This is a genomic window from Paenibacillus wulumuqiensis, assembly GCF_000971965.1.
GTDB lineage: Bacteria > Bacillota > Bacilli > Paenibacillales > Paenibacillaceae > Saccharibacillus > Saccharibacillus wulumuqiensis.
In genome coordinates this window covers 403,700-519,042 of record NZ_LAQP01000001.1, presented here as the reverse complement: position 1 = coordinate 519,042, position 115,343 = coordinate 403,700, and the positions used below count along the sequence as shown (strand labels likewise).

At 49.4% G+C, this 115,343-nt stretch carries 89 protein-coding genes (2 of these 89 running past the window's edge); 73 read left to right on the top strand and 16 right to left on the bottom strand.

Annotation, left to right across the window (positions count from 1 at the left end; all coding sequences use genetic code 11):
- Together WH45_RS10395 and WH45_RS10390 are read left to right on the top strand one after the other, a co-directional pair.
- Positions 1-912: the 3' portion of an SDR family NAD(P)-dependent oxidoreductase gene (locus WH45_RS10395; RefSeq protein WP_046214281.1), read on the top strand. 60 nt of this gene lie to the left of the window's left edge; the window shows 912 of its 972 coding nt (coding positions 61-972); its start codon lies beyond the left edge, outside the window; its stop codon occupies positions 910-912.
- Between the two features lie 130 nt (positions 913-1,042).
- Positions 1,043-1,444 carry a hypothetical protein gene (locus WH45_RS10390; RefSeq protein ID WP_046214280.1) on the top strand — a complete coding sequence of 134 codons (402 nt, stop codon included), beginning with the start codon at positions 1,043-1,045 and terminating at the stop codon, positions 1,442-1,444.
- Between the two features lie 216 nt (positions 1,445-1,660).
- Here the strand turns inward: WH45_RS10390 and WH45_RS10385 are convergent, their stop codons facing one another.
- From WH45_RS10385 to WH45_RS10375, 3 genes are all read right to left on the bottom strand, one after another.
- Complete coding sequence (locus tag WH45_RS10385; RefSeq protein ID WP_082096688.1) at positions 1,661-3,040, bottom strand: ABC transporter substrate-binding protein; 1,380 nt, start codon at positions 3,038-3,040, stop codon at positions 1,661-1,663.
- Between the two features lie 181 nt (positions 3,041-3,221).
- Complete coding sequence (locus tag WH45_RS10380) at positions 3,222-4,046, bottom strand: carbohydrate ABC transporter permease (protein ID WP_046214278.1); 825 nt, start codon at positions 4,044-4,046, stop codon at positions 3,222-3,224.
- Entirely contained in the window at positions 4,043-5,020 is a 978-nt protein-coding gene (locus tag WH45_RS10375; RefSeq protein WP_082096686.1) for a carbohydrate ABC transporter permease, read from the bottom strand. Before WH45_RS10375 ends, WH45_RS10380 begins: the two co-directional genes overlap by 4 nt.
- Before the next feature lie 277 nt (positions 5,021-5,297).
- Between WH45_RS10375 and WH45_RS10370 the strand changes: the two genes are divergently transcribed.
- On the top strand, positions 5,298-6,653 hold the full coding sequence (locus WH45_RS10370; RefSeq protein ID WP_046214277.1) for a hemolysin family protein: 1,356 nt from the start codon (positions 5,298-5,300) through the stop codon (positions 6,651-6,653).
- A gap of 187 nt (positions 6,654-6,840) precedes the next feature.
- Here WH45_RS10370 and WH45_RS10365 read toward each other — a convergent pair whose 3' ends face one another.
- Positions 6,841-7,614 (bottom strand): TraR/DksA C4-type zinc finger protein, encoded by a 774-nt coding sequence (locus tag WH45_RS10365; protein ID WP_046214276.1) that lies wholly within the window; start codon positions 7,612-7,614, stop codon positions 6,841-6,843.
- A gap of 356 nt (positions 7,615-7,970) precedes the next feature.
- Between WH45_RS10365 and WH45_RS10360 the strand changes: the two genes are divergently transcribed.
- Positions 7,971-9,113: a zinc-dependent alcohol dehydrogenase gene (locus tag WH45_RS10360; RefSeq protein ID WP_046214275.1), complete on the top strand. Its 1,143-nt coding sequence runs from the start codon at positions 7,971-7,973 to the stop codon at positions 9,111-9,113.
- A 267-nt stretch (positions 9,114-9,380) separates the two neighbouring features.
- On the opposite strand, the gene WH45_RS10355 is transcribed toward WH45_RS10360, so the two are convergent.
- Positions 9,381-10,613 (bottom strand): aminopeptidase, encoded by a 1,233-nt coding sequence (locus tag WH45_RS10355; protein ID WP_046214274.1) that lies wholly within the window; start codon positions 10,611-10,613, stop codon positions 9,381-9,383.
- Between the two features lie 319 nt (positions 10,614-10,932).
- Between WH45_RS10355 and WH45_RS10350 the strand changes: the two genes are divergently transcribed.
- Complete coding sequence (locus WH45_RS10350; RefSeq protein WP_046214273.1) at positions 10,933-11,619, top strand: serine/threonine protein kinase; 687 nt, start codon at positions 10,933-10,935, stop codon at positions 11,617-11,619.
- Between the two features lie 212 nt (positions 11,620-11,831).
- On the opposite strand, the gene WH45_RS10345 is transcribed toward WH45_RS10350, so the two are convergent.
- Both WH45_RS10345 and WH45_RS10340 read right to left on the bottom strand, forming a co-directional pair.
- A complete protein-coding gene (locus WH45_RS10345; protein WP_046214272.1) occupies positions 11,832-13,532 on the bottom strand; it encodes a methyl-accepting chemotaxis protein in 1,701 nt (566 codons plus the stop codon).
- Between the two features lie 49 nt (positions 13,533-13,581).
- Positions 13,582-15,285, bottom strand: a complete 1,704-nt coding sequence (locus WH45_RS10340; protein WP_046214271.1) for a methyl-accepting chemotaxis protein — start codon at positions 15,283-15,285, stop codon at positions 13,582-13,584.
- Positions 15,286-15,690: 405 nt separating this feature from the next.
- Here WH45_RS10340 and WH45_RS10335 point away from each other — a divergent pair, with 405 nt between their 5' ends.
- The 12 genes from WH45_RS10335 (at position 15,691) to WH45_RS10285 (ending at position 33,047) form a co-directional block, all read left to right on the top strand.
- Positions 15,691-17,115 (top strand): aldehyde dehydrogenase family protein, encoded by a 1,425-nt coding sequence (locus WH45_RS10335; RefSeq protein ID WP_046214270.1) that lies wholly within the window; start codon positions 15,691-15,693, stop codon positions 17,113-17,115.
- 566 nt (positions 17,116-17,681) lie between these two features.
- Positions 17,682-19,352 carry a M4 family metallopeptidase gene (locus tag WH45_RS10330; protein WP_046214269.1) on the top strand — a complete coding sequence of 557 codons (1,671 nt, stop codon included), beginning with the start codon at positions 17,682-17,684 and terminating at the stop codon, positions 19,350-19,352.
- Between the two features lie 563 nt (positions 19,353-19,915).
- Positions 19,916-21,562, top strand: a complete 1,647-nt coding sequence (locus WH45_RS10325; RefSeq protein ID WP_046214268.1) for a M4 family metallopeptidase — start codon at positions 19,916-19,918, stop codon at positions 21,560-21,562.
- Positions 21,563-21,867: 305 nt separating this feature from the next.
- Positions 21,868-22,947: a class II fructose-bisphosphatase gene (gene glpX, locus WH45_RS10320; protein WP_046214267.1), complete on the top strand. Its 1,080-nt coding sequence runs from the start codon at positions 21,868-21,870 to the stop codon at positions 22,945-22,947.
- A gap of 188 nt (positions 22,948-23,135) precedes the next feature.
- Positions 23,136-23,945 carry a (2Fe-2S)-binding protein gene (locus WH45_RS10315; RefSeq protein ID WP_046214266.1) on the top strand — a complete coding sequence of 270 codons (810 nt, stop codon included), beginning with the start codon at positions 23,136-23,138 and terminating at the stop codon, positions 23,943-23,945.
- Positions 23,942-24,457 carry a metallophosphoesterase family protein gene (locus tag WH45_RS10310; protein WP_046214265.1) on the top strand — a complete coding sequence of 172 codons (516 nt, stop codon included), beginning with the start codon at positions 23,942-23,944 and terminating at the stop codon, positions 24,455-24,457. The genes WH45_RS10315 and WH45_RS10310 overlap by 4 nt, the downstream gene beginning before the upstream one ends.
- A gap of 3 nt (positions 24,458-24,460) precedes the next feature.
- The gene (locus WH45_RS24220; protein WP_082096684.1) at positions 24,461-24,802 is read left to right on the top strand and encodes a cysteine-rich CWC family protein; all 342 of its coding nucleotides are present in this window, start codon (positions 24,461-24,463) and stop codon (positions 24,800-24,802) included.
- A gap of 377 nt (positions 24,803-25,179) precedes the next feature.
- On the top strand, positions 25,180-25,806 hold the full coding sequence (locus WH45_RS10305) for a pectate lyase (RefSeq protein ID WP_235338359.1): 627 nt from the start codon (positions 25,180-25,182) through the stop codon (positions 25,804-25,806).
- 268 nt (positions 25,807-26,074) lie between these two features.
- Positions 26,075-28,327: an ArnT family glycosyltransferase gene (locus tag WH45_RS10300; protein ID WP_046214263.1), complete on the top strand. Its 2,253-nt coding sequence runs from the start codon at positions 26,075-26,077 to the stop codon at positions 28,325-28,327.
- Positions 28,328-28,714: 387 nt separating this feature from the next.
- Positions 28,715-29,668, top strand: a complete 954-nt coding sequence (locus tag WH45_RS10295) for an NAD(P)/FAD-dependent oxidoreductase (protein WP_046214262.1) — start codon at positions 28,715-28,717, stop codon at positions 29,666-29,668.
- A 191-nt stretch (positions 29,669-29,859) separates the two neighbouring features.
- Positions 29,860-31,443: a sensor domain-containing diguanylate cyclase gene (locus WH45_RS10290; protein ID WP_046214261.1), complete on the top strand. Its 1,584-nt coding sequence runs from the start codon at positions 29,860-29,862 to the stop codon at positions 31,441-31,443.
- Between the two features lie 521 nt (positions 31,444-31,964).
- On the top strand, positions 31,965-33,047 hold the full coding sequence (locus WH45_RS10285; RefSeq protein WP_046214260.1) for a hypothetical protein: 1,083 nt from the start codon (positions 31,965-31,967) through the stop codon (positions 33,045-33,047).
- Positions 33,048-33,222: 175 nt separating this feature from the next.
- Here WH45_RS10285 and WH45_RS10280 read toward each other — a convergent pair whose 3' ends face one another.
- Positions 33,223-34,881, bottom strand: coding sequence for a putative bifunctional diguanylate cyclase/phosphodiesterase (locus WH45_RS10280; protein ID WP_046214259.1), 1,659 nt, complete (start codon positions 34,879-34,881; stop codon positions 33,223-33,225).
- Positions 34,882-35,034: 153 nt separating this feature from the next.
- On the opposite strand from WH45_RS10280, the gene WH45_RS10275 reads away from it, so the two are divergent.
- The 20 genes from WH45_RS10275 to WH45_RS10180 all read left to right on the top strand — a co-directional run bounded on the left by WH45_RS10275 (position 35,035) and on the right by WH45_RS10180 (position 59,476).
- A complete protein-coding gene (locus WH45_RS10275) occupies positions 35,035-36,705 on the top strand; it encodes a formate--tetrahydrofolate ligase (RefSeq protein ID WP_082096680.1) in 1,671 nt (556 codons plus the stop codon).
- A gap of 111 nt (positions 36,706-36,816) precedes the next feature.
- Positions 36,817-38,484, top strand: a complete 1,668-nt coding sequence (locus WH45_RS10270; protein ID WP_046214257.1) for a response regulator — start codon at positions 36,817-36,819, stop codon at positions 38,482-38,484.
- Positions 38,474-40,324, top strand: a complete 1,851-nt coding sequence (locus tag WH45_RS10265; protein WP_152663534.1) for a sensor histidine kinase — start codon at positions 38,474-38,476, stop codon at positions 40,322-40,324. Before WH45_RS10270 ends, WH45_RS10265 begins: the two co-directional genes overlap by 11 nt.
- A 110-nt stretch (positions 40,325-40,434) precedes the next feature.
- The gene (locus WH45_RS10260; RefSeq protein WP_046214256.1) at positions 40,435-41,799 is read left to right on the top strand and encodes an ABC transporter substrate-binding protein; all 1,365 of its coding nucleotides are present in this window, start codon (positions 40,435-40,437) and stop codon (positions 41,797-41,799) included.
- A 70-nt stretch (positions 41,800-41,869) separates the two neighbouring features.
- Positions 41,870-42,820: a carbohydrate ABC transporter permease gene (locus tag WH45_RS10255; protein ID WP_046214255.1), complete on the top strand. Its 951-nt coding sequence runs from the start codon at positions 41,870-41,872 to the stop codon at positions 42,818-42,820.
- 1 nt (position 42,821) lies between these two features.
- Positions 42,822-43,658 (top strand): carbohydrate ABC transporter permease, encoded by an 837-nt coding sequence (locus WH45_RS10250; protein WP_046214254.1) that lies wholly within the window; start codon positions 42,822-42,824, stop codon positions 43,656-43,658.
- 52 nt (positions 43,659-43,710) lie between these two features.
- On the top strand, positions 43,711-45,669 hold the full coding sequence (locus WH45_RS10245) for a glycoside hydrolase family 127 protein (RefSeq protein ID WP_046214253.1): 1,959 nt from the start codon (positions 43,711-43,713) through the stop codon (positions 45,667-45,669).
- A gap of 570 nt (positions 45,670-46,239) precedes the next feature.
- Positions 46,240-46,668, top strand: coding sequence for a universal stress protein (locus WH45_RS10240; RefSeq protein WP_046214252.1), 429 nt, complete (start codon positions 46,240-46,242; stop codon positions 46,666-46,668).
- Positions 46,669-47,003: 335 nt separating this feature from the next.
- Positions 47,004-47,255 (top strand): YolD-like family protein, encoded by a 252-nt coding sequence (locus WH45_RS10235; RefSeq protein ID WP_046214251.1) that lies wholly within the window; start codon positions 47,004-47,006, stop codon positions 47,253-47,255.
- A gap of 119 nt (positions 47,256-47,374) precedes the next feature.
- Entirely contained in the window at positions 47,375-47,806 is a 432-nt protein-coding gene (locus WH45_RS10230; RefSeq protein WP_052723712.1) for a MarR family winged helix-turn-helix transcriptional regulator, read from the top strand.
- Between the two features lie 99 nt (positions 47,807-47,905).
- Positions 47,906-48,997, top strand: a complete 1,092-nt coding sequence (locus tag WH45_RS10225; protein WP_052723711.1) for a YhgE/Pip domain-containing protein — start codon at positions 47,906-47,908, stop codon at positions 48,995-48,997.
- A 21-nt stretch (positions 48,998-49,018) separates the two neighbouring features.
- Positions 49,019-49,444 carry a universal stress protein gene (locus tag WH45_RS10220; protein ID WP_046214250.1) on the top strand — a complete coding sequence of 142 codons (426 nt, stop codon included), beginning with the start codon at positions 49,019-49,021 and terminating at the stop codon, positions 49,442-49,444.
- A gap of 635 nt (positions 49,445-50,079) precedes the next feature.
- The gene (locus WH45_RS10215) at positions 50,080-51,177 is read left to right on the top strand and encodes a rhamnogalacturonan acetylesterase (protein WP_046214618.1); all 1,098 of its coding nucleotides are present in this window, start codon (positions 50,080-50,082) and stop codon (positions 51,175-51,177) included.
- Between the two features lie 305 nt (positions 51,178-51,482).
- Positions 51,483-51,830, top strand: a complete 348-nt coding sequence (locus WH45_RS10210) for a YojF family protein (protein ID WP_046214617.1) — start codon at positions 51,483-51,485, stop codon at positions 51,828-51,830.
- 20 nt (positions 51,831-51,850) lie between these two features.
- Positions 51,851-52,534, top strand: a complete 684-nt coding sequence (bshB2, locus tag WH45_RS10205; protein WP_046214249.1) for a bacillithiol biosynthesis deacetylase BshB2 — start codon at positions 51,851-51,853, stop codon at positions 52,532-52,534.
- Positions 52,535-52,747: 213 nt separating this feature from the next.
- Positions 52,748-53,644 carry an MBL fold metallo-hydrolase gene (locus WH45_RS10200; RefSeq protein ID WP_046214248.1) on the top strand — a complete coding sequence of 299 codons (897 nt, stop codon included), beginning with the start codon at positions 52,748-52,750 and terminating at the stop codon, positions 53,642-53,644.
- A 277-nt stretch (positions 53,645-53,921) separates the two neighbouring features.
- Positions 53,922-54,233 (top strand): L-rhamnose mutarotase, encoded by a 312-nt coding sequence (locus WH45_RS10195; protein WP_046214247.1) that lies wholly within the window; start codon positions 53,922-53,924, stop codon positions 54,231-54,233.
- 90 nt (positions 54,234-54,323) lie between these two features.
- A complete protein-coding gene (locus WH45_RS10190; RefSeq protein WP_046214246.1) occupies positions 54,324-55,211 on the top strand; it encodes a fumarylacetoacetate hydrolase family protein in 888 nt (295 codons plus the stop codon).
- Positions 55,212-55,356: 145 nt separating this feature from the next.
- Entirely contained in the window at positions 55,357-56,424 is a 1,068-nt protein-coding gene (locus WH45_RS10185; RefSeq protein ID WP_046214245.1) for an AI-2E family transporter, read from the top strand.
- A gap of 244 nt (positions 56,425-56,668) precedes the next feature.
- Positions 56,669-59,476, top strand: a complete 2,808-nt coding sequence (locus tag WH45_RS10180) for a chitinase N-terminal domain-containing protein (protein ID WP_052723710.1) — start codon at positions 56,669-56,671, stop codon at positions 59,474-59,476.
- Between the two features lie 274 nt (positions 59,477-59,750).
- On the opposite strand, the gene WH45_RS10175 is transcribed toward WH45_RS10180, so the two are convergent.
- Together WH45_RS10175 and coaA are read right to left on the bottom strand one after the other, a co-directional pair.
- Positions 59,751-60,119, bottom strand: a complete 369-nt coding sequence (locus tag WH45_RS10175) for a DUF423 domain-containing protein (protein ID WP_046214244.1) — start codon at positions 60,117-60,119, stop codon at positions 59,751-59,753.
- A 62-nt stretch (positions 60,120-60,181) separates the two neighbouring features.
- Entirely contained in the window at positions 60,182-61,111 is a 930-nt protein-coding gene (gene coaA / locus WH45_RS10170; RefSeq protein WP_046214243.1) for a type I pantothenate kinase, read from the bottom strand.
- A gap of 286 nt (positions 61,112-61,397) precedes the next feature.
- On the opposite strand from coaA, the gene WH45_RS10165 reads away from it, so the two are divergent.
- The 4 genes from WH45_RS10165 (at position 61,398) to WH45_RS10150 (ending at position 66,608) form a co-directional block, all read left to right on the top strand.
- Positions 61,398-63,044 (top strand): tetratricopeptide repeat-containing diguanylate cyclase, encoded by a 1,647-nt coding sequence (locus WH45_RS10165; RefSeq protein ID WP_046214242.1) that lies wholly within the window; start codon positions 61,398-61,400, stop codon positions 63,042-63,044.
- Positions 63,045-63,129: 85 nt separating this feature from the next.
- Entirely contained in the window at positions 63,130-64,176 is a 1,047-nt protein-coding gene (locus WH45_RS10160) for an LLM class flavin-dependent oxidoreductase (RefSeq protein WP_046214241.1), read from the top strand.
- A 381-nt stretch (positions 64,177-64,557) separates the two neighbouring features.
- Positions 64,558-65,586, top strand: a complete 1,029-nt coding sequence (locus WH45_RS10155) for an acyltransferase family protein (RefSeq protein WP_046214240.1) — start codon at positions 64,558-64,560, stop codon at positions 65,584-65,586.
- Between the two features lie 194 nt (positions 65,587-65,780).
- Entirely contained in the window at positions 65,781-66,608 is an 828-nt protein-coding gene (locus tag WH45_RS10150; protein WP_046214239.1) for an aldo/keto reductase, read from the top strand.
- Between the two features lie 99 nt (positions 66,609-66,707).
- Here the strand turns inward: WH45_RS10150 and WH45_RS10145 are convergent, their stop codons facing one another.
- Positions 66,708-68,417: a methyl-accepting chemotaxis protein gene (locus WH45_RS10145; protein ID WP_046214238.1), complete on the bottom strand. Its 1,710-nt coding sequence runs from the start codon at positions 68,415-68,417 to the stop codon at positions 66,708-66,710.
- Positions 68,418-68,681: 264 nt separating this feature from the next.
- On the opposite strand from WH45_RS10145, the gene WH45_RS10140 reads away from it, so the two are divergent.
- From WH45_RS10140 to WH45_RS10080, 13 genes are all read left to right on the top strand, one after another.
- Positions 68,682-71,486, top strand: a complete 2,805-nt coding sequence (locus WH45_RS10140; protein WP_046214237.1) for a hypothetical protein — start codon at positions 68,682-68,684, stop codon at positions 71,484-71,486.
- Between the two features lie 180 nt (positions 71,487-71,666).
- Positions 71,667-73,295, top strand: coding sequence for a GNAT family N-acetyltransferase (locus tag WH45_RS10135; RefSeq protein WP_324292929.1), 1,629 nt, complete (start codon positions 71,667-71,669; stop codon positions 73,293-73,295).
- Positions 73,296-73,381: 86 nt separating this feature from the next.
- Positions 73,382-73,930, top strand: a complete 549-nt coding sequence (locus WH45_RS10130; RefSeq protein WP_046214236.1) for a GrpB family protein — start codon at positions 73,382-73,384, stop codon at positions 73,928-73,930.
- Between the two features lie 148 nt (positions 73,931-74,078).
- Positions 74,079-74,918: a hypothetical protein gene (locus WH45_RS10125; protein ID WP_046214235.1), complete on the top strand. Its 840-nt coding sequence runs from the start codon at positions 74,079-74,081 to the stop codon at positions 74,916-74,918.
- A 700-nt stretch (positions 74,919-75,618) separates the two neighbouring features.
- Complete coding sequence (locus tag WH45_RS10120) at positions 75,619-77,466, top strand: assimilatory sulfite reductase (NADPH) flavoprotein subunit (protein WP_046214234.1); 1,848 nt, start codon at positions 75,619-75,621, stop codon at positions 77,464-77,466.
- 36 nt (positions 77,467-77,502) lie between these two features.
- Positions 77,503-79,224, top strand: a complete 1,722-nt coding sequence (gene cysI / locus WH45_RS10115) for an assimilatory sulfite reductase (NADPH) hemoprotein subunit (RefSeq protein ID WP_046214233.1) — start codon at positions 77,503-77,505, stop codon at positions 79,222-79,224.
- Between the two features lie 300 nt (positions 79,225-79,524).
- The gene (locus tag WH45_RS10110) at positions 79,525-80,514 is read left to right on the top strand and encodes a sugar ABC transporter substrate-binding protein (RefSeq protein WP_046214232.1); all 990 of its coding nucleotides are present in this window, start codon (positions 79,525-79,527) and stop codon (positions 80,512-80,514) included.
- A complete protein-coding gene (locus WH45_RS10105) occupies positions 80,511-81,977 on the top strand; it encodes a sensor histidine kinase (RefSeq protein ID WP_046214231.1) in 1,467 nt (488 codons plus the stop codon). Before WH45_RS10110 ends, WH45_RS10105 begins: the two co-directional genes overlap by 4 nt.
- Positions 81,952-83,493: a response regulator gene (locus WH45_RS10100; protein WP_046214230.1), complete on the top strand. Its 1,542-nt coding sequence runs from the start codon at positions 81,952-81,954 to the stop codon at positions 83,491-83,493. Before WH45_RS10105 ends, WH45_RS10100 begins: the two co-directional genes overlap by 26 nt.
- On the top strand, positions 83,490-84,761 hold the full coding sequence (gene xylF / locus WH45_RS10095; RefSeq protein WP_235338336.1) for a D-xylose ABC transporter substrate-binding protein: 1,272 nt from the start codon (positions 83,490-83,492) through the stop codon (positions 84,759-84,761). The genes WH45_RS10100 and xylF overlap by 4 nt, the downstream gene beginning before the upstream one ends.
- Before the next feature lie 258 nt (positions 84,762-85,019).
- Positions 85,020-86,141, top strand: coding sequence for a sugar ABC transporter substrate-binding protein (locus WH45_RS10090; protein ID WP_046214229.1), 1,122 nt, complete (start codon positions 85,020-85,022; stop codon positions 86,139-86,141).
- Positions 86,142-86,262: 121 nt separating this feature from the next.
- Positions 86,263-87,783, top strand: coding sequence for a sugar ABC transporter ATP-binding protein (locus WH45_RS10085; protein WP_046214228.1), 1,521 nt, complete (start codon positions 86,263-86,265; stop codon positions 87,781-87,783).
- Between the two features lie 11 nt (positions 87,784-87,794).
- A complete protein-coding gene (locus WH45_RS10080) occupies positions 87,795-88,970 on the top strand; it encodes a sugar ABC transporter permease (protein ID WP_046214227.1) in 1,176 nt (391 codons plus the stop codon).
- Positions 88,971-89,308: 338 nt separating this feature from the next.
- Here the strand turns inward: WH45_RS10080 and WH45_RS10075 are convergent, their stop codons facing one another.
- Both WH45_RS10075 and WH45_RS10070 read right to left on the bottom strand, forming a co-directional pair.
- Complete coding sequence (locus WH45_RS10075; protein ID WP_046214226.1) at positions 89,309-91,276, bottom strand: hypothetical protein; 1,968 nt, start codon at positions 91,274-91,276, stop codon at positions 89,309-89,311.
- A 15-nt stretch (positions 91,277-91,291) separates the two neighbouring features.
- The gene (locus WH45_RS10070) at positions 91,292-92,518 is read right to left on the bottom strand and encodes an ATP-grasp domain-containing protein (protein ID WP_046214225.1); all 1,227 of its coding nucleotides are present in this window, start codon (positions 92,516-92,518) and stop codon (positions 91,292-91,294) included.
- Positions 92,519-92,756: 238 nt separating this feature from the next.
- Between WH45_RS10070 and WH45_RS10065 the strand changes: the two genes are divergently transcribed.
- The 13 genes from WH45_RS10065 to WH45_RS10005 all read left to right on the top strand — a co-directional run bounded on the left by WH45_RS10065 (position 92,757) and on the right by WH45_RS10005 (position 108,249).
- The gene (locus WH45_RS10065; protein ID WP_046214224.1) at positions 92,757-93,320 is read left to right on the top strand and encodes a GNAT family N-acetyltransferase; all 564 of its coding nucleotides are present in this window, start codon (positions 92,757-92,759) and stop codon (positions 93,318-93,320) included.
- A 352-nt stretch (positions 93,321-93,672) separates the two neighbouring features.
- Positions 93,673-94,614, top strand: a complete 942-nt coding sequence (locus WH45_RS10060; protein WP_046214223.1) for an aminoglycoside phosphotransferase family protein — start codon at positions 93,673-93,675, stop codon at positions 94,612-94,614.
- Between the two features lie 183 nt (positions 94,615-94,797).
- Complete coding sequence (locus WH45_RS10055; protein WP_235338335.1) at positions 94,798-95,346, top strand: sigma-70 family RNA polymerase sigma factor; 549 nt, start codon at positions 94,798-94,800, stop codon at positions 95,344-95,346.
- Positions 95,333-95,710: a hypothetical protein gene (locus WH45_RS10050; RefSeq protein WP_046214221.1), complete on the top strand. Its 378-nt coding sequence runs from the start codon at positions 95,333-95,335 to the stop codon at positions 95,708-95,710. The genes WH45_RS10055 and WH45_RS10050 overlap by 14 nt, the downstream gene beginning before the upstream one ends.
- Positions 95,694-97,931 (top strand): carboxypeptidase-like regulatory domain-containing protein, encoded by a 2,238-nt coding sequence (locus tag WH45_RS10045; protein ID WP_046214220.1) that lies wholly within the window; start codon positions 95,694-95,696, stop codon positions 97,929-97,931. Before WH45_RS10050 ends, WH45_RS10045 begins: the two co-directional genes overlap by 17 nt.
- 213 nt (positions 97,932-98,144) lie before the next feature.
- A complete protein-coding gene (locus tag WH45_RS10040; protein ID WP_046214219.1) occupies positions 98,145-99,701 on the top strand; it encodes an ABC-F family ATP-binding cassette domain-containing protein in 1,557 nt (518 codons plus the stop codon).
- 267 nt (positions 99,702-99,968) lie between these two features.
- The gene (locus WH45_RS10035; protein WP_046214218.1) at positions 99,969-100,697 is read left to right on the top strand and encodes a YebC/PmpR family DNA-binding transcriptional regulator; all 729 of its coding nucleotides are present in this window, start codon (positions 99,969-99,971) and stop codon (positions 100,695-100,697) included.
- 210 nt (positions 100,698-100,907) lie between these two features.
- Positions 100,908-101,564, top strand: a complete 657-nt coding sequence (locus WH45_RS10030) for an S-layer homology domain-containing protein (RefSeq protein WP_052723709.1) — start codon at positions 100,908-100,910, stop codon at positions 101,562-101,564.
- A 268-nt stretch (positions 101,565-101,832) separates the two neighbouring features.
- Complete coding sequence (locus WH45_RS10025; RefSeq protein ID WP_046214217.1) at positions 101,833-102,876, top strand: threonine aldolase family protein; 1,044 nt, start codon at positions 101,833-101,835, stop codon at positions 102,874-102,876.
- 125 nt (positions 102,877-103,001) lie between these two features.
- Positions 103,002-103,955, top strand: a complete 954-nt coding sequence (locus WH45_RS10020; RefSeq protein WP_046214216.1) for an MBL fold metallo-hydrolase — start codon at positions 103,002-103,004, stop codon at positions 103,953-103,955.
- A gap of 124 nt (positions 103,956-104,079) precedes the next feature.
- Positions 104,080-104,541 (top strand): DinB family protein, encoded by a 462-nt coding sequence (locus WH45_RS10015; RefSeq protein WP_046214215.1) that lies wholly within the window; start codon positions 104,080-104,082, stop codon positions 104,539-104,541.
- A gap of 244 nt (positions 104,542-104,785) precedes the next feature.
- Positions 104,786-106,315 (top strand): serine hydrolase domain-containing protein, encoded by a 1,530-nt coding sequence (locus WH45_RS10010; protein WP_052723708.1) that lies wholly within the window; start codon positions 104,786-104,788, stop codon positions 106,313-106,315.
- A 98-nt stretch (positions 106,316-106,413) separates the two neighbouring features.
- Positions 106,414-108,249, top strand: a complete 1,836-nt coding sequence (locus WH45_RS10005) for a UbiD family decarboxylase (RefSeq protein WP_046214214.1) — start codon at positions 106,414-106,416, stop codon at positions 108,247-108,249.
- A 201-nt stretch (positions 108,250-108,450) separates the two neighbouring features.
- Here WH45_RS10005 and WH45_RS10000 read toward each other — a convergent pair whose 3' ends face one another.
- Entirely contained in the window at positions 108,451-108,960 is a 510-nt protein-coding gene (locus tag WH45_RS10000) for a hypothetical protein (protein ID WP_235338334.1), read from the bottom strand.
- Positions 108,961-109,575: 615 nt separating this feature from the next.
- Between WH45_RS10000 and WH45_RS09995 the strand changes: the two genes are divergently transcribed.
- Together WH45_RS09995 and WH45_RS09990 are read left to right on the top strand one after the other, a co-directional pair.
- Positions 109,576-110,238, top strand: a complete 663-nt coding sequence (locus WH45_RS09995) for a serine/threonine protein kinase (protein ID WP_046214213.1) — start codon at positions 109,576-109,578, stop codon at positions 110,236-110,238.
- A gap of 111 nt (positions 110,239-110,349) precedes the next feature.
- Positions 110,350-110,778 (top strand): DMT family transporter, encoded by a 429-nt coding sequence (locus tag WH45_RS09990; RefSeq protein WP_046214212.1) that lies wholly within the window; start codon positions 110,350-110,352, stop codon positions 110,776-110,778.
- A gap of 84 nt (positions 110,779-110,862) precedes the next feature.
- Here the strand turns inward: WH45_RS09990 and WH45_RS09985 are convergent, their stop codons facing one another.
- Entirely contained in the window at positions 110,863-111,429 is a 567-nt protein-coding gene (locus WH45_RS09985) for a GNAT family N-acetyltransferase (RefSeq protein ID WP_046214211.1), read from the bottom strand.
- A 242-nt stretch (positions 111,430-111,671) separates the two neighbouring features.
- Here WH45_RS09985 and WH45_RS09980 point away from each other — a divergent pair, with 242 nt between their 5' ends.
- Positions 111,672-112,367: a Crp/Fnr family transcriptional regulator gene (locus WH45_RS09980; RefSeq protein WP_046214210.1), complete on the top strand. Its 696-nt coding sequence runs from the start codon at positions 111,672-111,674 to the stop codon at positions 112,365-112,367.
- Between the two features lie 91 nt (positions 112,368-112,458).
- Entirely contained in the window at positions 112,459-112,857 is a 399-nt protein-coding gene (locus WH45_RS09975; protein ID WP_046214209.1) for an NUDIX hydrolase, read from the top strand.
- A gap of 256 nt (positions 112,858-113,113) precedes the next feature.
- Here the strand turns inward: WH45_RS09975 and WH45_RS09970 are convergent, their stop codons facing one another.
- On the bottom strand, positions 113,114-113,974 hold the full coding sequence (locus WH45_RS09970; RefSeq protein WP_046214208.1) for an alpha/beta fold hydrolase: 861 nt from the start codon (positions 113,972-113,974) through the stop codon (positions 113,114-113,116).
- Between the two features lie 354 nt (positions 113,975-114,328).
- Between WH45_RS09970 and WH45_RS09965 the strand changes: the two genes are divergently transcribed.
- Entirely contained in the window at positions 114,329-114,730 is a 402-nt protein-coding gene (locus WH45_RS09965; protein WP_046214207.1) for an Rrf2 family transcriptional regulator, read from the top strand.
- Between the two features lie 74 nt (positions 114,731-114,804).
- Positions 114,805-115,343, top strand: the 5' portion of a protein-coding gene (locus WH45_RS09960; RefSeq protein WP_046214206.1) for an NAD(P)/FAD-dependent oxidoreductase. The gene runs 394 nt beyond the window's last position; 539 of the gene's 933 nt are visible here — the first part of the coding sequence; it begins with the start codon at positions 114,805-114,807; its stop codon lies beyond the right edge, outside the window.

The following is a 115,343-nucleotide window of genomic DNA, read 5'->3' as shown; positions in this document are numbered from 1 at the left end:
AGTACAGCGAGCGAGGTATTGGAAGGAATCGATCTTCACGGTAAATGGGCTCTGGTCACAGGAGGATATTCCGGTCTCGGACTCGAAACGACGCGCGCACTGGTAAAAGCAGGCGCTTCCGTCATCGTACCGGCCCGTCGACCGGAGGCAGCTCGTGAGGCGCTGGCCGGTCTGGAAAATGTCGAGGTGGATGAGATGGATCTATCCGATCTGGATAGTGTACGTGCTTTTGCCGGGCGCCTGCTGGAGAGCGGACGCAGTATTGATCTGGCACTCCTGAATGCTGGTGTAATGGCCTGTCCGGAGACACGGGTAGGCCCGGGCTGGGAGCTGCAGTTTGCGACCAATCATCTGGGTCACTTTACCCTGATTAACCTGATCTGGCCTACGCTGATAGCAGGGGAGGGTGCGAGAGTTGTGGCAACTTCGTCGACAGGACATCATATCTCGCCGATTCGCTGGGATAATCTGAATTTCGAAGGGAATTATCAGAAGTTTGAAGCATACGGTCAGGCCAAAACGGCAAATGTCCTGTTCGCAGTTGAACTAGACAGACGTGGCATGGAGCAGGGCGTACGCGCATTTGCCGTACATCCGGGCGGTATTCTGACGCCGCTGCAGCGCCATCTGCCCAAAGAAGAAATGGTCGCTCTAAACTGGATCGACGAAGATGGAAATGCAGTCAATTCGGAATTTAAGTCACCTGAGCAGGGGGCAGCGACCCAGGTATGGGCAGCTACTTCTCCACAGCTGGAAGGCAAAGGCGGGGTCTACTGCGAAGATTGTGATATTGCAGAGATGAATGTTCCGGATGGACCGCGTTCCGGTGTCAAAGATTATGCGATCGATCCGGAGCAGGCCAAGCGTCTGTGGGATCTCTCCGTACAATTGACCGGAGCAGATCTGTCCTGAGATTATCCGGCTACTTACGATAGTGGATTAAAATATTATTTTCTGTAGGTAAAATATAGGATTTCCGGATAAGCGAGACGGGTAATATACAAGGTACGGCATTTTACTTTCATTCTGCGGGAGGAATGTAATGATGTTAACCGAGCCCTATCGTCCGGTCGCTTATCGTACAGAGCAGAAGGTTATCCGTAGTACCCGTAATGAATCGAATGTCTCTAATCCGGCTGCTTTATCTGTAAAAGAACACATAATTCGTCCGGCAGCTAAACGTGTTACAGTACGCCAGAAGCTGGACGAACAACTCGGTCAGGTTGGCACATTTCATATGATTCCGGGAGGCAGGGTACAGCATAGTATCTACCATGGCCGACTGGAAGCAACAGGCGAGGATTATCTTGTTATTTGTCAGGTGAACACCGGACAGCGTGAGATACTGCCGCTGACAGCTTTGGTACAGGCGATTTTCACAGAATCGGCTGCAGGCTCCTACATCCGGATTGCCGGTCATGCTTCGCCCCGTAACTTCTTCTAACTTGGTATTATGTCATATTTTTCGATGAATTCCTTAAATAAATGATGGTCTGATTATTGCTGTATGCCAAAAAAACGCCGCTGATACGGATCTTTATCCGTACAACGGCGTTTTCGTGGTATACCTTTTTTTAGCATAGTTATTTGACAGGTTCAGCGTATCATTTAGTTCATGATAAGTGCAGGTACATGCCGGACATTCTGGTGACTACAATACTTATTGTGCAATTGAATCGTTGTAATCCTGGAGCTTCTGGGTAATCTGGGCGGCTGCATCATCAAGTGCCTGTTTTGGCGATTTGGAGCCGTTGATGGCTTCTTCCATCGCTGTCTCGGTCAGCTGACGGGCTTCCGGGAAAATACCCATAACCGCACCCTGAGTAGCCGGATCGATTTTGGTATTGTGAAGCTGGTTGACAGCTGTCTCGAACTGCGGGTATTTCTTCATGTTTTCCTTGATCAGGTCTTCGTCATAGGCTTTTTTGGTAATTGGGAAATAACCTGTGTTTACATTCCAGTAAGCTTGAGTGGAAGGCTCGGTCAGGAACTTGATGAATTTCCATGCTGCCTGCTGTTCGGCTTCCGGTTTGTCGTTCATAATCCACAGACTTGCGCCGCCGACGATTACGCCGCCTTTGCCTTTGTAATCGGCAGAAGGCTTGGGAATAGGAGCAGTGCCGACTTCGAACTTGCCTTCAGCTGAACTGACGATACCGCGCAGGGAAGCAGTGCTGTCCATCGTCATGGCGATCTGACCAGCTGCAAAAGCTTTTTTGGTATCATCAGTTTTACGACCGAGGTTCAGCATCACACCGTCATCGACCATCTTTTTCCACCATGTCAGTGTATTTACGGCTGCATCGGAATTCAGCATGGATTCGGTCGCCAGACCACTGCGTCCGTTGCTGTTGTTGAGCAGTTCTACATCCTGATTGGCAAGCAGCTGTTCCATCAACCAGCCATAGATCGGGAAGGAACCGCCGGATTGGCCGTCTTTGGTCAGTGCTTTGGCTGCTTTTTCCACATCAGCATAAGTGGTTGGTGGATTCTCGGGGTCCAGACCGGCTGCTTTGAAGGCATCCTTGTTATAATAGAGAATCGGGTTGGATGTGTTAAAAGGCATGGAGTACAGCTTGTTATCAAATGTATAGTAGCTCAGAATATTTTCTTCCAGCTGGGATACATCAAATTTATCGGCGTCGATAAACTGCTGCATTGGCGTAACCGCTTGGGAATCGATCATGAAGCGGCTGCCGACTTCGTACGTCTGCATCATGGTCGGACCGCTGCCGGAACCCATGGCTGCTTTGAATTTGTTCAAACCTTCATCGTATTCACCCTGATACACGGCTTCTACCTGTACATCTTTCTGGGAGTCATTGAACTGCTTGACCAGACTGTCTACCGTCTTGCCCAGCTCACCGCTCATGGAGTGCCACCATACGACTTTGACCGGACCGGAGGAAGCTTCACTTTCAGCGGCAGCAGCCGGTTCGGAACCCTGTGAAGATTGTCCGCCGCTGCAGGCTGCCAGGAACAAGAACAGACTCATGCCGAGCAGACTCCATTTGCGACGCCAAAAAGGTTTGAATTTCATGATGAACATTCTCCTTTAATATAATTTAGTAGGTTGCTCTAATAAATGAATTGAATAAAGCAGATAAATCAGATAACACGCACCGTAGTCAATACTGCATCCTGCATACCATACGTATGATGTGCACAAGCAAGAAGCGGGAAGTGCATTCCGTTAATAAGAACACTTGCTGCGAGTAGGATCAGCCTTTCAGCGCACCAGTTGTCAGGCCGCCAACCAGACGTCCCAGTCCGATTGCGAGCATGAGCAGGGAAGGCAGCAGCACCAGCACAATACCGGCCATGACCAGATTCCAGGCGGTCATCTCGGCAAATTGCAGCATGCTGATCCCGATCTGTACGGTACGCATATTCTCCGTATTCGTAATCAGCAGCGGCCACAGATACATGTTCCAGTGATTGAGGAACGAGTAGACCCCGAGCGTAGCGAGTCCCGGCATGGCGAGCGGCAGGGCAAGCGATGCGAAAATACGGATATGTCCACACCCATCAATACGCGCAGCTTCCATCAGTTCTTTGGGCAGCTGGAGGAAAAACTGACGCATCAAAAACGTACCAAACGCTGTAGCGAGAAAAGGCACGGTCAATCCGGCATAGGAATCCAGCCAGCCCCAGCTGCGTACGGTCAGATAGTTGGGAATAACAGTTACTTCCCATGGAATCATCATCGTCGCCATGAACAGCGCGAACAGCAGCTTGCGCCCTGGAAAGCGCAGAAAAGCGAATGCATAGGCTGCCATGGAAGCGGTGATCAGGTTACCGACCGTAATGATTCCACTGGTCAGAAAGCTGTTAACGATAAAACGGATAATGGGAATAGCGGTAAGTACATTGGCAAAGTTGTCCAGATTCAGGCTGGTCGGGAAAAACTTTGGCGGATATGTAGCCGATTCTGACTCGGTCATCAGTGAATTGGATAAAGCGGTCCAGAAAGGAAACAGGATCAGGATCGCAGCGGCAGCCAGAATCAGATAGGCCAGACCGGTGCGCAGGATGTTGGGTCTCACTGGTAATGCACCTTCTTTTCTCCAAATTTGAACTGGATGATCGTCAGGATCAGGATGAGTACAAAGAGTACGAGCGCCTGCGCGCTGCCTGAGCCAAACCGGAAATTAACAAAAGCGTCCTGATACAGATTGTAGACGAGCACATTCGTGCTGTTCATCGGTCCCCCTTTGGTTAATATATGGATCTGTCCAAAAGACTGAAACGCACCGATCATCGAAGTGACACTTGCAAAGAAAATCGTCGGCGAGATCAGCGGCAGGGTCAGCTGTACAAAAGTACGCATTGGCCCGGCACCATCCATTTTGGCACTCTCATAAATGTCTTCCGGTACGCCTTCCATCCCGCCGAGCAGCAGAATGAACAGAAAGCCCAGATTCATCCATACCGTCATGATCGAAATGGATATCAGCGCCCAGTTCGGATCGGTCAGCCACTGTACAGCCGGCAGTCCGGCCGCCTGCAGCAGATAGTTGAGCGTACCGAGCGTCGGGTGAAACAGCACCATCCAGATGACCGAACCGGTACTGACCGAGATCGCCAGCGGAAGCGAGAAGATAAAGCGGAACAACTTGGTTCCTCTCAGATGCGTCCGGCAGATCGCAGCCAGAATCAGTGCAAGTACAATGGAAGTAGGTACCGTGAACAGCATAAATTCAAATGTCACCCAGAGGCTGTTCAAAAAGTGACCGGAATCAAACAGTTTCTCAAAATTACGCAATCCGATAAACTTGGCGACCTCGCCACGTGGTGTGGTGGAATGGACACTCAGATACACGGACTTGATCAGCGGGTAAAACAGGAATATGCCGAACAGTAAGATAGAAGGCGCCAGGAACATCATCGCCAGTACATATTCATGCCAGCGTCTGGCCCGGCGCGGCAGACGAACTGCCGAACGAGTATGTTGAATACCGGACTTGACGGGAACCGCAGAAGACTTGTCCAAGAATCTAACCTCACTTTCATTAATCATTCATAGAACGGAAAACAGGATATTCGCCATTTTGTGCTCACCTGCTAAAGTATAAAGAGCACATGTTAACGGAAATGAGCAGGATTGTAAAAAAATTGTAAGTAAGCCATATCCCTATTTGACTGTGCCTGTTTTAGAGCTATAATATAATCAGGTATCGTCTATCCTTACATATAGAAAGAGGTGAATGCATTGGGAAATTGATGATACATGTACAATGGCTTCAAATTCAAAAATCTAATATTCGAAGGAGGTGAACCCGCTGCTGTCTGATGAAATGTTGCAGCAGACAGTGCGGGAGATACACTTGACTGACCCCTTACCCAGTTTGTGGAATTTATTTTTTGTATTCATTCTTGTTTTGTTAAATGGTTTTTTTGTTGCGGCGGAATTTGCAATGGTCAAAATTCGCAGCAGTCGTCTGGAGACGCTGGTCGATGCAGGGAATGCACGGGCGCGTTTTGCACAGTCGATCGTTAGTAACCTGGATGCCTATCTATCAGCCTGTCAGTTGGGAATCACACTGGCTTCCCTGGGACTTGGCTGGATTGGTGAACCGGCAATCGCTGGACTGATAAGGCCGATATTTGCAGCAATTGGCTGGAATAATGAAGTAGCCGTACACAGCGTATCGATTATTATCGCCTTTGTGGTAATCACGATACTGCATATTGTACTCGGTGAGCTCGCACCCAAGTCACTGGCAATCCGCAAAGCGGAAAGTGTGACATTGTGGACAGCCGGACCGATGTTCGTATTCCATAAAATCATGTATCCTTTTATCTGGATGTTGAACGGCATGGCGAATGCCCTGCTGAAGCTATTCGGAATCGCTCCGGCCTCCGAACTGGAATCCGCTCATACAGAAGAAGAGATACGCATACTCATGAAAGAAAGCAACAAGAGCGGACTGATCGATAATACCGAACTGGCGCTGGTTGATAATATATTTGAATTCGCAGATACAACCGCCCATGAGATTATGATTCCACGTACGGAGATGATCTGTCTGAGTCTGCACGCTTCTCGTGAAGAGAATCTGCAGATTGCCTTTGATGGCATGCGCACCCGTTATCCGGTATGTGATGGGGACAAGGACCATATTGTCGGTTTCCTGCATATCAAGGATCTGATGCGTTATCAGATTACAGACTCCGCAAAACTGATTCGTCCGATTATTGCTGTACCGGAATCGATCAAAATCAGCGAACTGATGAAGCTGATGCAGCGTGGCAAGACGCAGATCGCGATTTTGATTGATGAATATGGCGGTACAGCCGGTCTGGTAACACTCGAGGATATTATGGAAGAAATCGTCGGAGAAATTCAGGATGAGTTTGACCATGAACGTCCAGCGGTAGAACCTATCAATGAAATGACGTATTCCATTGATGGACTGATGCTGATCGAAGAGATCAACACTCGATTCTCGCTGGATCTGGATTCCACCGAATATGATACCATCGGCGGATGGCTGTACTCTCGCGTAGAGTCGCTGCCCCCGCAAGTAGGACAGAGCGTGGCACATGACGGGCATTTATTTGTAGTGGAAGAAACGGAGAACAAGCGGATTTCCAGAATTAAGCTGGTCATTACGCAGTTTGCTGTGACGACCAATCAGGCACTCGCCTGATCCCTCAAAAGAGCCATACCGTTTGTACAGGAGATAGCCTTATACAAGCGGCATGGCTCTTTTTTGATATTCAGCTCGGATGAGCTGCCTAATCATCTGTAAAATCAGATGCAAAAATCCCGTATTCTCGGTTGAATACGGGATTTTTATAATAATTAAGTAAAAAATAAGTAGAAGTAGAAAATGATTAGCGGCGGCGGTCCGCTTCTTCCACATCCGCATTGACTTCTTCATCCGCTTCGTCAATTTGCAGCTCGATGTCGCCTTCGCCTTTATCCTGATACACTTCAACCGCTTCACCCTGTTCGATGTGCTGGTTGCTGCCGTCAATATCGTTGGCAGCAAAAGTCTCGACACTCTCGGTAAAGTTATCGTTACTTTCCCGGCCTTCGGCCAGATCATTATAGTTGTGCACTTCACGCTGTGCACTGAGGGCAGGAGAATCGGCTACTCCGTAATCCTCAACTGCCTGCCAGGCGCCTGCATCATCAAAGCGACCTGTATTCTGCTGACGGTTCTCACCGGAACCTTTGGCTGCCGGAGTAATAATATCTTCTTCAACAGGGCGGTAGTCGCTCACACTGTCATGCGGACTCTCATCGACCAGATACGTAGTAAATGGCAGTGCCTGCAGGCGTTCAAACGGAATTTCCTTGCCGCTCACTTCGCTGACACCATATGTTCCATTTTCAATTCGTTCGAGTGCGGCATTAACTTGATCCAGCGTATTGTTCATTTGATCATCAATCGCCAGATCGCGTCCGCGTTCGAATGTCTCTGTACCGAGATCCGCGGGATGGTTATCAACAGCAGTCAGTTCACCGGTAGACATGCGCTGCGATTCGATTGTGCCGTCGTCCATACGATCTTTATCCGCTTCAAAATGGTGTTCCAGCTGCTGCTTTTCCTCCAATAAGCTGTTTTTCAATTCCTCTATTTGAGATTCCGTTAAATGTTTCATGATTACAAACTCCCTTCCGTCTTTGGCTGCATATAAGGCTGTACCCGATAGGTAATCGCCTGTTCTACCTCATTTACCCTTCTTGCGAGCGAACTAATCTTTTGCTATCTGTCTTGTTTTGGAGTGGGAGAGGGAGGAGCGGTTAACGGAAAAGCCCAGATATTCCATTAAGTATCGCTTAAGCGTAAACACTACTATTTATTTGTAAGTTGTTAATAAAAGGAAGGTTATGGTTAATACAAAAAGAGTTAATACAAAAAAGAAATGTGATTTCTGCTTATTTTATTTTTCAGCACATGTATGACCTTATGCCAAAGACGATACTCTCATGAACACATCCGGAAAGGGGAATGATGATGAAGGCGCTAACTTATCAGGGCAAACAAAAAGTGAAAGTAAAAGAGGTAGCCGATCCTACAATCCAGAAAGACGATGATATTATCGTCCGGATTACGTCGACAGCGATTTGCGGATCGGATCTGCATATTTTCAATGGTGAGATTCCAGGTATGCATGATGATTATGTTATCGGGCATGAACCGATGGGGATTGTAGAAGAGGTAGGACCGAATGTAACCCGAGTGAAAAAGGGTGACCGCGTGGTTATCCCGTTTAACGTAGCCTGTGGTGAATGCTTCTTCTGTAAAAACCAGATGGAAAGCCAATGTGACAATGCCAATGAAGAAGGACCAAAAGATACAGGTGCTTATTTCGGCTTTTCGGACACATACGGTGGATATGCAGGGGGACAGGCCGAGCTTATGCGTGTGCCTTATGCCAACTTTATTCCTTTTGTGATTCCCGCAGAATCGGAAATGCCGGATGAGCAGGTACTGTTTCTGTCTGACATCATCCCAACCGCTTACTGGAGTGTAGAAAGCGGAAATGTGAAGCCGGGAGATACGGTTATCGTACTGGGCTGTGGCCCGGTTGGATTGCTGACTCAAAAGTTTGCCTGGCAAAAAGGAGCAAAACGGGTCATCGCGGTAGACCATGTTGATTATCGTCTGGCTCATGCCAAGCGTACAAATAACGTGGAAGTCGTTAATTTCAAGGAAGTAGCGGATGTGGATCAATATCTGCTGGAGCTGACCAGCGGTGGAGCGGACGTTGTTATCGATTGTGTAGGACTGGATGCGGAGAAATCCGCGGCAGAGAAAGTTGCTACCAATCTCAAACTCCAGGGTGGCGGCCTGGGCGCCTTTAATATGGCATCCAATGTAGTACGCAAATTCGGTACGATTCAGGTGACCGGCGTATACGGACTGCGTTACAATATGTTCCCACTGGGCCATCTGTTTGAGCGGAACATCAAGCTGGCATTGGGCCAGGCACCGGCGATTCATTATCTGCCGGAACTGTTCCAGCAGGTCGTCAGCGGCAAATTCGATGCGACCGATATTATTACGCATAAAATATCGCTGAGCGATGCAGAGCGCGGATATGATATTTTCAATGACAAAAAAGAAGATTGTATCAAGGTTATTCTGCAGCCTTAAGGGATTGGCAAGCCAGGCGATGAACAGTCAGGTGCCTACGTAGGCAGCCTAATCACTTTCTTATTTCCGACACGGCATATGTATATAATACGCAGGTTCCTTTTATAACTGCTGTGGATATAACAAAAGGCAGCTCCCGATAATGGGAAGCTGCCTTTTTGGTATGCATTCAGGCGCAAATCAAATGATATGCCTATTGCCCGATTGCTACAAGATGCCCAGCTGCAAAGGAAAAGAGCTGCGTATCTTACTGGGATTAATCATTCTTTAGAATGCCCAGCCGCCCTGTTTGAATACAGGCTCCTGCTGGCCGTCTTCGGTAATGCCGTAAATATCCATTTCGCCGGAACCAATCATAAAGTCCACGTGTACCAGACTGTTGTTGAGACCGCGCTCGGTCAGCTCTTCGCGAGACAGCTCTTTGCCGCCCTGCAGGTTAAAGGCGTAGGCACTGCCGATCGCCAGGTGATTCGATGCGTTCTCGTCGAACAGCGTATTGTAGTACAGAATATTGGACATGGAGATCGGGGAGCGATGAGGGACCAGAGCCACTTCACCGAGGTAATGGGCGCCTTCATCCATTTCTACCAAATGTTCCAGCGTTTCCTGGCCTTGCTCTGCTTCCACGCCAACGATACGTCCATCTTTGAACGTCAGTTTGAAGTTATCGATAATCGTACCGCCATAGCTGAGCGGCTTGGTGCTGCTTACATAACCGTTGACATCGGTTTTTAGCGGAGCCGTGAATACTTCCTCTGTCGGCATGTTGGCGATAAAGGCATCTCCACGCTGACTGATACTGTCGGCAGCTGCCCAGATATGGCCTTTTGGCAGGCCGATGGTCAGGTCGGTGCCCGGTGCCACATAATGAAGCTGTTTGTAGGCTTTTTTATTCAAATAATCGGATTTTTCATTCAGTGTTTTCACATGTTCTTTCCATGCAGCTACGGCATCGCCGTCACCAACACGGACGGATTTGAAAATATAATCCCACATCGTGCTGATCTGTGCTTCCGGAGACTCATCCGGGAATACTTTCGCTGCCCAGGACTCGGAAGGTACAGCGACGATCGACCAGCTGAGCTTGTCGGATTGTACATATTCGCGGTATTTGGACATCACTGTGCTGGATGCTTTTTGGGAAGCGGCAATGCGCTTGGAGTCGATACCTTTGAGCAGGTCGGGATCGTCGGCTACGACATGCAGGACAGCTCCGCCGTCTACAGCCAGCTCTTCCATCTCGGCAGCGTACCATTTGGGACCGATCTCAAAAGACTCATCCGGCGCCAGTTCGTAGCGCAGACGGGTGATCTGATCATCATTCCAGTTTACTTTGACCAGAATGGCGCCAGCTTCATAGGCTTTGCGGGTCACGAGGCGTACAAATTCCGCTGCGTGGATCGGAGCATTAATAATGAAGCGTTGTCCCGGCTGGATGTTCACACCCACACGGACAGCGAGCTCAGCATATTGTTCTAGCTTTGTTTGGAAATCTGACATGAGTAATTCCTCCATTTCAACTACCTGCATAGGTGTAAGCTTCGCCTGCCGGATAATAGTTCCCGAGCAGGCGGGATCACAAACAACGATCCGCCCTATCTATTCTACAGGAACCGGAGCAGGTTGAAAACTGTAAACGCTTATTTACAGCCATATCTCCAATGTATATAGTTACATATAATGTAGGCAAAGTTGGGAAATTACTGAAAATAAGCTAGAATACATGTTACTTCCCGTTGTTAAATGAGAGGAAACGTGTATATAACTATATAGCGGTTTAACCATATATTTCAGCCGGATGCAGGAGAGAGGTATCAATATGAATACAGATTGGAAAGCAGCAGAGGAAGCGCTACGCAGGATCGGGGTTAATGGCAGTGAAGATAATGAGCTCGTCGTGATATCCGGGTATGCCGATGGTCTCCGGTGTATCGGGATCGGTACGGATGCAGCGGTCTTTACTTATGATCAGTCTCCAGGTTATGCCTACAAAGTCTTCGCTCCGCAGGCGATCAGCAAGATTCCGGTGGAATTCTCCGTATATGAGAAGCTGAAGAGAGCGCCCTTTTTTCCGGTATGTTACGGACATGGAGCGAATTATCTGGTGATGAGTTACGAAGCCGGTCCTACCTTGCAAGATTGTCTGCTGCAGGGGATTGAGGTGCCGGAGCAGGTAATCCTGGATGTGGAAGCCGCAAGGAAATACGTGCGGGGTGTCGGCCTGAACCCGCGGGATATCCATCTCAAAAATGTAATTGTACAGGAAGGGCGCGCCAAGGTCATCGATGTATCCGAATATGTTCAGGAAGGAGATGACAAGCGCTGGGATCATCTGGTATGGGCTTATTATCAGTTCTACGACCGGATTGCAGGCAAAAGTATCCCTTCCTGGGTACTGGATACGATCAAAAACTGGTATTCACGGGTGGATCGGATCAATAATAACCTGAACCTGGAGGAGTTCGCCAAGCGGGTTGGAGAACTATTCTCCAAATATATGAAATGAAAAATATATAAAATGATTATACAAGCCAAAAAGCTGCAATTCCCTCTAGGAGAATGCAGCTTTTGTTGTGTCGGCAGTAATCTGCCGGTCGGTCTGTATGGTGTATGCGGACCGGTCCAGTATCTATAGCAGACAGACATCTATATCAAGGTCATCCGGCGAAGCCATCCGACTCGGACTGCTCTATGAGATAAAGGACGATAATTTACTATTTACACTTTGCAGAAAGCGATCATTTGCTGCAGTTCTTCAGCCATAACGGACAGATGTTTTGCGGAAGAAGCCACATCTTCCATGGTGGACAGCTGCTGTTCACTGGCAGCATTCATTTCCTGAATACCTGCAGAACCCTGCTGGGACAATGCACTCAAGTGCTCCATCGCTTCAGCAATCGAATGCGATTTGCTGCCGACGTTGAGGATTTTTTCCCGTGTGCCGCCAATTTGCTGGACGGTAGTTACCACGGACTGCTGAATGGCTTCGAAAGCTACACTCACACGCTTGCTGCTGTCGACACCGGCCTGGACATTTTCTACAGAGTCGGTAGCCTGGGCGACTGCATTCTGGCTTTCTATCTGCACATCACTGATCAGCTGTGTGATCATGGTGGATGATTCTGCGGCACTTTCGGCCAGCTTACGGATTTCTTCAGCGACTACGGCAAAGCCTTTGCCTGCTTCACCGGCACGGGCTGCTTCAATCGAAGCATTAAGTGCCAGCAGATTCGTCTGTTTGGCAATCTGCTGAATAGCGGAGGAAGCGAAGCTGATCTGTTCGGATTTATTGTTCAAACTGGTCATTACACTGAGGTTGTCGTGAATACCGGTAGATAGACGCTGGATAATACCTGTAATCTCGCGTACTTCATTCAGACCTTCATCGGCTGCATCCTGCATGGAACTGGTCAGTGTGCGGATCTGGGCACTGTTGTTCTGTACATCCTTCATCTGCTGTGCCATTTCATTCACTGAATCGGTGACATGAATAATCGTATCGGTCTGGGAAGTGAAGCCGGTGGATAGTTCACCGGATGACACGGCAATATGGGAAGACGCCTGGGCGGTCTGCACTGCACTGGCTGTCAATTCTTCGGAAGCGGCAGACAGGGTTATGGCACTTTCATCGACACTTTTGATAATTTTGCGCATGCTGCCGACCAGTACGTTAAATGCTTTGGCAACCTGTCCGATCTCATCTCTAGCATCATGTTCGGCGACAACAGTAAGATCACCTGAGGCTGCCGAAGTCATCAGCTCCTGTACATCGCGCAGCGGACGAACGATCAGACGGACGATCCAGATGCCCAGCAACAGGGAGACCAGAAGACCGGCGGCAGATACGATAATCGTTACCAGAACAGCCTGCTTGTAGCTGGCATCTGCGTCGGCTTTATTTTGCGCAGCCTCTTCCATCATATTGTCATGGATCTGATTAAGTAGATTGTTCAAGCTTAGCTGGATCTTCTCCAGATCGGCGTAGGAAGCTTTCGCCGCAGCCATATTTCCTTCGGAAACTGATTTCAATACAGCGTCACGAGTGGTGGAGAATGTTTTGGCAATTTCGACGAGCTGTACAGCCAGCGGCTGATTCTGCGCACTGAGCTGGGTTTGTCCGACAATGTCGAACTGTTTTTTCGTATCCGCAGCTGTAGCTTGAATATCGCTTATCCACTGCTGATTATTGGATGTATCTTCAGCGGTGAACAATTTGAGCAGTCTATTGGCATTGAAGCTGTAATTGATAATGATCTGGTCCATTGCGGTAATCGGCTTGATATTGTTGGAATACATATTGGTGGCTATGTCGGACATCTCTTCTGTAGAACGTACGCCATTGATGGAGATTGCAGCCAAAACAAGCAGATTGACAATAATAAGAATAATAATCTTGGTACGGACTTTCAGGTTTTTCATGAGAACAGCCTCATTTCATTGGAGTTAACAACAAGGGTAAATACTGATTTTAAATTTTGAAGCGGGACAGAGCATGCTGCAATTTCTCGGCGAGTTCGGACAGATAGCGTGCAGAGCCGGAGACTTCTTCCATCGTGGATAGCTGCTCTTCACTGGCAGCACCTGTCTGCTGGATTCCTGCAGAGCTCTGCTCGGTAATGGCACTGACATGCTCCATCGCTTCGGCGATTTTCTCGGACTGACGGGCAACTTCCTGAATCATTTCACTGGATACTACAATCTTGCCGGAAGTGGCTTCGACAGACTCGCGGATCGCTTCAAAAGCTGTATTCACACGGATGCTGCTCTGTACGCTGGCACTGATGCTGGCGGAAGATTGATTTACCTGCTCCACTGCAGCACGGCTGCTGTCTTGAATCGACTGAACCATATCGGATATTTCTTTGGAAGAATCGGCTGCACCGGTAGCCAGTTTGCGGATTTCTTCAGCGACAACAGCGAATCCGCGTCCGGCTTCTCCGGCACGGGCTGCTTCGATCGAAGCGTTCAGGGCCAGCAGGTTGGTTTGCTTGGCAATCTGCTGAATTGCAGAAGACGCCAGACCAATCTGATCGGATGTGGTGTTCAGCTGTGTCATCACGCGCAGATTTTGTTCCATATCTATGGATAATCCCTTAATCAAGCGGGTAATTTCATTCACTTCCTGCAGACCATTATGAGCAGCTGTGGTCATATGCTCGGTCAGTTTGTTAATTTCTTGACTGTTGGTGGATACATGGCCCATCTTCTCGTACATGGAGCTGACGGACTGGTTTACCTGGTTTACAGATTCAACCTGGGATTCGATGCCGGTCGACATTTCATTGGTAGCGACCGCGATATGTTCTGCTGCCTGAGCCGTCTGTTCGGCACTTGCGGTCAGTTCCTCGGAGGATGCGGACAGGGTTAGCGCACTTTCATCCACCTGGCGGATGATCGCTTTGACATTGCCGATCATGGCATTAAAGGAGTCGGTCACTACGCCAATCTCATCTCTGGACTGGTAATCGCCGATAACTGTCAGGTCGCCATCGCCGGCCATGCCCATTAGATGCTGCAGCTGATGCAGTGGGCGGGTAATCATCTGACTGATGATATAGCCGAACAGCAATGAGAGCAGGATACCGGCGGTGATCACGGAAGCCAGTATTATTTTGGACCAGTAGGCAGAAGAGCCGATTTGTTCACTCGTAGCAGCTGCTTCCTGAGTAAGCTCCTGGTTCAGGCTTCGGGTTGCTGCATTCATTTTCTCGCGGATCGGTTCAACCTTTGATGTGAACAGATCGTAGGCTGCTGTGTTATTATTTTGCAATGCAAGAGATTCTACTTGTTGAAGTAAGCTTTGGTACGTATCGAGGTTGCTTTTGTACTGATTGTACAAATCGGTCGACTTGGAAGTGAGAGCGGTGGAGCTTAAGTGTTCATACAGCTTCTCATTGGAGGCTGTCCGTTCCTGAATCGTAGCTTTCAGTACCTCATTGCGCTGTGGATCCCGGGTCAACATCAATTCCATGATCGAAGATTCGATGGTACGGTTATCAATAATGATCTGGTTGATATCCATACTGGCCAGCATATTCTGGTTGTACATCGTTTTGGCTTTATCGGCCATCATGCTGGTTGTCTGGTATCCGGTAATTCCTACAGCGGCCATAAAAACAAGTGTAGTGGCGAGCAGTACGAGAATTTTGGTTTTTACTTTTAAGTGGCGCACAGGCAGTCTCTCCTTATTGTCAAAGTAGGGGCGTTATCGCCTTAATGTAGAAGGATTCAAAAAAAAATAAGATGTTAAAGCTGTTTGTCGAAAAATGACAGCAGCGTTATAATGGATAAACCGGCATTTATTCTGGAACAAGTAGTCTGTAGATAAGCGAAAAACGAATCTGAGAGCTATTTAGCTGGTAAGTTATATGTCGGACAACTAGTTCAATTTGATTATAGTAAATTGGGCAAAATATATAATTTAGTTGAATTTTGTCGAAAATAAGGTTATTTATAGGGTAAAAAGACCTATTCGGATTATAGAATGATACAGCTGTGTATAAGGTAATAGAGAGGGGCAGGGAGTTAGACCCCGGCTTATCCCGAACCATGAATAATCAAGAAAGAAGGGTTTCATATGAAAAAAGATCTTTACATTAATGGAGTATGGACGCCTGCCCAATCGTATAAGGCACTATACTCTCCATATAGCAAAGAACAGATTGCTGAAGTGGCGGAAGCCAGTGCTGAGGAAGCCGAGCTGGCGATCGCTGCTGCTTATGCTGCCAAAGATACGATGCGCAGCATGCCTGCTCACCGCCGGGCAGCCATTTTGGAAAAGCTCGCCCAGCTGCTGCAGGAACGCAGCGAGGAAGCGGCCCGGCTGATTGCCATGGAAGGCTCCAAACCGCTGAGCGCAGCCCGCGGAGAGATTGCCCGCACGATCGAAACCTATAAATTTGCAGCAGAAGAGGCCAAACGCATTCATGGAGAGACGATTCCACTGGATGCAGCGGCTACCGGAGAAGGACGTACTGCTTACACGGTCAAAGAGCCTGTCGGTGTAGTCGGGGCGATTACCCCGTTTAATTTCCCGATGAATCTGGTCGCTCACAAAGTGGGGCCGGCGATTGCAGCCGGCAATACGGTCGTACTGAAGCCTGCCGAACAGACTCCTTTATCTTCACTGCTGCTCGCCGAATTGCTTGAAGAGGCAGGATTGCCTGCCGGAGCATTAAATGTAATTACCGGTGATGGCAAGACAGTAGGGGATGTGATCGTAACGGATGAACGAGTCAAAGCATTATCCTTTACCGGCAGTCCGGCTGTAGGCATCTCGATCCGTGCCCGGGCAGGACTCAAAAAAGTCACGTTGGAGCTTGGCTCCAATTCGGGACTTATAATAGATGAAGATACGGATATCGCCGCCATGATGGATCGGGTAGTATCCGGAGCATTCTCCAACCAGGGACAGGTATGTATCTCGGTGCAGCGCATTTATGTGCATGAGCGAATCTATGATGCATTTGTGCAGCAGTTCGTTGACAAGGCGGCCGGGCTGCGAATGGGTGATCCTCTGTCCGAAGATACCGATGTGGCGGCGATGATTGCGCCGAAGGAACAGCAGCGTGCCCTGGAATGGATTAACGAAGCGGTAGAGCAAGGCGCGATTATTGGTTATGGCGGCAAAGTGGAAAATGGACTGCTGCTGCCTACGGTACTGCTGAATGTGCAGCCGGAATCCCGGGTATCCTGCCGCGAAGTATTCGCTCCTATCGTCATGATTAACCGGGTGAATAGTATAGATGAAGCGATCGCTGCAGTGAATCAATCGGATTACGGTCTGCAGGCGGGCATCTATACCAAGCAGCTGAACACCGCTTTTCGGGCAGTACGCGAACTGGAGGTAGGCGGCGTAATTGTAAATGATATCCCAACCTTCCGTGTCGACCATATGCCGTACGGCGGGGTCAAACAAAGCGGACTCGGACGCGAAGGAATTAAATATGCAATAGAAGAAATGATGGAAACCAAACTGGTTGTGTTCAAGTACGAAGACTGAATAACAACGATGTGAAGTGGCTGCCTGCAGGGCGGTCACTTCCTTTTTTTTAAATAAGATCATCCGGATAGCTCATAAACTGTAGTATTATATGTATATATTTTCCTGATTCTTATATAAAATGTTATCAATTATAGGTAAATAACTTTTCAAATTTGAAATATTGCGTAAATAAGTACATAAAGTCTTCTTCACGTGTAATTTTTGCGTTTTTTTTGACCGATTGTTAATAAACCATACTGCTTATGTTAGCTATTCAAGTAATTTTACACTTTTTTCTAATTTTCAGTTAAAAAACTATTTATTTTTTTTAGGAATCATGATACGCTTTCTCCCAACACCAAGAGAAATCCATTTTTTGTAAAACGAGATCAAAAATAGACTCGAAAGGTGGGATGCCTGGATCGGAGATTGTCGCTCTGTTGGTAGTGGCCCGCTATACATAGCTGGCAAAAAAGTTTATCGGCAAATGGTTGTGTCTATTGCAGAAGAATTATATTAGTGAAGGTATCAACGCTGCGCAGGCAGTATCAATTCCAAAAACCAAGTGAACAGGGGAGAATACTTTGAAAAAAACCGCTACTCTTTTACTCGCAGGAAGCTTACTTGTCGGTGCTAGCTCTTCCGTATTTGCAGCAGATACCAATGATCTGGCGCCACTGGGTGATTACACGCCCAAACTGATTAACCAGCCGACTACAATTGCTGGCGCATCCGGCGATGAGAAGGTTTGGAAATTCCTGGACAAGCAAAAACGCACACTCGTTAGCGATGGCGCAGAGTCCCAGGATGTTAAGGATCTGTTCGAAATTACCAAAAGACAGGCAGATTCCCAAACAGGTACAGACCATTATCGTCTGAACCAGGTATATCAAGGTGTTCCGGTATATGGTGCTGAACAGACACTCCATTTTGACAAATCGGGTAATGTATCCCTGTATATGGGTAAAGTCATTAACGACCTGTCCGACAAGTTGGGAGCTTCCGAAGCCGCTGCTCCTGAACAGAAAGTAACGGAAGATGTATATGCGGACGTAAAAGAAACGGCAGTTAGTGATACTTATAATCCGGTAAAACCGGAAATCAACGCTTCCGAAGCCATCAGCATCGCTCAAAAAGATGCAGCTTCCAAAGTAGGCTCACTGGGTGAAGCGCAAATCACTCCTTCGGCCAAACTGTACATTTATGCTCCAGAAGGCAAGGAAGCACGCCTGGCTTATGTGACAGAAGTCAACGTACTCGAACCGGAGCCGCTGCGTACACGTTACTTTGTGGATGCCAAGGACGGTTCCATACTGTTCCAATATGATCTGATCGAGCATGCGACAGGTACAGGTAAAGGCGTACTGGGCGACACCAAGACATTTACAGTCGGAACATCCGGTTCACGTTACGTGATGACGGATACAACACGCGGCGGTGGTATCCAGACCTATACTGCAGCCAACCGTACATCTCTGCCGGGAACGACAGTATCCAGCACATCGACAACATTTAATGATCCTGCATCGGTAGACGCTCATGCGTATGCTGCACGTGTATATGACTTCTTCAAATCCAATTTTGGACGCAACAGCATCGATGGCAGAGGAATGGCGATCCGTTCCACAACGCATTACTCCACCAACTATAACAATGCATTCTGGAACGGTTCCCAGATGGTATATGGTGATGGCGATGGTACTACATTTACCGCATTCTCCGGCGATCTGGATGTAATCGGCCATGAGCTGACTCACGGTGTAACCGAGAATACAGCCAATCTGGAATATTATGGTCAATCCGGTGCTCTAAATGAATCAATCTCCGATATGTTCGGTAACACCATCGAAGGCAAGAACTGGATGATCGGTGATGCGATCTATACACCACGCGTATCCGGCGATGCGCTGCGTTACATGGATAACCCGGAGAGAGGCGATCAGCCTTCCCGCATGGACGACTTTGTCAACACATCTGATGACAATGGCGGCGTACACACGAACAGTGGTATTCCGAACAAATCGTTCTACCTGCTTGCGCAAGGCGGAACATTTGACGGTGTGAGTGTAACAGGTATCGGTCGCTCCCAGGCGATCCAGATCGTCTATCGTGCACTGAATTACTACCTGACATCCACTTCCGATTTCTCTGACTACCGTTCTGCAATGATCCAGGCTTCCACAGATCTGTATGGTGCAAGCTCTGCACAAACTACAGCCGTGAAAAAATCGCTGAGTGCTGTAGGTATCCTGTAATCATTTACTCATAACTGCATATCTCTCGGGTCCCCTTCTTGCTGGATAGCAGGGAGGGGACTTGTTTGTTCACAGGAGAAAGGCAGCCAAATTTTGGTCAATAAATGCAGTTTCCATAAAAACTATAAAAGTCACAAAACCATAAAAGCAGCATTTGAGCATTTTTAATTGAACAGAAGTTGATTAATCTAACATGGCGAGTCAAGAATAAACAGGAAATGACAAGAAAAAAAGAAATTTATTCAAAAAGTTGTTTATTTCCTTTAGGAATCATGTTATTATTTTTTCCAACAACAGGTTTTACTCCATTATTTTACTCCATTATCAGGTACATTCATTCAAGGGAGGAGAGAGGGGAAAAGCAGGCAGACTTTTCCAGGTACATAACATTCATTACGCATCATGTCTGTATGAAGAAACAATGTCTGTTATCTGTATAAGAGCAGACAAAGGAGTACATACAGCAAGCCGGGATGCCGGTTGTCTTTGATGAGGTATAGCCACCTTTAAGGTAGGCCATCATTTTTTGCAACAATAAAACCAAGTGAACAGGGGAGAATACTTTGAAAAGAACGGTTGGTCTTTTACTTGCGGGAAGTCTGCTTGTCGGTGCGAATTCTTCAGTATTTGCAGCGGGAACGAATGAATTGGCACCACTGGGTGATTACACACCAAAAATGATTGCACAAACGACAGGCATCGGTGGTGGATCAGGTGATGAGAAAGTATGGAAATTCCTCGAAAAGCAAAAGCGTTCGCTCGTCGCGAATCAAGCACAATCCGAGAATGTAAAGGAACTGTTCGAGATCACGAACCGTCAGCCGGATGCAAAGACAGGTACCGATCATTACCGTCTGACCCAGACTTACAAAGGTATTCCGGTGTATGGTGCAGAGCAGACCCTTCATTTTGATTCCACCGGCAATGTGTCTCTGTATATGGGCAAAGTGGTAGAGGATGTGTATGGCAAGCTGAATTCCTCCACTCCAAAAGTAACGGAAGATGTATATGCTGAAGCAGTCGAGCCGCTGAAAGCGAAAATCAACGAGACACGGGCTATCCGTATCGCGGAAGCGGATGCAGCTCTGCGTCTGGGCCGAATCGGTGAACCGGTAACTGCACCATCTGCCAAACTGTACATCTATGCTCCGGAAGGACAGGAAGCACGCCTTGCCTATGTAACAGAAGTCAATGTACTTGATCCTGAACCGCTGCGCACCCGCTACTTTGTAGATGCCAAAGATGGTTCCATCCTGCTGAAATACGATCTGCTCGAACACGCGACAGGTACAGGTAAAGGCGTACTGGGTGATACCAAATCCTTTACAGTAGGAACGTCCGGTTCCCGTTATGTCATGATCGACTCCACTCGTGGTGGTGGTATCCAGACGTATACAGCTGCGAACCGCTCCTCCCTGCCGGGAACGACAGTATCCAGCACATCGACAACATTTAATGATCCTGCATCGGTAGATGCTCATACGTATGCCGGTAAAGTATATGACTTCTACAAAAATAACTTTGGCCGCAACAGCCTGGATGGCAGAGGAATGGCGATTCGTTCGGTAACACATTATGGCTCGAGCTACAATAATGCATTCTGGAACGGAAGCTATATGGTGTATGGCGATGGAGATGGCAGAACATTCATCCCGATCTCCGGCGCTCTGGATGTAGTCGGTCACGAGATGACTCACGGTGTAATCGAGAAAACAGCCAATCTGGAATATATGAACCAATCCGGTGCACTGAATGAAGCGATTGCAGATATGTTTGGTAATGTAATCGAAGGTGGTACAGACTGGCTGATTGGTGAAGATGTATACACGCCTTCTGTAGCGGGGGATGCACTGCGTTCCATGTCCAACCCGAATCAGTACGGCGATCCGGACCACATGAATGAATTCAAAAATCTGCCGAATACAGAAGCTGGTGACTGGGGCGGCGTACACACGAACAGTGGTATTCCGAACAAGCAGTTCTACCTGCTGGCACAGGGCGGAAGCTTTGAAGGTGTAACTGTACAGGGACTGGGCAGATCCCAGGCGATCGGTATCGTTTATCGTGCGCTGACACTGTATCTGACATCCACTTCTGATTTCTCCGATTATCGTGCAGCGATGATCCAGGCATCGACAGACCTGTACGGTGCAAGTTCCGCACAGACTACAGCTGTCAAAAAATCCTTTGATGCCGTAGGTATTCTCTAGGAATACTGCAAAAACACAGATATTTTGAAAATGATATGATAGTCATAAAGCCTGCTCCCTTCACAGGGATGCAGGCTTTATTTGTTGACTAATGAAGAATAAATAACAAATACCCAAATAAATTTGTTGTTTTATGTCGCTTATTGTGGTGTATATATACATATAATTTTTCTTTATGAACAGAATAAATTTGTTTTAAAAGAAAATTTACAAAAAAAGCAACAAATTTGCAAAGAAAGATGTTATTATAGTCAACATGTTAAAACATTTCTCTTTGAAAACCCACAAATAAAGGAGTGGAAGACATGGAACGCGAATTAGCTTTGGAAATTGTAAGAGTAACAGAAGTAGCGGCGTTGGCTTCGGCTCCCTGGATGGGTCGCGGTGACAAGAACAGCGCAGACGAGGCAGCCACACTGGCCATGAGAGCCATGTTCGATTCGGTATCAGTAAACGGTACGGTCGTTATCGGCGAAGGGGAAATGGACGAAGCACCGATGCTGTACATCGGTGAGAAAGTGGGAAGTACAGAAGCACCTGAAGTGGATGTTGCTGTTGATCCGCTGGAAGGCACAGTCATCGTAGCAAAGGGGTTGAATAATGCGCTCTCCGTTATTGCCGTAGCCGATAAGGGTAACCTGCTGCATGCTCCCGATATGTATATGGAGAAGCTCGCGGTAGGTCCCGCACTGGTAGGCAAGCTCAGTATCGAAGACCCGGTGGATGTGACGCTGCGCAAGGCAGCCAAGGCACTGGGCAAGCGAATGGCAGATCTGACCGTGATGATTCTGGATCGGGATCGTCATGAGAGTATCATCAAGACGCTGCGCAAAACAGGCGTACGGATCAAGTTCCTCAGTGACGGCGATGTGGCCGGGGCGATGGCGCCAGCTTTCCCGGAAGCGGGGATTGATCTGTATCTCGGTTCCGGTGGAGCGCCGGAAGGCGTGCTGGCAGCTGCTGCGCTCTCCTGCCTCGGCGGTGAGCTGCAGGGCCGGCTGATGCCTGCGAATGCGGACGAATTTGAACGCTGCAAGGCCATGGGAATCGAGAATCCGTATCAGGTACTCACCATGCAGGATATGATCGGCACCGACGATGTGATTTTTGCCGCTACGGGCGTGACGCCCGGTGAGATCCTGGGTGGCGTGAGATATCTGCCGGATGATCGTGCAGAGACGCATTCCATTGTCATGCGCGCCAAAACCAAAACGATCCGTTATATCAAGTCTCTTCATTACCTGCCGAACAAGGAAGTGCTTCACAAAGTGAGACAGGTGCAGTCCTCCGGACATCCGGAAGATCGCCGTGCTGCTGCTGTGGAGTCGGCAGCCATGAAAAAGCAGCCAGTTGCTGTCAAGCAGGAACAGACGCAGTCCAGTTAAACCGCATAGGCATTTTGCAAGTCATGCTCCATCCGCAATACCTCCGTTATTGGGCAGTCCATCCTGTATGGGCTGCCTCTTTTTTTGCGTGGACTACGAAAAGGCAGCAGGCGGGCCGTTTGAAGTGATTACCAAATTGGTATAGGATAACTAATGATACCCGATGTGTATGGAAAGGATGGGGCCTGATGAATACCATACCCGACTGGGAGAGGCTGAGTAGACAGTTTTATATTAGCAATACCTCTCACCCGGAAGCGGTCTACCGCATTCCCTTTACCAAGCTGTTCACGAGAGAGGGAATGCAGGAATTGCTGGAGTATTATGCTCCTCTGCTCAAAGCGCCGGATACCCAGCCTGCAGCGACTTTTCTGTGCTCATGGCTTACCGGCATTCCGCTGGCAGTGCAGTATTATCTATCCGTGGAACAGACCGGATTGAAGCTGGACCCGGCACAGATGACAATGGAGATGTATATGAGCGGTCCGTACTGCCAGTTTTCATTTCAAATGGAAGAACTGGGGATGGAGCAGCTGCCTGCATCCTGCTCTGTCGATCAGCGCATAACCTTCCGTGACCAGCATCTGCATGCGGTATACAGTGATATTCTGCGCCCGCTTGTAGAGCAGATGGCCGACCTGTGCGGCGATCATGCCCGGATGTACTGGAGACAGATGCCAGCCAGATTCCACTATTATACCGATCAATGGAAAAAGGGGATAACGGACGAGTCGATCATACAAATGATCGATCGGGATCTTCATTATGTAGTGAGCGGAATGCCGGCGGAGGTCTTCGGATTGTCCCGTAATCCGCTGCATGTGCCGCCACGGCATACGCTCAATATCGATGGTACAGGCGAGACCATTTTGCGCAGTGCCTGCTGCCTGTTTCACCGAATGGAAGATGGGGAATACTGTTTTAACTGTCCCAAGATCAGCGAAGCAGCCAGGGAGGAACGGCGTCTGGCCTATCAGAGCAAGGAGGGAAATAGATGATTATTGGTGTAATATCGGATACCCATTTGTTCAGCCGACAGCTGGTGCTTCCGCAGCAGGTGTGGGATGGAATGGAAGGCGTCGATCTTATTCTGCATGCCGGAGACTTCTGTGACTGGGGCGTTCATGATCTGCTCAGCCGGATGGCTCCGGTAGAGGCGATAGCAGGCAATAACGATCCACAGAGCATTGTCGAGAAAGTCGGCCGACAAAAGATTATCGAAGTCGCCGGCAAACGGATCGGCCTCGTACACGGAGATGGTGGATTCCGCGGTAGTACCCCGGAACGGGCATTTCAGTCTTTTACAAAAGAAGATCAGCTCGATATCATCGTGTTCGGCCATTCGCATATTCCTTTTGCGGAATACAGGGAAGGGATTCTGCTGTTCAACCCCGGTTCACCGACGGACAAGCGCAGACAGTCGCAGTATTCCTATGGCAAAATATTCATCCGGCAGGACGAGATTACATTTGAGCATTATTACTTTGACAAAGAAAAGTTGAAGAATTAGGAGATGACGGATGTTCGTGGTATCTCCTGTAAGTTGTCGGGTGCATCCTCGGATGCAGTGATACCTGCTCATTTACATGCTGCGTCCCCCGGACGGTCTGGTATACTTTCCTCTGATATATCCTCTAATGAAGGAAAAGATTCTGCACATCCTATTTCGGCAGATCAGTGTCCATTATGCGGCAGGGATAATGGGTGCGCGATCACCCGGCAGCTTCCACCGGAGAGCTGCTGGTGTATGAAGGTGAATATTCCGATGAACGTTCGCACTCGCATTCCGGAAAAACAGCGCAATCAAGCCTGTATATGTCAGCGATGCGCAGGAATGAAGATGAGGGATAAATAGTAAAATACGGAACAAATAACATAGCAAAAGCAGAAAACAGCCATACTATAACCGTATGGCTGTTTGGTTTTGTCTGCGAATCCAAGATTTCTGTTTACCAAAAAGTGTCTGATCAGAAATCGTATAAACGTAGTTAGCGGATGCGATTAATTAATGAAGAAAGTAAAAATATGTATTGGAATACATAATCAACATAAATGTAAATATGTTCACCTTTATGATACTTAAATATTATATGGATAATATGTCCACAATAATGATATTGTTTACTTAAACCTGTATTGATTAATTTTAAGTAACAGGTTACAATAAAAGGAGCTGATACTCTTATGAAAAAATGGTTTACTTCTCTGCTGGCCGGTGCCGTACTCACGTCGATGATTACGATCGTACCTGCAGCCTCTGCTGCAACATCCGCTACTCCTGGTGTACAAAACACAACGATTATCGTTAAAAAAGGAGAAGTCTTTGACGGCAAAGGACAGCGTTATATCGCTGGCAGTGCACTTGGTGACGGCAGTCAAAAAGAAGGACAAAAACCAATTTTCCGTGTAGAGAACGGCGGCACGCTCAAGAATGTAGTACTCGGATATCCGGCTGCTGACGGCGTACATACATACGGAGACGCCAATCTGCAGAACATTGTCTGGGAAGATATTGGCGAGGATGCACTGACGATCAAGGAAAGTGGCAAAGTAACCCTGGATGGCGGTTCCGCAACCAATGGCGATGACAAGATGTTCCAGATTAACGCCGCATCCACATTTACCGTCAAAAACTTCAAAGGCTCCAAAGCCGGCAAGTTTATTCGCCAGCTGGGCGGCAGCAAGTTCAAGGTGGACGTGATCATCGACAGATGTGACATCTTCGATATGAAGGAAGCGATCTTCCGCACGGACAGCACAACCAGTACCGTTAAGATGACCAACACACGCTACCACAACGTAGGCGAGAAATTCATCGGTGTGAAGAATATTACCGAGAGTGGAAATACCCAGTACTAATGCCTTTTCCTTACTATATAGCTCTCCCCCAACATGCTATATAGCGTATATATAATTTGGATGCATATCCAGGGCACCGCACTTTGGCGGTGTCTTTTTTTTGCTTTTTTATCGTTCTTTAAGTTTTCCATGAACTGTTCTTAATGTTGTTCATACAAAATACATATACATATTGTTAAATACGATACAAAGGAGTATAGGCGTCAGTGAGAGATAAGGCCAATCCTTGCCATTGATGCTGTCTGACTAACTTTCGGGAGGAACCCACATGGAATCAAGAAACAACATACGATCTCGCTCAAGGATTGATATTCCGCTTATTCTCATTCTCATCCTGTCCGCGTTTCTGAATATCTGGAATATATGGGATAACGGTTCGGCGAATGCCTATTACACGGCAGCGGTGACGAGCATGCTGCAGAGCTTTCACAATTTTTTCTATGCTTCATTTGATCCGGCCGGTTATGTGACCGTAGACAAACCGCCGGTGGCGTTCTGGATTCAGACGCTGTTTGCCTCGGTGCTTGGCGTGCACGGCTGGAGTGTAACACTGCCGGCGGCTCTGGCCGGCGTTGGCTCGGTTGGACTCATTTATCTCATCGTCAAACCGACCTTCGGTCTGACCGCTGCCCGTCTGGCTGCCCTGATGATGGCAGTTACTCCGGTGGCTGTAGCCGTTCAGCGCTCTAACAATGTCGATGGTATTCTCGTCTTTACACTTCTGCTGGCGACATGGATGCTGCTCAAAGGCATTCGTCATCAGCAGACAGGCTGGATTCTGGGCGGATTTGCCATGATCGGCATTGCCTTTAATGAAAAAATGCTGCAGGCATATATGATCTTGCCTGCCGTATATCTCTTCTATGTACTGGCATACAAAGTAAACTGGAAGAAAAAATTGTCTGTACTGGCAATCGGGACGGTCATTCTGGCAGCAGTATCCGTATCCTGGGCCGTAGTGGTCGACAGCGTACCGGCCGAAGATCGTCCCTATGTGGGCAGCAGCCAGACGAATTCGGTACTGGAACTGGCATTTGGCTATAATGGGGTCAGTCGTCTGACCGGGGATATGCAGAGTCAGGGCGGACCGGGAGGAGGAGCAGCGACCCCGACCCGTTCGACAGATACAGATAGCAGTACAGCAGATGCCGGAGCAGTAGGTACAGAAGCAGGTGCTCAGATGAATCAGGGTGGTATGCCGGGAGGCGGCACGATGCAGCCACCGGGCGGAAGTGACAATGGAAATCGCATGCGCGGTGGCATGTTCAATACGGGAGATCCCGGTCCGCTGCGTCTGTTCCAGTCTTCGTTGTCCGGACAGGCGAGTCTGCTGCTGCCATTTGCCATCATTTCTCTGATTGCATTGTTCGCCGGACTGCGTAGACATACATGGCGTAAACAACAGTACCTGGAGACGGTATTCTGGCTGATGTGGTTGCTGCCGGTAGCGGGGTTCTTCAGCATCGCCGGATTTTTCCATCAATATTACCTGATTATGCTAGCTCCTCCGGTAGCTGTGCTGGCAGCGACAGGATTTGTCGCCCAGTGGAGATACTATCGTGAAGGCCAGGGCTGGCTGGCATGGCTGCTGCCTGTCAATGTAGCTGTGACGACGGCCTTCCAGCTGTTTGTGATCTACCCTTATAATGAACAGATTGGTTCGACATGGTTCTATATGGTGGCGATTGTTGGAGGTATGCTGACCGCAGCGCTGCTGATTGGAGCTAAAAGTTCCCTGCTGCGTAATGGCAAGGGCTATGTGGCTTCTGCAGCGATGACCCTGCTGCTGTTGACGCCGCTGTACTGGGCATCCTTCCCGTTTATGAACCCGTCCAGCAATATCTCTCTTCCTTATGGCGGCCCTATTACCTCCATGGGATTTGGAGGCGGCAATAACCGTATACCTGGCGGTGCAGCCGATGGGGGAGCGACCGGCCAAACGGAGCGACCGACAGACACTGCAGCAGATACAACTGCAGCTCCGGGAGCGGACAGCAGTCGTCGCAGCGGCGGAGGCGGTATGGGAGAGAATGTGAACGAGAAGCTGCTCCAGTATGTGACGGAGCATAATACAGGAGAAGAGTATCTGTTTGCCACATCCAATGCCAACTCGGCCTCGGCCTACATTATCAAGACCGGCAAAGCGGTAATGGCGATGGGCGGCTACAGCGGCAGTGACCCGATCATGACGGTGGACCGGTTAAAAGAAATGATCAGCAGCGGACAGGTGAAATACTTTCTGGTCAATGGATTTGGTGGCCGTGGCGGAGGTTCCAGCGAAGTGACAGAGTGGATTGAGCAGCATGGAACCGAAGTGCCCTCCGAAGATTGGCAGAATACAACAGAGTCCATTCCGGCCAACATGAATCCTGCCGGAGCAGCGGATACCAAGGAAGCATCCGGCACTACCGGTACTGACAATGGTATGAATCGCACCAGTGGGGGTATGGGCGGATTCGGCGGTGGTATGATGGGCAGTGGAACATTGTACGAAGTAACTCCTGAAGATATCGGTGACTGATCGGATATCAATGAATCAAGCAAAAACCTCTGCCGCTGTCCTGGATAAAACCAGGCAGCAGCAGAGGTTTTTGCATTTCATGTCGATTATTACGTTTCATCTGCACTGACAGGTTTACATATTTAATTACAGGGTGCTTTAGTTAGGTTTATAAGGCAGCTGTATCAAAGCAGCCAATGAAGTCCAGATACAGCAATGATCATATATGGAATGTTCAAGATACAGGCATATCAGGGCGTCGCATTCTGGATATGCCATGTGAAGATCGCAATTAATATCCTTTGTGAAAAAGGATGTTTGCAAGACTGATCGTGAGAAGATCAGTCATAGGAGAGCAACCCGCGGCAGCAGGAACAGAAAAATCTATTAGATCAGGGAGGCTTATACATGATTGATAGCACGACGTTATATGATTGCATTATAGTTGGTGGAGGGATAGCGGGACTGCAGGCTGCATTGCAGCTGGGCCGTTATTCGGCTCACCGGGTACTCGTTATTGATGCAGGCAAGGGAAGATCGACGTTTTGTCAGAATTACGGAAATATTCTTGGTTTTCCAAATGGAATCTCGGGGGAGGAGCTGCGCCGGATCGGCCGCCAGCAGGCAGAGCCGCTCGGAGTGGAATTTCATAAAGACCGCATTCTGGAAGCCAAAAAAGAAGGAGAGCATTTCCTGCTGAAAGGTGCCGAGGGAGAGAGCTATCGGTCACGTACTCTGCTGCTCGCCACCGGTCTGATTGACCGATTCCCAAGACTGCCGGGACTGGTGGAGACACTGGGCTACAGCGTCTATGTATGCCCGGATTGTGACGGTTATGAGATACAGGATCGCAAGACCGTAGTGCTCGGAGCCGGTGAAGCCGGTGCCCAGATGGCATTGATTCTGTCGGATCGTACTGATCAGCTGCTGTATATCAATCATGAGAGTAAGCCATTCAAGCCGGAGACAATGGAGCGTCTGCGGGAACACAATATTGAATATATGGAATCAGTCGTTAGCCAGGTTCATTATGAAGATAACGGAATCATTCGTGGTGTCGAGCTGGAGGATGGCCAAATGATTGATACCGAACGCGGATTTATCGCATTTGGCGGCAATCATGTCAATTCCGAGCTGGCTGAGCAGCTGGGAGTAGAGACGCTTCATAATCATCATGTAGAAACAGATTCTCGATCGAAGATGAGTAATGTGGAGAATGTCTGGGTAGCCGGAGATCTGGGTGCTCATTCCGAGCAGGCCAATATTGCGATGGGCGAGGGAGCACAGGCAGCCATCTGGATCAACAAAACATTGGTTAAAATGAAACGGGAAGCCGAAGAGAATTCGGTTCATGCTCATTGACCATCATGTAAGCGAAACGGCAAAAAAGTAATGAATTTCCTGCAATAGAGGTCTACTGGACAAAATGATGTAAAATATGGAATAAACATTGAAGCAAAAGGGTCTGCAAGGCTCTTTTGCTTTCTTTTATGGAAATGAGTATGTTACTATGGAAGCGATACACTAATTTATCGTTCAGGTGGGATGAACCATTGAGTTTCTATCCTAAAAAAGGGTTTAAGCTGGTTACCATTGTTAGTTTTATTGTCGTGCTATCGATTGTACTTACAATGATCATTACGATTCATTCCGCATATACCACCAGTAAAGAATCTTTGGTAGAGAACTACCTGAATAATAACTATGACCGTGCCACCGATCTGGCCGCTTCGACAGGCAATCTGCTGGACCGGGTTCAGGGCAGCATCGATGCTGTGGCAGAGATCTGGCAGCGTAATCATGGTCTGGATGATGAGACGCTAAATGACCTGTACCTGACCAACCGGGAATACTTTAACTCGCTGAGTATTATTCGCAAAGATCTAATTGTGGACGAGACAGCTCCGGCCAGTAATAAGCTCCATAGTGGATCAAGTGTGGATAATCCGACCAGCCGGGCAGTGACCAATATGCGCGACTCGGTGATTACCGACCCTTTTGTCGGTACTACCGGGAATCTGATGATTCTCGTCACAAGCCCGCTGTATGATCAGAATAACGTGTATTATGGTTATGTTGCCGGTACCATCTACCTGCATCAGTCGAATATTTTGCAGCTGATTCTGGAACATGAATATGAGCTGGATGGTTCCTATGTGTATGCTGTAGACTCCAAAGGGAATATCATTTTCCATCCCAATCAGGCGTTGATTGGCAAAAATGTCGCTTCCAATGATGCGGTATGGAAAGTTATTGCCGGATTGAACGGTTCCATGCTGTATACCGATTCCAGTGATTCCTCGTATTATGCAGGATATGCCTATAATATGAAATCCGGTTGGGGTATTATATCCCAGACTCCGGCATCTGTCGTTAATGGGCCGCTGGGTATACTGCTGCGGCAAAGCATACTGCAGTCACTGCCGCTGCTGCTGATTACGCTGGCGGCCGGATGGCTGCTGACCTATCTGGTGGTCAAGCCGCTGCATCAGCTGGCTGCGTATTCGGACAGAATGCTCAAAGACTGGAATACGGGAGAATTCCCGGATATCCAGTCAGCGACCTATGAGATCAAGACTTTGCATAACAGTCTGCGTTTTACGAGCTTTCAGCTGCAAAAGTATATTGCCAAACTGCATAATGAAACGGCACTGGATGGTCTGACCGGACTGGCCAACCGCAGAAACTTTGATTCCACCCTGGATACCTGGTGCATGGGAGAAGAACCTTTTGCCATGATTATGCTGGATATTGATCATTTCAAGCGTGTCAATGATACTTATGGTCATCTGACCGGTGACCGGGTGATGCAGTCGCTGGCCTCCATGATGCGTAATGTATCACGTGAAGGAGATTTATGCTTCCGCTATGGTGGCGAAGAATTCGGTATTCTACTGCGCGGCTGTAATATTACCCGTGCCTATGTAGTGGCTGAACGACTGCGCCAGCTGTCCGCAAGTACCACCAGTCCTTCGGGGGAGATCGTTACGATTTCTATGGGTATTGTAGTCTATCCGGATCAGGGCAGAACACCGGTAGAACTCATATCCAAAGCCGATCAGGCACTGTATACGTCCAAGCGAGAAGGGCGCAACCGTACTACCGTATATGCGGATGAATTAGTATCCACATCATAAAGCTCTTCTTTCCATCATCAGGGAAGAAGGGCTTTATTGCTTGTGTCCATATCTACCCCATAGTCAATAGATGGTGCATCCACAGCTCTTACATAATATAAAAAAAAGTATAAAGTGTATCATTAACCTTTAGTTTACCAATGAAACAGGGCAAAATTGACAAAATTAATAATTTACAATAATTAGATAATTATTAATTAAATGGTATAAAAGAAGTTAGAGCAAGGAGAAGGTTGGGTAAGATATGTACAGGAGTGAGCGGTATCACACTGGTCATTAGGTGGTGGCAAGATTTTCGTAACCCATCCCGAGCGTGAGATATATTTTCGGACGTACATAATTTAGCCGAACGTTCGGCACCTGAAAATATATACGGCACGCAAGCGTATAACGCCAAGCAAAATAACCTCATTCATATACTGTGCTGAATTATAACACAGTTTTGAAGGTTAAGCGGCTCTCTATGCCTGTTATATCGCTTCATTTCCACAAATAAACTACATCTATTGGAGGGACTACTTATGAAAAAGAAATCAACTTTGAAAAAGCCAATCTGTGTGCTGGCTACTTTGACACTGACAGCATCGATTCTCATCCCGGCTACAGCAATGGCAGAAGAGAATAATACGGCGGGAGGCAGCTTCCAGCTAAATAGCAGCAGCTACCTCGCCAATACCGGCTGGACAGGCGGCGGAACCAATTCGGTTGCCACTTCTGCCGATGGTACAGCAACATCCAACCAATCCATCTTTTATGACAATGAGAATTCTTATGGTTATAACTGGTCTTATTCGGACGATATGAGTGGGGTACAGTCCTCGCCGGGGATCAGCTTTGGCTGGAACTGGACAAATGGATATCAGGGTGCGGGTAACTTCCCGGTAGAGATATTCAGAGACAATGACCGTCATAACCAGAACACCAACCATCGCACGCAAATGAAAAATATTGATACATCGGTCACTTATTCGACAGCAGATGCAACCGGTGATTATGCGACAGGCTATACGATGTTCATTCATAACACCCAGTGGGCCGGACCGGAGACTACTCCATCTTATCTGGTCAAAATAGTCACTTCCACATCAGCGAACGGTACGGAAAATACGGCTGACGGAGCTTCGACAGATGCTTCGGATACCACCAACCGTGACCAGCCGAATGTTGGAGATAACACTGCAAACTCCGGTACGGCAGCGGCAAATAACGGCAGTACTACCGATCAGACAGGGACCAGCAGCTGGGGAGAATGGGTGGATACCGTACAGCTGGATGGAGCGACATGGGATATTTACCGCAGCAGCATGAATGGTATGATGACCACGGGTACGAATGGTACAATGACCGGTACGATGAACAACAACAATAATACCAATACAAGCAGTATCTTTGGTACAAACCGCGAAGGCAGTGTATATACATTTGTGAGAACACAAAATACAGATACGGCTAACCTGAATCTGTCCGACTTTGTAAGAGATCTGCTCGGACGTAATGAATTGCCAACCTCCGGTTATTATGTGAGTGGCGTGAAATTCGGCACGGATGTAATGAGCGGCAGTGGCAAACTGACCGTATCCAACTGGAACATCAGCGCTCAGTAAAAAAAACTGTTTGGTCTTGGACAGATAGTTTATTGCAGCTCAAAAAGGCTTCTCCATTGCCATTGGAGAAGCCTTTTTGTTATTCATACAATATTAGCTCGCTGTTATGGAAGCTTCTGTAGACGGCAGCAGGAATAGAGGGGACCAAACCAGCCTGACCGGATGACGGATCAGGCTAGTCTGGATCGATAGGAGCATAGGGAAAGCTGGACAATGGGGGAAGCTGGGCTGCTGCGACCGGGTAGCTGAACCAGTATCCCTGAAATTCTGTGTATCCCAGTTCCAGCAGATGTTGGCATTGTTCCTGATCCTCAATTCCTTCAGCGACTACATTCAGCCTGAGCGCATCTGCCATCATGATCAGGGCTTTGAGCACAGGCGCATTCATCTGGGTAACAAAGGAGCGATCAATCTTGATCGTATCGATCGGCAGTCGGGTCAGCATACTGAGCGAAGAATACCCCGTTCCAAAATCATCGAGTGAGATGGTATAACCCTGCTCACGCAGTTGGACCAGAGAGGATTGTTCTTCTACCGTGTTGCTGGTTGCTACACTCTCGGTAATTTCCAGATCAATATAGTAGGGAGGGATGCCTTCCTCCTGGACAATCTGATTCAACCGTTCGATAAAGTTCGGCTCATCCAGTTGAATTCTGGAAATGTTGATCGCCACGCGGATAGATGGTCCATACTTTTGCTTAAGCTGCGGCAAATCGCGACAGGCCTGACGGATGACCCATTCGCCGATCGGGATAATAAGCCGTGTCTCTTCCGCCACCGGAATGAATTCTGCCGGGGATACCATCTGGGTATGGTTTTTGTTCCAACGCAGCAGTGCCTCTATCGTAATGACCTGCTGCTGCTTGACGCTGTAGATCGGCTGATAAAGCAGTTGCAGTTCCTGCTTTTCGAGACAATTATTCAGTTCCAGCTCCAGATCAAACCGGATAATCTGCTCATAGCGAAGAGAGGTATCAAAGATATGATAACGGCTTCGGCCTAGACTCTTGGCATGATGAAGAGCAATATCAGCATGGCGAAGTGCAGTGGACAATTCGGTCTCGGCCGATACGCGTGACACCCCCAGGCTGGCTGTAATTCTCACTTCGCGGCCCTTGAGCAGAAATATGTTATCCATCATCCGGAGTACACGTTCAGCGACCCGTTCGGGAATATCTGCCGAATTGCGGCTTATAATCAGAAACTCATCTCCACCCATCCGGAAAATAATTTCTTCCGTGCTGAATACCTTTTTGATACGGTCGGTAACTTCGACCAATAGGGTATCTCCGTTATCATGGCCGAGCATATCGTTAATATTCTTGAAATTATCAATATCCAGCAGGTATAATATGCCCTCTTCAAGCACATATTCGCTCAGGAAACGCCGGTTAAACAGCTGGGTCAGCTCGTCGTGATAAGCATAATACCGCAGTTTCTCCTGATATTGATTACGTTCTGTATAGTCACGGGTGATACAGATCAGATGAGTGATGACCTGCTCTTCATTATAGATAGGAGAAATGATGCTCTCGCCGCTGAGCAGACCATTAGGCAGCAGATATCCGTCTTCAAACCGCATGCTCTCACCATGAGCCAGCACGCGGTTATATTTGTGGTGTAGATACTGAGCCATCTCCGGCTGCTGTGCATATACTTCAAAGAAACTTTTGCCGAGATCCCGGGAAGTAACACCACTGAATCTGGAAGCAGCTTCATTCAAAAAATGATATACAAATCGGCCGGGTTCCACACGCATGACGTAAATGAGATCTTCAGTCGCATCCAGAGCCTGGGCAAGGAGCGGAGGTATTTCATGATTATCATTACGCACGCATTTCCACTCCTTCGATCATACTTTCATTCCTATTTTTGAAATTATCCCTACTATATAATATAGTCCGGTTTTATGTATACATAATCTTAACAGAAAATTGTGTTCTGTGCTGAGAAGCTTGCAGCTGCAAACGCGGGTGCTGTCCATGGTATGATAATAACCATAATTGAATGCAGGGGGTACATAGAAATGAAACTAATTATGGATGTTGCGCTGGAATCTGGAATCCCGGAATCTGCTGTAGAAATGTACGGAAAATACAAGGCCAAACTGGACCCGGAACCGATCCGGCAGCTGGTAGACAGGCCGGATGGCAAGCTGGTACTCGTCACAGCCATAAACCCGACACCGGCAGGAGAAGGCAAAACGCTCACAACGATCGGTCTGTCCCAGTCACTGAATGCGATCGGAGTACGTGCCGTAGCCGCGCTGCGTGAGCCGTCACTCGGTCCCTGCTTCGGGATGAAGGGAGGAGCCACCGGCAGCGGACAGGCGCAGATCGTTCCGGCGGATGAGATTAATCTGCATTTTACCGGGGACCTGCATGCCATTACCTCGGCACATAATCTGCTGGCCGCTATGATCGATAACCATCTGTATTATGGCAATGCACTGGGTATCCATCCCAAAAAGATTGTCTGGAAGCGTGCTGCCGATATGAATGACCGCAGTCTGCGCAGCATTGTCACCGGCATCGGGCCTGGTAATGGAGAAGTACGAGAGAGCGGCTACCTGATCACTTCGGCGTCGGAAGTGATGGCGGTGCTCTGTCTCAGCGAGAATCTGGACGATCTGAAAGAGCGCTTAAGCCGCATTATTATCGGCTACACGTATACGGGACAGCCGGTGACGGCAGCGGATCTGAGTGCCGTGGAAGCGATGGCTGCGCTGCTGCGTGATGCGATCAAGCCCAATCTGGTGCAGACGCTGGAAGGGACATCGGTGATCATTCATGGAGGGCCTTTTGCCAATATTGCGCATGGCTGCAGCAGTGTCATCGGTACGAGGACGGCGCTTCGGCTGGGAGATATCGCGGTAACCGAAGCCGGCTTCGGAGCAGAACTGGGTGCAGAGAAATTTATGGACATTAAATGCCGTCAGTCCGGATTGCGGCCGGATGCAGCCGTTCTCGTCGTTACCGTCAAAGCGCTGAAATACAATGGCGGAGTGAAAGTGCAGGAGTTGGATCGTGAAGATGTACAGGCGCTGCAGCAGGGCATGAGCAATATGCGTCGTCATCTGGATAATCTGCGAAAATTCGGTGTACCTGTACTCGCGGCCATCAATCACTTTGCCGGAGATACGGATGCGGAGATTGCCGCGATTATCGAGGAATGCCAGCGGCTGGGTGTTCCGGCAGAGGTGTCCAAAGTGTGGGCGGAAGGAAGTGCAGGCGGTGCATCACTCGCGAGAGCGCTTGTGCATATGCTGGAGTCACAAGTGTCGCAGTATCAGCCGCTATACCCGGATGAGCTGCCCCTGACCACCAAGATCGAACGCATCATTACCGGCATTTATGGAGGAAGCGGCGCTGTCTATTCTCCGGCGGCCGAGCGTACGCTTGCTGAACTGCAGGCAAATGGATTTGGTCATCTCCCGGTATGCATGGCCAAGACACCATATTCATTCAGTGATCAGCCGGAACGACTGGGTGCTCCGGAAGGGTTTGTAATGAATATCAGCAGGGTATCCTTGTCGGCAGGAGCCGGATTTATCGTCGTGGAGACAGGCAATACGATGACCATGCCGGGCCTGCCCCGAGTACCGGCTGCGGAACGAATGAAGCTTGAGCCGGACGGGCGTATCGAAGGACTGGTGTAAATGAACCCATTTTATAAGAGGTATTTTGCCTTGTCTATCGTTAATATATATGATATTAATTAATGAGAATATAAATTATATTCATGTCTTCCGAAAAGGAGGAATCAAAAGATGGAACTTCAACTGCATGTACTGGTAGTCGATGATGAACCTCGTCAGCGGCGCGGTGTAGCTGCTCTGGTGCGCCAGCTGCGTCCCGGTTATACCGTGCATGAAGCGAGAAATGGGCAGGAAGCTCTGGAGCTTAGTCTGGCTCATCCTGTTGACCTGGTGCTTACCGATATTCAGATGCCGGTCATGAACGGGATGGACTATATCAATCAGGTTCGCAAAAGTCTGCCTGAACTGCGTATTGTACTGATCACGGTATATGACGAGTTTCATTATGTACAGCAGGCGATCCGGCTCAATGTCATGGATTATCTGATCAAGCCGGTGACAGCAGTGCAGCTGCTGCCGCTGCTGGAGAGCATCGAACAGGAACAGATACAGCGGCGAATTCAGCTGGAACAGCAGCAATCCCTATCCCGCCAGCTGGCGAGGCTGGAGCCGATATATCAGGAACATCTGCTGTACCGCTGGCTGACCGGTTCGTTGAATATACAGGAGCAGGAGGAATGCCAGCGCTATTTCCGGATCGATGGAGAGATCAGTATCTGGCTGATGCGCAGGATGAATGTACTTCAGCAGCCAGCCGGCGACTGGAAGATGCCGCTGCGTGAGCATCTGGAAGCAGCTGTCTCAGGCGGTATCTCTCTGTATTACACCGGGATGGATGATCCGGAGGAGCCGCTGATTATTATCGTACAGTGGCCGCACTTCTGGCAGGAAAAGGACCGGCAGACCTGCCGGGATCAGGTGATAACTGTACTTGAACAGCTGCACGCAGACCACAACGTAGATATCTGCACAGCAGAGAGTGAACTGTTCAGCAGTAGAGAGTCTGCCCAAGGTGTTCATCTGGCTTATCAATCAGCGGCGGCAGCACTGGAGAGACATTTTTATGAAGCAGACAGCTGTTGGTTGATGGGGGAATCCGGTTACTCGACTTCTCGCGCCAGCCAGCGCCAGCCCATCAGGTACCCATCCACAGCATCGATTGAAAGCGCTATCCATAAGAGGGACAGAAGCGTTATGGAGCAGGAGATGGATGATCTGCTAAAACAGCTGGCAGCCGATCATCCGTCTGTACCTTTGCTCAAATACCATCTGCTTCAGATTATGCTGCCTTGTATCGAGCGTTCATCAGCCCATATCGGACAGGAGCTGAAGGATCAATATGCACAGCGGCTGGAGTTCATCATTCAGCAATCGGCGCGACTGCAGCAACTGCGCATGCAGCTGCTCACCGTGCTAAGCGAGTGGCTGGAGCAGATCGACAGCTGCCGGATGAGCAAGAGTGACCAGGCGATGCTGGAATGCCGTGAATATCTGGAGAGACATTATCACGAGGATCTCAGTCTGGATGAAGTAGCCGGCCGATTTTACTATAATCCATCATACTTCAGTCTGTTGTTCAAGTCTCATTTTGGTACATCCTTTACTGACTATATTCAGCGTCTGCGTATGCAGCATGCCCGCACACTGCTGCTGGAGACCAATGATCGTATAGCGGAGATCGGACGGCAGACGGGATACCGGGATATCAAGTATTTTGCCAAAGTATTCAAAAAATCATTTTTGTATACACCGGAAGAATACCGGCGGCAGTTCAGGCGCTCCGATATCCTTGCGGACCGCCCGGTGAGCGGAAGAGTGAGCAGACCAGGTGTGGACTAACGCAGCCCGCTGGTTCAAGGATATGAGCTTCAAAAAGAAGCTGCTTTTGTCTCATTTGCTGCTGGCATGCCTGATTATTCTCAGTCTTGGTTTTATTTATAATCATATTGCCTATAAGGACCGGATGGATAATATCCGCTTCAGTACCAGCAATATACTGCATACGAATAACCAGCTGCTTGATGACCGGTTATCTGCGATTGAATCCAGCATGAGTATGCTGCCGCTGGATTATGACCTGCTGCGGGCAGTTGACGCGGCTGATCCGACCAGTGCATCCTCGCTGGTGCGAACCGACCGGCTGGTTACACCCATTCTTTTTAAATACTTCAGTAATCATGAGGAAGTCTACTCCTCCTATGTGATGACCCGTGAATACGGATATGGCAGCAATGCACTGATGTATGTGCCGCCAGCGGAATTCTACCATTCCCTGCTGGCGCAGGCAGCAGCAGAAGGACGGGGAGCGGAAGTATGGATACCGACCTACTCTTATACCGGTATGTACAAGCAGGAAGATCTGCGGCATATCCCGCTGGAGTACGAGTCACTCATCTCTGTCGTCAAGCAGCTGAATATGACAGCAGCCGATGAATACGGCAACATACACCGGCTTAAGGCCAATCAAGCGCCGCCGGTGCTGCTCATCAATATCCGTCCCGAATCACTCGCTGCTGTGCTGGACGAATATGTGCAGCATAATGACTACAATCAGCTGGCCTATGGTATGGTGAACCGGGCCGGAGTGTCTGTACTTCGTCTGGAAAAAGGGGATTTTGCCCATACCCGGACAGCCGAACTGCCGGCAGTCATTGGCAGTCAGGAGCAGGGAATGGTCATTCAGCAGATCAACGGGCAGGACACGATGGTCTTTTACGAGAAAATGAAGTCAACCGGCTGGATCTCGTATATCGAGATTCCGATTCCGGCCGCAGTCAGCAGTCTGCAGACGCTGCAAATCACGACAGCGCTGTTCCTGCTCTCTATGGCACTGGTATCGGTCGTGCTCGCCTATATGCTGTCCAGTTATATCACCCGTCCGCTAACCCGGATCAAGCAGGGTATCCGGCAGGTGGAGAAGGGGCAGTTTGATATACGCATCCAGCCGGACAGCCGGGATGAATTCGGACAGCTGACCGAGATGTTCAACGAGATGAATCGGCGGATTGAACAGTTGATCGAGGAGAATTACGGCTCCCGGCTGAGGGCGAGAGAGTCGGAGATTATGGCGCTGAATCTGCAGCTTAATCCGCATTTTCTGTATAACACGCTCAGTACGATGTACTGGATTGCCATGGAGCATGGACAGCATGAGCTCGCCCGCATGATGATCAGCCTGACCGAGATGCTGCAGATTACGACCCGCAACAAGCAGGAGCTGTGGAAGCTGGAGACCGATCTGAGCTGGCTGGACAAGTATATATACATTATGCAGAACCGGTTTGAGAATAAATTCACGGTAGAGATGGATGTGGAGGAAGAACTGTTCGATACCGAAGTGCCCAAGCTGTTTTTGCAGCCGTTTATCGAGAATGCGATTATTCACGGTTTTGGCGAAATGGAATCCGGCGGCAGACTCCGGATCCGTGGCTGGCTGGAAGGAGAGGAGCGGATGTTTGCCGTTGAGGATAACGGCAAAGGGATCACTCATACACTGATGGATGATATTCAGACCGGCGAGATTCGCTCTACCGGCATTGAAAATGTAGACCGGCGCATAAGATTGCTGTATGGCCCGGAATACGGTATTCATATGCAGCGGCAGGACTCCGGCGGTACATTAGTGCTGATCCGGCTGCCACACCAGCACTCTCCCAATGAAAATACCCCAATCCAATAATAATCGAGTTGTAGCCAATGTAAGCGCTTGCTAAGATGGATTTATCCAATGCTGCAGCATCGATATATTATACCGGAGGATAGAGATTCTTCGGTCCGGGAGGTATTTGCATGAGAGTCAAATTACTATTATGGGCATTATGTTCGGCCCTGCTGCTCGGTTTGCTGTCCGGCTGCGGTTCCGACAATGGCGGTGCAGCGCAGACCGTGGACGGCAAGCAAAAGGTCACGCTTACTTACGCATCATGGGGCAGTCCCAACGAGAAAAAAGTGCAGGAACAGATCGCCCGCAAATTTACCGAAAAATATCCATGGATCGAAGTCAATTACATGCATATTCCCGGTGACTATGTTACCAAGCTGACGACGATGTTTGCAGCCAATCAGGCGCCTGATGTATTCCCGATCTACAAAGCTCAAGGACTGCAGTGGGCCGAACAGGGCAAGCTGTACAACCTGAACGAATTTCTGAAAGACGACAAGGAACTAACCCCTGATGCCTTGATTCCCAACTCCATTCTGTACTGGGACAAAGATAAGATAGCAGGCATCAAAGTAACCGAGGAAGCCTTTGGCCTCTATTACAATGCCGATATGTTCAAGGAAGCCGGACTGCCGCTGCCCCCGACCAAGGCTCAAGAAGCATGGACCTGGGAGCAGTTCCTTGATACGGCCAAAAAGCTGACGATCGACAACAATGGAAATAATGCGACCAGCCCTGCCTTTGACTCATCCAATGTAAAGCAGTACGGAGTCCGCTTTGATACATGGATATGGCATCTGATGGTACCGTCCAACGGTGCCAGTGTGATCTCCGCCGACAAGGACAAGCTGAATCTGGAAGACCCGCAGGTCATTGACGCCGTTCAGAAAATGGCGGATCTGATCACCGTTCATCATGTGGCTCCATCACCGACTCAGTCCAAAAATATCCCTTCGCCGGCTGTCGCTCTTCAGAGCCGCAAAGTGGCGATGGACCTGGATGGACAATGGGTGCAGCTGGATCTCGGCCAGTCCGGCATGAACTATGGAGTCGGTGTACTGCCCAAGCTCAAAGAAAGCAAAACGATCCTGTTCGGCGAACCGGAAGTGATCTCCGCCACAACCAAGCATCCAAAAGAAGCATGGATGTTCTACAAATTCCTGCTGGATGCCAAAAGTGGTCTGGAGATGCATGCCAGCGGTTTGTGGATGCCGGTTGCCAAAGAATGGTACACTGACCCGGCGCTGATTCAGCAATGGGCTACCGTAAAGCCCGGACATCCGGAAGGTTACACGGATGCGATCATGAATCAGACGCTGAAAAATGGCGTGAATTCCTATGACTATTACCTCAAAAATTCGGAGAAAATTAATGCCATTATCAATCCAGCCTTGGATCAGGTATGGCTCGGCAAAAAAACGGTCCAGCAGGCATTTAGTGAAGTCTCTGCCAAAGCAAACGCGGAATTCAAAGGAACCTACCCGGAAAAATAGCAGAATGTATCGATTCCCTATCATCCTGTTCAGGTAAACTCCCTATTCCGTGAAAGCAGAGGTGGAACATATGCAATCCATGACAGAGACGGCCGAGCGCCGTCAGACCAAAGTAACCAAAAGTTCGCTGTCTTCGATCCGGCGGCGTGAGAACTGGCTGGGCTGGCTGTTTGCAGCCCCGGCCATTCTGGGATTTATCATTTTCGTACTCGGTCCGATGATCGCCAGTCTGTGGCTTAGTCTGACCGATTACAAAGTGGCATCGACGCCGAACTTTGTCGGTCTGGACAATTACCAGAATCTGTTTAACGGTACTGACGCCTTTTTCTACAAATCGCTGGGCGTAACGTTGTACTACGTGATCCTCAGTGTGCCGCTTCAGATTATTGTGGCCTTTTTTCTGGCTATTTTGCTTAACCAGAATGTTAAAGGGCTGGCCTTTTTCCGGACAGCCTTTTATCTGCCGACGATCGTACCGCTGATTGCATCCTCGATGGTCTGGCTGTGGCTGTTCGATCCGGATATGGGGCTGCTCAATGTGATCATGCGGGCGCTGCATCTGCCGGAGAGCCAGTGGATTTACAGCGAGACGACCGTCGTGCCTACGCTGGTGCTGATGAGTCTGTGGACAGTCGGGGGAACGATGGTCATTTTCCTGGCCGGTCTCAAGGATATCCCGGATCATTATTATGAAGCGATCGAGATTGACGGCGGCAATGCGCTGCACAAGCTGATCTATATTACAATTCCGCTCACTTCACCGACGATTTTCTTCAATACGATTATGGGCTTTATCGGTGGGTTTCAGGTCTTTGTGCAGCCGTATGTCATGACCCAGGGCGGGCCGAATAATGGCAGTCTGTTTTATATCTTTTACCTGTTCCGGGAAGCATTCACCTTCTCCAATATGGGGTATGCATGTGCGATTGCCTGGGTGCTGTTCATCGTTATTATGATCTTCACTTTCCTGCTGTTCCGTACATCCCAGAAGTGGGTCTATTACGAAGGGGAGGGACGATAGGATGACGACACGAACTTTCCGCTGGCAGCGTGTACTGCTGTATGCTGTACTGATCCTGGGCTCACTACTGTGCCTGTTTCCTTTTTACTGGCTCGTCCGCAGCTCCATGATGGATCTGGCCCAGATTTTTGAGATGCCGCCGAAATGGATTCCCGAGCCGTTCGTACTGCGCAATTTTATCGAGCCGTTCGAGCAGCTGCCGTTTGGACGTTACTTTATCAATACACTGATTATTGTGGTCGGTACGCTGATTGGTACGCTGCTGTCGAGTACGATTGCCGCCTACAGCTTTTCCCGGATGAAATGGGTCGGCAGGGATAAGGTATTTGCGGTTCTGCTGACGAGCATGATGCTGCCATTTGCGGTCACCCTGATTCCTACCTTTATCGGCTGGCAGTCCCTCGGTCTGATCAATACGTATGCCCCGCTGATCGTACCTGCCTTTTTCGGTGGAGGAGTGTTCAATATCTTCCTGCTGCGGCAGTTCTATATGACACTGCCGAGAGAGCTGGATGAAGCCGTATTCGTTGATGGAGGCAATCACTTTACCATCTTTACCCGGATCATCCTGCCGCTGTCCCGTTCAGCCGTGCTCGTTATCGGGTTATTCACTTTCCTGAACACATGGAATGACTTTATGGGACCGCTCGTCTATCTCAATGATGAAAGCAAATTCACTCTTGCCATCGGTCTCCAGCAGTTCCAGGGCATGTACACCGCCCAGTGGGGAGTACTGATGGCAGCCTCGCTGATTATCGTCTTGCCTGCGATTCTGCTGTTCATGATCTTCCAGCGCTATCTAATGGAAGGTATTGCCCTGACAGGGATCAAGGGCTAAGGCAAATGGAAGTTTGAAGAAAATACCAATCAAAGAACAAAGGAGCATTCCCATGGAAAAATCAAAAGAACTGCTGCATACTGTCAGCCCCAAAGAAGTTCATATTCAGGACGAGTTCTGGTCCGGCTATGACAAGCTTGTCCGCGAAGTCGTCATCCCCTATCAGTACGACGCACTGCATGACCGGATTGCCGATGCAGAGCCCAGTCATGCGATCAAAAACTTTGAAATTGCTGCCGGGCGGACACAAGGAGAATTCCACGGATTCGTATTCCAGGATACCGATGTCGCCAAATGGATTGAGGCTGTCGGCTATTCCCTGATGACGCATCCCGATCCCGAACTGGAGCGTATTACCGATGAAGTGATCCAGCTCGTATCGGAAGCACAGGGAGAGGATGGCTATCTGAATACGTACTTTACCATCAAGGAACCGGACAAGCGCTGGACCAATCTGGCAGATTGTCACGAACTGTATACCGCCGGTCATATGATCGAAGCGGGAGTAGCGTATTATCAGGCGACAGGCAAACGCCAACTGCTAGATGTGGTATGCCGTCTGGCGGATTACATAGACACCGTATTCGGGCCGGAAGAAGGCAAGCTGCGCGGTTACGACGGTCACCAGGAGATCGAGCTGGCACTGGTCAAGCTGTACCGTCTGACAGGGGAAGAGAAGTACCTGCGTCTGAGCCAGTTTTTCATTGATGAGCGCGGTCAGCAGCCGAACTTCCTGGAGCAGGAGTGGGAGAGCAGGGATCGTATCAATTTCTTTGTCGGCAAAACCGATCGGATCGATCTCGCTTACAGCCAGGCCCATGTGCCGGTTCGTGAACAGCAGGTTGCCGTCGGTCACGCGGTACGGGCTGTCTATATGTACACCGCCATGGCAGATCTGGCCGGACAGACCGGTGATCAGAGTCTGTACGAAGCCTGCAAGACGCTGTGGAACAATATTGTGCACAAGCAGATGTACGTCACCGGCGGGATTGGATCAACCCATCATGGTGAAGCATTTACGATTGATTATGATCTGCCGAATGATACGGTTTATTCGGAGACCTGTGCAGCCGTAGGCATGGTGTTTTTCGCCCATCGGATGCTGCAGATTCAGCCGAAAGGCGAATATGCGGATGTGCTGGAGCGCGCACTATACAATACGGTCACCGGCGGCATGTCGCAGGACGGCAAGCATTATTTCTATGTAAATCCGCTGGAAGTATGGCCGGCAGCCTGTCACCATAACCCGGACAAACACCATGTGAAGCCAGTGCGCCAGAAATGGTTCGGCTGCTCCTGCTGCCCTCCCAACGTAGCCCGTCTGATCACATCGCTCGGCCAGTACATTTACAGCAGCGACGAAGATACCATCTACACCCATCTGTATGTCGGGGCATCCGCCGAACTGCCAGTAGGCGATCGTAATATCAAAATCCAGCAGGAGACAGGCTACCCATGGAATGGTGCATCCCGATTCACCTTTGCCCTGGAACAACCGCAATCGTTCACACTCGCTCTGCGTCTGCCCGGCTGGTGCAAGCAGGCTGCCCTGACCATCAACGGCGAGTCCGTATCTTATGCTTCACTGCTGCGCGATGGCTATGTCTATATCCAGCGCGAATGGTCAGCCAGCGACATCGTCGAATGGAACCTGGAAATGGATATCCAGATCCTGCGTGCCAATCCCAAGCTGCGTGCCACTGCAGGCAAAGTCGCCCTGCAGCGCGGTCCGCTCGTCTACTGTCTCGAACAAGCCGATAATGGCGAGTTGATCGCCGCCCTGCAGATCGAGACCGACAAACCAATGACCGCTAGATTCGACGGAGCCCTGTTGGGCGGCTGCACCATCATCGAAGGCAGCGCGATCCGAGACCAGGAACAAACCTGGGGCCAGTCCCTCTACCAGGACCACGCCCCCGAACAAACGCACCAATCCTTCACCGCCATCCCTTACTTCATGTGGGGCAACCGCGGCGAAGGTGACATGACTGTCTGGATACGTAAAGCCTAACCCGCATCTACAAAGCTCATTGCGAACCATCCATTTTTTAGAAATAAAAGTAAACAAACCAACAAATAGAATAAAAATCATAGAATAAAATCAAAAACAAAAAAATTGAAAAACAAAAACAAATTGAAAATAAATTAAAAAACTAAAAACTAAAAAAACCTATCCCCTAAGTTCCAACGTACTCACACCAGCTCATCTCTCTAAAACTTACTCCTCCCACCCATGGGGAATTCTTTCCCTAGAAAGTGCTGGATGAGCTCCCGGCACGAAGCGGAGGAATTGGAATTAGACTTCAGCAGCGAAGCGGCCCTATTTAAGATCGGATATTTTCCGCAAAGCGGATATTCCAAATATCCGATCTTAACGAGGGGCAGAAGACTAATCCAATTCCGCAGCGCAGTCCCCCGGGAGCTCCCCCCACTTTCAAAGAAAAATTCCCCCTCCCCACAAATGAAAACGCTTGCAATTGGTATTAAATGGATTTATATTATAATTAGGCATGATTTCTATACTGCTGGTTCAATAGCTAAATGCCGGATAAGGATGCCCATATCAAAGGAGGAGTTCACCATGGCGATCTCGCATGTTCTTGTCCCTTATGATGGTTCCATGCATTCCCAGAAAGCGTTGGAACGCGGAGCTGCACTTGCACAAAGTCTGGAAGCCGAGCTGGAAATTCTGTACGTGGATTCAGCAACCGTAGATGAACTGCGTCAACCTCTCATCATGACCTCCAGCGAGCTGGAGATTTATTTCGATCATAAAGAAGACGAGATTCGGCGCAATCTGCGTGAGATGATCTCCAAGATTCCGGATGCCCGCACCGTGATTCTATACGGCAGTGCCGCCAAAGGCATCGTGGAATATGCGCAGCAATCCAAACCCGATCTGATCGTCATGGGCAGTCGCGGACTCAGCACGATGAGTGAAATGGTACTGGGCAGTGTCAGCCGTTATGTGACACAGCGCGCCCAGGCACCGGTAATGATTATCAAGTAAATAAATGCAGAGACGACTATAGTCAGGCGATGTTGGGCCCGGCAATAGCGGTTCCGCAAGGAATGACTTATCCAATAATAAACGCCAGGAGTATAATGGTAATTTACTGGAATATAGATTTTGTAACGACCGTCCGGTTAATGGACGGTCTTTTTGCTACGGGAATCGTAAAAAGAAAGATAGATGAAGAGGGAGGGATGGCTATCCTGGCTTGGATAGCGTCGTGAGTATGTTCACAAAAGGAACATTTGTTCCTATTTTTTCGTTGAAACTATTGTGCATAACAGCATATAAGGTTAAAATAGATATAGCATATTGATTAGGGAGGTATTTCGTTGGCTAAAGCAAAAGTGGCCAAGCGTCCAACACGCGATGAATTTGTTCTGGAAGAAATGGGCAACCAGCTGACCGAAGCGTACCGGGAAAAGTCCGAGATCGTTCTAACCGTCTGGGGTTGGGAAGAGACAGTACGCGGTCAGATTGTAAATATGGACTCTCGTACAGGCAAGGTCCATGTACAGCAGATGGAAGATCTATACAAGATTCCTTTTATGGATATTATGCAGGTCAATTATCCGAGGGATTAATAAAATGCATATTATTTTTATGCGTTTTTTCAAAATAATCTTTGACACAACCAAATAAGAAAGAATATACTAGCATAGTCGATTATCGGCTATGCTAGTATTTATGTAGGAGGATATATATGCCTTTTGATCAGGAACAGAGTCCACTGGGCTTACTGTTGTCCCGAACCTATCTGTTATACCGGAAAAAAGCGGCTCAGCGGCTGCAGCCCTATGATATCACCCCGGAACAATTCGGCGTGCTGCACCAGCTCAGCAGTCATGGTGGCGTCTCGCAGAAAGTATTGGCCCAGGTGCATGAGCGCGATCAGACCAGCATCGGCAAGACATTGGAACGTCTGGAGAACAAGCAGCTGATTATGCGGCAGGTAGATCCCAATGATCGTCGTGCTGTGAATGTACATCTGACCGCCAAAGGTACAGAAGTGCTGGAGCAGGTTACACCAGCGATGCGAGGGATTGAGCAAGAAGTGAATCAGGTACTGACCGATGAAGGCAGTGACCGGTTTATTGAAGCCATCAATAAAATATACAAGAGTCTATCCGGCTGAATATCGTAGCCGGTAATTTTTTGGTCAAATAAATGCACAACCATCTATCGGCTATGCATTTATTAATATTTGAATTAAGAGAGTGAGAGGAAGTATAGAATGAACGCGTTAAGCACATGCAAGGATTTTCTGAAAATTGTACAGACCAAGATTGGACTGGTATTTGCTGTTTTTGTACCTTTATTATTTACGATTATCTGGATGACCGGCTATAACGGAGCCACACAGCGGATCGATCAGCTTAAGGTAGGGATCGTTAACGAGGATCAGGCAGCAGGCCAGCAAATTGCCGATGCGATTGGCAAGCAGGCACCTTACCAAATTGTGCCTTATGCCACGCTGACAGAAGCGCAGCAGCAGATGGATGCTGGCGCACTAATGATGGTGATCTCCATTCCCGAGAACTTTACGGAACAGGCTGCTGTTCAGGGAAACAGCAAACTTGTATATTACATCAACCAGGGCAACTCGGATATCGCCAAGTCCATAATGGAGAGTTCGGCAGCGCAGATCTCTGCCGTTGTCGGCAAGCAGGCTTTTGCGGCTGTCCAGCAGGAAGTGGTTACGACCGAAGTTGTCAAAACTCATGATATCAGCAACTTTGCTATCTCCATGCTGCCGATGGTGCTCGGATTTGTTACCTATATTGGGGTCATGACGATGAATATCCAGCTGAATCTCTCATCAATGATGCTCAAGCGCAGCCGCAGCAAATGGGAGATTTTCTGGGGCAGGCAAATACTGCTGCTGGGCGTATCCATTATCGGCTCGCTTATTGTTACCGGTGCAGCTATGCTGTTTGCAGATACGGCAGCTTCGTTCTGGCAGATGTGGGGCTTCCATATTCTCGTCTATATAGCGTGCATCGCTGTTACACAGATGGGTTTTGCCTTGTTTGGCAATGCGGCTCCGCTGTTTAATGTGGCGCTGATTCCTTTCCAGCTGATGACCGCAGGCAATATTATTCCTTCAGCGATGCTCACTTCCTTTTACCGTCACATCGGCAGCTTCCTGCCAGCACCGAATGCGATTCAGGGGTATCTGCGTCTAATCTACAGCGGTGCCCCGGTGACTACATTCGTGATTCATCTGCTGCTAATTGCCATGATCACCTGGGGAATTACCGTGCTGCGTACAGCATTGACTCGTCCGGCGCCAAGTCCGCTGAATCAGCCGGCCGCCAGCCATTAATCCGAAGAGGAGTACTGAACCATGTATCAGAAAATTCTCGTTCCTTATGACGGTTCTGCCCATGCACAGCGTGCATTGGAGCATGCCACAGCCTTTGCTGCCGCCCAGCAGGCTGCTGTTGAAATTGTCTATGTGGACCCCACGTCATCCGAGCTGTTAGAGCAGCCGTTGATGATTCCGACGCATGAGCTGGAAGCCTATTTTGCCGAAGAAGAAGCGCAGGTTCGACGCAATCTGCGCGCCCTGACTGCCTCGCTGCCGGATGCCGGCATCCAGATCCTGCAGGGACATGCCGGGCAGGAGATCGTCAAATATGCGGCCGAAAGCAAAGCCGATCTGATCATTATCGGCAATCGCGGACTCGGCACCCTCTCGGAATGGGTATTGGGCAGCGTCAGCCACTATGTCAGCCAGCATGCCGGCTGCCCGGTCATGATCGTCAAATAAAAGAAGATAAACCAAGCGGGACAGATATCGTACAACAGCATTCATTATCTTAATGCTGCTGCTATGCATCGTTAATTCAACCTGCAGATCCAAAATCCAACCTGCAAATTTAATACAGCCGGAAGTTACCTGACAAGGTACTTCCGGTTTTTTGGTATGCACAGTAAGGCTGATCTCCATCCCTGTTCGATATATTACATTTATACAGCAATTATAAAATGCCAGATGGCAAGACAGCCTTGTACTATCCAGAAGATCGCCGGAGCTGTCTATCCAGCTTCACCTCCAAAATATTATATGCTGAAATTCGCTATTTCGATAACCTAATAGCTTACATATTAGAGGAAGTTTACCAAAATAGACGAATCTTATAAAAGTATCACCGAATACGCTTACAAAAAGAGGAGGAAATTATGAAAACAGCAAACAGACCACAGCCAACCCAATCACAACCAACGAGACCCGAACAAGCCAGAGCCGATTTTGCAAAATACGCATCTTCTGTGGACAGACTGCCCACTTTGCCTGCAGACAGGGTGAATTCATTTCCTCTGCCCAGGCGCTGGGACGGCACAAGGAAGACTGGCTGGCGCAAGCTAAGTAAGCTGGTTCTGGCCGGCTGTCTGCTGGCCGGAATGCTGCCAACGCTGTCTACAGCCGAAGCGGCAGTGACAAGTTATAAGTTTGACTTTGGTGGAGGAGCCATCGAAGCGGGATATACGGGCGTACGCGCAGAAGACGGATATAATGTCAGCAAAGGGTACGGCTTCAACACACCGGCGAATATGCGCAATGTCTCTGCTGCCGGGCGTGGTGCAGGCAGCGATGCGGTTCAGTTTATGACCTTTGGCACCAAGAGCAGCAATACATTTAATGTGGATCTGCCGAATGGGTTGTACAATGTCAAGGTAATGCTGGGCAATACGGGCCGCTCCAGTGTGGCTGCCGAAGGCGTCTATCAAGTTATTAATATGACCGGCAATAATGTAACTGATGAATTTCAGATCCCGGTGAGGGATGGACAGCTCAATCTGCTCGTAACGGAAGGCAAAGTAGGCGGAGCCTTTACACTGAGCTCGCTGGAGATTAGCCAGCTGTCGACCAATCCGGTTACCCGTCCAACCATCTATGTAGGTGGAGATTCGACCGTATCCAACTATTATCCGCTGGCTACCAGCATACAGGGGGGCTGGGGACAGATGCTGCAGCAGTACATCAACCCGGCAGACTATGTGGTACGTAATTTTGCCTCCGGCGGACAGATTGCCCGGGGCTTCCGCAATGATGGGCAACTGGAAGCGATTCTCCAGTACATCAAGCCGGGCGACTATTTTATCTTACAGCTGGGCATCAATGATACCAATCCCAAAAATAACGAGACCGAAGCGGAATTCAAGGAAATCATGCGCGATATGGTCAGACTGGTCAAATCCAAAGGCGCTACCGTGATCCTGTCGACTCCACAGGGACGTGCGACTGACTTTAACAGTGCAGGTGTCCATAATGCAGAAGGACGCTGGTATCGTCAGGCGACCATTGCACTGGCTGCCGAGGAAGGCGTACGGCTGATCGATCTGAATGTGATCAGTTCGGCGTACTTTACATCGATTGGTCCGGCAGCTACACTGGCATTGTATATGGACGGCGACAGCCTTCATCCCAACCATGCCGGTGCGCTGGAGCTGGCCCGTCTGTTGACAGAAGAAATGAAGAGACAGGGATTGTATCGTTAGATTATGATGTTGTATCCATGCCTGATCACCCGCTTTTGGTAGGGGTGATCAGGCATTTTTTTGCGATATGCGTTTTTGAGGTGATGGGTTACTGGTATCATGGCTGCAGAGATTGAAGAATCTTATACATACTAAAAATAATATAGTATACTATAATAAGTACTTGGTGATCTGTGCGGTAACGGTGTTTTATTTTGAATAACGTCTGCCGTGTACTCTGTTAGCAGGCATTTCCTTTCACGGAAAGGTCTGTTACGATAGATCTACCGAACAGAGTAAGAGGATGGAGGAATCATACTATGGCAATGCAGCTTATTGATCCAGCTATTATCCAGCAGCGAATTCAGGATCTTCAGGATCAGGATTTGTACATTCATTTGGAAATGACAACAGGTGCTTATGCTTCCCATATGGACAGCACCAAGCATCCTGCCGCAACTTTTATCAGCAATGCGCTGATCCGCTATACGACCGGCTCCATTTCGGAAAAGGCGCCGCACTTTCGTGTCGGTCTCAAGACCGAACATGGCTGGGTCTACTCCGAAGGGCTAACCCATTACGAAGAGAGCGACCGTGAACGGCTGATCCTGGCGGGACATGATACCCAGGGCAAGCTGGTCGTTGCCTTTCAACTGAGCAAGGAACCTTTTTAATGAACGAGGAGATGAAACCAATGATGATGACTATTCCTGCTAACTCACGCGTTCTCGTCGTCCTGCCTCATCCGGATGATGAATGCTACAGCTTATCCGGTACGCTTGCCAAGCATATCGCTGGCGGCGGCCAGGTGACCTACGCCTGCCTGACACTGGGCGAAATGGGACGCAATATGGGGACGCCTCCTTTTACCAATCGTGTTGACCTGCCGCGTATCCGCAAGGGCGAACTGGAGAAATCCGTTGCTGCCATCGGTATCCAGGATCTGCGCATGATGGGCTTTCATGACAAGACGATTGAGTTTGAAGACAGAGTGGTACTGGATGGAGCGATCCATGATCTGTTGACCGAGCTTAAGCCTTCGGCTGTGTTCACGTTCTATCCGGGCTACAGTGTCCATCCGGATCATGATGCTACCGGCGCCGCAGTGGTACGTGCGATGGGACGACTTCCGGAATCGGAACGTCCTCCGCTGTATACGATTGCTTTTTCCCATAACTGCACGGATGAGATCGGCTTCCCGGATACCGAGAACGATGTCGGCGATTTCCTGCAAAACAAGCTGGATTCCATCCATGCCCACCGTTCCCAATTCCCTTCACCGGGCGAACTCGGCAAGAGCAAAAAGATGGACCGTGAGCTGCGTGAACGCTTCAGTCGTGAACGTTTCTGGACGTTCCGCGACTTCCCGCGTTCCTGATCGAAGAATAGCCACACAAGTCGTTATTGCGATGATGTGCGTTTCTCTGGGCGATTCGCAGAGACCCGGATCGAATTGTATAACCGCTGAATATACAGCCGGATACCTTGCTCCAATGAGGTATTCGGCTTTTTGTTAGCTGAATTACTTAACTCTCCTTCATATTGGGTAAGAATAGAGTAAGAACAATTACAAAACGAGGAGGAGATTAAGATGGCAGAGAATCCGATGAAGAATCTAAAAATTCCGATGACAACAGTAGGAAGCGGCGATGAGGTGGAACTGCGGCCCGATGTGTACGGTTTGACCCTGCAATTTGTAAATGTGGCATTTATCGGGAATCCGGGCAGTCTGAGAGACTGGGTCCTGATTGATACCGGACTGCCGCAATCGGCGGACAAGATCGTCAAAGTCGCCAACGAACGCTTTGGCACTGGGGCGCGGCCGACAGCGATTATTTTGACACATGGTCATTTTGATCACGCCGGTTCAGCGGTTGAGCTGGCTCAGAAGTGGGATGTGCCGGTATATGCGCATCAGCTGGAAATGCCTTTCCTGACCGGCAAGTCCAAGTATCCAAGCTATGATCCGGGTGTGGAAGGTGGACTCAATTCCCGTCTGTCTGCCGTATTCCCGAATCAACCGGTGGATCTGCAGCCGTATATTCATAATCTGCCGATGGATCACAGCGTGCCTGGATTGTCGGAATGGCGCTGGATTCATACGCCGGGCCATGCACCCGGGCAGATTTCCCTGTTCCGTGAAGAGGACGGTACACTGATCGCGGGCGATGCCTTTATTACTGTTGATCAGGATAAGCTGTGGGACAGCATGATTCAGAAACGTGAACTGTGTGGACCGCCGAGATATGCGACAACCGACTGGACCGCAGCACGTGAATCGGTCGAACGTCTGGCCTCGCTGCGTCCGCAGTATGCACTGACCGGGCATGGACAGCCGATGATGGGACCGGATCTGACCGAAGGACTGCCGCGACTGGCAGCACACTTTGACGAATGGGCCAAGCCATCCCATGGTAAATATGTCGATCATCCGACCAATGAAGCGCCTGGGCTGGGCGATGATGAACGCCGCCATACCGATATGTAGGGTACAACGCAATAGAGCAAGCAAAGTCCATCTATTCAACCTGTCCTTTCAAATAGTAACGTGAAGGTGATCATCCGATCGGAATCGTACTGAAATAAAGAAGACTGCTAATTGTGCAGTAATCAGCTGAGGCTGCCCGGCAAGATCGGGCAGCCTTTGATTTTGTAATAGATAACGCTTACAATTTAGACAGGGCAGGAGGTTACCATCCGGAGAATTATACTTTTCCGGATGCCCGTCTGCTGTACATAATCCAATCATAGAGGAGTGTATGGTAATGCAACGAGTATCCTTTGTACTGAATATCCGGCCGGAAGATCATGAAGAATATATACGCCGCCATGAAGCTGTTTACCCGGAGCTGATGCAGGCTTTTGGTGAAGTGGGCATCCGGACATACAGCATCTTCCTGCATGGAGGTACGCTGTTCGCCTATATGGAAGTGGAGAATTATGAGCAGGCGATGGCGCAGCTGGCAGATCATGAAGCCAATCAGCGCTGGCAGCAGTACATGTCCGACCTGCTGCTTATGAATACAGAGGGAACGACATCGGAAGTGATCCCGGAAGTATTCCACTATCATTCGTAAAACGTACACAAATCGCGATTATCCATGGCATTTACAAAGTTGTATAAGCGCCTCCAACATGTCATCATGGATGTTGGAGGTGTATTTGTGATGAAATATGTTCATTATCAGTTTGGCGGTCAGGATCAGCTGGGTATCCGGTTGGAAGAGGGAATTCTGCCGCTGCAGTCACTGGAGAAGACCATGCCGGATGGAATAAGACTACCCCGTACAGTGATGGAGTTGGTCCGCTTGGAAATGTTACATACCAGCATCGAGCATCTGCTGCATCATCATCGGACCGAGTACGCGGGCGAACTGCTGGCAGAAGACCAGGTGCGCTGGCTCCCCTGCATTCCGCAGCCCGGCAAAATCATCTGTATCGGACTGAATTATCGCAAACATGCGGCAGAGACGAATATGCCCGAGCCGCAGACTCCTGTCGTGTTCAGCAAGTTCTCGGATGCCGTTACGGCACATCTGGAGGAGATTCGGATTCCTGCTGTCACCGAACAGCTTGATTACGAAGCGGAGCTGTGCATCGTCATCGGCAAGACGGCCGAGAACGTCAGCAGGGAACAGGCACTGGATTATGTATTTGGTTACTGTGCAGCCAACGATCTGTCGGCTCGTGATCTGCAGATGCGGACCAGCCAGTGGCTGCTTGGCAAGACGGGAGCGGGATTTGCTCCGCTGGGACCGTATCTCGTTACTGCCGATGAGGTGGGCGATCCGAATCAGCTGGGCATCCGTGCCTATGTGAATGACCGACAGGTTCAGAACTCCAATACATCCGACATGATCTTCCACTGTGATGAGCTGATCCATTATCTGTCGCAGCATATGACGCTGCAGCCGGGAGATATTATCCTGACCGGTACACCGGAAGGTGTCATTATGGGCCTGCCGGAGAATGAGCGCAGATGGCTGTCCGCTGGCGATGTAGTGACGATCGAGATCGACGGACTGGGGCGCCTGACCAATACATTTATCCGCTAAAATCACCAAAAATAATATGGCTGAAGGCCGTTTCCATTTCGTTATATCGCTATAATTAACAGTGCTTTTACATGCGCGCGGTGACACCGGAGCTCAAACACGTTATTATGGAAGGAGTGGACATAAATAGAGATGAGGTCTGTGGATGAAGGTAAGAGAGTGGATTAACCATGAAGGAATCAGACGGATTATTGTATTATTGATCCTTGTACTGATTGTTTATTCAATGACCAGCATGATGAATATCATTCTGATGACCCTGCTGCTAACTATATTGATTGGCAGCTTGTATAACGGCGTGATGAAGCTGTTTCGCCGGGTAATTCCTAATGTATCACCGTTCTTCGTGATTCCGCTTGTGTACATTGTACTGGTTGGTGTGATCGGCTGGGGGGTCTATCGCATGGTGCCGACTGTCAGTACGCAGGTTGTGCAGATTTACGGAATGATACAGGATGTATACATGAATCCGCAGGAAAGCAAATGGAATCATTATATTGTGGAACTGCTGCGCACCCTCAACATCGAGCAGGTGCTGGAAAATGTAGGACACTTTATCGGACCGGGATTTACGGTGCTGCTCAAGATTAGCCAGATCGGCTCGCAGCTCTGTATTGCCCTGCTACTGAGTCTGTTCTTTTTACTGGATCGTTCGCATATTATGCGGTTTACTTCATCGTTTCAGGATAGCAAGCTCAGCTGGTTCTTCAAGGAAGTGGGCTATTTCGGCAAAATGTTCCTGAACACATTTGGTAAAGTCATCGAAGCGCAGCTGCTGATTTCCTTTATCAATACGATTCTGACGATTGGGGCGCTGTGGATCATGGGCTTCCCGAATCTGGTCGGTCTGGCGGTGATTGTATTCGTGCTCGGTTTGGTGCCGGTAGCCGGGGTATTCATTTCCTTGATACCGCTCAGTCTCACTGCACTCAGTGTAGGCGGCATCAAATATGTACTGTATCTAATCATTCTAATCCTGATCATTCATGCGATTGAGGCCTATCTGCTGAATCCAAAGCTGATGTCCAGCAAGACGAATCTGCCGGTATTTTATACGTTTGTCATTCTGATTTTCTCCGAGCATTTTATCGGGCCATGGGGACTGATTATCGGTATTCCGTTGTTCGTCTTCTTCCTCGACCTGATTGGTGTCAACCGGGGCAAGGCAGGCCCGCCCAAAGAAGAAATCCCTGTATCAAGGCTGCCGGAGTAAATCAGGATACGATCAGACTGCCTACACAGACACAAATGAGCCGTTATGTGGATGCTGCCTATAGACGTTTTCTCCGATTATTTTGGGGGAAGCGTCTTTTTGATTTGGCAATAAACCTGCTGAAATAGAAAATATTTGGTGTATGAATAAATAAATTTCGATTTTACAAAATTCATGACTTTTGTATATATTTCCATGATAAGATATTGCTGTTACATACTATTCCGGTTACAGGGGGCAATTTATGGTTACATGGAACGGACTGAAGTCCAAAGGGTTGAAAACACTGCTGGCAGTATCGCTGGCCTGGCCGCTACAAATGGCATTTGGCGGAGAGGACATGACGGTTCATGCAGAGACAGCCAGTGATCCGGCACCTTTTATCGCTGCCAAAGTGATAAATGAAAACGCTGGCAAAAAAGTACTGTTCGACAATACGCATGGTCAGACGGCTGGTGCAGCGGACTGGGTCATCGATGGCGGATTCTCGGATTTTGCCAATGGACTGGCGAATGACGGCTACGATGTCCGGGAACTGCGCAAGACCGTATCATTTACATATAGCGATCTGAGCCCATATGACGTGTTCGTTATCGCTGAACCGAATATTCCTTTCAAAACAAGTGAACAGGCTGCCATGGAGCAGTACGTGGAGAGCGGCGGCAGCATTTTCTTCATTGGCGATCACTATAATGCCGACCGCAACAAAAACCGCTGGGACGGATCAGAGTCAATCAACGGATTCCGCCGCGGAGCATGGGCAGATCCTGCCAAAGGAATGTCTGAAGCCGAGCGTAATTCGGCAGCGATGAAGGATGTCGTCAGTTCGGACTGGCTGTCCGACAACTTTGGTATCCGTTTCCGCTATAATGCACTGGGAGATATCAATGCGACGAATGTAGTGGCTCCCGAGCAGGCATTTGGTATTACGGAAGGTGTAAGCAGTGTAGCAATGCACGCAGGCTCCACACTGGCGATTACCGATCCGACCAAAGCAAAGGGTATCGTCTATCTCCCGGAGACCAATGATGCCTGGGGCAATGCGGTAGATCAGGGCGTCTATAATGGCGGCGGAGTGGCAGAAGGACCTTATGTTGCCGTCTCCAAGCTGGGGCAGGGTAAAGCGGCATTTATCGGTGATTCTTCGCCTGTAGAAGATGCGACACCAAAATATCTGCGCGAAGAGACAGGCACCAAGAAAACAACGTATGACGGATTCAAGGAAGTGGATGATGCCACTCTCCTGGTCAACACCGTGAACTGGCTGTCCACAGACGAGAACTATACCCGTCTGGATCAGGTAGAAGGTCTGGTACTGGATCAGCCTACACCACAGCTGGCGATTGAGACGCCGCAGACATCGACGGAACCGCAGGCAGAACCATGGTCTGCACCGGCAGCCGGCTATAACTGGTGGGACCCGTCCACCTTTAAGCCAGGTTCCTATGGCAGCACGGTAACTGTAGCCAATCCGGTCTACAGCTTCGTACATCAGGCTCAGCTGCCTAATGCCGAGGAGTTCCAGCTGCGCATCGTGGCTAATGATCTGACGCCGAACAGTACGGTGACAGGCTTCAGCACAGGCATATTTGTGACCGGTGGTAACCAGGTAGCCCAGATTCAAAATGCAGATGGTACATGGCCTGCATCGTACGGATACAGTTCCACATACAGTCTGACAGCAGACAGCAAGGGACATGCGATCAAAGATCTGACGATTCGCATCAAGCCGGGTACGACAGGTACAGCAAGTCTGCGTCTGCGCCAGAATGGCAGCAACCTGCTGACCACACCGGTGAATATCGCAAATGTACCGGCAGAACCGCTGCCGGATGATGGCGGTGGAGTGCAGATTCCGGCACTGACGGATATCAAGAGTGCTCGCAATCAATCTCCCGGCACTGTAGTTACAGTCAAGGGCGTAGTGACTTCAGCGCCAGGTTCATTTGGCGGACAGGCATTCTACATGCAGGATGAGACCGGCGGCATCTATGTCTACCAGAACCAGAGCGGATTTGCTCAGGGTGATGTGATTCAGATTACGGCACCGACGACCGTGTATAACTCCGAACTGGAGCTGACGGACCCGATTGCCATTGAGAAAACAGGTACAGCTGCACTGCCTCAGCCTGCTGCTGCGGTGACAGTAAATACCTACAATCAGGGACAACTGATTCAGCTGAAAAATGTAACGATCAGCAATATTGCCAGCGCAACGCCGGCTGGATCATTTGAATTCGATGTGACGAGTGATGTATACACAGCGAGCGAAGTGAAAACCCATGTGCGTGTGGATGGACGCACAGGACTGACACTGGCGGACTTCCCTTACCAGGCCGGTGATCAGGTCGATATCAGCGGGATCGCTGCCATCTTCAAAGACAGCTTCCAGCTGAAACCAAGAGGCATTGCGGATATTACAGCCGCAGAGACCGAAGAACCGACGCCGCCAACCCAAGATCCACTTGCAACGGGCGTTCCGGGTACACCGGTATTGTCCGACAATAACGGACAGGATACCGGTCTGCGTGACGGAGATTACCGGATTACAATGAATATGTGGTGGGGCAATAACGGATCGTCCTACAAACTGTATGAAAATGACAAGCTGATCAGCGAGGGCAAACTGGCTGCCCAATCTCCAGCCGCTCAGGTACTGACGCAGGATATTCAGGGCAAAGCCAACGGCACGTACACGTATATACTGGAACTGACCAACAGCTACGGTACGACCAAAAGCCAGCCGCTGACAGTGGAAGTGAAAGACGCAGCACCAGGCAAACCGGTACTGTCCAGCGATAACTGGGATGGCGATGGCAGCTATTCCATTACGATGAATATGTGGTGGGGAACGAATGCTTCCGAATACCGCCTCTATGAAAATGGTAAATTGATCGATACCCAATCTCTGAAATCAGCGACTCCACAGGCGCAAAATGCAGTCAGCGCAGTGAACGGCCGGGCGCCGGGCGAGTATGTATACACCGCCGAGCTGGTAAATACTGCAGGTTCGACCCGCAGTGAAGAGATGACTGTTCGCGTCACACGTTAAGTTTCATTCATCAGATGAGCTTACGCGACAGACACTGGGCTTCATATTAGAGGAGCTCTCGCGTCACAGTAAGCTGCACCCTGTCAAAGGATTATTTCAAAAAGCCCCGAATCTTACCGCCGCAGATACTGCAGCAGAAGATTCGGGGCTTTTTTATGGATTTCTTTTATGGATTCCATATCTCCAGGGTTCCAATGGAAGGGGGATAGCAGGGGAAGGATGGGATATCCGGTATAAGCGTAATCGTCCCATATCCATATCGTCACTCTTCCGATCAGGACAGTACAGAGATCAGCAGCAGTACCCATCCGGCCAGGAACAGCAGGCCGCCAAGCGGGGTGATTGCTCCCAGCTTGCGTATACCGCTCAGACTCAGTGCATACAGGCTGCCCGAGAACAGAATAATACCGACAAACAAGCACCAGCCTGCAGCGATTGCCAGACTTTGCCCATTCAGGAAATTCGGGGACAATGCGCCGATAATGAGCATGCCAAGACTGTGGGCAATATGATACTGAATGCCCGTTTCATAAATTTTCATCATATCGGGGGAGAGCTTAGCCTTTAGCGCATGAGCGCCGAATGCTCCCAGCGCTACTGCGAGAAACATCATAATACTTCCGATCACGAGAATGGATTGCAATGTACGTTCCTCCGTCAATAAGATTTGAGATGCTGAATATGCCACAATTTATCAGATCATACTCAGAGTTTGCGCAGGAAAATATTCTGGATGCTGTGATCCGCTTCCTTGCGCAGAATCAGCTGGGCACGGCCCTTGGTTGGCAGGATATTTTCATGCAGATTTTTGGCGTTAATGGTCTTCCAGGTGTGCTGAGCCGCTTCTTCCGCCTCTTCGGCTGTAAGATGTCCAAACCGGCTGTGAAAATACGAATCCGGATTCTGGAATACTGTCTGGCGCAGCAATTGAAAGCGCTCTACATACCAGCGGGCAATATTGGTCTCATCCGCATCCATATAGATGGAGAAGTCAAAAAAGTCACTGACAAACAGCGGCGACTGCTTCTTCACCTGCAGCACATTAATGCCCTCGACAATCAGAATATCGGGGTTATTGATAATGCTCTCTTCATCGGGAATTCTATCATAGGTCAAATGCGAGTATTTGGGCGCCCTTACGTTAGGCTTGCCGGATTTGATATCTCCCATAAACTCCATCAGCCGTTTAATATCATAACTTTCCGGAAAACCTTTACGGTTCATAATGCCTTTCTCTTCCAGTACCGCTTTGGGATACAAGAATCCGTCTGTTGTAACCAGATCGACTCGGCGATGGGTATCCCAGCGAGAGAGTAGGGTCTGCAGCAGACGCGCAGTGGTACTTTTACCGACGGCGACACTACCGGCAATACCGATAATAAAAGGAGTCTTGCGGGCTTTTTTCTTAAGAAAAGTAGTGGTGAGCTGGTGAAGCTGCTGAGAAGCGCCCACGTACAGGTGAATCAGGTGGGTTAGCGGTAGATAGACCTCTTCCACTTCCTGCAGAGAAACATGCTCATTCAATCCTCTCAGCTGTTCAAGTTCCGATTCGGTTAAAGGTAGTGGTGTATGGTGATCTCTCAAGGAAGCCCAGTCCTTGCGATCGAACTCGATGTATGGCGAATAACGTTTCATGTGCTCTCACTTTCTGCATTTTTTATTTCTAGTGTAACAAATTTGGCGCATAAAAACCTCCTTTCTTCGTATAATGAAATACTGCAGTTCAATTTGGGTAAAGAATATAATATATTTTAAGGCCAAATTTATTATGGTTAGTTACAAGTTTGCTAAAGATTTTAGGTATAAGCAGTGTTAATATAGATTACATAGGGAATTAGGACTATAGGTTATGTAAATTTGTACATTCTATTCAGCTACATAACAGGCTGGGGTCTTTGCTTGTGATAGGAGGGGACTTATCTTGACCAAATCCGTTAATCGACATTTTGTTCCGGTTCGCAGCTATACTCATTTTAGCAATGACAAAAATATAAACGATTTCAATATAGAAGATATGGAGAACTGTACGGTAGAGCAGTTTGCCGAAATGCTCGATACCCTTGAACTGATGCCATATCGTAACACGAATGCAGCCGTTGCAGTCGTACAAAAGGCTCTCATTCTGGCGGAGAAGCTGGATAATGAGGAGCTGAGTCAGCGTACCCGGCTGATCCAGTCGGACGTGATGGCCCGGCAGGGAAAAGTGGCGGAAGCCGGCCGGATTATGTTCCATATTCATCAGTGGGCAGAGCAAAATGAGCATGCTCATATTCTCGCACGCAGTCATCGTCTGATTGCGGGGTTTTACCGCCGGGTAGGTGATAATGAGAGCGCATTGCAGCATGCAATAGCCGGGCTGAGGGAGCTCCCGGATACGGCTCCACCTTCCACACGGGCAGATCATTTGATGATGCTGGCGCTTACGCTGGACGAAGTCGGTGCCTATGAGGATTCGGAGCGCCGCTTTCAGGAAGTGCTCATGCTGGCTACGCTGATGGATGATACCCAGCTGTTAATGTTTGCACTCAATAATATGGCTTATACCCGCTATGAGATGGGACAGGCCGAAGAAGCATATCGATTGATCACCAAACTGCGTGAGCTGGCCACACGCAAGCATGTCGAGCTGGGTGCTTCCCAGCTGGATACGATTGCTCAGGTAGAGATATTGCTGGGGCAGCCGGCCAAAGCCGAGCAGACACTGGCTCCGGTCGTGAATGATCCGCTCAGCCGCAAACTCGGCGATCTGATGGTTCTGCCGGAATGCCTGCTGACAACTGCAGAAGCGCAGCGACATCAAGGCAAATTGATCGAAGCACAGGCCACTCTGGATGAAGCAAGACATCTATGCCATGAGCATGGACTACCCGGACTGATGGTCCGCGCCCTGCTGCAGCAATCAGAGTTGTATGCGGCGGCAGGCGATTACCGCAGTGCCTATGAAGAGCATAAGCGCTATCATGAAGCAGGAGAAAAACTGCGTTCCAGTGAACGGGAAGCGCGGGCACGCATTATGCAGATTGCCTTTGATGCAGAGGAAGCCCGAAGAGACAGTGAGCTGTTCCGTGAGCTAGCACTGCGTGATCCGCTGACCGGCTTGCATAATCGCCGATATATCGAGCCTTATATGGATGGATTGTTGGAAGAATCGTTTACCCAGGGCAAGTCGGTGACGGCGATATTGATTGATCTGGATCATTTTAAGACCATTAATGATACGCTTTCCCATCAGGTCGGTGATACAGTGCTGGTGCATCTGGCCAAAATCCTGTCGCTTACGGCACCGTCTTCGTCGGCACTCGCGAGAATTGGCGGCGAAGAGTTTCTGGCCGTACTGCCGGATACGGATGCAGCCGAGGGATTGCGGCAGGCAGATAAGTTATGTCAGGCGATTCATTCGGCAGACTGGAGTTCCATTACCGGGAATCTGCCGGTGACTGCCAGTCTCGGCGTAAGCACGATGGCCAGAGTAGCCACCAACCGAACCGAATTGTTGGCGCTTGCAGATCATCGTCTGTACCAGGCCAAACATTCGGGACGCAATTGTGTCGTTGGTGATTCCCTGTAAAGTAAGAGATTGGCTGGCAATTTGGATCGAAAAAGCGGATAATGGTATATTGAACCTCTATTATTTCCAAGAAGGAGGCATATCTATGTCTGATCATTCATCACCTCAGGGCGCTGCTCCTGATCATATAACACTGTCTGTGCTGGATCTGGCACCTATCAATGAAGGGGCTACCGCCGCAGATGCTTTGCGTAACAGCCTGGATCTCGCCCAGCATGCCGAGAAATGGGGATACAATCGCTACTGGGTAGCCGAGCATCACAATATGCCCGGAATCGCCAGCTCTGCGACTTCGGTCGTTATTGGATACCTGGCAGGTGGAACATCCACGATCCGCGTGGGCTCCGGCGGTATTATGCTGCCCAACCATGCACCGCTCGTCATTGCCGAGCAGTTCGGTACGCTGGAATCCCTGTATCCCGGACGAATCGATCTGGGCCTTGGACGCGCACCGGGTAGTGACCGCCGCACGACATTGGCGTTACGCCGGGATATCAACAGCGGGGAGGATTTTCCCGAACTGCTGGACGAGCTGACACGGTTCTTCGATTCGTCGGCCACTTCGTATCATGCACCGGTACGTGCAGTGCCGGGTGAAGGATTGTCAGTACCGATCTGGCTGCTCGGTTCGAGTGACTTCAGTGCCAGACTGGCCGCCCAGAAAGGACTGCCGTTTGCTTTTGCAGGACATTTCTCGCCGGATTATACACAGCGTGCGCTGCGAATTTACCATGAGTATTTTACACCATCCGATATACTGCAGGAGCCGTATGCCATGCTCGGTGTAAATGCAATTGCAGCGGATACAGATGAAGAGGCGGAATGGCTCGGAACGACCATGCAGCAGCAGTTCCTGAATATTATTCGTGGACGCACCGGTCAGATCAAGCCACCGGCTGACATGACCGGCAAATGGTCGGACTATGAGCAGGCTGCTGTCGAGAAGCAGCTTCGCTCCACGATCAAAGGCGGACCGGAGACGATCAAAAAAGGCCTGCAGCAGTATATCGCAGATACCGGCGTGAATGAACTGATCATTACGAGCATGATCTATGATCATCAGGCACGTCTGCATTCCTACGAGATCATCAGCGAAGCAGCAGGTATCCGCAAGTCGATACAGTCCCGCTGATCCTATCCAGGCAAATGACATGAATTCGGCAGACAGGCCATATGACATCTATGACATCACCGAAAATCATACCGATACCATTAGGAAAACCGGCATTGCGCTCTACAGGCAATGCCGGTTTTGTGCTGTATGCTTGCCGTCCGTACAGCTATCCAAAGCAAGTGAGCGGACCCATCATCAGCATGTGGCCGCAGGCTGCCGAATTGGATATCTGTATTCATGGTTGATACAATTGGGGTTCATGCCGTGTGACTGCGGGTATAAGACCCCATAACTGTCCAATTGCCAAACTTAACAGCACAAGATACGATTTCCCTCTCCAGCATCGAACAAAAAAAGACCGCTTTGATGAGGGTCCTCTTTGTGAAGGGAGTGTAGAGCGTGACCAAGAGGGATGCTTATTTTGATAATGTCAAATTCCTGCTGATTCTGCTGGTCGTGATCGGCCATCTGATTGAGCCGCTATATGATGACCCGCTGCTGCGACCGCTGTATTTATTGATTTATTCTTTTCATATTCCGATGTTTGTGCTGATCTCCGGCTACTTTGCCAAAAATATCGGTACGGGTGATTACCTGAACAAGGTGATCAGCAGACTGGTCATTCCCTATCTGGTATTCGAGACGCTGTATTCGCTGTTCGACTACTGGATCTATGATCGTGCAGAGCTGGTTTTTTCCTATTTTACCCCCTACTGGCTGATGTGGTTCTTTTTCAGTATGATTCTGTGGAAGGTAGCCATGCCTTATATTATTCGTATCCGGTATGCGCTGCCAATCGCCATAGGGATTGCTCTGTTAGCCGGTTATGCAAATGATGCCCAGTATTACGCCAGTGTCTCACGGACAATTGTATTTTTCCCGTTTCTCCTGGCAGGCTATTATCTGGACAAATCCGTGATCAGCCGGCTGCACAGCAGGGGAGCACGCCTCCTGTCTGTGGTGGTGCTGGGAGGTTCCTTTGCCATGATCTGTCTGTATTCGCAGCTGTATCGCAAGGAATGGTTCTACGGCAGCTTCTCGTATGAAACTCTGGGGCATAATGAATGGAGTGCGGGCATCTATCGGATCGGCGTCTATGCGCTTGCCGTACTGGTCGGTGGAGCAGTACTCAGTCTGGTACCGCGCCGCACGATTCCGGTCATATCGGGAATGGGCATGAACACGTTGTACACGTACCTGCTGCATGGATTCCTGATCATGGCGCTGACTGCAGGCGGACTGTATGACATTTTGGATTCGACAGCCAGCAAGCTGCTGCTGATTCCGCTGGGACTGGTTATTACGGTTATACTGTCGCTTGGCAGTATTCGAACCTGGCTGCGCTGGCTGGTGGAGCCGCGTGCCCGCCGAATGTTCAAGCGCAATCCCGGTCGTGCCGGCAGGGAAGGGCAGACAGAGCACGGATAGGCAGCTATAGGTAGTCAGAGCGTCTGTCTTTTGTTAAATGAAAATCTGTTCATTATCCGCTTTGTCCACCTGTGTCGGGCAAATAAATATGGAAAATGTACAAGATAATCTGTATTTGTTTCATTTAATTTTGATTTTAAATTACGTTATAATCAGGTGGGGCAATCATCATACACATAGGAGGAACAACAGTCATGCAAAATCTGCAATCAACGGTTCAATTGTCCAATGGCGTCGAGATGCCATGGTTCGGGCTCGGTGTCTACAAGGTGGAAAATGGTGATGAAGTCGTAAGCTCGGTCAAATGGGCAATCGAAGCGGGTTACCGAAGTATCGATACTGCAGCGCTTTATCAGAATGAAGATGGTGTGGGTCAGGCGATCCGGGAATCCGGCGTACCGCGTGAAGAGCTGTTTGTGACAACCAAAGTATGGAACTCGGATCAGGGCTATGACAGCACCCTTCAGGCTTTTGAACAGAGCTTGAGCAAGCTGGGACTGGAGTATGTGGACCTGTACCTCGTACACTGGCCGGTCAAAGGCAAGTACAAAGATACCTGGAGAGCACTGGAGAAGCTGCATGATGACGGCAAAGTCCGTGCGATCGGCGTATCCAATTTCCAGATTCATCATCTGGAGGATCTGCTGGCAGATGCCAAAGTTCGTCCAGTGGTCAATCAGGTTGAGCTTCATCCGCTGCTGAGCCAGGTGGAGCTGCGCAATTACTGCAAAGAGCAGGGCATCCAGATCGAAGCCTGGGCCCCGCTGGCACAGGGACGTCTGCTGGATAACGAAGTGCTGCAGGGCATTGGTGAAAAATACGGCAAATCCATCGCTCAGGTACTGCTGCGCTGGGATCTGCAGAGCGGCATCGTGACAATTCCCAAGTCGATCAAGCAGGATCGTATTGTACAAAATGCGGACATTTTCGATTTTGAATTGTCGCCGGAAGATATGAAGCAAATCGATGATCTGAACCAGAATCAGCGTTTTGGCGCCGATCCGGATAACTTTGACTTCTAATATCGCTATGTATAAGAAAACCGGATAAAAGACTGCAAATAAAAGAATGCAAAAAGACCGACACACCCTAAGCGTGTCGGTCTTTTTATGCGGTCTTGATCAAATTTTGAACTGGTTGACCACGGTCTCCAGGGAAGAGGACATTTCTTTCAATCTTTCGGTTGTAGCTGTCATCTGCGTAAGGGAAGCGGTCTGTTCCTCGGTCATGGAAGAGACTTCTTCGGTGAAGGAGGCAGTCTCTTCGGTGATCCGGGTGATCTCCTGCAGAGCCGTACCTACGGACTGGGTGCCTTTGGACATTTGTTCCACAGAGGTTGCCACATCGGTAATCTGGGCACTGAGTGAATCAATCTGCTGCACAATGGTACCAAAACTATCCCCTGCTTCATTCAGGGAAATCACACCCTCTTCCACATTGCTGGCACTGTCGGTAACGAGCTGTACGATACTCTGAATACCGGTAGTCATGGAGGTGATAATGACACTGATTTCTTTGGTAGAACGGGAGGACTGATCGGCCAGCTTGCGAATTTCATCCGCAACGACGCTGAATCCCTGACCGTGCTCTCCGGCTCTTGCCGCTTCAATCGCTGCGTTGAGTGCCAGCAGGTTGGTCTGGTTCGACGTCTCCGAGATGTAGCCGGTGATCGACAGAATCTCTCGTGAACGATCAGCCAGCTCACGCACACTATTTTGGATTTCTTTAAAGGCATGCGCCATGCCTTCTACGCTGCTGACACTGCGATGGATTTTCGCTTCGCCGACAGAAGCCAGATCCTTGGTCGTTCTGGCGAGACTGGCGACTTCATGGGTTGTACCGGCGACATCATCGAGACCTGCGATAGATTGCTCCATGACCGCGGAGATGTCTTCTGTACGGGATACCTGATTCTCTGCACCTTCGGCTACACGCTGGATCGAATGAGCGACTTCAGCGGCAGACCGTGCATTTTCGGAAGCGCCTTTTTCCAGTTGAACGGATGCATCAGCCAGCTCCAGGGTATTATCTTTGATTTCACTGATAATCTGCTGAAGACTGGTAAGAAGTGCATTGGTCGCATCGCCCAGATCCCGCATCTCGTCATTGCTTCTCACTTCGATCCGGCGTGTCAGATCCCCACCGGAAGAAGCGATATCATCAATAGTTGCTGTAACCGCCTTGACGTTATGGCTGATTCGGCGGGAGATGAAAGTACCGATTACAATGGACAGCACCGTAACCGCTGCCAGCAGGGAATAGAGCAGAATTTTCAAGCTGATATTACTGGAATGGATATCTTCTACACGCTGGATCGTTAACTGTGTCTCGGTATCGAGGAATGTATCCAGCTGCTGCCGGAACGCATCCATATCGGTCTTGCCCGGATCGGTGACAAAAAATTGATTCAATGCTGCCGTATTATTGGCCCGCTTGAGCTCAATAACCGGTTCACCGGCGATATTAATCCAGTTCTCGATCCGGCTTTTGATCGCATTTAGTTTTTCCTGCTGACTCGGATTGTCTGCGAGAAGTGGGTACAGCGCATTATAATTGGCTACCCATTTCTTTTTGCCATCATCATAAGGAACCAGATAGCTATCTTCACCCGTAATCACGAAGCCGCGTTGACCTGTCTCCATATCTACGACATTAAGTTTCATCTTGTTAGCCAGATCATGAACCTGCATATCATGACTTGCAACAAAGGTCATACTCTGTTCCAGTTGATTGATCTTGGAATGCACAATCACAATCGTCGCTGCAAAACAAAGCACAATAATAATGTAGCCCAGCAGGATTTTATTCATAATATTCATTTTGAATTTCATAGTCCACCTCTGTTTGTAGGATTAGGTAATATGGGCAATATAAACACTATATCGGTGTCCAGTTTTTAAATATATATCATTCTTTAGAACCAATTTACATATTATTACCATAAAATACAAGTTAAGTATCAGGAGCATCTGTAAATAATTCAATTTTATCTATAAAAAATTCCTCCTGTACTCCACTGCGAATTTTTATACTTAATCCAGAAAGCAGAACCTGCCGGAATATACTGATCCATCCGATACAAGGGAGTGAGTATTGTGGATAACGATGCATTGCAATTTCTGGTATTCTGGTCAATCAATGATGCGCTGCATGCTGAACCGCTCAAGCGCCAGCTTGATGAATTGCAGGCTTGTGGCATTCAGGGAGTGGTATTCCATCCACGTTATTACCCGGATCATCCGCCATATATGAGTCAGGACTATCTGGATGTTTTGTCAGAGGTGATTCTCTATGCCCGTTCGATTGGAATGATTTTCTGGATATACGATGAGAATGGCTGGCCATCCGGCACAGCAAGCGGACAGGTGATTGCCCGGCATCCGGAGCTGGTCTGTGAATGGCTGGAATGGACAGGAGATCATTCAGGGCAGCAGAATCAGACGGTGATCCGTTCCAGATCTGCGGTATCTTCACTGGATAGAGAGGCGACGAAAGCCTTTATCGAGATTACTCATGAAGGATACCGAAAAGGTCTGCAGCCGAAGGCTTTTGAATATGTAACCGGATTTTTCTCGGATGAGGTCGGTTTTCTGGATGGGCATAGTGTGTCTGTGGAGAAAGGAGGCGTTCCCTGGTACAGAGAGCTGCCGGAGCGGTATCGGATACGCTACGGCGAGGCACTGGAGCCTCTGCTGCCGCTGCTGTTCATCGAAGAGGAAGAATGGGAAAGGAATCGGACAGCAGCAAATGCCCGGCAGCCTGCTTTAACTGCTGCTGGGAAGGAATCATTCGCAGCGGGTGATAATGGACGGGCTGCAGACGCGATAAGTGCGCATTATTATCATTACAGCAGTTCTACCGGTCAGCATGACCGACCGCTTGGCCGGGCACAGGAGCTGCGAATACGTTACTGGGAACTGCTGACGGACGCGCTGATCGAAGGATTCTATCGTCCGATTGCCGAGTGGTGTGCACGCCATGGCAAGCTGTTCACCGGTCATCTGAAAGGAGAAGAAAACCCGTTCTTCCAGCTGCCGCACAGCGGCTCTTGCTTCAGTGTACTGCAGGGGCTAACTTTGCCGGGCATTGATGCGCTGGAGCGCTATCCCGGTAATGACTTCTATCCGCGAATGGTGCATTCCATCTCGATGCAGCAGGGAAGAAGCGGTTGTCTGGCTGAGGCACATGGCGGCAGTGGGTGGGGAGTGACACCAGCGACCTTTTCCCGGTATATGCTCTGGCTGGCCGGACACGGTCTGCGCCAACTGGTACTGCATCTAAGCCAGTATGAACTGGGCTCGCAAGCTGTACATGACTGGCCGCCTTCCCTGCCACTGCATCTAAGCTGGAGAAAAGCATTTCCGGCGGTACTGCAATCGATTCGGGAGCGGGTGCAACAGCTGCCTGATCTGCGCAGTGAGCAGCCGGAGCTGCTCATCGTAACGCCCACGCGTGGTGTGATGGCTTACTTTCAGCCAGACGAAGCGATGGTAATCAATGTGCATGATGGAGACGGTGTACCGGATACACCGGCGGGCAGAATAAGCAATTCCTTTATGGAGCTGGTGGAGTGCTGTCATCAGGCAGGAGTTCACTATGAATTTACCGAAGAACGAACATTGGAAGAGACGGCAATAGTAAAAAAAGGCAGTGTTTGTATCGGTGCCCGCAGCTATTCGAGAGTCATGCTGGCTTCGGGCTGTGTATGGCAGGCACAGGAAGGCGATTCCCATCGTACGCTGATAGACCGGATGATCGAGGCAGGAATTACGCTGATAGAACCGGATGATCTATATCTCTATGCGAGCAGCCGGAACAAGGCAGAGCAGGGGAAATACGATACGCTGGCCGTCACAGACCATCCCGAGAAGAGGGTGCGCTATGCCGATCTGACTCCGGTCGTTGCAGCGCAATCTCCATGGATAATGACAAGGCCTGCTTCCAATAGCTTTACACTGTACTGGGAAGACAAGGACAGTGGATGGTGGAGTACACGGGTGAAGATGGATGGGGATTCGCTGGCTTCCCAGGCTGCACTGTTTCAATTGGTTATGCTGGATCAGCCGCTGGCTGTAATGATAAACGATCAGTATATTGCTGTTGATCAGAAGGGGAACACGGAGTCGACGAAGCGACCTTATCGCTATGGTATTGAAGCGTCGCTGCTTGGGGGGAGAGAAGATCTTCATATCAGTGTACAGATGGAGCCTATGGCTGAGCCCGATCCGGTTGCATTTCTGGAAGGGGAATTTCTGGTATATAGCGATACTCCTTACAGGCCCAAAGATGAGAGGCAGTGTTACACAAGCGGCCCTCTGCGTATAACGGGGATGCCGAATAAGCAGAATAATCAGACGATAATACTCGATCCCGGTTCATTGATCGAATCAGGGTTTCCTTTTTACAGTGATTCGGTAGAGATGAGCGCCACTCTATCTGTCAGTATGGACGAGCTGAAGGAAGGGTCAGAAGCGCTCTATTTGCAGTTAACCGGAGTGGATGCAGATGCCGCTTATATACAAATAGACGGTCAGTCAGCAGGCTATTGTTGGGCACCGGATTGGAAGATAGAGCTGCCGTCAGAAATAGGAGAAGCAGCACCAACAAGTAATGCAAACGGAAAGAATTGGCATGATTCGGAAACTACAGAGATCCTGCTGGAAATTACAGTTGAACTTATTCCCAGCACGTATAATCGTTACGGACCGCATCTGCATCGGGATGGAGATCGTCATGTCGTCAGCCCGGATCAGTACAGAGGAATAAAGAACTTTGCCGATGATCCGGATGCACCGTCTTGTACCCGGGGAGAAGACTACCATTTTGTGAACTGCGGAATAACAGGTGAGGTGAGACTGCTGCGAGGGAGATCTTTTCCAGCGGATATAAAGGTAACATGATGTTGGGACAGGATGGACATTCCCGGATGACAATTTACATGTCAGCAGTTGCAGGCAGACCGGGCGGTCTGCCTTTTTGTCTTGATCTTACCGCAGAGATATGATTAACTGCTTCATACATACGTATCCATATTTCATCACCTATAAAAAAACACAAAAGCATAACTGGAGGAATTGCCTGTGAGTGAGATAGTGACCCGAATAATCCTGACCGACGACATGTTATACCGAGAATCCCTGGAACTGAGAGATCGTGTGCTGCGTCAGCCGCTTGGCATGAGTCTCTGGGATGAGAATCTGGAAGATGAAGAGTATGCGACCCATATTGTCGCTCTCTACGAGGGGCGGGTAGTTGGAGTACTGCTGCTCAAGCCAGTAGATTCGCGTACCTTGCAAATGAAGCAGGTAGCTGTGGACGAGACACTTCGCGGGCAGAATATCGGACGCAAGCTGGTTCAGCATGCCGAAGAAGCTGCACGGACACAGGGCTACCGGGACATTATGTTGCATGCCCGGCAGGTAGCTGTTCTTTTTTATGAGAAATTGCAGTATGAGATTACCGGTGAGCCGTTCACCGAGATTGGCATTCCGCATCGTATTATGGTGAAGACGCTGACAAAAGAGGAACCACTGTATTATGACTCGGCATATACGACCAGCTGGGATACGATTATCACCGAAGCTTATGAACACAAGGGCCAGTATTATGTCTGTCTGGAAGAGACGGCTTTTTATCCCGAAGGTGGAGGGCAGCCCTGCGACACAGGCATGATCAACAATATAAAGGTACTGGATGTGCAGCGCCGGGAGGAGCGGATCGTTCATCAAGTGGAGCAGCACGCCAGTTTGGAGACAGGCACTGCAGTTCACTGCGAGATCGACTGGCAGCGCCGGTTCGATCATATGCAGCAGCACAGCGGACAGCATCTGCTCTCAGCCATCTGTCTGAGCCACCTTGGAGCAGCAACGCTCAGCTTTCATATGGGTGAAGATTATGCCACTATTGATATTGACCGTCCGGCGCTGTCTGCTGCCGAGATGAATGAACTGGAACAAAAGGTAAATGAGCATATTTACCGCAATCTGCCGGTACATAGCTATTTTGTCACCGAAGAAGAACTGGCCGGGCTGACACTGGTCAAGATGCCCAAAGTGACCGATCATATCCGGATCGTCGAAATTGAAGGAATTGAGCACAACGCCTGCGGCGGTACCCACGTCTCCCGCACCGGTGAACTGGGCATCCTGAAGCTGTACCGGGCCGAGAAGCAAAAAGGGCATATCCGGCTGTATTTCAAATACGGCTACCGTGCACTGGCCGATTACAGGGAAGCTCTGGAGACGCTGGATGTATTCACCACCCGTTTCAATACGGGGCGCAAGGATGTAGTTGAGCGTTTCCGCAAATGGGAAGACGAACAGCAGCAGCTGAGAGCAGAGGTGGATCAGCTGCGCCGTGAAAATGATCAGTATCTGGCGGAGCGGCTGATCCGTCAGGCAGAGGCGGCGGATGAGCGTGTACTGGTACATTTATTTGACGATAAATCACCGCAGGATCTGCAGCGTATAGCGAGCCAGCTGCTGACATGGCAGGACCGAAATATACTGTTGGCTACAAAGCGGGATTACAAGATTCTACTGGCACGTCATGAGCAGAGCGAACTGCGCTGCGGCGCTTTTTTCAAAGAGCATCTGGTAGCGTTTGGCGGTAAAGGCGGTGGCAATGACCAGTCTGCACAGGGCGGATTTGCGAATGAAGAAGACCTGCTGGGATTTTATGAATATGCGTCTGCCAGGCTTTCTGAATAGCGATGCAGATCGTATCGCGTTCATCCATGCTATAACGTTGTCTGATGATGCGATTTCATTAGCATAATGGAAGGGAGAGATTGGAAATGGAGCATCCGGCACTTGGCCTCGCTCGTAACGAAGTACGTCTCGCGCCGTATCATCCCGCCTGGAAAGAAGAATTCCAACGTATACGGGAGCTGATCCATACAGCCATTCCGCAGCTGGATAAACAGCAGATTCAGCATATTGGCAGCACAGCCATTAAAGGCATTCAGGCCAAGCCGGTTCTGGATATTGCACTGGGCGTCACGCATCTGGAGGTGGAGGCGCATCAGTATGAATCTGCGCTGCGCAGTATCGGATTTTATCGATTGAAGGTGGAGCGTCCGGATGAGATTGTGTTTGCCCGTTTTCGTGATTCTTCGTTTGAGATCAAAACACATTTTATTCATATGCTCCCATATCGCAGCGAACATTGGCAGGATATGCTGTTTTTCAGAGATTATATGAATACCCATGCAGCTGCTCGTCAGGAGTATGAGGCTGTTAAGAAAGCATTTACCAAGCAAAAGACAGAAGGCATTCAGGAGTACACGGCGCACAAGGAAGCTTATATTCAGCACATATTCCAGCTGAGAAATGCGGAGCAATAGACAGTACTGCCAGTATAAATAAAATACCACAACGTACAGGCACCTGGCATCAGGCTGGGCTGCCTGTACGAAATGATAGTGACTCCGCAGCTTATTTATTCTATAATTTAACAGTAAATACATAAAAGAGAAATGAGGAATAAAATCAATGAAATCTATTCTCCAAAAAGCCGCCGGGCTTCTGCTAACGGCTTGCTTGAGTCTGTCACTCCTGCCGTTCACTGCCCATGCAAGCCCGGCTACACCAGAACAACTGCAAAAAATCGTCGAGTCTACCGCATCAGTGCAGGTTACCTGTCTACCGGTTAAGCATGCTTCTCCATGTACATCCCGTACCTATACAGACGGGCTCATTATAGAACTATTCCAGCAGGCTATTGTTAGAAGTACAGATCTGGAAGGACAGCTGAATTATACGGCAGAATATGAAATTACGGTCCACAAAAAGGACGGAAGCAAAGAGAAATATATGCTCGCACTCGGTAACGAGAAAGGTGCATCTGCCTTGATCGTATCGAACAAAAACGGCCAATCTCACGGCTATGAGACGACAGTGGAATATGCGGATATTCTGCGCAATTTTTTTGCTCCCAAATCAGAACTGACTTTTACCAGTGACCATCTTGTAGTCAAGCATGGTTCCACTCCATTGGATCTTCAATATGGGGGAAGTACCTGGACAGGGATCCAGTCTGATGGTAGCGAGGGAGTCTACTGCGCCATCGGACCTGACCCGCAAACCATAAATGCAGCAATGAAAAAAGCCGCCCCGAAGCTGCCCAAATCGTCTGTGTTGTCAATTACGACAGCCGGCAAGCCGACCAAAGTAACACTGTCTCTGAAAAAAGGCCGGAACTATGCAGAACGCAAAATAACCAATGGCCAATACAAACTGCCCGCCCAGCCGGGATACTACATCTATAGCATAAGCGCACAATGGGACAAAGACCACAGCGTTAACTATGAATTTAGCGTTTATGTAAAATAAGTAGTGATGGCAGATGTTTCATTGCCCAATAGCTCGATAATAAAATAGGTCTGAACAAAGCACCTCTATACGCTTAACGGGAAACCCATCGTGGTTAACCGAAAAACGTATAGAAGTGCTTTTTATTATATTTACTGATGATAAAGGAGAAAATAGTAATTCAAATTTTCTTAATATCACTTTTAAAAGTTAATACAAAAGACTGAAAGATGAAAACGACTATAAAAAGATAGATATATCGAATCGTAAGAAACACTTAAATCAGTATTTTATTTAGATAAACAGCTTCATAAAGTAGATTTAATAGAGGATAATTTTTTCGCCATCATCCAATCTCCTATTCCACTATTAAAATAATTTCAATATATGAAAAATTCACAATAATAAAAACCAATATACCTACCACCAAAACACAAACCCACCATTCATCTCATTCTAGCAACAAAAAAAGAAAAAAGAACATTCACCACCACATCTCAAACCTAAAAGCAAGAAAAAAATCAGAGAAATAACCCTAATATCCACCTATATCTACAATAAAACATCCTATAATTCCAATCATCAGTAGAACTGATAAGACTTATAAGGCATTCTAATTGACCCGTTTCCCACACTGTGATAAGTTCAAAGAAGTAAAATTAATCTGAGCACTATACTAGGGATTAGCATATTGTCATGCTAAATGATGGGGTGAATATCGTTGGAACTTCAAGCAAGTAACAGTCCTTTTACACCGGAGCAGGCCGAGCTTCTCAATCGGCTGCTGCCGACACTAACAGATATGCAGCGAATCTGGCTGAGCGGATATCTGACAGCCGGCATTCAGGCAGGCGGTAGTACAGCCGTCCCTGCCCAGACAGCCATAACCGATACAGCAGTAAATGTACAGACCGCACCGGCCGCATCCAAAGAAGTGACCGTCCTATTCGGTTCACAGACAGGCAATGCCCAGGGACTATCCAAAAAGCTGGCACAACAGCTGACTTCCCAGGGGTTCGATGTAACGCTCTCGTCCATGGGCGATTACAAACCGAACAATCTCAAAAAGGTCCAAAACCTGCTCGTGCTTGTCAGTACACAGGGAGAAGGCGATCCGCCGGATAATGCCATTCCTTTTTATGAATTCCTGCACAGCAAGCGTGCACCACAACTGGCAGATGCCAAATATTCAGTCCTGGGTCTCGGCGATACATCATATGAATTCTTCTGCCAGACAGCCAAGGATTTTGATAAACGTCTGGAAGAGCTCGGCGCAGAACGCATCGTGCCGCGCGCTGACTGTGATGTAGACTTTGAAGAACAGGCTGCCGAGTGGATTGAGAATGTACTGTCCGCTCTTGGTCAAGCCGGGTCCGCAGCCGCTGCGGGCGCATCGGTAGTATCGGGCACGACGGATACAGCGCAACCTGCAGCCGAATCGCCTTACTCCCGTACCCAGCCGTTTCCGGCAGAAGTGCTGGAGAATCTCAATCTGAACGGACGCGGATCGAGCCGAGAGACCCGCCATGTGGAATTGTCTCTCGAAGGATCGGGTCTGCAGTATGAACCCGGCGATAGCCTGGGCGTCTACCCGGAGAATCATCCGCAGCTCGTCGATGAACTGATCGAGGCGATGGACTGGAACGGTAATGAATCGATTGTGATCAACAAAAATGGTGATCATCTGAGCGTACGTGATGCACTGCTGCGTCACTACGAGATCAGTGTACTGACCAAGCCGCTGCTGGAAAAGGTAGCCGGACTGGCAGACCATGAACAGCTATACGATCTGCTTGAAGAAGGACGGGAACAGGACTTGCGCGCTTACCTGAATGGACGCGATCTGCTGGATCTCGTGCAGGATTATAGTCTGAAAGGTATTCCGGCCGATGAGTTCCTGTCGCTGCTGCGCAAAATGCCATCCCGTCTGTACTCCATTTCCAGCAGTATGCAGGCTGCACCGGATGAAGTGCATCTGACCGTACGCAAAGTGGAATACGAACAGCATGGTCGCCAGCGTTATGGCGTATGCTCGGTACATCTGGCCGAGCGTCTGCAGCCGGGAGACACCCTGCCGGTCTATATTCAGCACAATGAGAACTTCAAACTGCCGCATGACGCTTCCACACCGATCATTATGATCGGGCCGGGCACAGGAGTAGCACCATTCCGTGCCTTTATGATGGAACGGGAAGAGACCGGAGCGGACGGCAAGAGCTGGCTGTTCTTTGGAGATCAGCGCTTTGCGACCGATTTCCTGTATCAGACCGAATGGCAGCGCTGGCTCAAAGATGGGGTATTAACACGTATGGATGTAGCCTTTTCCCGGGATACCGATCAGAAGGTATACGTTCAGCACCGTATGATGGAGAGAAGCCGCGAGCTGTATGAATGGATTCAGGAAGGTGCCATTGTCTATGTATGTGGCGATGAGAAGAACATGGCCAACGATGTGCATCTGACCCTGGAGAAAATTCTTGTTCAGGAAGGTAATCTGAGCCAGGAAGCAGCGGCTGAATATATGAGCAATATGCTGCAGCAAAAACGTTATCAGCGGGATGTATATTGATGGGGAATCCCGGCGATTACGAGAGGAGAACACAAAATGGTCCAGTACGAAAAATATCCGCCGCATGATGCTCCACACAGTGATGTAGAAGACATCAAGCGCAACAGCCAATATTTGCGGGGCAGCCTGGAGGAGACACTCAAAGATCCGATTACCGGCTCGATTCCCGAAGATGATAACCGCCTCATGAAGCACCACGGCAGCTATATGCAGGATGACCGTGACCTGCGCAACGAACGGAAAAAGCAAAAGCTGGAGCCGGCGTATCAGTTCATGCTGCGCGTACGTGCTTCCGGTGGTATCGTGACTCCAGCCCAGTGGCTGATGATGGACGATATTTCCCATAAATACGGCAACAACACCATCCGTCTGACGACGCGCCAGTCATTCCAGCTGCATGGTGTACTCAAATGGAACCTGAAAAATACGATTCGTGAAGTCAATGATGCGCTGCTCAGTACACTGGCAGCCTGCGGTGACGTCAACCGTAACGTGATGTGCAACACCAATCCGGATCAATCGGCGGTTCATGCGCAGGTCTATGACTGGGCCTGCAAAGTAAGCACCCATCTCGATCCGCGCACACGTGCTTATCATGAGATCTGGCTGGACGAAGAAAAGGTCGTCGACAGTCGTGATGGTGTAGAGCAGGAGCCGATTTATGGAGCCGTCTACCTGCCGCGCAAATTCAAGATCGGTATCGCAGTACCGCCTTCCAATGATGTCGATGTATTTTCCCAGGATCTGGGCTTTATCGCGATCGTGGAAAATGGTGTGCTGCAGGGATTTAATGTAGCGGTAGGCGGAGGAATGGGCATGACACACGGAGATGACAAGACCTATCCGCAGCTGTCCAAAGTGATCGGCTTTATCACTCCCGACCAGATGATTGATGTAGCTGAAAAGGTCGTTACCATCCAGCGTGATTATGGCGACCGTGCCGTGCGCAAGCATGCCCGGTTCAAGTATACGATCGATGATCGCGGGCTGGATTGGCTCGTAGCCGAACTGCATGAGCGTCTTGGCTGGCAATTGCAGGAGGCTCGCCCGTTCCAGTTCGATCATAATGGTGACCGTTATGGCTGGGTGAAAGGTCTCGACGGTAAATGGCTGCTGACCCTGTTCATCGAGAACGGACGTATTATGGACGATGGCGACTACCAGCTGATGACCGGTCTGCGCGAGATTGCCAAGGTGCATACCGGCGATTTCCGCCTGACGCCGAATCAGAATCTGGTTATCGGCGGCGTAACCAGCGCCAAGAAGAAAACGATCGAAAATCTGATCGCCAAATACAATCTGACCGACGGTGCCCATTATTCTGCGCTGCGCCGTAATTCGATGGCATGTGTCGCACTGCCTACATGTGGAATGGCGATGGCTGAAGCCGAGCGTTATCTGCCTGAACTGATGACCAAGCTGGAGAATCAGCTGGATGAGGTTGGCCTGCGCAACGAAGATATCGTGATTCGTATGACCGGCTGCCCGAACGGTTGTGCACGTCCGGCTCTGGCCGAACTCTCCTTTATCGGTAAGGCACCGGGACGTTACAATATGTATCTCGGAGGCAGCTTTGACGGCAGCCGCCTGAACAAGATGTACCGAGAGAACATTAACGAAGATGAGATTCTGTCTACGCTCAAACCGATCTTTGGCCGGTATGCGACAGAACGTAACGCTGGCGAGCATTTCGGAGACTTTGTCATTCGTGCGGGTTACGTAGATGCTGTCTACGACGGACGTCAATTCCACGCCTGACCAGTTCGGATGGATTGCTTTCAACTGTACATCAGACATTGGCTATTGCAGACTATAAATAGAGAAGACTCCAGGATCATCACGATCCCGGAGTCTTTTTATTGTATCCATCTTAGCTTGCCATGTGGAGTGCGGATCACGTATCGGGCTGCAAAACAATAAACTGATTACCGATATAACTCAGTAACTGTTATAAATAAAAATGGTAAAAAATATCTACCCAACCGATAAAGGATTTGTTAGAGTATAAGCACCGACTGGCAGAATTGCCATACCATGATCCCATACCGGGGAAGAGGGATGATTTATTTGCATAAAAGAGTCAGCTTGGCACTGGGTTCCGTATGCATTCTTTTGCTATGTTTTACGATTACGGCAGCGGTTCGCTTTGTACAATCCGAACAACAGCAGCTCCCGCAGACCAGTGTGAGCAAGCCATCACAATACCGGCTCGTGCTGATCACGAGAGATCTAGGTACTCCATTTTGGGAAAAGGTAGGAAGCGGCGCCAGACAGCAGGCACAGCAGAATGCAGCCACACTCGAAGTGTGGGGCAGCTATGGAGAAGACAAAGATGATTTCCTCAAACAGATCGAGATTGCCATCGATTCCAAAATGGACGGGATTATCGTTCAGGGGCTGGATAACGATGCGTTCAAGGAACTGACCAAGGTAAAATCCGCCTTTTACGGAATCCCCATTATTACCGTGGCAAGTGACGTCCCCATGGACGAGAGTCTTCGCAAAACCTATGTTGGCTCCGATCCGGTCATGGCAGGGCGTACGATCGTCAGACAGATGATCCGGGATATGGGCAATGAAGGAACTGTCGTACTGATGGGCAATAACCAAAAGGAGTATGACCAGAAGCAGCGCCTGGCAGGAATCATGGAAGTGCTGCATGCCTATCCACGCATTCAACCTCAATATGTAGAGACTCCCGAGCAAAAAGAAAAGGTGATTGCAGCGACCCAGGACATTATGAACCGCCACCCAAATGTAAACGCCTTCATATCTATGGATGCCAATCTGATAAGCGCTATGATCCAGGAAATCAGCAGACGCTCACAGATCGAGCCTTATTATATGTATTCCTTTGACGATCATCCCGATGTACTGCCTCTGCTGCGCAAAGGCAAACTGGATGCGATTATCGAGCAGTCTCCAGAGAGCATGGGGAAAACAAGCGTAGAGATGATGATCCGGTGGCTGGAAGGCAAGAATATTCCACTCGATACAACCGGTTCTTTTACCGATATTCGTGTACTGAAGGCGGAAGATGTACAATGATTGGAATTCAGCGGAAAATATGGACCCTGACTGCTGTCGTCATGTTCATTATGGTGGTCATCTGGATAACCCTGACCTATTACAATCAGAAGACCCAGGAACAATATAATGATATTTTACAGCGATACCTGTATATGAATGAAGTAACCACAGCGAGCCAGCAAATGGTTACCTCGCTCAATCATTATCTGCTGACGCCGACCGAAGCGAATCTGAGCAGTCTGCGCAGCAAAGAACACAAGCTGCGGAATGCTCGCTGGTCGGTGGCACTACTGCGCAATGGACAGAATGACTTTGCCCTGACCAGCTATGTGAATCTGATCGACAGCCTGATCGAGTCGGCAGAACGCTCCGTTATGTTCCAGACTGAAAAGGAAACCGAGGACTCAGCCCAAGCCTTTTCCGAAGCGACCCGCATCTCCAGGTATATTTCGGAAATGACACTCAAGCTGCTGGATATGGACATTAACACCTATGAGCGCTCCTACAGAGAGATGATCGCACAATCGTCGGCATTCAAACAGCTGGGTGTACTGATTCTGCTGACGATGACCTTTTTGCTGCTGCTCTTCACCTACTGGTTCTCGCTCAGTATCACCCGTCCGGTCGAGCAGCTGACCCGGGCGGCACAGGAACTGGCCAAAGGAAGATTCGATCTTCAGGTCAAGGTGCAGTCTACCGATGAAATCTCCTTTCTCGCCCGGATGTTCGAGCATATGCGGATCAATATCAACAATCTGATCATAGAAATTCAGCAAAAAGCCCAGCTGGAAAGTGAACTGCAGCGGAATAAGCTGCTGCTGCGGGAGAGCCAGCTGCGTAGTCTGCAGAGTCAGATCAATCCGCATTTTCTGTTTAATATTCTCGATACCCTTTCCAAGAAGGCTTATATGGAAGGAGCCGAGGAAACGAGCGATCTGCTGGTCAATGTGGCCGGACTGCTGCGCTACAATCTCAAGCGGCTCGATCGGGCAGTTACCCTCTATGATGAAGTCAAAGTGATGCAGCAATATATGGAGATTCAAAAGGCGCGCTTCACCGACCGGCTGCATCTGCAGACCGATATTGATACCGACTGTCTGTACGTTCCGATCCCCGGGTTAACCCTGCAGCCAATTGTTGAAAACGCTATCATATATGCAGTGGAACCTTCCGAGCAGGGGGGGACGATCCGGGTGAGCATTCAGGACAGCAATGAATATGTGAAGATAGAGATCGCCGATGATGGGCCGGGCATGAGCAGTGAACGAATTCAGCAGATTCTGGAAGAGCAACCGGTGGAGAATGAAGGACAATCGACCGGCATCGGATTCAGCAATGTAGTGCAGCGGCTCCACCTGTTCTATGGAACAGCGGATGTGGTGGATATTCAGAGTATCCCCGGACAGGGTGTAAGAGTCATTATCAAAATACCGAAAAAAGGGAGGATGGAGACGAATGATGAAGCTGCTGATCGTGGATGACGAGCAGGTAGGACGGGAAGGGCTGCAAGCTATTCTGCAAAAAGGATTCACAGATCTGATCATCGAGCAGGCACCCAATGGCAGAATTGCCATCAGCATGGTGGAGCACTTCCAGCCGGATCTGATTCTGATGGATATCAAGATGCCGGGCATGGATGGCCTGGAGACGACCGAGCATATTGCAGGGGCCTTTCCGGATATCAAAGTCATTATGTTCACCGCCTACGATACATTTGATTATGCCCGCCGGGCGATCAAGCTGGGGGTCAAGGATTATCTGCTCAAACCGAGCAAGGCGAGCGAGATTGTCTCCACGGTAAAGCGGGTACTGGAGCAGATTACCCAGGAACAGCTGGACCGGGAGCAGAGCCGGCTGCGCAGTGATGCCCTGCAAAAAGTCATGCCGGTTATCGAAGCGGATATTGTGACCCAGCTACTGTTCGATCATGTGCATCAGGTGCACTCGGATGAGCTGGTTCGCTGGCTTGGAGTAGATACCGACAGTGACAAATTCGCTATGGCTATCCTGCTGCCAGCCGGCAGAGAGAACGCCTACACGATGATCAAGGAGAAAATCAGCGCTACCGGCAGCGGCTGGGTCGGCGCACTGTATGGACGGCAGATCCCGGTTATTGCTTTTCGCCAATCCGGAGTATCGTTCCGTTCCCAGGCTGCTGCGCTGGCGCGTGACCTGCTGTCCAGTATACGACCGGACGAACGGGAAGGATGGTTTGTCGGTATTGGCAATACCTGTGAATCACTCTCCCAGGTCAGACAGTCGTATCAGGAAGCGCTGATCGCGACGATGGATGTATCGCTGCCGGTCAAATACCGCTTCTATGCAGATGTATCTGCTCCGGGCGCCGCTCATCCGGACTCCACCTCCCGAAGCTGGGAACAGCATTTTTTTGAACAGGTACGTCTGGGAGAGTGGCAGACGATCTGTGAAGATACGATGGAGATGCTGCGCCGATATGAGAACCAGGGTGCCAACCGGCTGCAGATTCAGCAGCGTGTGCTGGAACGGATTTGGATCGCTTCCCGGGTGCTGGCAGAGATGGGCGTAGAGATGGATACGCCGCTTTATTCCTTTGAAGCGCAAGATTACCGGCAGCTGCGGATCGAGACAGCCAGGATATGGGATCAGATGCGGATGCTGCATGATGAGCATCTCGAACGGATCAAGCCGGACACGATCCGCCGGATCAAGCAGTATATTACCGAGCACTCCCATCAGGACATTTCCCTGGAGGGCATCGGAGAACGGTTTGAGCTGAGTCCTTTTTATATCAGCAAATTATTCAAGGAGCAGCTCGGTGTCAATTATATCGATTTCCTCACCGAATGCCGGATCAACAAAGCCAAAAAGTTGATGATTGATCCGCTGCGCAGCATGAAGGAGATTACGTTTGAGGTGGGCTACCACGATCCCAATTACTTTAGCAAAGTATTCAAAAAAATGTGCGATGTCTCGCCGACCGAATACCGCAAGTCGCTGCTGGGCGGACGCGTATGAACAGATCGGCAGAACCGATGTATGCCGCCCCTGCCAACCGCCACATGCGTGTACAGCAATATCGATCGTATCAATCACCATCCACCATTTCTGTGACATGGAAAAGAAGGATAGCTGCTCTGCTGCTGCTGTTCATCACACTGCTCACCGGCTGCAGTGAAACCGACCAATCCGGTTCGGGATCGGTCCCTTCGTCTTCCCAGCAGCAGACACCAGCTGAACGGGATGCTGCCTCGGCAGTATATGTACCAGCAGTGAACGATGGAAAAGAGAAGAGCACCAGCAGCAGTGAGAACGATAAAGATCCGAAGGATAAAGGAAAAGAGCCTGTCATCCGAATTGGCTTTGCGATGGATACACTGGTCGAGGAACGCTGGAAAAAAGACCGTGATCTGTTCCGTCAGGCTGCCGAGCGGCGGGGTGCGGAAGTGATTATCCGGTCGGCAGATGGCGAAGATGCCCGGCAGATTGCCCAGGCGGAAGCCTTAATCAGCGACGGAGTCGATGTGCTCGTCATCATACCGCATAATGCGGAAGCGACAGCCACGATTATCCAGAAAGCACACAAAGCAGGCATCAAGGTATTGTCCTATGACCGGCTGGTGAAGAATGCAGAGGTGGATCTATATGTTTCCTTTGACAATGAAGAGGTCGGCCGACTGCAGGCAAGTGCCCTGATCAGCCAGGTTCCACGCGGCAAATATGTATATATAGGCGGAGCCGATACGGATAATAATGCTCATTTGTTCAAAAAAGGCGTATTCGATGTCCTGCAGCCGCTGATCGACCGGGGAGAGATTCAGATTGTATACGATCAATGGTCCAAGGACTGGATTCCTGCCTATGCCCGGGAGAATATGCGGGCAGCGTTAAAGGCGAATCAGAAGCAAGTGGATGCAGTCATAGTCGCCAATGATGGTACAGCCGGAGGAGCCATACAAGCACTTGCTGAGCAAGGACTGGCTGGAAAGATACCAGTCGCCGGTCAGGATGCCGATCTGGCTGCTGTCCAGCGGATTGTCCAGGGTACTCAGACGATGACCGTCTACAAACCGATCCGGCAGCTGGCCGACACGACAGCCGATCTGGCGATTCGCCTCGCCAAGGGAGAGAAGATCACCACGAACCAGCAAGTAAACAACGGCAAAATCGAAGTGCCTTCCGTGCTGCTCGAGCCTATTGCGGTTGACCGGAGCAATCTGGAGCAGACCGTGATCGCGGATCAATTTCATACCCGGCAGGAGATTTACGGAAGCAAACAGGATTGATTCATATACCGCATTAATATACTGTAGCATAACACCATTAACATCATACCGAGGAGATGCCCTGGAACTGCATAAGCAGCCAGGGCTTTTTTATATTTTCTTCACTTATTATTTTGTGAATCCTGTGCAAGATTGACCGAGGATAAAAAAGTACAGAAGGTAGCAAAAGAGTACTATAGTTAAGCGCTTACATTTCGCTTGAGCAATGCTATGATTGGTTTGTCAGAAGGCATACAAGATTGAAAGGGGTTAGTTCAATTGAAAAAGAAATTCAGAGGGATTGCAATTTTGATGGTTGTTATGATGCTTACCGTTATTCTGTCCGCATGTAACAGCAGTGGTAACGGAAGTGGCAGCGGCGGCGGGGCAGTCAGTGTCGGAATCGTCCTGCCAACCAAAGATGAAACCAGATGGGTGCAGGATGAACAGCGGTTCAAGGATGCACTGTCCAGCACCAAATATTCCACTGAAATTCTCTTCAGTCAAGGTTCCTCTGCCAAAGAAAAAGAAAACGTAGAGACGCTGATCAACAAAGGAATCAAAGTACTGATCATCTGTCCGCAGGATGGTGCGGCTGCCGCAGCAGCTGTCGAATCCGCCAAAAAAGAAGGCATCACCGTCATTGCCTATGATCGTCTGATCACCGATACCGATGCAGTTGACTACTACGTCACCTTTGACAGTCTGGCAGTAGGTGCGGCACAGGGACAATACCTGGTCGATCATGCCAAAGGCAAAGGCCAACCGCTCTATCTGTATGCTGGTGCAGCATCGGATAACAATGCATTCTTGTTCTTCCAGGGCGCGTGGGAAGTACTGCAACCGAAGATTGTCGATGGAACATTCAAAATTGCCAACTCTTCCGAAGCTGAGAAGCTGAAAGACACGAAAGAGCTGTCCCGTGACCAGATGAGTGCGATCATCAGCCAGGTGACAACCAACTGGGACCCGAATGAAGCCAAAAATAAAGCACAGACTCACCTGACTGCTGCTGCAGCCGATATGAAAGGTGACATTGCAATCCTCGCACCGAATGATGGTACAGCACGTTCCATCGCCGACGTATTCTCTGCGGATTCCGCAGTTACCGACTATGTAATTACAGGTCAGGATGCCGAGCAGGCTTCGATCCAGTATATCATTGATGGCAAACAGTCCATGACCGTGTTCAAGGATGTACGCGCATTGGTCAAAGATGCCATGGGTATGGCTGTTGAAATCCTGGATAGCAAAACACCGGAAACTACAGGTTCTTACAATAACGGCACCGTGGATGTCAAAGCCAAACAAACGGATGTTATTGTAGTCGACAAAGACAATGTCAAAAAAGAACTGATCGATTCCGAATACTACAAAGCGTCAGACTTTACAGGGCTGTAAGCACAGTTGATCCAATACAGGCTGACCCAAACAGGAGCGGAGTACCGTTCCTGTTTTGCAGCTCTTTGCCAAAAGCAGATGAATACCAGCGACCAGCCGCAGCTGGTAAGGGGGAGCAGCGATGAGCAGTAATATTCTGGAGATGCGGAACATTTCCAAAAGTTTTACCGGCGTCAAAGCGCTGTCGGATGTGAACTTCAAAGTCGCCAAAGGCGAGATTCACTGTCTGATCGGTGAGAACGGTGCAGGCAAATCGACGCTGATGAAAGTACTCAGCGGCGTCTATCCCTATGGAACGTACGAAGGGGATATCGTATTCGAAGAAAATGTACAGAATTTCAGCCGGATCAGCGATAGTGTCAAAGCAGGCATCGGCATTATTTATCAGGAGCTGGCGCTGTTTCCTGATCTGAGCGTGTATGAGAACATTTTTGCCGGCAATGAGGTCAAGCATGGCGGACTGATCGATTGGAACGAGACGATTATCCGGGCACGGGAGATGCTCAAAATGGTCAAGCTCAATGTGAATCCCGAGACACTGATCCGGGATCTGGGCGTCGGCAAGCAGCAGCTGGTCGAGATTGCCAAAGCACTCAGCAAGGATGTCAAGCTGCTCATTCTCGATGAACCGACAGCCGCATTGAATGAGAATGACAGTGAGAACCTGCTGGAGCTGTTGCGTGATCTCCGCAGTCAGGGCATTACCTGCATTATGATCTCGCACAAGCTCAAGGAAGTCATCTCTATCGCGGACAAAGCCACCGTACTGCGTGATGGCAAGACGATCTGTACGCTCGATGCCGCGCGCGGCGAGATTACCGAAGCCGTGATTATCAAAAATATGGTCGGACGCGATATCGAGGACATTTATCCCAAGCGTCCGGATAAGAAAATTGGCGATCCGATTCTGGAAGTGCGGAACTGGACAGCCTATGATCCACAGCTGGGCCGCAACATCGTTAAAAATGTCGATCTCCAGGTCAAAAAAGGGGAGATCGTCGGCATTGCCGGACTAATGGGGTCCGGACGGACCGAGTTTGCACTCAGTATATTCGGCAATCCGAGAGGTTACAAGCTGGATGGCGAACTATTGGTCGACAATGTTCCACGGACATTCAAACATACGAGTGAAGCGATTCATGCAGGTATCGCCTATGTAACCGAAGATCGCAAAGGCGACGGATTATTCCTCATTCAGGATATCAAAAACAATGTGACTGCTGCCAATCTCAAAGGTGTCTCCTCCGGCGGTGTCATTAATGAGAACGAAGAAGTCCATATTGCAAGCGGATACAAAAGCTCTATGTATATCAAGGCTTCATCCATTGAACAAGTCGTCGGTCACCTGAGCGGAGGCAATCAGCAAAAAGTCTCGCTCGGTAAATGGCTGTTCGTCGGACCGAAGCTGCTCATTCTGGATGAGCCTACCCGCGGGATCGATGTCGGCGCCAAGTTCGAGATTTACACGATTATGAACAAACTGATCAGTGAAGGAATGAGCATTATCATGATTTCGTCCGAGCTGGGAGAAGTACTGGGGATGAGTGATCGGATCTATGTCATGGCCGAAGGCAAGATCAAGGGTGAGCTTACCGCAGAAGAAGCGGATCAGGAAAAAATAATGAAATTTGCCACGCAATAGGAGGGGACACCGTGAACTTCTTTACTGAAGCCAGATCACTGCTCAAAGTCAATATTCGTGACTATGGAATGTATATCGCTTTATTCGTTATTATGCTGACATTCTCCATCCTGACCGATGGTCTGTTTATGTCATCCCGTAATATTAGCAACTTGCTTGATGCTACCGGTTATATCGCTGTACTGGCGGTAGGGATGACGCTGGTTATCGTTATCCGTCATATTGATCTTTCGGTCGGCTTTGCGGCCGGATTCATGGGAGCGATTGCAGCCATTATGCTGTCACAGATGGGAGTTCCTTTCTATCTGACTATTCCGATCATTCTTGTACTGGGTATTGTTATCGGTATGTTCAATGGTGTGCTGGTGGCCTCGATAGGCATTCCTTCCTTTGTCTCCTCTCTGGCAGCGATGCTGATCTTCCGCGGTGCCCTGCTGCAGGTGACCGAGAAGACCGGAACGATTATTGTCAAGGATGACCAGTTCAACGCGATCGGTAATGGGTATCTGCCTGCACTTGGTCAGGTAGGCGGACTCAATCTGCTGTCGCTGATCATCGGCGTATTCATTATTCTGTTCTTTGTCTATTCCGAACTGAGCAAGCGCAAGCAGAAGCTGAAATATAAATTCGAAGTCATCTCCAAACAGATCTTTGCCGTGAAGCTGATCTTTGTCTCGGTAATCATCGGGTATATCACCTGGATTCTGGCAGGATACAACGGATTCTCCTGGACGGTGGTTATTACGCTGGCGGTCGTGATTATCTATCACTTCCTGACAACCCGTACCGTGCTTGGACGTCATATCTATGCGGTCGGCAGTAATCCGGAAGCGGCTCACCTGAGCGGTATCAATGTCAAGAAGATTACGTATATCGTCTTTGGCTCCATGGGTATGCTGTCTGCACTATCCGGTATTCTGTACACCTCCCGTCTGCAATCGGCTACCACGACAGCCGGTACACTGTTCGAGCTGGATGCGATTGCAGCAGCTTATGTCGGCGGCGTATCGGCAGCCGGCGGCGTTGGTAAAATTACCGGTTCCATCATTGGTGCGGTCGTTATGGCTTCACTGTCCAGCGGTATGAACCTGCTCGGGGTAGGGATCTCCTATCAGTACATGATCCGGGGCGCGGTGCTTGCACTGGCGGTTATCTTTGATGTCATGACACGCAGAAAGAGAGGCTAATTCAAGTGTATCTATAGGCCGGCGGATGGTTCCAGCTCACAGATGCAGAATTACCCGTCAGAATCAATTATTATATGATTGAAGTAAATGGATAAACCTAACAAATAAAGCAAACCAACAGATCAAACTAAAAACCCAAACCAAAAAGCTGGCTCCGGTGTAACACCGAGACCAGCTTTTTGGTTATTTCTGTTCCAGACAATACATGTACAGCTGTTTTTTTATTAGAATGTATATTACTTACGGAGAATATTTTCAGAAAATGCAATATATCAACCTATTGATCTCGACCTGTTAAAAGGTTCGCCCCGACATTGGATCACGTATTAACCCAATGCTCAAGGCAGCCAGGTGTATACCTGACCCCAGCTTTCTCTCGCAAGCTGTTCTACCTCTTCTACAATCTCCGCTTCCACCATATACGTGTCACCCTGCTCATACGGATTGTAATGGAAAGCGTACAGCCGAGCCACGAACTGGTGGAAAGGCAGGGAAGCTTCACCTTCCTGCTCGCCATGGTTTTTTACACTTGGCTGAATATCCTGCCCCCAGTTCTGACCGCTGTCATTATTCGGATTATAGAAATAAATCCGCCACTGATCATCCGGGTCCTTGGCGACGCGTTGGATAGAGACAGCGTGCAGACCGAGCAGATCTCCGGATACATTGGTAATGAAAATGCCGACCGGATTCGGATAGATCAGCTCATAGCCATTATTGTAGTCAGGATGATGAGTAGCATAGAATAACCGGACGAAATTCTGAAAATGAGCAACCGCTCCGGTGAGCTGATCGACCAGGTTGATGAATCCCTTTTGAATCCATTCGCCGTAAAAGGCCGGGTTCACCCATTTATGCCCATCTTCAAGGCGCAGCAGCGTGCGCTTCATCATCTCGTTATAGATTTTATCCAGATGAGGAACGAGTACCTTGGAGACCGGGTCCAGCTCATAATGAATCTCTTCGGCTACGCCGCCTTCGAGCTGACTGGAATGGATCGTCTCGCCTTCAAACAGCATATCAACATCATTATCCCGCGCTGCCCGGGTGATATATTCCAGCAGCTGATTCTGGGCATGCTGGGCCCACAGACTGATCGCACGCGCCGATTGACAGGTCGGGTTCAGCCCCTGACCTACACCGAGCGGCTGACCGAGTACGCTGATAGTACCACCCAGGAGCAGTGCATTGGCGCCGATACCGCTGCGCTTATGTTCCGCAGTGAGAAGTGTATCTCTCACCTGATGATGAATATCGATCTCGAACAGTCTGCGCAAAGCCGGCAGCAGTGTCTCCTGTGCGAGCAGACCTCTGTTCAGCACACCGCCCAGTCCATACAGTACCTGGCACGTATCCGGTGTAACGGCCACCTGGATAATATCACGAACCAGCTCGGCCTGAGAGCTGCGATAGGCAGCGCCGATATCATCCAGCCCAAGTGTCACTTCGATCAGTTCCGGTTGATGACGGTTAATATGGCGGACAAAGATTGCATGGTGAGGCACCGTCAGCCCTGTAGCCTTCATCGATTCGGAAAAGCTGGTCGCCTCCTGGCGCAGTTCCTCTTCCGGAGCTTCACGCAGATAGCGACCGTATTCCCGCAGATCCGGATAACGCGAGCTGAGCGGAGTCGGTGTGCCGATCGCCCGAGTATACATTTCAAGCGACGAACGGGTTTCTTCATCCAGCTCTTCATTCAGCATTTTCTCTGCGGTGTGAATAATATGGATAATCCGTCCGACGAGAATCGGGCGCTGCGTGGTCAGACGGTCGATTTCCTCGACAATTTTACGTGAAATCGCCTTGAGCGACAGTTCGCGGCTGAGCAGATGGAACAGCCGCTGCGCACGCTCGATATGTTCACCGGATTCAATCCGTGATTCCTCCGTGTCGGCAGGGAAAAGGAAGTTCAGGTTCAGCGCAAGCACTTCATTCAGAAATGTACGGGCAGCATCTGCAGATACCTCGGGATGCTGATATTCACTGCGTGCAATCGCGAGCATCCGCAGTTCACTGAGCAGCTCGACGATGGAGTTGACCCCTTTGAGCTTCAGTGAGCCGCCGACAAATCCGGGCTGCAGCTTGGCTGCATCTTCCCATGGACCGCCGCTGAACACACCTGCCTCGTCAAACCGGGGAGCATGAGACTTGAGAATTTCGATACCTTCTTCCGTATGGGCCAGATCGATGGCCCGCTGGAATACATCTGTCTGATACAGGCTTTTGGCAAATGGCTTGGCTTCCTGCAGAATCTGCAGGGCCTGCTCGAACTTGCCCTGGGCTGCTTGAGTTGCAGAATCATTCACGCGATGTTCCCCCTTTTACAAATAGAAATCATAGTCTTCGTACTCCAGCAGCATTTCTTTCATCCGTGCACTGTCTTCGCCATATAGGAAAATGGTTCCGTAATGGTTACCAAAACCGACCCGTTCGGCCACTTTGCTTGTCGTCGGAATAAACATGTCATGGCGGTCGAAGTAAGGATCGTTCTTCAGCTCTGCCGGTACATTGAGCCGTTCAATCAGACGAACACGCGGATAGACCATCAGACTGCCGGCAAAGCCGCGTGCATCTTCAACTTCACGCGGGAAGAATGCCTGAAGTTCCTCTTCGGTCGTATCCGGATCACTGCAGATGATCTGTGCTTCATAGGCGCTGAAGCCATACGCTTTGCCGATCAGGTCGAAAATATGTCCGCCCGGAATCCGCGCAGCAACTTCACCGAAGTTCAGCGTACCATCCGGCGAAATGAAATACTCCGGATGAATAATGCCATATTTGATCTCAAAAGCATCGATCAGCTTTTCGATAGCGGCTGTAATTTGGGGCCTCCAGGTCTCCAGTTCCGGAGAAGCGGGAACGAAGTTGGAGTGTCCGAGATGCACATATTCGGTAATGTTCAGGAAGCGGATTTTGCCATCATGGACAAATACTTCACAGGAGAATTCCTGTCCATCCAGGTGACTCTCGATCAGACAGGGGAAATCCGCATCCGGAATCAGATCCACATCGACGGCTTCACGAATCAGTCGGTGTCCCACTGTACCCGCTTTGCTGAGCGGCTTCACATGGACAGGATCATTCACATCGCCATCCAGCTTAATCAGAGCTTCATTGACCCGTTTCAGAAAGCGATGTACATCGTCACGGTTGTACGCTTCTTCGAACACGCCAACCTTGATGCCGGCCATCTGTGCTCTTCGTTTCATCAGGCCTTTGTCCCGGAGCAGCAGGGAGCGGTTGAAGATTTTGGGATCTTTGCGGAAATAGGCATTCAGCGCTCCGGCCCATTCCACAGTCTCTTCATAGATCGGCATCGCCAGTCTGGCACCACGCGCTTCCAGCAGCTGGGCGAGTTCACCGGACTTTTCATTGAGACGATCGAATTCCCAGGGTACAAATGTAATCTCATTTCGGTCAGCAAAATCCTGGAATTCCGGCGGACCTACGACCAGATACGGCCGATTCAGGCGATCGGCTGCCTCAATAACCGGCAGACTCCAACCCAACAATGCAATCGTGGACTTCTCGGACGGTGAATCAGTCACTATATAACCCCCTGATCTAAGTAAGTAATTATTATAAAAATTTAGCTCACTAAATAAATATGCAAAAAATAACAGCACATTCAATGTAATATAGACTTAAATAAAATCGGTGAAACGCTCTCAGGAAAATGTTTCGCATATTGCTAATAATGGTAAATTATACAAAGGTCAGCGCTAGTTGAATACGAACACGATGCCAGAGACCTGAAAATGTACAGGCGTAGAAGGGAGAAAAATAATGACATCATGGTTTAACAAACTCCGGGATTATTTTCCTGCTCAAGAAATGAAGTCCCAACCCCATATGTTGGCATTGTTAAATGAAAAGCGAGGACAATATAAAGTTATAGAAGAAGCCAATTATGTGATCGTGTATCTGGAGAAAGAAGATTATATTTTTGTTGATTTCATGCTGGTGACCGGCGGCCATCGGAGCCGTGGTATTGGCAGCCAGGTGATCGAGCAATTAAAGCGTCAGGGCAAGCCGATTATATTGGAGGTTGAACCTGTAACTGCAACTGATATAGATACAGAAAAAAGAGTGAAATTCTACAAAAAACTTGATTTTAAGCTGTTTCCGGAGATTCGTTATGTTCGTACTCATACGGTTACAGGGCTGCTCAATATTATGGATGTGTACTGCTGGTCACCAGTCCCGGTAACGATGGAGTGGGTATACCAGCGAATGGCAGAATCCTATGAGCAGGTTCACGCCTATCGCGCACAGGACTTTTACGGCCAACCTCCCCAGACTGCAGATGAAGTATTGCGACTGGAAGTGCCGGCCAAGTCCATGAGTTGAATATAACTAACAGGCTCGATTCTCCGGGGTTGAGCATTAATACCCGTATTAGCAACAGGATCACGAACGTCTGGTTTGATGTCATAGCTCCCTTAAAATGACATGCCAACGCTGTTGTTGAAGTTTCATCGTGTTTCTTTCATCTATGTGATTGTTACTTTAATAATGCAAATAACTAATATATACCTACCTCGGAAAGCTGACGCCAATGCTAATGGATGTCAGCTTTTGACGTAGGACGAAATGTATACTTATACAAAAAGAGAAAAGCTTATTTATGAAGAAGTGCATGAAACAAGCAGTTAAGACTTATTATATAATGGAATTCTATTCTGATTCAGGGAGAGTTTGCATGGATATTCAGTTAGTAGATTATCACAATGTTCAACAGTTAATTACTGTACTGCATTCAGTGGTTGAATTTGATGACACCGTTTGCCTGAACCGTGGATATTCTGATACGATCAAGTACATTTGTTATCAGTCTGATCGCCCGCTGTATCTGTTACGGGTGTACCCGCTGTATAGATATGAGCACTGTACCCAGGAACAGCGCTATTTGCAGCAGCATCATGATCATGGAGTATCCTGTCAGCAGCCGATATATAGTGGAATCTTTCCCGAGCTGAATTGCTGCTGTCTGCTGCTGACCTATATGGAGGGAGAAGATGGCGAGACGGCTCTCCCGCAGCTTACACCGGACGAGCAGTATATCCTCGGGTTAGCGGCAGGACAACAGCTGCACAGCATTCACCGGATTACACCCGACTCTCCATTCAATTGGGCAGATCAAAGGTACAAGAAATATATTTCCAAAAAAACAGCAGTTCAGAAGTTGGGAGTTTCTTTTGAGCAGCAAAAAGAACTGGAGCGGTATATCGAGAAGCACACGTATATGTTGGAGAACCGGCCGATTGTATTTCAGCATGATGATTTCCACCCGGCGAATATGATTTTTAATGAACAACGCTTGCAGGGTATTATCGACTTCAGCCGATTTGACTGGGGTGATCCATGGGAGGAGTTTTTCAAGCTGCCCAAGTATACCTGTGAGACGAGTATACAGTTTGCACGGGGACAGGTGGATGGGTATTTTAATCAGCAGATCCCGGATGATTTCTGGCCCAGATATAATTTATTCGTAGCCATGAACCAGCATGCTACGCTGCTGGGCGGGCTGAATCATTATTCTCTGGAACAGATCCTTCATAAGATTCACCAGACGATAAGAAGTCATGATTTCGCAGGAGAAGGACCGCCTCTCTGGTACCGGGGTAATTTTTTACATATATAAAGGTTGATGTTAGTTTAGAAGCTGCTGATTACTTACATTTTGTATATGAGACCCGAGATGATAACATGGTAATTTCTGTTCATCTGCTGTAATTCCGCTGTAATTTTTGATTTTTATCAACATCATGCAACCTGCAAGCCCCAGCCCGCATCTTAGTCTGTAAAGGGGGAGTTCCAGCTGGATATGGTCACTGGACTGAAGAACCGGGATGAATCGGCTCTTCGTCTGTTAATGAATGAATACGGAGATATACTGCTGCGAACGGCTTTTTTGCTGGTGCGTGACCGTCAGGCGGCGGAGGAAGTGGTTCAGGATACCTTTATTCAGGCTTACCGGCATATTGATCAGCTGAAGCAGCCGGACAAATTAAAATCCTGGCTCCTGCAGATTATGACCAACCGCTGCCGGATGAAGCAGCGTACGTGGAGCTGGCGCCATATTTTCCCCGGTGGCCGTGCAGATGATTTGACTGCCGATGATGAATATGCAGCCAGCGGAGCAGAAGAGATGGTTATGAAAGACCTGGACAGTTATGCGCTGGTCCATGCTGTACAGCAGCTTGATTACATATACCGTGAATGCATTGTACTTTTTTATTTTCAGGAAATGAGTATACAGGAGATTGCACAGCAGATAGAGACGAGAGAGAACACGATCAAATCAAGACTATCCCGCGGCCGTCAGCAGCTGCGGGTTCTATGGGAAAGGGAGGAACTCCATGACAGAGCATAAAGCGGTGAATCCGCAGGAGCGTCAGCATATTCAGAAGCAGCTGCAGAGTGAACTGGAATATATTTATTTTCAAGGTCACGAGCAGGTCATCCGGCAGACTCATCCGGTGACATGGCGATCCAGTCTGCATATGATCTGGAATTATGAACTGGAATGGTCATGGAAACCATCAGGAATCATCACAGCGGCAGCCATCTCTGCACTGGCGATTCTATTGACGATCCAGCAGGTGAATCCTCCTTCCACGGTAGGAACGGAAGGGAATGGAACACCCGAAAAGCGCCAACTGATCGATATCGGTGGCAACATTTACTGGCAGGATGCCTATGAGAGAGCGGTGAAGCAGTATGAAATTCAGAATTAAAGTAAAACATCTTGTATTATACGGACTGCTGCCTCTGCTGCTGATCGGAGCAGGAGTCTATGCCCTTATGCAGCCGCAGGTATCCGGGTGGCTGTATGGCAACAAAGATCTGTCACCGGAACAGCAGCGAACAGAGCTGCTGGCCAAATTGCAAAAAGCTTCGACCGTAGAGAGACTGAGCATTATTCGTGATGAAGTGACAGGTATCGAAGAATATACGCCGTTTTACTTTGATGTATATATTGGTGCAAACAACAGCCAGTTTAGCAGCCCACCAGAATCCGGGCCTGTGCTTGAGCCGCAGGAACATGCAGCGCTGCTGACGGAATACATTACAGGCGGACAGCCGGATTACCGGATGGCCGAGGCGGTTCGGGAACTGGTCTTCCTGTATGATCTGCTTGGTGAGCAGGATAAGGCAAATCAGCTGCTCCGACAGGCGAGTCAGCGCTTTATCAAGGGAACAGATGAGCACCGGCAGCTGACCGTGCTGCAGTTCGATCGGCTTATGAATCAAGGACATCTGCAGCAAGCCCAGGCGGTATATGATGCGGAAAACTGGAATACGAGTGATGAACAGCTGTCGGATCGTACCAGACTTCAAGCTCGGCTGCTGCTCGCCCAGGGCAAAAGCAAACAGGCAGCTGAAGCACTCACCCGCGGAATCGCGGAATACCGTGATTACAGTGGACTGAATGATTCCCAGATCGAAGAAAATAATGGATTAATCGGTCTGAAGCGCAGCATTCAGACTGCTATCCGCCAGGGGGATGCCCGTACCGGGACCGTCAGCGGAACCTTCCGGCACAGTGATGGTACACCTGTACGCGGAGCGGCAGTCTTTTTAAGAGAAGAAAGCAAGCTGAACCACTATTCCAGTGACGCCAGCGATTCGGCACCTTATCAGGCGATTACAGATCAAGAGGGGCGCTACACTTTTCATTATGTCACTCCGGGTACGTACCAGTTCCGACTGGGAATGTCCTATGAGCAGGTCGATGGCTGGACGTTGCAGGATCAGCAGGATAAATGGATTAGAATCAATCAAGGCAATCAGCTGCAGCGTGATCTGACGCTTCAGCCGCTGATCCAGCTGAAAGAGCCGGTCAATGACCGGATGATCAAAGGGAATCAGGTTGATTTCCGCTGGCAGCCGGTAAAGGGTGCAGCCTATTACGCATTGGAAGGCGGTATTCAGCTGAAAGATGGATCCAGTCGCAGTGCAATCCGGAGTCATATCAAGGAGAATCATATCTCCATTTCGATAGAAGAACTTTACGGGACGATGGGTGCTCTCTCTTATAGAGAAACCGGCGATTTCCAGTCGCTCAAACCCGAATATGTGCTTTATTTTATGAATCCGGAAGCCCGATTGTTATGGAACGTGCAGGCTTTTACCGAAGATGGACAGCTGATCACCCAGAGTATCGGCTACCGGTTAACCCCTGAGAGTATGGGCAATCTGCCTTTCTTTTATTTGCAAAATCGAACACTGACCGAAGCGGACCGCATACTGCTGCAGCATCAGCCCGAACAGGCACTTGCCGCTTACCGGCAGGATCTGACTGCCAATCCGGCAGATGAACACGCTCTGCTCATGATCATCCGGCTGCTAGATGCCAAAACATCCATCACCAATGATCATCGTTATGAAGACGAAGCGATTACGCTGCTGCGCAAGGTACCTGCATCGAAGCTGTCCATTGCCCATCTGGACAGACTGACCGATTATTATTACAGAAAACAGAACTGGCCGCTGTATAACCAGTATCATGCCCTGTATATGAAGACATCTCCGGCTGACTCCTCTGCGTATATTCGCTCCACATATGCGACAGCCCTGATGTATCAGGGCAAATGGGAGGATGCCGAAAAGCAGTTCGCCGCTGCCATGAAGCAGGATCAGGATCACCGGTTTATCGGCAATTATATTGCACTGCGCATGTATAAGGCTCGTTCTCTGTCTGCCGGTGTGGAGTTGGCCCGTCAGTATCCTGAACATACGGATAGTAATGATCGCCGTGACTGGGCGCAGCTGCTCGCTAACGTTCAATCCGAGCGGAAGCAGGCGCAGAACCCGGAGAGTTATGATCAGCAGCTGTGGCAAAAGCTGGGATGGTATATCCACGGGGATCAAGATCGGCTCAAGAAAGAGAGCAAGCCGCCGACCGGTGAGCCTGCCATGAACAAGCTGCTGCAGGCTTTGCAGCAGGTCAGCTGACAATAGCCATTCCCGCTCCCTGTACGCAGGGAGCTTTTTTTCTACAATCCAGCGCCCCCAATGCCGATAATGCCTGTAAAATAAGCTTTTCATTTTTGAATAATTCCGTTGAGTTGTGCGTCAATAATCTCTATAATAAGACAGGATGAGCTTGCCGCCCTATCCGGGTCAGGCAAGCGTGAAGGAAAAAGTCTAACAGAAAAGGTGTAATGAATGAGCATACTAAACGTAGAAAAACTCAGCCACGGCTTTGGTGACCGGGCTATTTTTAAAGACGTATCTTTCCGCCTATTAAAGGGCGAGCATATTGGACTGATCGGCGCCAACGGCGAAGGCAAGTCGACATTTATGAACATTATTACCGGCAAATTGCAGCCGGACGAAGGTAAAGTGGAATGGTCCAAGCGCATGCGTGTCGGCTATCTGGATCAGCATGCTGTACTGGAGAAAGGCATGACTATCCGCGATGTACTGAAAAGTGCTTTCCAATACCTGCTGGATATGGAGCAGGAAATGAACGATATGTACGGCCGTATGGGGGATGTAACACCTGAGGAATTGGAAGATCTGCTGGAGCAGGTCGGTACGATTCAGGATACACTGACTGCACAGGATTTCTACCTGATCGATGCCAAGATTGACGAGACGGCACGTGGCCTCGGTCTGACCGATATCGGTCTGGACAAGGACGTTAACGATCTGTCCGGCGGACAGCGTACCAAGGTTCTGCTGACCAAGCTGCTGCTGGAGAAGCCGGATATCTTGCTCCTCGATGAGCCGACCAACTATCTGGACGAAGTGCATATTACCTGGTTGACCCGTTATCTGCAGGAATACGAGAATGCCTTTATCCTGATCTCTCACGATATTCCATTCCTGAACAGCGTAATTAATATTATTTACCATATGGAGAATCAGGAGCTTAACCGTTATGTCGGTGACTATGATTACTTCCTCGAAGTGTATGAAATGAAAAAACAGCAGCTGGAATCGGCGTTCAAGCGCCAGCAGCAGGAAATTTCTCAGCTCAAGGACTTTGTAGCCCGCAACAAAGCAAGCGTAGCGACCCGTAACATGGCAATGTCCCGTCAGAAGAAGCTGGATAAGATGGAAGTGATCGAGCTGGCGCAGGAAAGACCGAAGCCGCAGTTCAACTTCAAAGTCGGCCGTACGGCAGGCAAGCTGATTTTTGAAACGAAAGATCTGGTTATCGGTTACAACGAGCCGCTGTCCCGTCCGCTTGATCTGCGTATGGAGCGCGGACAGAAGATTGCACTAGTCGGTGCCAACGGTATCGGTAAAACGACGCTGCTGCGCAGCATCTTGGGCGAAATTCAGGCGCTCTCCGGTACAGTGGAGCGCGGTGAGCATCAGCTGATCGGTTATTTCGAGCAGGAGATGAAGTCGGATAACTACAATTCTTGTATCGAAGAGATCTGGAACGAGTTCCCGTCCTATTCCCAATTCGAAGTGCGTGCGGCTCTGGCTAAATGCGGCCTGACTACCAAGCATATCGAGAGCAAGATCGCTGTCCTGAGCGGCGGCGAGAAAGCCAAAGTACGCCTGTGCAAACTGATCAACCGCGAGACCAACATTCTCGTACTCGATGAGCCGACCAACCATCTAGACGTCGATGCCAAGGATGAACTGAAGCGTGCGCTGCAAGCCTACAAAGGCAGCATTCTGATGATCTCCCACGAACCGGAATTCTACAAGGACATCGTGACCGAGACATGGAACTGCGAATCCTGGACGACCAAAGTATTCTAATTGCATTGTAAAAGGCAAAGTATTTCATTAATAAAAGCAAAATATGCCCTTGCCGGGTCCGATCCGGAACCGGTTATGGTATGCATACATTGCTGCTTCGATCCTGTTTGAGTGTCCACTTGAACAGGATTTTCTTTTTGAATAGATAATGTAAATCTATCCAGCCAAAAGGAATATTCGAGTATCCGCCAAAAAATTTTGATTAACCTTCAAAACAGGTTATAATAAGTAGCGTATAAATTCACAATTAGAAAGAGAGCGAATTATATGGGCCGTAAGTGGAATAATATCAAGGAAAAAAAAGCCAATAAAGACGCCAACACGAGTAGAATCTATGCCAAATTCGGTGTAGAGATCTATGTAGCAGCGAAAAAGGGTGAACCTGATCCCGTATCCAACAGTGCTCTGAAAGTCGTACTGGAGCGTGCAAAAACATATAATGTACCAAAAGCGATCATCGATCGCGCACTGGATAAAGCAAAAGGCAGCGGAGAAGATCAATATTCCGAACTGCGTTACGAAGGATTCGGACCGAACGGTTCGATGATCATCGTGGATGCACTGACAAATAATGTGAACCGTACTGCTCCGGAAGTGCGTTCCGCTTTTAACAAAAACGGCGGAAACATGGGTGTAGCCGGTTCCGTAGCCTACATGTTCGATTCCACTGCCGTTATCGGTGTAGCGGGCAAGAACGAAGAAGAAGTACTGGAGATCCTGATGGATGCGGACGTGGATGCACGTGACATCGTACAGGAAGATGATTCGGTTATTGTCTATGCAGCACCGGATCAGTTCCATGCCGTACAGGAAGCTTTCAAAGGCGCAGGTATCGAAGACTTTACGGTAGCGGAATTGACCATGCTGCCGCAGACATTTGTTACATTGCCTAATGCAGAAGCCGAAGCCCAGTTCGACAAGCTGATCGACGCGCTGGAAGATCTGGAAGATGTACAGCAGGTATACCACAACGTCGAATTTGCAGACGAGCAATAAGAGCTTAATTGCAGGCCGCTCTCCATCCTTTGCAGGCAGAGAGTGTCAGGCAGATTGGCTCCAACCGTATCATCCCTAAAAAGCAGCATGACCGGGCAAGAATCGGTGTGCTGCTTTTTTGATTTCCACTTATTGGATGAATGTGACTTTGCTTGTAAGCAACTTTTGGAAGCGGATTCCCGTCTGGTAAGAAGACAGGAGGAGATAATATTGAGAAAAATAGCACTCACTACATCACTGGCTCTGCTGCTCTGCAGTGTGAGTTTGAATAGTGCCATGGCTTTTGACGATGTAAAAGGATCGCAGAGCCAGGCCATCCAGGAACTGCAGCAGCGCGGGGTGGTGAGCGGAATGGATGAAGCCCATTTTGCACCGGAAGCCGATCTGAGCTATGCACAGGCAGTGACCATGCTGGTCAACGGATTCGATCTGAACCTTGATACAATCCGGTTCATCAAAAAGCCTGTCGCTTCAGATATGTACAAAAATGTAAACGATGATGCCTGGTACGCCGATGCGCTCGTCAACGGCTATTATAATGATGTGCAGCTGCCGGAGAACGTCAATCCCGGCGATGCTATTACCCGGGAAGAATTCGCCGCTCTGCTCATGAAGACACTGGAGACTAAAGGTAATCTGCCCATGATCAAGATCACCTCGGCTGCAATCAAGGATAATGCTCAGTTGAAGCCCGAACTGCAGGGAGCAGTTCAGCGGATGCTGCACTATAAAATCGCTTCACTGAACAAGGATGGCCGCTTCCAGCCTCAGGCAGCCATCAGCCGCGGCGAGGCAGCAGAGTGGCTCGCTCGCAGTCTGAAGCTGATGGATGAAAAGGCCGCTTCGAATACCACACCGGCCTCATAGATGCGATCTGATTAGCTGCACCTACTAACAGATAACGATGCATTGCCGGCTTCCCATAATCAATCAACAGACCGCTGTACGGTGGAGAGATCCTGTTCTCTGTCGCCAGCGGTTTTATCTGCTGTTTTCCACTTCGGCCATCTAGGATAGGCTCACGGATTCGGTTATGAGTAGGCGCTTTATTTCCATCTGGTTATCCGCAGGTTCGTATACTACAATGGAGAAGGCATAACCATTGCATCGACAATATTTTACCGAGGTGACGTTAATGATCAGTTTTTTGAATGATTATAGCGAGGGTGCACATCCCGCTATTATGCAGGCATTACAGGATACCAATCTGGTGTCCACCGTGGGATATGGCATGGATGAATACTGTGCGCTTGCAGCTGACCGCATTCGTGAAGCGGTGCAGTCGGAGCAGGCACAGGTTCACTTTCTGGTTGGAGGGACGCAGACCAACCGTGTACTCATTACCTCGGCACTCCGTCCGCACGAAGCGGTGATCACCGCCCTGACCGGTCATGTGGTGGATCATGAGACTGGCGCGATTGAAGCTTCCGGTCACAAAGTACTGACTATTCCGGCAGCAGATGGCAAGCTGACACCGGAACTGGCCGAGCAGATTCGTCTTGCTCATCATTCCGAGCATATGGTCAAGCCGCGCATGGTCTATGTGTCCAATTCCACCGAGATCGGTACGTTTTACCGGCTGCAGGAGCTGGAGGAGTTATCCGCTTACTGCCGCAGCCATGATCTGTATTTCTTCCTCGACGGCGCGCGGCTTGGTTCGGCGCTGACCGCTCCGGGCAATGATGTCACACTGGCGGATCTGGCCCGGCTGACCGATGCCTTTTATATCGGTGGCACCAAAAATGGCGCACTGTTCGGCGAAGCTCTGGTGCTGGTGAATCCTGCATTGCAGCAGGATTTCCGCTATCATATCAAGCAAAATGGAGCCATGCTCGCCAAAGGCAGGCTGCTGGGTATCCAGTTCGCCGAGCTGTTCCGGGATGAGCTGTATTTCCGGATTGCTGCTCATGCCAATACGATGGCAGCAAAGCTCAAGCAAGCGATCACCACAGCAGGGTACTCCTTTATGATCGATTCGGATACGAATCAACTGTTTCCGATTATTCCGGATGACGTGCTGGAGCAGCTGCAATCCAGATATTTATTCAGTCAATGGGACAAAGCAGATGACGCTCATAGCGTAATTCGGCTGGTCACTTCCTGGGCGACGGCGGAAGAGGATGTCCAGGCTTTTGCAGATGATATTTTGGCGATAAGCAGTACAGCTGTAGGCCAATAGAGTATTGCTGTTATCGCACAAGCGGATCAGTTTATACAACCACTGCGTATGATCTTATTTCACAATACTGCAGTACAGGCGATATACTTCCGTATATCAGACTACTTCATCAAGAAGGAGAACTTATGGTTAAGCGACTCGTCAGGCTGGCAGATCATGTATTCCGTCTTTCCCTGCCTCTGGGAGAGGGGAAGGTTAACAGTTACTTGTTTGAAGGTGCTAACGGCTATACGGTAGTGGATACCGGGATGAATGATGAGGTGACACGCCGGAACTGGCAAGAACTCATCGCGAACGGACTGGTTATCGAAAAAGTGGTCATTACCCATGGACATCCGGATCATATCGGTCTGGCCCGCTGGTTCCAGCAGGAGATCGGCGTGCCGGTGATCTATTCCCGGAATGGCTATGAGAAGATGAAAAAGCACCATGCCCAATGGCTGGAACTATCGGAAGATGATCATACTCCCTATGCATTTAACGTTAAATATGATGGACCCGAAATTGCAGCCAAGCTGTTCTACCGGCATATGGGCAGCGGATTTCTGGAACCGGATCAGCTGTACGTTCATCGGGACAGACTGATGCTTGGAGATACAGAATACGAAGCGATATGGACGCCGGGACATGCAGCAGATCATTTCTGTTTCTGGAATGCGGAGCTGCGTATACTGATCTCCGGCGACATGTTGTTCGCGGATACGGCTCCGATGGTTCCGTGCTGGACAGATGACGATCGAAGTCCACTGGAGGACTATTTCCGTTCGCTGGAGCAGATTGGAGACTATCCCGCAGAGCTGGTGCTGCCGGGTCATGAGCATATTATCCATGATCTCGGTCAACGTATTCGTGATCTGCGCAATGCCCATCATTTCCGGATGCAGCAGCTGCTCGGCATGATGGACAAGGAAGGCAAGACAGCGGGTCAGCTGTGCCGGGAATTGTATGGACACCGGCATACCGGCACACAGGAGCTGCTCGAATTCTATACGGCGCTGTCCCGGCTGATGTATTTGCAGCATGAAGGATTTGCCGAGTCCTTTGTTCATAATCACAGGGTCTATTTCCGAAAAGTTTAGTTCGATCATGACGGAGTATAATCCGCTGCTGTTAACGTGAACAAGTGGTACGTTGGACAATGTTCCGGGCCAAGGAGTAAGATAAGAGAGGATTCATATTTATTTCCAGTAGGAGGAGGGAATTATGTCAAACTCATTTATTTTTACATGGACAGCAAGAAACCGCCAGAATATCCAGAAGTATCTGGACAATCTGACGGCAGAACAGAGAACGATCGTTCCGGAAGGTTTTAATAACAACATCTACTGGCAGGTAGGACATATCGTAACGGTAGCTGACAGCATTGTCTATCGTCTGGCGGGCAGAGAGCGCAAGCTTCCGGCTGTATACGATACATTCTTCGCGCCAGGCACCAAGCCTGCCGAATGGCAGGGAGAGCCGCCGGCCTGGGAAGAAATACTGCGTGTACTGAACGAGCAGCCTGACCAGTTCCGCGAAGCACTGGAAGGCCAGCTGGAAGCTCCAGTAGCCGTACCGGAGAACTTTGCCGGTGCAAAAGTGCTGAATGATCTGATGGAACTGAATCTGTCCCACGAGAGTGCCCATTCCGGCATGATCAATGCGATGTCCCGTCTGATAAGATAGATTCACAGGGACTTGGCAGACCGTACAGACAGCAGCAATACCACGAATATAGCAGGTACAACGAAAAGGCAGGACAGCGAGGCTGTCCGCCTTTTTACTTGTGCTTGATAAAAGGATGGATACTAACCAGAGATACCAAGATACTGCCGGATTATAAATAACGAATAAAATATAGCAAGTAAAAGTGAGCATCACAGAACAAGATATAGCATTACACCAAATTCTACATAGAGGAATGAATAAAATGAATAAATTACTATCAGCTGCACGATTCAGACTGGTGCTGATTGTATTGGCGCTGTCCATGATATTTAGTGTGAGCTGCTTTTGTACCGGTATTGCAAAGGCGACATCGTTTTCCAAGGCGAAGGCAGGCTCTGTCATACCTGAGACAGAAGTGGATGTATTTATGCAGCAGACGATGGAGCGCCTGCATATTCCCGGCGCAGCAGTCGCTATCGTACGCAAAGATCAGGTCATTTATGCCAAGGGATATGGTCAGAAAGATTCATCCGGCACAGCTGTCACTTCCACGACTCCATTTGTCATCGGCTCTACGAGCAAAGCGATTACAGCGACAGCGGTAATGCAACTGGTAGACAGCAATCAAATCAAGCTGAATGATCCTGTACAGCGGTACCTGCCATGGTTCCGGCTGGCGGACGAGCAGGCTTCACAGCAAATAACGATTGCAGATCTGCTGCATCAGACGAGCGGATTAACCCAGTACGACGGAATTGCGGCGCTGACCGAGGGAAAGGGAACGATTGAACAGCATGTTCGCAGTCTGCAGGATGTACATACCGCTGCCGCTCCAGGCAGCACATTTCAATATTCGAATCTGAACTACAACATTCTGGGCGCTGTCATAGAAGCCGCTTCCGGACAGAGCTATGAGGACTATATTCGTACCCATGTATTCGAGCCGCTCGAGATGAAGCACAGTTATCCCTCGGCAGTAGAAGCCGGACAGGCAGGCGAGACTTTTCAGGGATATCAGCCGGTATTCGGCTGGATGCTGCCTACCAAGCAGCTGGATCACAGCGGGACGGTTCCTTCGGGTTATGTGCTGTCAAGCGCGGAGGATATGGCTCATTTCCTGATCGCCCAGATGAACCAAGGGTACTACAACAACAAACAGCTGCTGTCGGCTTCCGGCATGGCAGCGATGCAAAAGCCGGCGGCCGATATGGGCGGAGGCAGTCAGTATGCAATGGGCTGGGTCACTGACGGTCCCGTCCTTTCCCATAACGGTGCGACCGAGAACAGCTATTCCAAAATGATGATCCGTGATGACTATGGAGTCGTCGTGCTGACCAATTCGCTGGATTACCTCGATTCCGGCTCCTATGAAGGAATCATTACAGGGATCGACCGTATTATTCATCATCAGGATGCTGCACCGGTCGGGAGAAGCAAAGTGTCCAGCTTCATCTATACGGCCATAAATCTATTCAGTGTACTGCTCGTGCTGCTGCTAATATGGAGAATCGTTCATCTGCCGCGACGCGGTGTACGTGTCTCCAATGGCAAGGGCCGTTATGTACTGCGGCTGATCCTGATTGTCATCTTGCAGCTTCTGCTGCCTGCCGCTTTGCTCTGGTATGCTACGGTTCTGCTGGCTCCATGGCCGGTCATCTGGCTGTTCCTGCCGGGAACGGGTCATGCACTGTTCGCCGGTTTGATCCTGTGGATCATCCTCGGCGTGCTCAACATCGTATGGATATGGCGACATAACCGGCACTCTGCGCGCAGAAGTCGCTCCTATCCGTAACCAAACCGCCTTTTGTCTCCATGCGGAAATGCGACTATAATGGTATCATATGTGCTTTATCCAAATACCAGCCGAATCATGAATGGAGATATAAATCTATGTACAGCAATCTGCAAGAATGCCTGATGGATCTGGAACGAAACGGTCATCTGGTCCGCATCAAGGAAGAAGTGGACCCTCATCTGGAGATGGCTGCTATTCATCTGAAAGTATATGAAGCCGGCGGTCCGGCGCTGCTGTTCGAGAATGTCAAAGGAACCCGTTTCCGTGCAGCTTCCAACATCTTTGGTACGATGGACCGCAGCTGGTTTATTTTCCGCAGCACATGGGCATCCACGGAAAACATTATCGCTCTGCGCAGTGATCCGATGAAAGCATTGAAAAATCCTTTTGGCAATATAAAAAATGGACTGGCTGCCTTCAAAGCACTGCCTTCCAAAAAAGCAAACGGCCTGCCTGTCACAGCACAGGAGATTCAGATCAGCGATCTGCCGCTGATCCAGCACTGGCCGATGGATGGCGGGGCATTTGTCACGCTTCCGCAGGTGTACAGTGAAGACCCAGATAAGCCGGGAATTATGAATTCCAATCTGGGAATGTACCGTATCCAGCTGAGCGGCAATGAGTATGAGTTGAATCGCGAGATCGGTCTGCATTACCAGATTCACCGCGGTATTGGTGTGCATCAGGCCAAAGCCAACAAGCTGGGACAGCCGCTCAAAGTCAGTATTTTTATCGGTGGTCCACTGGCACATACGCTGTCTGCGGTCATGCCGCTGCCGGAGGGACTGAGCGAGATGACTTTCGCCGGTCTGCTCGCCGGGAGACGATTTAATTACAGTTATATTGACGGCTATTGTATCAGTAATGACGCCGACTTTGTCATCACCGGAGAGATTTATCCGGGTGAGACCAAGCCGGAAGGGCCGTTTGGAGATCATCTGGGCTACTACAGCCTGACTCATCCGTTCCCGCTGATGAAAGTCCATAAGGTGTTTGCCCGTCATGATGCGATTTGGCCGTTTACCGTGGTGGGCCGTCCGCCGCAGGAAGATACGGTGTTCGGTGAGCTGATTCATGAATTGACCGGGGATGCGGTCAAACAGGAGATTCCGGGCGTCAAGGAAGTGCATGCGGTCGATGCGGCAGGCGTGCATCCGCTGTTGTTCGCGATCGGTAGTGAACGGTATACTCCGTACCAGCAGGTCAAGCAGCCGGCCGAGATTCTGACGATTGCGAACCGGATTCTGGGTACCGGTCAGGTCAGTCTGGCCAAGTATCTGTTCATTACAGCCGAAGACCAGATTCCGCTGGATACGCACCGGGAAGTCGATTTTATCGGCTATATCTTGGAGCGGATGGACCTGCACCGGGATATTCATTTCCAGACCAATACGACGATCGACACACTGGATTACTCGGGTACCGGACTGAACACCGGCAGTAAAGTCATCTTCGCCGCCTATGGCGACAAGAGACGTGATCTTTGCCGCGAGGTACCGGAAGAAATGAACCATCTGCGTACCCTGTTCAATCCACGGCTCGTGATGCCGGGTGTGATCGCTGTCCAGAGTACGCCATTTACCGATTATGCTTCGGCACGCCAGGAGCTGGCCGATATCTGTGCGAGCCTGGAAGCGAGAGGGCCGCTGACATCAGTACCGATGATTATTCTATGTGATGACAGTACGATGGTGAGCGAGACGCTGAGTAATTTCCTGTGGGTGACCTTTACCCGCAGCAATCCGTCCCATGATATCTATGGAACGAACAGCTTCTACGAGAACAAGCACTGGGGCTGTGATAATATGATCATCGATGCGCGGATCAAGCCTCATCAGGCGCCGCCGCTTATTCCCGATCCGGCGGTGGAGCAGAAGATCGAGCGCCTGTTTGCCAGCGGTGGCAGTCTGAGCGGCATCAAGCTGCGCTAACAGGTAGATATGGCTACACCGGAAAAGCTGTTATTGCTGTGTCGATAGAATAGTCCAGTTCAGTACACAGCAGGTTGGCATCAGACCGTTAATTTACACAAAAAGAACAGCTGCGCATACCGGCAGCTGTTCTTTTTAGTGCATTTCTCCGGGATTTTGAGTAGAACAAAAGAGCCGCTCCAAGCGGCTCTCCTGTATGTATTAATGTCCGCCGGTATTGGAAGCCCAGACCGGACCTTTGCCAGTCGCATAGAGAACGACATTTCCGTCATCCTGAACGACCAGGCTATCGCCGAACAATCCTGCCGGCACATTGCCCTGATAGTGTGCATTGCTCCAGCCTTTTGTATCTGCAGTCCAGAATACAATATTTTTGGAAGGGTCAGTGACACGCAGCGTTCCGCCCATCAGTGTGAGAGCTTCCGGATACCGCTGGAATTCACGACCTAAAAACGGATCATAGTATTTGTATACATCATCATCCGTATTGGAATCCCACATTGGAATACCGGCATCTCTGTACAGAACCAGATTGCCATCGTTCTGCATAACGAGATTAAATCTTCCGCTTGGTGAGGATAACATCTGGCCTTTGGCCAGCGTCTCTCCTGGTCCCAGGGTGCTTTTGGCGGAAGCAGCAGAAACATGGTTGAGCTGAAGCATAAATACCGCGAGCAGAATTAAAACAAGCTTTGACGTCATACTTTTCATTAATGTGATCTCCTTTTGGGAATAATTTTAATTTCTGGAAGAATATATTACAAATTTTTACTTTTAACAACCAGTAATTTACATTTAAGATAGTTGGTAGGTTTTTAATATTATATGTTCGGCAGACAAAGGGAGCTGTTATGTGTCTATAATAGTCCGGATGATTCTCGACTTTTTATGGGAAAATGAATGGTTCAAAGCCTGCCAGATCAAGCTTTGTCAGATATTCAAACAGTGTCAATCAGTTGTTCTTCCATCGTTAAACTCCAGCAACCTTTACACGGTCTTCTTCTTTATGTTTATACCCGGGAAGTGTATCATTAAGCCGGATGTGCAGACCTGTAACGGCTCCTGTGTGATCACTTCACTTATCAGAACCAAATATCCTGGCACCTGCTGCCGATAAATAAATATGGCTGTTACTGCAACCTTATGCCAAAATAGAAGTACGTATAGATAGACATGGATGCGCTGACATCCGGCAACCCATCTCGCTCTGCAGCGATCGATATCGACACAGAACAGAGAGCAGAAGCAGCTTTGTTTGGAGCAGGCTGACTTATACATAGCTGCTACCATGCAGCCCATTTAATTTCCAATACAGGGAGTGTCATTATGGAGAAGTTGTTGAAGCAAGTAACAGAGCAGTTTCTGAGTCAGCTGGTTATTGAGAGTATTCACCCGATGGAACCGATCAAGGTACGTCACTATCCAAAACCATGGGTGCTGCTCGGCGCTGGCAATTATGCAGCCGTCTTTTACCATCCGGACTATACGGATTATGCAGTCAAAGTCTATGCACATGGCAAAACCGGGCTCAAAGAAGAAGCCGAAGTGTACCGATTGCTGGGCTCGCATCCCGCCTATTCCCGCTGCTATTATGCAGGCGAGAATTTCCTGATCCTGCAAAGACTGCATGGTACAACGCTGTATGATTGCATGAAAAAGGGAATCCTGATCTCCCGGCAGGCGATTCGCGATATCGATGAAGCGCTGGATTATGCGACTTCCCGGAATCTGCGCCCTCATGATGTACATGCCAAAAACGTCATGATCGCCGACGGACGCGGATTGATCGTCGATGTATCCGATTTCTCCAAGCAGGAGGACTGCCGGATGTGGATGGATTTCAAAAAAGCCTATACCCGATTCTATTGGCCGATCGCTTCGAGGGTTGTATTCCCAGTGCCTTCCTTTGTGCTGGAAGGGGTACGCAAAGGCTACCAGATCTATCGCAGATACAGAGCGAGACATCTGGCGGCAGCGGTGCGTTCCTGACGAATGGCTCGGTAATCGGTCCTTTTCCTGTAGATCAAGACATATGTCCTAACGACGAGACGCACCATTATCGGTATAATGAGCAAGGAATGAAACAAGGAGGAACAGAAGATGAAAGGTGTATTATTTTCAATTCTGGCCGGTGCGTTTCTTGCTCTGCAGGGTGTGGTCAACTCCCGGGTAGGACAGGATATCGGCACATGGAAGGCCGTTATGATCAATCAGCTGGGCGGATTTATTCTCGCTGCGCTGATTCTGGTACGCATGCGAGGAGGCAACTGGCGCGGGTTCCGTGAAGTGAAGCCGCTGTATCTGATAGGTGGAGCTTTTGCAGCGATTATCGTATTCAGCAATATCAGCGCGATGCATCTGGTCGGTGCGACGCTTACAGTATCAGCAGTGCTGATCTCGCAGCTGTGCCTGACGTTTCTGATTGATTCGAGAGGCTGGTTTGATACGGTCAAAAAGTCGATGCACCTGCCCCAGTTTGTGGGGATCGGCATCATGATCGCCGGTGTGATTATTCTGCGCATCAGCTGAGTAACAACCCAAAAAGCAGGGCCTACACAGGGCTCTGCTTTTTTATAATTTGTACTATGATTATGACTATGACCACGGCCAGAATCAGGATTTATTTTTGCGAAAAGACTTCTCGTGAAAGGAAGTAATCTGCCGGAATAGCGAGCGCCCGTCATCCTTGATCTCCAGACCTGGAGCAAGAGGCAGTACAAGCGCCCGATAGGTCTCCGGAATCCAGATATAATGATGGATATAATCGGTTGCGATAAATCCGCATTTCTCCCAGAACACAATCCGTTCCCGGTTCTCGGGTGTGTCTTCGGCTTCAGCCTCAATAATAACAGCCTGTATGTGATACTGCTCTATCGCCCAGTCACGCAGCAGACCAAAAAACTGCCGCCCTTCACCCTGGCCGCGCCGGTCGTGGCGAATCGCCATATAATCAATAATCAGATTCCGTTCATCTTCCGGACCACTCAGACCGGTAAATGCCATGGCAACGAGCTCTCCTTCATCCCAGCCGGCATGCATGAAGGCGATCTTCCGATCCAGCATCGCTTTGAGAATCCTCTCCGGCTTGGCTCCATGCACAAAAGCCTCGGTATAAATGGGACGTATCTGCTCCCACAGCTGCTGATCCCATTCGCTGTAAGTAGTCATTGTTAATGTCATTGAATTGTCCTCCAGTAGTCTTCTATCGAATCGGTGATGCCATATCGTATTTATTATAATCCCTGTACAGATAGGCTGCCTATTGGGGTCTTATTCTAATCCATACCACAGCAGTCTATAAATCTAACGCATGTGCTGGTATAGTGAAGGACATATGTCCTAATCCCATTACTGATGCTATTCGGTATAATGATCCAGACAGCATGTTCGTTATCAATTGGCGTATAGAAAGGGGACGCAATATGCAGGAGAATCAGGATCGACAGCAGCTGATGGACTATCTCCAGCAGTTTGGCATTCAGGATGTATTCCACGAACCGCTGCTTCCGCATGTGTCACTGTATCTCTTTGAGCCTGGGGAGAAGCTGTGCCTGCAGGGCGAACAGCCGGACATTCTCTATGTACTCGTAAAAGGCATGACCAAGACCTCGAACAATTCGCCGGAAGGACGGACACTGGTACTCTCGTTCAAGACCCCGCCGGAGATGATTGGCGATATCGAATATATTGAGAAAGTCGACAATATGAATACGGTCGAAGCGATAACGCCTGTAGAGGCACTTGGCATCCCGTACCGCTGGTTGTACAAGTACGGACAGGATCATCCGCCGCTGCTGCAATTTCTGCTGCGAATCATTACTTCCAAGTTCCGGATCAAGTCCGATTCGATGAGCTTCAACCTGATGCATCCGGTCGAGACGAGGCTGGCCAGCTACCTGTTGTCAGTGACGACAGACCAGAATCCCGTGCTGATCACCGGTCATCCGGCCGATTACAATCTTACGGATATCGCCAATCTGATCGGAACCAGCTACCGGCACCTTAACCGGGTCATTGGCCAGTTTGTAAAGCAGGGCTGGATTGTACGGAAAAGAGGCAATATTGCCGTTCTCAATCGACCGGCGCTGTACCAGCTGGCAGGGGCAGCCGTATTTTGAGCCATTTTCGTAATTCTCAATACGTAATTCGTAATTCGTAAAATGTCATACGCGATTTTAGACTATGATTTGAATCAAAGGAGAGAACAAAATGACCAAAATCATCGATAAAGTAGCCTGGATACATATCGCCGATCAGCGTATACTATGCGCCCGTTCCAGAGGCAAATCACTGTACTATATTCCCGGAGGAAAGCGGGAGACCGGCGAGAGCGACGAACAGACACTGATTCGTGAAATCGAAGAGGAACTGTCTGTACGGATTCGCCCTGAATCGGTATCTTCATTTGGCGTATTCGAAGCGGCAGCAGACGGCAAAAGCGAAGAGACGTTTGTACGCATGACCTGTTATACCGGCGAATACGACGGAGAGCTGCAGCCGGAGAGCGAGATCGAAGAGATTGCCTGGCTCGGCTACCGGGATATCGAGCGTACCTCGGCAGCTACCCGGCTGATCATGGAAGAGATGCATCAACGCGGCCTGCTATAATGTGTAATAGCAGACCCGTATAAGCACAGCAATCATCCCCGAAGGCTGACAGCGAATTAATCATCTGAATGGATAGATGAGGAATCACTGAAAGCAAAAGGGGATTTTTGCGGTTAGCGCAGCCCTATAGGCTATTGTGCAGATCCATACTGCATATATAAGCTACAAGCGATGTTTTCATTTGGAGTTATTGACTCGTAGTGGATGTTAGTCCCGGTTAATCCTGTATAGTGTACCATTCAGCGTCAGCTTCCTATTAACCTTTCAGAAATGAATATAGCGCCTGATACGTCTCCTCGGGAGCTTCTTCCGGCAGGTAATGCCCGCTGTTAATGCCATGACCCTGTACATCATCCGCCCATTCACGCCAGATCTCCAGCACGTCGTACCACTGGGGAAGACTACCTTTTTCACCCCACAGCGCCAGCACCGGACACTGGATTTTCCGCTGGCCGTGGTCGGCTTCATCAATCGCGCAATCAATCGTGGCTCCTGCCCGGTAGTCTTCACACATCGCATGAATGGTCTCCGGCTGGTGGATATGATACAGATAATCCTGGAGCGCTTCCGGATGGAACAGATCATGGTTACCATGGAAATAATAATTCTCCGGGTTGGCTCCGATCAGTCTCTCCGGCAGATCATACGGCTGGGAAAGGAAAAACCAGTGCCAGTATCCCATCGCAAACTCCTTGTCGGTTCGGCGGTACGCTTCGAGGGTGGGAATAATATCGAGCACCGCCAGATGACGGACAGCCTGCGGATGATCCAGCGCCAGCCGGTAGGCACAGCGGCCGCCGCGATCATGACCGACGACGGCAAACTGCTCATGACCGAGCTGCTTCATGATCTCAATCTGATCCTGCGCCATCGCTCGCTTGGAATACGGATAATGATCCTCGGTCGTCGGGGGCTTGGAACTGCCGCCATATCCACGCAGATCCGGCATAATAACGGTAAAATCGCGCGCGAGCAGCGGAGCGACTGCATGCCACATCATATGGGTCTGCGGATGTCCGTGCAGCAGGAGCAGCGGCGGACCGTCCCCTCCATAACGGACACGGGTACTGATCTCACTGGTGTGAATCGTGGTCTGTTGAAACCCTTCAAATAGCATCAGCCATTCTCCTCTCCATACCGGTTAATGATAGATTTTTAACCAATATGGCCGGGAATATCCCTTTTCTTTTCCATAAATATAGTTGACAGGCAGAATGATTAAGTCTATTATAGACCCATAAAGTCCTTGATTGGTTTAACAGCTTTAATTGCTCGGGTGGATGTGGTTGGATAGGGTCACTGGTTACAGTTTTATTGAATCTATAGCAGGTCGCATGGTTGCCGCCAGCAAAAAAGGAATGCCTGATCTCTCCGACAGACGGACAGATCAGCTGTGCATTTGGTTGACGTTTGGACAAAATAAGAGCTATCATAGATGAATAAAGTCTGTAATAAAGGTGGACGAATCTCTATGAAATTTTCCAAAGCAACCGATTATGCGCTGCATGCCATGCTGTATCTGGCTGCTGTGACACCTGCGCGGCTGGTCGGCGTACAGACGCTGGCTGATAAACTGCATGTATCCCCTACCTATTTATCCAAAATCCTGACCAAGCTGGTCAAAGCCAATATGATTGAATCCTCATCCGGAGCGAATGGAGGCTATCGGCTCAAGCGGAATTGGGAAGAGTTCTCTTTTCTCGATGTGATCCATGCAATTGAAGGTACATCTTCACTGTTCGAATGCGGGCTGGATCATGGACCGGAATGTCTGGTGCAGCAGGTGATGCTGAACGCCGAGAATGAGATGGAGACGTATTTGCAAAATCAGAAGCTGTCAGCGCTTGCTGCCAAAATGCCGTCGGTTCATTGAACCGCAGCATTTTTTACACAGGAATTATGGATATTAATAGTCTTTGATATCCGCTATAAAAGGGAGGAATAACTATGATATATGATTGTGCCATTATAGGCGGCGGTCCGGCAGGACTCAATGCTGCACTTGTACTGGGAAGAGCGAGGAGAAGTGTAGCTCTGATCGATAATAACCGGCCGCGCAATGCAGTCACTCATGCTTCGCACGGCTTTCTGACCCGGGATGGAGTGACACCATCCGAGTTCCGGCGTATCGCTTATGAGGAAGTGCTAGGGTATCCATCGGTCACACATTATCCGCAGGAGGTCATATCAGTACGTACTGTCCCGGATGGATTTGAGATCATTACCGGTACAGGAGAGTCTCTCCATGCCCGCAAAGTACTGATCACCACCGGACTGAAGGAGATTCTGCCCAATATTCCAGGTGCCCAGGAAATGTATGGTCAGAGCCTGTTCAACTGTCCATACTGCGATGGCTGGGAACTGCGCGATCAGCCGCTGATTGTCGTATCGGAACATGAGCGGCTGCATCATCTGGCAAAACTGCTGTACGGCTGGAGCCGTGATCTGGTCGTATGCACCAATGGCAGTCATGTACTGACCGATGA

Bases quoted from the DNA above. Each gene is read 5' to 3' on its own strand.
- WH45_RS10390 (WP_046214280.1), top strand. From the start codon at position 1,043: ATGATGTTAACCGAGCCCTATCGTCCGGTCGCTTATCGTACAGAGCAG.
- WH45_RS10385 (WP_082096688.1), bottom strand. From the start codon at position 3,040: ATGAAATTCAAACCTTTTTGGCGTCGCAAATGGAGTCTGCTCGGCATG.
- WH45_RS10375 (WP_082096686.1), bottom strand. From the start codon at position 5,020: ATGATTAATGAAAGTGAGGTTAGATTCTTGGACAAGTCTTCTGCGGTT.
- WH45_RS10370 (WP_046214277.1), top strand. From the start codon at position 5,298: ATGTTGCAGCAGACAGTGCGGGAGATACACTTGACTGACCCCTTACCC.
- WH45_RS10365 (WP_046214276.1), bottom strand. From the start codon at position 7,614: ATGAAACATTTAACGGAATCTCAAATAGAGGAATTGAAAAACAGCTTA.
- WH45_RS10360 (WP_046214275.1), top strand. From the start codon at position 7,971: ATGAAGGCGCTAACTTATCAGGGCAAACAAAAAGTGAAAGTAAAAGAG.
- WH45_RS10355 (WP_046214274.1), bottom strand. From the start codon at position 10,613: ATGTCAGATTTCCAAACAAAGCTAGAACAATATGCTGAGCTCGCTGTC.
- WH45_RS10350 (WP_046214273.1), top strand. From the start codon at position 10,933: ATGAATACAGATTGGAAAGCAGCAGAGGAAGCGCTACGCAGGATCGGG.
- WH45_RS10345 (WP_046214272.1), bottom strand. From the start codon at position 13,532: ATGAAAAACCTGAAAGTCCGTACCAAGATTATTATTCTTATTATTGTC.
- WH45_RS10335 (WP_046214270.1), top strand. From the start codon at position 15,691: ATGAAAAAAGATCTTTACATTAATGGAGTATGGACGCCTGCCCAATCG.
- glpX (WP_046214267.1), top strand. From the start codon at position 21,868: ATGGAACGCGAATTAGCTTTGGAAATTGTAAGAGTAACAGAAGTAGCG.
- WH45_RS10315 (WP_046214266.1), top strand. From the start codon at position 23,136: ATGAATACCATACCCGACTGGGAGAGGCTGAGTAGACAGTTTTATATT.
- WH45_RS10310 (WP_046214265.1), top strand. From the start codon at position 23,942: ATGATTATTGGTGTAATATCGGATACCCATTTGTTCAGCCGACAGCTG.
- WH45_RS24220 (WP_082096684.1), top strand. From the start codon at position 24,461: ATGACGGATGTTCGTGGTATCTCCTGTAAGTTGTCGGGTGCATCCTCG.
- WH45_RS10305 (WP_235338359.1), top strand. From the start codon at position 25,180: ATGATTACGATCGTACCTGCAGCCTCTGCTGCAACATCCGCTACTCCT.
- WH45_RS10300 (WP_046214263.1), top strand. From the start codon at position 26,075: ATGGAATCAAGAAACAACATACGATCTCGCTCAAGGATTGATATTCCG.
- WH45_RS10295 (WP_046214262.1), top strand. From the start codon at position 28,715: ATGATTGATAGCACGACGTTATATGATTGCATTATAGTTGGTGGAGGG.
- WH45_RS10285 (WP_046214260.1), top strand. From the start codon at position 31,965: ATGAAAAAGAAATCAACTTTGAAAAAGCCAATCTGTGTGCTGGCTACT.
- WH45_RS10275 (WP_082096680.1), top strand. From the start codon at position 35,035: ATGATAATAACCATAATTGAATGCAGGGGGTACATAGAAATGAAACTA.
- WH45_RS10270 (WP_046214257.1), top strand. From the start codon at position 36,817: ATGGAACTTCAACTGCATGTACTGGTAGTCGATGATGAACCTCGTCAG.
- WH45_RS10260 (WP_046214256.1), top strand. From the start codon at position 40,435: ATGAGAGTCAAATTACTATTATGGGCATTATGTTCGGCCCTGCTGCTC.
- WH45_RS10255 (WP_046214255.1), top strand. From the start codon at position 41,870: ATGCAATCCATGACAGAGACGGCCGAGCGCCGTCAGACCAAAGTAACC.
- WH45_RS10250 (WP_046214254.1), top strand. From the start codon at position 42,822: ATGACGACACGAACTTTCCGCTGGCAGCGTGTACTGCTGTATGCTGTA.
- WH45_RS10245 (WP_046214253.1), top strand. From the start codon at position 43,711: ATGGAAAAATCAAAAGAACTGCTGCATACTGTCAGCCCCAAAGAAGTT.
- WH45_RS10240 (WP_046214252.1), top strand. From the start codon at position 46,240: ATGGCGATCTCGCATGTTCTTGTCCCTTATGATGGTTCCATGCATTCC.
- WH45_RS10230 (WP_052723712.1), top strand. From the start codon at position 47,375: ATGCCTTTTGATCAGGAACAGAGTCCACTGGGCTTACTGTTGTCCCGA.
- WH45_RS10225 (WP_052723711.1), top strand. From the start codon at position 47,906: ATGAACGCGTTAAGCACATGCAAGGATTTTCTGAAAATTGTACAGACC.
- WH45_RS10220 (WP_046214250.1), top strand. From the start codon at position 49,019: ATGTATCAGAAAATTCTCGTTCCTTATGACGGTTCTGCCCATGCACAG.
- WH45_RS10215 (WP_046214618.1), top strand. From the start codon at position 50,080: ATGCTGCCAACGCTGTCTACAGCCGAAGCGGCAGTGACAAGTTATAAG.
- WH45_RS10210 (WP_046214617.1), top strand. From the start codon at position 51,483: ATGCAGCTTATTGATCCAGCTATTATCCAGCAGCGAATTCAGGATCTT.
- bshB2 (WP_046214249.1), top strand. From the start codon at position 51,851: ATGATGATGACTATTCCTGCTAACTCACGCGTTCTCGTCGTCCTGCCT.
- WH45_RS10200 (WP_046214248.1), top strand. From the start codon at position 52,748: ATGGCAGAGAATCCGATGAAGAATCTAAAAATTCCGATGACAACAGTA.
- WH45_RS10195 (WP_046214247.1), top strand. From the start codon at position 53,922: ATGCAACGAGTATCCTTTGTACTGAATATCCGGCCGGAAGATCATGAA.
- WH45_RS10190 (WP_046214246.1), top strand. From the start codon at position 54,324: ATGAAATATGTTCATTATCAGTTTGGCGGTCAGGATCAGCTGGGTATC.
- WH45_RS10185 (WP_046214245.1), top strand. From the start codon at position 55,357: ATGAAGGTAAGAGAGTGGATTAACCATGAAGGAATCAGACGGATTATT.
- WH45_RS10180 (WP_052723710.1), top strand. From the start codon at position 56,669: ATGGTTACATGGAACGGACTGAAGTCCAAAGGGTTGAAAACACTGCTG.
- coaA (WP_046214243.1), bottom strand. From the start codon at position 61,111: ATGAAACGTTATTCGCCATACATCGAGTTCGATCGCAAGGACTGGGCT.
- WH45_RS10160 (WP_046214241.1), top strand. From the start codon at position 63,130: ATGTCTGATCATTCATCACCTCAGGGCGCTGCTCCTGATCATATAACA.
- WH45_RS10150 (WP_046214239.1), top strand. From the start codon at position 65,781: ATGCAAAATCTGCAATCAACGGTTCAATTGTCCAATGGCGTCGAGATG.
- WH45_RS10145 (WP_046214238.1), bottom strand. From the start codon at position 68,417: ATGAAATTCAAAATGAATATTATGAATAAAATCCTGCTGGGCTACATT.
- WH45_RS10130 (WP_046214236.1), top strand. From the start codon at position 73,382: ATGGAGCATCCGGCACTTGGCCTCGCTCGTAACGAAGTACGTCTCGCG.
- WH45_RS10125 (WP_046214235.1), top strand. From the start codon at position 74,079: ATGAAATCTATTCTCCAAAAAGCCGCCGGGCTTCTGCTAACGGCTTGC.
- cysI (WP_046214233.1), top strand. From the start codon at position 77,503: ATGGTCCAGTACGAAAAATATCCGCCGCATGATGCTCCACACAGTGAT.
- WH45_RS10110 (WP_046214232.1), top strand. From the start codon at position 79,525: ATGATTTATTTGCATAAAAGAGTCAGCTTGGCACTGGGTTCCGTATGC.
- WH45_RS10105 (WP_046214231.1), top strand. From the start codon at position 80,511: ATGATTGGAATTCAGCGGAAAATATGGACCCTGACTGCTGTCGTCATG.
- WH45_RS10100 (WP_046214230.1), top strand. From the start codon at position 81,952: ATGATGAAGCTGCTGATCGTGGATGACGAGCAGGTAGGACGGGAAGGG.
- xylF (WP_235338336.1), top strand. From the start codon at position 83,490: ATGAACAGATCGGCAGAACCGATGTATGCCGCCCCTGCCAACCGCCAC.
- WH45_RS10085 (WP_046214228.1), top strand. From the start codon at position 86,263: ATGAGCAGTAATATTCTGGAGATGCGGAACATTTCCAAAAGTTTTACC.
- WH45_RS10065 (WP_046214224.1), top strand. From the start codon at position 92,757: ATGACATCATGGTTTAACAAACTCCGGGATTATTTTCCTGCTCAAGAA.
- WH45_RS10060 (WP_046214223.1), top strand. From the start codon at position 93,673: ATGGATATTCAGTTAGTAGATTATCACAATGTTCAACAGTTAATTACT.
- WH45_RS10055 (WP_235338335.1), top strand. From the start codon at position 94,798: ATGGTCACTGGACTGAAGAACCGGGATGAATCGGCTCTTCGTCTGTTA.
- WH45_RS10050 (WP_046214221.1), top strand. From the start codon at position 95,333: ATGACAGAGCATAAAGCGGTGAATCCGCAGGAGCGTCAGCATATTCAG.
- WH45_RS10045 (WP_046214220.1), top strand. From the start codon at position 95,694: ATGAAATTCAGAATTAAAGTAAAACATCTTGTATTATACGGACTGCTG.
- WH45_RS10040 (WP_046214219.1), top strand. From the start codon at position 98,145: ATGAGCATACTAAACGTAGAAAAACTCAGCCACGGCTTTGGTGACCGG.
- WH45_RS10035 (WP_046214218.1), top strand. From the start codon at position 99,969: ATGGGCCGTAAGTGGAATAATATCAAGGAAAAAAAAGCCAATAAAGAC.
- WH45_RS10025 (WP_046214217.1), top strand. From the start codon at position 101,833: ATGATCAGTTTTTTGAATGATTATAGCGAGGGTGCACATCCCGCTATT.
- WH45_RS10020 (WP_046214216.1), top strand. From the start codon at position 103,002: ATGGTTAAGCGACTCGTCAGGCTGGCAGATCATGTATTCCGTCTTTCC.
- WH45_RS10015 (WP_046214215.1), top strand. From the start codon at position 104,080: ATGTCAAACTCATTTATTTTTACATGGACAGCAAGAAACCGCCAGAAT.
- WH45_RS10010 (WP_052723708.1), top strand. From the start codon at position 104,786: ATGAATAAATTACTATCAGCTGCACGATTCAGACTGGTGCTGATTGTA.
- WH45_RS10005 (WP_046214214.1), top strand. From the start codon at position 106,414: ATGTACAGCAATCTGCAAGAATGCCTGATGGATCTGGAACGAAACGGT.
- WH45_RS10000 (WP_235338334.1), bottom strand. From the start codon at position 108,960: ATGAAAAGTATGACGTCAAAGCTTGTTTTAATTCTGCTCGCGGTATTT.
- WH45_RS09995 (WP_046214213.1), top strand. From the start codon at position 109,576: ATGGAGAAGTTGTTGAAGCAAGTAACAGAGCAGTTTCTGAGTCAGCTG.
- WH45_RS09990 (WP_046214212.1), top strand. From the start codon at position 110,350: ATGAAAGGTGTATTATTTTCAATTCTGGCCGGTGCGTTTCTTGCTCTG.
- WH45_RS09985 (WP_046214211.1), bottom strand. From the start codon at position 111,429: ATGACATTAACAATGACTACTTACAGCGAATGGGATCAGCAGCTGTGG.
- WH45_RS09980 (WP_046214210.1), top strand. From the start codon at position 111,672: ATGCAGGAGAATCAGGATCGACAGCAGCTGATGGACTATCTCCAGCAG.
- WH45_RS09975 (WP_046214209.1), top strand. From the start codon at position 112,459: ATGACCAAAATCATCGATAAAGTAGCCTGGATACATATCGCCGATCAG.
- WH45_RS09970 (WP_046214208.1), bottom strand. From the start codon at position 113,974: ATGCTATTTGAAGGGTTTCAACAGACCACGATTCACACCAGTGAGATC.
- WH45_RS09965 (WP_046214207.1), top strand. From the start codon at position 114,329: ATGAAATTTTCCAAAGCAACCGATTATGCGCTGCATGCCATGCTGTAT.